This is a genomic window from Ruegeria sp. BC1 (assembly GCF_056539305.1).
Genome location: NZ_JBQFUT010000013.1, coordinates 1 through 87,599 on the forward strand (window position 1 = coordinate 1; position 87,599 = coordinate 87,599).

The following is an 87,599-nucleotide window of genomic DNA, read 5'->3' on the forward strand; positions in this document are numbered from 1 at the left end:
CGCCACACAGGCGCTAACGCCACAAAGATCAATGGTCAAAAGTTTGCGACAGATCCGACCAGAAAAGACCTAGGGACATGACGGTTAACACCGCAAATCCCACGAGAATAAAGTAAGTCAGGGCGCGCGTATTTATCGGGCTGTTCTTTCCACGGAACGGGGCTTCAACGAATTTCCAACTTACCCAAGCAACAACAAGTGCGACGCAATACAGCACGGCACCCTTCTTATAACCCACAAAATGCCCGGCGTTCATTGCTGCCCGGTATGTATCGAAGATCAACAAATGCCAAAGGTAGAGAGAGTACGAGATCTTACCAACCAAGACCATTGGCGGCACGCTGAGTAGCGCAGAGCTCACACACTTGGACCTGCCGACAATGATAAGCACAGCAGTAGCAATTGTGGGGGACAACGCCCAGGGGCCGGGCGTCCCAAATCGGGTGGGTGTCAGATAGAGCAAGTTGAGAATGATAACTGTCAGGCCGAGTAAACCCAGAACGTTTGCCCACATCCTTGGAACGGTCATTTGGGGCAAGAATATCAGAAGAGCTCCTATGGCGAACTCCCATATCCGAAAATGGGTCAGATAGTAGTCGCCCGGATCATCAATTGATGTGGCAAGCGTTGCCTGCACGAACGATACCAGACCGAAGCCCAGGATCACAATCCATAGTCTGGTCCGAAACACTGCAAAGGCCAGCATCATGGTGACGGGAAATACGAGATAAAACTGCTCTTCAACGCCAAGCGACCAGGTGTGACGCATCAGGCGAACACCGTTTTCCAGTGCTGGTGCGCCAAAGGCCATTACGAAATTTGAAAAAGAATATATGCCGCTGAAAATGAGAAGCCCGTTCGTATAGCGATCCTCGACAGGGAAGACGAAATAAGCGCTTAGCAATGCGAAGAAGAAGGTCACCATAGCCGCAGGTAAAATTCTTCTGACCCGCCTGGAATAGAAGTCCTTCAGGGAAAATGTACCCTTCGCCATCTGCGAAACGATTTGACCCGCTATGAGATACCCGGAAATGACGAAGAAGATATCGAGCATGTAATATGCACCGGGAAAGGTGGGCCACCCCAGGTGCAGGAACATTATGCTCAGAACGGCCAGCGCCCGGAGGCCATCGATATCCGCGCGATATTCCGGCGAGCTCCAAACCATGGCGCGCCCAAAAGCTTCATCTTCGCGCGAGGGTTTTAGTGCCTCGGGGCTAATAGCATCACTTGTTTGTCCATTCGCCAAACCAAACTCCACAACTTAACCAAAACTACAAAACTACAGTGTGCTGTTCTTCAATTGACGGCAAAACCGTTGCAAATATCAAAGTCCTTTGCAAGCTGACCACAAATCCCAACTCACTACTCTCGAGAGCTGAAGCGCAGGACGAGGATTTCGCCCTCTCTTTCAATCTCTTCAAGATAATCCCACGATACCATGTTGCGAAAATCCGACCCTGGCTGACCACGTGTTTCCATGAATCTGGCCGTGAGGTCCTGATTGTCGTGGTCAATCAGATACCCAATCTTCTGCTCATCCAAATACGTCCACAACGGGGCTTCTGACTTTAGATGTTCCAGGAAGTACCGATCGTTCACGAGGCCATCCAGGTTCACAACCGGGCGATCCAGGAAATAGGCCAGGACGCCAGCATTCCAGGCGCCAACGCGCGCGTCTTCGGGCAGAGTTTCATTAAGCCGCTCTGCCAGTTTAAGACGGCTCAGGGCATAGCCCCCATCCGTCGCCGGATAGTGCCCCAGTGCGAACATGACATTTGGCCAGTACATGACGCCCCATGCCACCACTAACAACGGGGCGATCAGCTGGCGCCGGACACTCAAATGCTCAAACAGGAGGGTGAGCACCATCCCGGCCGCGACGATCCAGAAGAAATGCTGCCAGCCGTAGTAGTGATTTGAAACGTGGGAAAAATCCCCGATCTTCTTGATAATTATGATGTTGTGTAATGCAGCTATCAAGACAAAAGTAATCAGCAAAACGGGAACGATCCGGCGGGGCTTTTTAAGCCACAGCGTGAGAACGACCAGAACCAATGAAAACGCCATCAAGGCCCCTGAAACAAAGTCAGAGGAGCTGCGGAAGGGGTTGAAGTTCACATTAATCGGAAGAAAGCGATCGGGAAACAGCGCAAGAAACGGCTTGGTTTGTAGCTTGAGCCACCACCGAATTTGTTCACGTATGGCTAAGCCGTTGTCTACATTGTCGAAATACCTGTTCGCGTATACAGATTTCGCGGAGCCGGATATCGGAAGAACGGTTCCACCCAACGCGTAGCTTGTCGCGATATACCCAACACCGCCAATCGCCGGGAACAATGTCAGGAGACAGATCAAAGAAACCTTGTGGGTGCCCGTTTGGAAGATGCGATAGCACAGGAAAATCCACACCGTGATCGAGAATAGGACCGAGTCCAATCGAACCCAGTAATTCAACGTCAGCAGCAAGCCGATGAGCAAGGCGTCCGTGCGGCGCAAGCGGCTGGCACCCGAGATCACGGGCCAGGCCATCTGGGCAATCAGAACGATGATAAGAATGTGAAGCGAATACTCCATTCCATCAAAGGTGTTCCATCTGTCCAAAAGCATCCCGGCCCAGAACATTGCCAGGATGTCGCCAAACGCGGCTGAATGAACTTTGCGGCCAAAGATGAAAAGCTGAACAGCAACCAGCAAGTTCACACCCAAAGCCAAAGTCAGAACGGCCCTCAGGAAGTCAATCTCGTTTGGAACCGCCCATGCAACCGGCACCAAAATCAGCCCCCAAAGAAGTTGTATACCGTTAGTTATGTTTATCTGATCAAAGGTAGAGACCCCGGTTTGGGCAATATTTTGTGCCAGTATGAAATAGTAGAAAGAGTCGTCGCGGCTGAAAATGACATCAACCAGGTTTTCCACTGGCCAAAACAAAATTGAAAACTGCAAGAGCAGCGCGATACCCGAAAAGATCAGCCCAATCCCGACCGGCCATGCGGTCTGAGACTTAAGAATGCTCTCGGGCATTCGTTGAGTATGTGCTTTCATCGAAACGCAACCAAATATCACCAATTAAACAACAGGGCGGCAGTCTACTATAATTTTTTGGATTCCCTAACTGTTCCAAAAACAAATCGAAGAGCGATCACAAGCTCACGGGCACTGGCGCCACGAAGATCAATGGTCAAAACGTTGCGACTTAGACGCGTGATTTCAGATCGCATATCAATGATCCCTCGGGGCGGTTCAGTTTTGCAGCAATGAATCTGCAAGTACCTGCAGGTCCGACGTAACCCGGAGAAACTCTGAAAGGTTGTTGTACGCCAGAAAAGGGATCGCAACGATCGCAGCTGTCAGGCAAATCAAACGGCCCCGTCCAAGAACCGAGAAGCCAGCCAAGAGCAGCATCGCCGGGACATAGTTCAAACTGTATACGAATATCTCTTCCCCGTAGAATAAATGCAGCAGCAATTGGAACAGCAGATACAGGATGAGTGCCTGGGCGATTGGTTTGTTCGGCCCGGGGCGAAGAAGGGCATTGGACAGGCCCGTGATGAACACGATAGCCCACGCTGCAAGCCCGATAACACCGACCCAGGTGAGCGCAGTGATGGGCGTCAACTGCACGGTCAGTCTCACCCATTCTGGGAAGCCCGGGTTATCCAGAAAAGGAACTTCGGGGATCGCGATGGTGAAAACAAAAAAGCCTCGCAGCTTGTCCAGAAACCCACCGCCGAGCTCGTGCATCACAAATGACACCTCGTGTGTAATACGAGGAACGAAAAATGCGGAGAGAGGGAAAAACACTTTTTGAACCGCAAACAGAACTGTCGCGATCGCAAAGCCATCAACCAGTATTCGAAAAGCACGCTTGTACTCGTTGGATGCAAGCACCGTCAAAATCCCGGCCATCCAGTTGGTTGATGTGATCGAGAATGCGATCACAGCCGAAATTGACTGCATGATCTGAGGCACAGTTCCACGCTGTATTAGTGTTCCCAGCGCAAAGGTGGTTGTGACTGTTAACGCGGCAAAAGCGTAGACTTCCGGAACAGGCACCCAAAAGATAGCTGCGCTTGATACCAGGCTCAGGATTGTAAAGACAATTGCGTCCAGACGGAACAATCCCAACCCACGGAAGCCACTAAAAAGGACGGCCCCCCAAAGGCCCGCTGCAGCCGACAAGGTGCCGATGGCTGCAAGCCGTTCCGAGAAACCGGCCATTATCAATGCTTTCGTGGGTGGGTAAGTTATAAGAGCCTGAAGCGGGTGGACATTCGTTCGGTAATTGTCCGCATGGCGGTCTACCATGATTTGTTGAACTCGGATCAAATCGGCTTCGAACCATACCCAGGCATTGCGGTCAGGATCTATCAAGGCCGGAGGAATTTGATTAGCCAGATGCCAGTATGCCACCCCGGTTATGAGGCAAATCGCAGCAGCAACGGCTAAATCGATCCGGCGGGCGGCAAGCCAGGCCAAAAAAGAGCTCAAGGTATGAGAGAGTGTCGAGCGAGCCTCTGGAATATCATTGACGATTTCGAAGAATAGCCGCCGCAACATGTGTAACCCCAAACAAAACCAATAACGCAATAAGAACGCCATTAAGGCAGAATTTTTATCAATTTTCACCCATAATTCTGCAATCTGCGGTGTGCAGCTTTGCCGGAGTATGCTTCTGGCGGTGCCTGAAAGTGCAGGCCACGTACAGTGTTAGCTGCGCTGAAAGTGAACGATTGGAGTGATCGTTCCATAGTGCCAACCCAAATGACATGCCTGCTGAAAAGTTGCGCGATGGGATTAAAGGCCCTTAATTCCGAACAATCAGGGGGACTTGCCCAAAATGTATTCACATTGGCAACGCTTCTTGCTGAAATACACCGGTCGCCCACAATCGTTTCGACGCATATCCCGGCAGGGGGAATAATCGAAATGGTCGGGACGGCAGGTATGTCTGCCCCGCGCCAGGCTGGGCTTGTTTGATGCCCTGAGTTTACGAGTGTGACCGGAGACGTCTTTATGAACCAGCAGGCCCCAGCGCTTGGCCGAAATGATCTGGCCGTGCTTCTGTTCATCCTTCTTCTTGCGGCGGTCCTCAGGACGGCTGGGTTGAACGCGCCGCTGTGGTACGATGAGATCTGGACCGTCGATACGCATATCCGTCTCCCCTGGGGGGACCTGATGCGCGAATATTCGATGAACCATCATTATTTCTTCAGCATGAAGGCCAAGCTGGTCGCTCAGATTTTTGGAGAAGAGGCCTGGGCCTATCGCTTTCCGTCCGTTTTGTTCGGGGTGGGTCTTGTGGGCGCGATCTGGTGGCTTGCCAAAGACATCGCTGGTGCGCGGATCGCGCATGTGTCGGCCTTGCTGGTGGCCCTGTCCTATCATCAGGTCTGGTTTTCGCAAAATGCCCGCGGGTATACCGAGCTGGCGTTCTGGAGCACGCTTGGCCTTATTTTCTTTCTGCGCGGCGTGCAGCGGCCAACCTTTGGCATCTGGCTTGCGTTTGGATTGACCGCCACGGCGGCTGTGTTCACGCATCTGACGGGCGCGTTTTTCTTTGTCGCGCTGGGATTTGTGTGGCTGATGTCGCTGGCGACCGGATTTGGCAGGGGGGCCCTGACACGCGATTGGGTGTTGCAGCCGCTGACAGGTGTCGCGATTGCGTTTGGTTTGATCCTGCTGGCGTATCTGCCGCTTTTGCCAAGTATCGTGGGAACCATGGGCGAGGTCGCGGCAACCTCGGCCGTTGACCCGATGCAGGAATATCAGAACCCGCTCTGGACTGTTGTCGAGGGGGTGCGGACAGCGGTCGGCAATACCGGCACCCTGACACTGATCGTTGCCGTCGGCGGGGTGGTCGCCCTTGCATTTGGGGCTGCGGGGGTGCATGCGACGCAACCGCTGTTCTTTCCAGCCATCGCCATGCACATCGTGGTGACGCTGATCATCCTTCTGGCGCTTGGCATGCGGATCTGGCCAAGGTTCTTCTTTGTCGACATTGGCCTCATCATCATCCTTGCTGTGGTCGGCTGCCGGTACGGTGCCGGTGTCGTGGCGCGGGGGCGGCCCCAAATCCAGGGCCTGCTGTTTGCCGCAGGTGTTGTGGCAATGATCGCGGTCTCGCTGTTTCTGGTGCAGCGGAACTATGCAGCACCGAAACAGGATCTGGCCGGGGCTTTCACGCTTGTGGAACAGACACGGACCCCGTCCGAACGGATCTACGCCATCAATCCGGGCGGCCCGATCTTCGAAAGCCATTTCAATGCCGATTGGACAACCATCGGCGATTCCGCAGGCTATTCCGAGGCGATGGCCCAACCCGGGCCGGTGGCGCTGGTCGTTCTGTTTCCAAACAGGATGTTCCGGGCCATTCCACAGCTGGGGCAGGATGTCGAAGGGCAATTGGAGCTTGTTCAGGCATTCGCCGGAACGCTTGGGGACGGTCGGGTTCTTGTCTACCGGCGCAGGTGACGGACGCAAATGCTGCGTTGAAAGGGTGCGGTCGCACGACCCTAATAGCCCGCGCTTTCCCTGTCAGCGCGTCGGATAGTCTTTGACAAGCGTCGAGCCCGCGTTGAGCTGATCAATGCTGCCGCCGGAGCGCACGCCATACTCATTGTACCCGTTGGCGGGGCCGGTCGCATAGTAGATGAACTCGCGGTCATAAAACCCAGGTTGGGCAGAGGACACGTCCTGAATGATGGCGTTGTTCAGCACAACCCAGTCCCGTTGATTGTCATAGCCAATGATCCCCCCCACCGCGTTTTGTTCGATCACCACAGATGTTGAACCGGATGACACTCTGATCCGTGGGATTGTGACATTTCCCGTTTCGGCACGGCGGACCCGGATGACCGAGTTTTTGCGGATCGAAAGATTGTCGATGGCGTCCACTGAAATCCCATGGGTGTGTGCGTTGTAAATGACGTTGTTTTCGATCAGTACATTCTGATGGCGCAGCATCGGATCGCCCAGGTTCTTGCCATCACCCCCCATCCAGATCGTCTGGGCATAGTCCCCGGCGCCCATGTCAAAGATGTTGTTTCGGATCGTGATATCCGTGCTGCGCCGGTTCGAACTGCGCAGGATCTGGATCATGTCGCGGTGATCTTTGTTTCCCTTCACGCCGCGGAAATTATGCATGCGGTTTGCTTCGATCACCAACCCATCGATCACGCCAACCGCGATGCCGTCCGAACGGACATCGGTAAATTCATTGCCCCGGATTGTCAGGTCGGTGACGTTGCCTGCGGTTAAGGCTTTCCACCATTTCCGAAATACAGAATTTCTTATTTCGACTTTCGCACTATCCCGGACCCGCAGCCCGCGCCCAAATCCGGCATTGGATCTGTAGCCACCATCAAAGATCGAATTGGTAATAGTAATCCCGTGGCTCGCAAGGACACTGAACCGATTGGCATGGTCCTTGTGACCCTCTGCGTACGTATAATCGAATACCAGGCCGTCCAGTGTGATATTGCCCGCCTTGTGCAGGCGCAATTCGGTAAAACAGGCCGGTGATCCGCCGTTCGCCGAGCGGATGGTGATAGGTTTTTGGAACCCCCTGGTGATTGTCAGCGCACCGTAGTTTCCGCCCTCCAGCGCGAATGTCTCACCGCCCTTCGCGTTGCGGATCGCCGAAGAAAGCTCTGCAGGATTATGGATGATCTGCCCATTTTCCGCGCTGGACACGTTGGTCCTGAATTCGGTGCCCTCGCAGGCCAGGGCGGCCAAAGACGGTGCTGGCAGGGCAAGCAGCAATACGAAAGCGCAAATCGTTAAACCGGTAAAACTATGTACGAACCGCATGTGAGTCTCGTTTTGTTACTTCGTCACGTAATGAGGCTACGGGTGCGGATGAGCCTTGTCCACAACGATGGTGTAAGCGGGCCGCCGAGGGTTTTGAGGAGAGGTTGCACAGGCTAACGCAAGCGTTTCGGGCAAATCACCGCCTATGCCGGGGCGGTATACGCAAAGACACGCCTGAATAACGGCATTTTCGTGGCAATTGTTGCGAGCTGGGATTTAATCATGCGAGCCCATGAATACCGCTAAGGGATGGGGAACAATTCCTGGTGTTGAGTATCGAGTGCATTCGGAAATGACGGCAATGGGGCAATATTGTCCTAATACAGGCAACAGTTTCCAAACATAGCCACATTTAGGCCAATCTGTCGCCCTTGTGCGGCTGTTCCCTTTTTCCCGGGTGAGCGGGTTCTCATGCGCTGCCACTCACAGCGCCTATGAAACAGAAGGTGAAACATGTCGACGACAATCACGGTAACCTCTGCGGCAGAGCTGAATCAGGCGTTGTCACAGGCGACAGGCGGGGAAACGATACTGCTTGCGGCGGGCGACTATGGAAAGCTCGTTCTCAGGAACACTCAGTTCGCATCAAACGTAACGATCAAGTCTGCTGATCCCAACGCGATGGCGAGCTTTTCGGAAGTCTACCTGAACAACGCATCGAACGTTACATTCGACGAAATCCTGTTCGATTACACTTTCACCTCAGGTGAACAGAACCACGTCAACAAATTCCAGATCTACTACAGTACCAATATCGTCATCGACAACTCGATCTTCGACGGTGATTTTGCCAGCGGGACCGGCACCAGTGCAGATGGTACTGGCTATGGTAAAGGGCTGGTGATCCGGGGATCGGACAATGTTGATGTCATCAACTCTGAATTCCATTCCTGGTGGAAAGCTCTTGGCGCCGGGCAGTCAACCAACATCAACTTTTCGGGCAACAATATCCACACAATCCGGTCGGATGGCATTACACTCGGAGAAGTCCAGAATGTCCTGATCGAGAACAACTATATTCATGATTTCGGTGGGGCCGCAGGGTCCAATGACCACCGCGACATGATCCAGGTGCAGCGTTCAACCGGCACAGGAAGCAGCGATATCACCATCCGCAACAATGTTCTGGACATGGGCTCGGGTGATTATACGCAAGGTATCTGGTTCGGTGGTGACAAAGCCGTATATGGAAATGCGGCCGATTGGCACCACAACGTCACCATCGAGAACAATATCATCTACAATGCACATGCAAACGGTCTTGCCGTGCACCAGACAGATGGTCTGACGATCACGAATAACACTCTGATCGCCGTACCAAGGGAACTGACCGGCGGTGTCACCATCCCCAAGATCATCGTCACTGGCGGATCGACAAATGTGACGATCGCACAAAACGTTACGCCTGCTATCGTGGGTGACTCGGCGACTTGGACCATGTGGGACAATGTGTTTGTTCAGAATACGGATCCGTCGTCACCGGGATACTATGGCACCCAGTTCAATTATATCGCGACAGCCGCCGTCGATGGGTACAACCAATATGGTGTTATTCCCGGCAGTCTTGTGGATCAGTTGAATGCCGGATCGACCTTGGTCGACAATTACCCGTTTGATTACAACAGTTGGGTTGGAGCCTCGAGCACGACAGTAACGAACCCCGGTGGTTCGGGATCGGGCACAACGACGCCCGGTGGCGGTACAACGACCCCCACCCCGCCCGACAGCGGTTCGTCGACCCCGCCCGACAGCGGTTCGTCGACTCCACCCGACAGTGGTTCGTCGACTCCACCCGACAGTGGTTCGTCGACTCCGCCTGACAGTGGCTCGTCGACTCCGGATGCGCCTGACGGCGATACATCGGCCTCGGATACGTCTGACGGCGACACATCGGACTCGGATACGTCTGACGGCGATACATCGGACTCGGACGCGCCTGACGGCGATACATCGGACTCGGATGCGCCTGACGGCGACACATCGGACTCGGATACGTCTGACAGTGACACGTCGGATTCCGACGGACCGCAATCCCGGATGGACCTCGATGATTTCATGGGACGGTTCGCCCGAGTATGGGACGGGGGTGAAGGCGGTCACAAGAGGCCGGCGCAAGTTGAGTCTTCTGACTCAACACCCTCCGACTTTGAGTTTGCCGAAGGTGAAACCGATGGCGCCCCGCAACGGTCGTACTGGGATAATGGGAACGTGCGGCTGAATAAGTTCAGCTTTGCGGCTGCCCGTGGCGAAACGGACAGCGATTTTGAGCTCTTCGGCGGCCGGACATCGGATTGGGGCTTTGGGTCCCGCCGCAACGACCGTACTGATGATGATTTCCGCAGCGTTGCGGATGATGAGGATGCTCAATTCGCGGATTCTCTGGGCGGGCTGCTCGCAGATTTTTGGAACTGATGGCCTGAGCCTTTACGCATAGTAAAAACACCGAAAGGGCAGGTTGGAGATTTCCGATCTGCCCTTTCCTTTTTCGCCAGGTGGATTGTCAAACCTGTCAGAACTCCGGAGTATGGTGTTCATAGGGTTGAGAGTTTCCAGTCATGATTTTGTCTGACCGCCACAGATTTGTATTCATACATGTCCCGAAATGCGCCGGGACGTCTGTTCGAAATGCGGTTCTGCCCTACCACGATACAGATGAACGGTTTCTGAAGGCTGTCGAACGGCACCCGGATCTGGGTGAGATCGATTTCCGTCATCTGCCGCTGCGGTTGCTGCGTGATCTCGACCCGGAAGCTTTTGAAAAGCTAACGATTTACGACAGTTATGCGTTGCTGCGTGATCCGTTTCAAAGGTTCAGGTCTGCGATGTCGCAACGGTCCAAGATGTATCTGGGTAAGGAATTTGCCCAGTTGGCACCAGACGAGATCCGCAAGGAGGCTGAGAAGGTCATCGCTTATCTGAATTCCGGGCCTGAGGTGATTGCGCCCGGTTTCATCCACTTTGCGCGGCAATCAGATTTTGTGCAGGTCGATGGCGTGCGGCGTGTGCATAATCTCTATCCGGTTGAACGGCTTGATCTTTTTGCGGCGGCGCTTGGGCGGCATCTCGGCGTCGAGCGGCTCGAGTTTGGGCATATCAATCAAACAACGACGTTTCGCCATCCGCAGCTGAAATATGCCCTGCGGCAGGGCAGCGCACTGGTGCGAAGGGTTATGCCGCAGACTGCGCATCAGGTGCTGCGGGATACGGCGCGGCGTTTTTTGATGAAGCCCAGCGACCCGGCGGTGTCACCCGAGTTTTATGACGATGGTGTGCGAGGATTTATTGAAAGCTACTATGCCGCCGATATTGCGCTGCATAGGGAGGTGTTGGCCGGGTTGGCAGCGCAAACACACCACTCGACAGGGGCGGACGCATCGACGAAAGCAGCGTCCGGGCCATAAGGGTTCTGTGACTAGCGCGGCTCTTTGATCCTGAGCAGTCTTTTCGCCTGGGCGATTTGATCTTCGCTCCAGTTCCAGCCCAGTTTTTGCACTGGTACTGCACCGGTTTCGAGCAATGCGGCTACCTCGTCCGGGTTATGACCGTGGGCTATGCAGTCATGCACCAGATGGGGGCCGTAGCAGCCGATCTTCGGCATGGAGGCGTAACTGCGCCGGAACGAACGATGCGTGAGTTTGAGGACATCCACAATGACGTGCGCCCAGTAATACACCAGCGCCTTGCGGCGTTTGTGCCAGTAGTCAAAACTGTAGTGTTCCCACTGAGAAATCACCGTGCCGCGTGGTTCGGACGCCAGAAACCACGTTCCGATCTCGCGATACATCCCCGGCCAGATGAACCACCGTTCGCTCGGGGCCCAGATGAAGGCAAAAAAGCCCCGGTATGCAACCATGGGAAGCCAATAGTCGAGCGGGCGCAGACAATAGGCCGTGGCATCCACCCAGACACCGCCATGTTCGCGCAGCAATCTGAAACGCAGCAAATCACTGTAAGCCTGGATCGGGACAGCGTCATAGTCCGGCGGCATCTGCACCACGTCAGATACAGTTTCTGCATCCAGAACCCGTACATTCCAGCCGGGATTGTGACGGCGCCATGAGGCGATGCAATGCTGAACGACTTCGGGCGCGTTGGCTTCTCCGGTGTCCCAGTACGTCCAGATGGTTTTGGGAATCTGTCGCGGAGCGGATTGTGCAAAGTGATTGGGTTTTCCACTCAGTTTATTGCGGACACGCCGCCCAATCGTGGGCAGCATTCGGGCGCCTACAACCAGAGCGAACAGCCATGTCCAAGGTTTAACGGGGCGCATACATACTCCAACACACTTCGTATAAACTTCTAATCACCGCCGGAACTCTGCGCCAGTGAAGCATGGTATATCACTGGATTTCCAGTGCTGGCCCGGGCGCACGGCAAAAGGGCGGCAACAATAGGGGGTCAGATAAGTCATTGTTGGGGAAATGGTCCCAAGCTACCGTCGCTTCCGTGGATTTATTGTAAACAATGGCCAGAAACGTATGATTCAGTGGAATTGGGTTCTGGGCCCGTAGGGTAGATATTATGGCGGTTGTCTCGCAGGTTCTGAAAGCCGTTTATTTCGATATTACAAAGGTCGGCAGCAGCAGTCTGAAAGAAACATTCTGGGAATTGGACCACGGCGAACCTTTCAAGGGGCGCGGCATCAGGCGTGCCATCAACAATCTGCACTGGCGGCTGGCCCGCGCCAAATTGATTGAGCCACGCAATATTCACGAACAGGACGGATACCGCACACAGATTTTTGCCAAGGCGGTCGTGCCGGAGGGGTATGTCACCTTTACTCTGGTCCGGGACCCTGTTGCCAGGATCAGGTCCGCGTGGAGGGACAAGGTGCATCGCGAACAGTTCCGCTGGCGCAACGAAGAGATGGACATCGACAACGAGGGTTTGCCGCTGGACCCGAGCTTTGGCGAGTTTATTGATCATTTCCACGAATACCGTGCCGTTAGCCGCCCGGTTCGTGTGCACACGACGCCCTATTCATGGCATCTGGGCCAGGACATCAGCTTTTTCGACCATGTTTTTCGGCTGGAGGCGGTGGATGAGATGAACGCATTTCTGAGCGATCGGCTGGGCAGGCCGTTTCCGGTGCCGCATATGAACAAATCCGCCGCAAGCCGGCGGGACACGGCGCTGACCCCCCGGCAGATCGATGCATTGTTACAGATCGCTCAGGCAGATTACGCCCTGCTTGGGGATATGTATGATATCAAAGTAGCTGAGAGCAGCCTTGCCGCATGAGGATGCCGGTGAGAAAGAGGAAAGTCTGACGCAATGACACTTGCCGCACGATCCGGTGCCCGGATGGGAGGGGCGGTGGCAGAAGCCTCGCCCAACCGGCTTCTGATCGCGCTTTTCCTCATATCGCTCGTCATGCCGTTCTACTTCTTTCTGGGAAGCCTGCGGCTGAGCATCTATCGTGTCTATCTGCTTGTTTTCATGTTCACCTTTGTGACCCGCTGGTTAAACGGTTCGGCAGGGCGGATACGTGCAGCGGACATTCTGGTGATGTTCACAAGCCTCTGGATGGTGGGAACGCTTCTCATCAACCATGGGATAAGCGCCCGATTTCAGTTTGCCGGCATTCTGATGATCGAGACGGTCGTTCCCTATCTTGCGGCCCGTGTCCTGATCAGGAACCTGGCCTCGTTCCGGGCTTTCGTGTGGTGGTACTTCGCGATCGTGGTGGCGCTGTTGCCTTTCGCGGTCTATGAGAACCTGACCGGAAGCCCGATCCTGCTGGATTTCTTTGGTGGTTTCTTTTCCGTTTACGAGAATGTCGCCCAGGAACCCAGGTTGGGGCTGGAGCGTGCCCAGGCAACGATGCCCCACCCGATCCTGTTCGGTGTTTTCTGCGCCCCGGTTTTTGCCCTGTCATGGTATACGCTCAGCCCCGACAAAGCGCTTTTCAGACAGGCCGTTAAGCCGTTCATCGTGGCGGCAACGGTCTTCAGTTCGCTGTCTTCCGGGGCCTTTTTGGGTGTCATGTTTCAGGCGGGTCTTATTGGCTGGGATGAGTTGATGAGGCGCATCAAGGCCATCAAGAACCGCTGGAAGCTTTTTGCCATCATTTTCGGCACTCTTTACGTGGTGCTTGAGTTGGCCTCGAACCGGAATGCTTTTCATATCATCGCATCAGAGCTGTCCTTCTCGACCTCTTCGGCCTGGAACAGAATTCATATCTTCAACCATGCGATAGACGATATCTATGCCAACCCGATAACCGGTGTCGGATTGAGCTATTGGAGTCGCCCCCGCTGGATGAAATCGAGTGTGGACAATTTTTGGCTGCTCATGGCGTTGCGCTACGGTATTCCGGCCTGGTTCATGCTGACGCTGGCCAGTGTGATGGTGTGCTGGCAGGCCGTTTTCGCACCCCTGTCCGGCGAGCACGCACGAGTGCGGCGGGGGTATGTGATTGCGTTTACGGCTATGGTCGTCTCGGCCTTCACAGTTCACATCTGGGACGCGTCATATTGCGCGTTCATGTTCCTGATGGGGGCCGGGGTGTGGCTGTCTGATCCTGATTGCACGCAGGAAAGCGGATCTGAAGCCGCAGAGCCCAAGTCGGCAAGGCGAGAAATCAGGTATACGAGGTTCCCCAAGCCCTCGACGGAGGCTGCGTCATAGCCCTGCGGGTTATCCCGTGACCATCCAGCGCTTCTGAACCATCCGCACTGCGCGGCGCAGGCGGCGCAGGGGCGGCATCCGGTTCGACAGGATGGCCTGCACCTCATCATCGCTCATGTCGCCGCGCAGGGATGTACGCGGTCGGAGGAACGCTCCGGGCCGGAAGCTGCCGCCATCGCTGGACCATGCGGTCGTGTACCCCGCCGACTGCAATGCGCGTAGAACACGCGCGTCATAGCGACCAAAGGGGATGCCCGCTTCGGTGATCGCATGGCCGCAGATATCTTCGAGCCGGGCGCGGGAGGCGCGCAATTCGTGTTTCAGATCGGCGTCACTCAGCGTGGGCCAGACGGTGTGGTCGATGCCATGGCTGCCGATCGTCATGCCCGCATCTGAAAGCGCCTGCAGATGTGCCTTACCCAGCGAACCGGGTTCTCCGATCCGCCCCGTCAGAACGAAAAACCGCGCGCGTAGCCCGTGTTTCATCAGGGCGGGCAAGGCGATGTCATGATCCGACAGGTTGCTGTCGTCGAATGTAATCTGGAACCGTTCTGGCGCTTTGGCTACCTGTGCCAGGACCTGTTCGAATTGCCGGGCTGAGACCCAATAGGGGGCTTCACCAGTCTCTAAACTGCGCTGGGGCTCATCAAGGCCGTGGAAATTCAGACCAATCATCGGCGGGCTTTCATGCGCGTATGCACCGTTTCGGCGGTTCGGATAAGGGCTGTGGTCAAGCCCGGTGGCTGAAACTCATAAGGTCCTGCGGCGGTGACCTCGGTGCCACCCGTACGCAGTTTGAAACGCGTCACGCTGGGGTTGGTCTCGGCGTCGATGCCGCCCAGATCGAACCAGCGCAGCCCATGGGCTTTGCAATGCAGAATGGCTTGCCACATCAGGTAGTGCCCGGCATTCAGCCGCCGCCCGGCCTCGGATGTGGCGCCGAACAGATAGACGCCGTTGGGACCCGCGCGTCCGATCGTCATTGCACCCAAATCAGCCCCGTCCTGTCGTGCAAACAGAACCTCATGGCTGAAATCCGGGCCGTTGAGGTGATAGTAGAACTCGGGCGGGATGTCCGGGTTGAAGCCCTTGGCAGCCTGCACCTGTTGATAGAGGCCGTGAAACCGGCCTGCGCAGTCAGCAATTGGCAGGGTTTCAAGCTCCATCCCCGATTTCAGGGCGTTGCGCAGAGGGTTGCGCCATTTGCCGTGCAGGGCACGCATCAGGGCGTCTTCCTCCTGATCGCAATCAATGATCACTGTCCGGTAAGGCGGGGAACGGTCCGTTGGTGCAAACCCTGCACCGGCCGCCACCCGATCCACAGACGGGACATCTTGCAGAGCCCAGGCAGGCAGTCGCAGCCGAAGGATATGCCCGGTGTCCTGCGCATAGGTGCGTAGGGCGGAAAAGATGGCCTCCAGCTCCTGAGAGGTGGTGTTGGGCCGCACCAACGGCCCGGCAGCGATCCAGGCAATACCGCGCCCCAGCCCCGGCACGGGCTTGAGGCGCAGGCAGGCCGCCGCAACGGGTTGGGCCGTCTGATCCGACAGAGTGATGAATAGCGCTTTGGCCCCGATCCGCTGCGCTGCCGCCTGTGCATAGGAAAGGGTCTGTTCATAGGTCAGGTCGCGAAAATCCGCACTGATCCGGGGCCAGTCTTCGGCGGCGACCGTCTGTAGTGTCAGAGGCTTGGTCATAACCGCGTCCGTATCCAGCTGGTCCAGAGCCTGCCGGGTTTAAGCCCCAGCCGGGGTCGGGCTTTCAGGAACCAGACGCGGTAATAAAACAGGTGCAGCGCATCCGCCCACCACAGCAGGATCCGCGCTCGCAGCCGTGCCATGGGGCGGTCCGGGGCCAGCACTATGTTGTGGATCGGCACCAGCTCACCACCATAACTGAGCTTGTATTCGTATTCCCCCGCGCCGGCTTCGACCAGCCTGATACCGTCTTCGATCAGCCCTTCCACTCGCTCGACCAGCCCGACGCGTCCCAGCCCGACTTTCGCATATTCAGGGTCTGTTTCGCGGGCATTCAGCCACCAATACGCCTTGTCGCCCAGCGTATAGCGCAGCTGGCTCGACAGCAGCGTGTTGCCTTGCCATTGCTCGTCGATCATGGCCTGACCCTTTGACCCCAGCCGATGCAGCAAATCCCGGTAGAATGCGGCCGCCACGGACCAGTCGGAAAAATGTCCACCTTTTCCAGCGGCCCGCCATTGCTTTGTGTGCAACGCGATGAATCGATCCATCATTGGATCGACTGTTCCCGGGGTTGAACTGGTGTTGCTGAGTGGCGCGATGTCCGTCAGGCGCTTGATGTCCCGCCGCACCTCGCGCCGCCGGCTTTTCGACAATGCGTTCATGAACCCGTCAAAGCTGTCGGGCAGATCCATCAGAGTATGCCCGCGCGGGCTGTCATCGCGCAGTATCGACAACCCATCAGCCGCGCGGAGGGTTTCCAGCTGCGCCGCGCGCTCTGACATTGGCGAAAGGCTGATGACGGCGCAGTCCAGCTGCTGCGTCAGATGATCGAATACAGCGCACAGGACGGTCTCTTCGTGACCTGCGGCAATGGGCAATCCCATGACCGCGAAATTGGGATCGACCCCGGCCAGCCGGGCGACACGCACGGGAACCGGCCCGGCCCGGATCGTTTCGATGCAAAAGGGCAGAACTCCGATCAGGTCGCCCCCATCCCGTACCATGAAACAGACCGGTCGGCGGCTGGCGGCAAAGCTTTTCCCGTAGTGTTCCCACCAGGCGGCCTGCCAGTCGGACAGGAAATAGATATCGGCGCCGGACGTCGCGACCAGATCATCCCATTCGGCCCGTGCGGAAAGGGTCTGGGCCGGTGCCTCGAGGCATTCGAGCGCGCCTGGTGATCTGGTGGAAACCGCATCCATCACGTGGCCGGTTCCTGACCGAACAGATGGTATCGGATTGCAGCCCCCGACAGCCGCAACCGGGCCGAGCGATCCGGCGTGGCGCGCAACAGCCCCAGCAGACCAAACGCGGCACCGCGCAACAGCGCGCTGGTGACAAAGATGCCGCGGGTCAGCAGCTCTCCGCCCCGGCCATAGTGCTTTCGGGCATAGATCGTCTTGCTCTTTTGCTTTTGCACATACATGCGCGATTTGATCTGCGCGGTACTTTTCGAGCCACCTTCAAGGTGCAAAATGCGGGCCTCGGGCGCGAAGACGCAGCGCCAGCCGGCATTGCGGATACGTCGGCACCAGTCGGCTTCTTCCGAATAGATGAAGAATGCGTCGTCCAGCAGGCCGACCTTTTCGAACACGGGGCGCGGCACCATCATGAACATGCCGGATACCACGTCCACATCGCGCTGTGTCCGGCGGTCCCAACCGCCGTATTCGGGCCAGGGGAACAGCCGCTTCAGCCCAAATTCGATCACTGCCAGGCTCAGCGGTCCGGGATCGGCAAAACAGGTCTGCTGGATCGTGTCGGGATCTTCGAAAACCTGACATCCGACGCAGCCCACATCCGGATGCGCATCGAGCCATCCGCTCATGACATCTATCGCATGATCCAGGATGATCGTATCGGGGTTGAGCAGCAAAAGCTTGTCGCCGGTGGCAAGCTCCAGCCCCTGATTGTTGGCCGCTGCAAAGCCGCGATTGCTGGTATTGGCGATCAGTTTCACGTTCGGAAAATGCTGTTTCACCATCGCGGCCGAACCGTCGCCTGAGGCGTTGTCCACCACGATGACTTCATGTTTCAGAGTTGTCTGACTGTTGATGGATTCGAGACAATCGCGGAGAATATCCCGCGTGTTCCAGTTTACGATGACAACCGACACGGCGCATTCCGTGTTTGCTGATTCAGATGCAACACTCATGGCACTCTCAACCCCGGAGAAACATACATCGCAACAGGCGCTTAATGCACCGGCGCATACGCGAATGATCCGCGCTTTTGCGAACGACGCCACCGGTCCGATGAATTATTCTTACATTTCGTGGCATATACCTTCTATATTTTTGAAAAGGATGGCGAATTTAATAGCTTTGGTATTTTGGACTGACATTTCGTAGTCGCGTCAGGAAGGTGAGTGGTTGATGGATATCGAATGTTACGATGACCTGAGCGGTGAACAAATACATGAATGGCGTGAATTTGTGGCCGGTTGCCAGCATCAGCACCCCAGACAGGACCCGCGGTTTGCCGATGTCGAGCGCGCAGTTGGCGGAACCGTGGTTTTCGTAATCGGGCGCCAACAGGGGAAGATTTGCGCTGTCGCCCTGTTTTCCCTGTTTCGCAGCCGGATTGCGTTTGGCAGGTACTCTGTCGCGCAGGCGCTGAGCGGGCCAGTGTGTGACGATGCCGAAACGTTGGCCGAATTCGTGGTTGCCGTGTCGAACCATCCGCAGTTTGCAAAGGTCGATGCCCTGAAGGTGACGCCTTATTGGCTTGATGAAGAGGCCGATCAGCTGCATCGCCATTTTGACCGTGCCGGACTGGCGATAACCGACCCGGGGCCGCATCGTGACACCGGGGTGATTGATCTTGACCGTTCTTTGGAAGATTTGCGCAGCTCGTTCTCAAGAAGTGCGCGCCGTAATCTGCGCAATATCGAGGCAACAGATGTCGAGGTTCGCCAAATAACGTCACCTGATGAGATCGGGGTTTTCTTTGATTGCCTGAATGCGCTTGTGCTGAGACCCAACAACCTGACCCCGGTCACACGCCCCGAATACGAAGCCGGGTTTCGAAATGTGTATAACGACCCCGAGGCCGGGGTTCTGTTTACCGCTTATCACAACGACAGTTTCCTGGGTGGCTTTCTGCTGTATCGCAGCCGGATTACCGCCTACGCCCGCCGTTTCGTGGCTGATCCCGCAGCGGCCAGCCTGATTGGCAACCTGCGCATTGCACCGCTGCTTTGGCTCAGAGGTATGAAATGGGCGATGGAGCAGGGATGCACCAATCTGGATGTCGAAGGATATCTGCCCGATATCGACCGGAGCCATCCCGATTTCAGCGTTCTGGAATACAAAACCTATTTCAGACCGCGTCATGTCAGGCGCGTGGCAGAACATACATTGGTAAATCACCGCCTGTTTCATCAGGCGAATGTGGTTCCGTCACAGTTGAAACGGGTGGCGCGGCGCGGTGTCAGGGCAGCACAGGCCCTGACCAGAACAGGGTAGTGCGCACGTTAGTTCAAGAGGTGTGACGAGTGTTCGGATTGGGACAGAGAAAAAAAATTATCCTGCTGCGTAGCGCGGCCCATCGCGGCGTTGGGGCCTTTCTGCATCAGGCGTGGGCAACGGTGGCGGATATAGGACTGCGTCGAAGAAACCTGGTGTTTCAACTCGACGGGGATGATTTTCTGAAAGACCGACCTCCGGCTGATCCGCCATTGGAAGTGCGCAAGGTGTCGGGTTGGGACGATCTGCCCATCACGCTTCGACAGCGACTGGAATCCGGGGAAGAAAACCTGGAATGGGGGAGCAGGAGCTGGTTTGACATGAATCGCAGGCTTTGGCTGGCGACCCTTGACGGAAAGGATTGCTGCCTTGCCTGGATGTTGGGCTCTGATGCCGGTGAACACTTTTTCTGCGCCGTACCGTCAGACGCGGAAATCCTGTTCCAGATAGTTGTCCTGCCTGAATTCCGGGGAAACAGCCTGCAGGTCAGGGTGCATCGGGTCATGATGCTGGAAAGATTACAGGCAGGGACGAAGCGGTTTTTTATCGCCTGTCACGAATACAATTATACGTCGCGCCGGAATATCGAAAAACTCGGGTTCCGGCTGATCGGCTTTCACAATGAGTCCCGCTTTACGTCCCGCCAAAGCTGGCAGCCGCTGACAAGCTGATGCGGACCCGGGTCGCCGACACTGTTGCGAACATGCCCATGAGGGCAGGCAGCTTTTGGGCGCAAGACGCGCAGGGTGGCATTCCTGAATTATTCGCGGGCCGACAGATACATTATGCGTTTCAGACACGTGTCGCGATCCGCGCCGGGTGTGATGTACTGGGATTGCAGGCCCGAGACGAAGTTCTGGTACCGGCGTATAATTGCGGCTCTGAGGTCGATCCGCTTGTGCATGCCGGGCTGAAAGTGCGCCAGTTTCCGGTCGGTAAAGACCTGCGTGCCGATCCGGCGCGGATCGAGCCGCTGATCACGGATAAGACGCGGGCACTCTATATCACGCATTATTTTGGCATCCTGCAGCCCGAACTGTCCGCATTGCGTGCGCTCTGCGACCGGCACGGATTGCGGATGATCGAAGATTGTGCGCTGAGCCTGCTGAGTGGAGAGGGGCCGGCAGAAGGGCACACCGGGGATATATCGGTGTTTTGCTTTCACAAATTCGTACCGGTGCCGGAAGGGGGCGCGTTGATCGTGAACGCCCCTGATCTTGACGCGGCTTCACCGTTCTCGCGCCCCGCACCGGGACGGGTTGTTGCGAAGATCCTGGCGCGATCTGCGCTGGTCAATGTGCTGGGCTCTGCACGGGCTCAAAATCTGAAACGCGCCCTGTCCAGCCCATCGGAGGTGGCAGAACCGACGGATGCGGTGAGTGATGAGATGGACGACATTCCGTGGCATTACTATTTCGATCCGGCTCTGCAGAGCCGTCGCATCAGTGTCTTTGCTTCCCGATCGCTTCGGTCCTTTTCGGTGTCCGAGGCCATTTCCACACGGCGGGCCAACTGGCACCGTTACCACGAGCTTTTGGATAGCATGCAGGGCGTCGAGTTGCTGCGGCCAGTTCTCGAACCCGGGACCTGCCCGCTGAACATGCCGCTTTTGGTGGCCGAGCGGGATCGGGTCGCCCGTGCCTTGCAGGCCCGCGGCATTGGCGCAACGCCGTGGTGGGCCGGGTTCAACCGCAATCTGGACTGGACCGGTCAGGATGAGGCGATCGACCTAAAGAACAATGTGCTGTCTCTGCCGTTACACCAATTTCTCGGGTCGGCTCATCTGGAGCACATTGTCACCCAATTGCGGCAGGTGTTGTGACAGCTGTCATGCTTTCCTGCTGCGAAGATGATTGAGAAACCGACCCAGAAGGGAAAATACCATGGTTTCAAATCCATCCGGCCGCCCGACAATGGCCCATAGCGCGATGTGCGTTGTGGTATAGGAAATCACCCCTGCGCCGGTCTTCAGCAGCACAATACCCGGGGTGTACGACATGTGAAGAATTTCCCTCAGAAGGTAGTTGGTGGCGATAACCACCACTGTCATTACGGCGCAGGATACAAAGCTGCGCCACCCGGCAAGCAAAGGTTCGAAAAACCTGCCGGTTCCAAATCGTCTGGCCAGGATCAACGTTGCAACCAATGCGGCCAACTCGGCCACACCTGTCGCGATCAGGGCGCCGTTGAAACCATATTGAACCCCAATCGACATCACGACACAGACGAGGACCAGAAGGATCGAGTTTCTGTAGAAAAGTATGGAGGTCGAGCCCTGAATATAGGCGGCAGAGCGGACATTCGCCTGCAGCGCGCTCAGCGCATAAAGGGGGGCAAGGACCCAGATAACCGGCGCGGCGGCAACCCACGTGTACCCCATGAACATCCAGATGACATCCACCGAGACGAGCGCGAAGCCAACGCTGCACGGCAGCAGGATCGCCAGAAAACCGGCGTTTACCTTGCGGAATCCTTCCCGGCCCTGATCGGTGTTTCGGGACAGGTCGGCAAGCCCGGGATACACGACCCGCAGCAGCGGTGTGAAAAGTTGATGGGTGACGACGTTCACCAGCCGCGTTCCCATCCGAAACAAACCGGCATCGGCCAATCCCAGCGTGCTTCCGATGATAAGCTGCGGCGCGCTTGAATACAGAAACTGGGCAAGCTGCGCCCCGATGGACCAGGACGAAAACGACAGGCTGTCACGCCATCGGGACAAAGACAATTTGGGCAGCATTGGTGCAATTGCGAACGTCCACACCCCGCGTACGGCCTGTCCGGCAAACGTTGCCACAACGATGGCCCAGTAATCTCTCCAGTACCAGGACAAGGTGATGGCAAAAATGGCGTAGACGATCCGGCTGAAGGTTTCCTCACCTGCGGCAAAGCCAAATCGCAGGCCACGTTCAAACAGCAAAAAACGGGGGCTTTTGATGGCCACAACCAGCGACATGGCTGACACCACCGGCATCAGCTCGGTGAGCGCCGGTATGCCCATCAGCGCGACCAGCGGCTGAGCGGCCCAAAACAGAAGGGCGGCCATAAGGCCAAAGATAATCTGAAACGAGAATACAGTGTGCAGATGCTCGGGCGTTACATTATCAATCCGGATCAGAACCAATCCGATCTGTCGCTGGAACATCTCCAGCAGCGCCGTCGCAATCAGAAAATAGGCGATAATGCCGAAATCTTCGGGCGTCAGAAGGCGCGCGGTTATTGCAATCGTCAAAAGCCCCAGACCCTGCCGGAGGACACCGGAGGCCAGCAGCGTTGCCGCACCCACCGCAAGGGCAGAGCTGCGTGAGAGCATGCTGGGGGCCGGATTGTGATCGGGGGTTTTTTGCACGTGATTAATATTTCCGAATTTGGAACAACGATCTGGTTTTTCCGTTAGTGTTTCCCTTTGCGCAGCCTCCACGGTGGCGCTTTGAGTTGTGAAATCTCAAATCTGGCAAGCTGACCGGCGGGCTGGTAATCAAGTTAAAGAGGGTTTCCTTATGTCGGGATCGCATGTTTTTATTATTCAGCGTTAGAAGGTTGCGTGATTTTTGGGTGAATTTCTCCATTCCGTGTCAGCAAGTGGCATCACATAGCAAGATAAATTTCCGCTTCAGTGTCTCAGATTGGCCTCGGTTCGTGCAAGTCTGCTGACTACGTGTTGTCGCTGTCTGGTTTGGCTGCGGATATTGGGTTTCAGAATGGTGTAATGGTATGAAAATCGCGATTTTCGGGCTGGGATATGTGGGCTTCACTGCCGCATGCTGTCTGACCCGCGAGGGGCATGAGGTGATCGGCATCGATGTGAGTGCCGACAAGGTCGCGGAAATCAATGCAGGCCAGCCTCCGATCAAGGAACCCAAGGTTGCTGAATTGCTGACCGAGGCGCTTGACAGAAACCTGATCCGCGCTGTGGTCGACATACCAGACCTGAGGGACGTGGATCTGGCCATTGTTTGCGTGGGCACGCCCAGTTCCACCGATGGATCGCACAACATGGGTTTTGTAGCCGAGGTGACGCGTCAGATCGCCGAGACCGTGTCGCCCGACCGGGCGCGGCCGCTGACGGTGGCGTATCGGTCCACCTTCCGGCCCGGTACGGTGCGCCAGCTGATCGAGCCGATCTTTCACAGCTATCTGGGAGGCCGGGCAGCGCAGGCGGTCGAGATTGTCTATAACCCGGAGTTTCTGCGCGAAGTGTCGGCGGTTGACGATTACTTCAACCCGCCCAAGATCGTGGTGGGCACAGCGGACGGGAACCGTTCGGCGGTGATGGACGCCCTGCACGAAAATCTGGATGCCCCGGTGTTCTACACCGCCTTTGAAGAGGCCGAGATCACCAAGTTTGTCGACAATACCTGGCACGCAACCAAAGTGGCCTTTGCCAATGAGGTTGGCCGGATCTGCCACCGGATGGGCGTGTCGGCAAAAACCATGCACGAGATTTTTGTCTCGGATACCAAGCTGAACATCTCGTCCTATTATACCCGCCCGGGGGGCGCGTTCGGGGGGTCCTGCCTGCCCAAGGATGTCCGCGCGTTGCAACATATTGCGGGCGAGGTGGGCGCGCATACCCACCTGATCGACAGCCTGTTGCGCACCAATGACGCACACAAGACCTATCAGGTGCACGACATCATGGCGCGGCTGCCCGAAGGGGGCCGGGTGCTGATGGCGGGGCTGGCCTTCAAGGCCGGAACCGACGACCTGCGCGAAAGCCCCAATGTCGATATCGCCCGACGTCTGCTGGACGGCGGTTATCAGCTGTCGGTCTATGACCCGGCGATCGAACCCGCCGATCTGCGGGGGCAGAACCTGGGCTATGCCTTTACCCATCTGCCCAATGTGAGCAGCCTATTGGTGGATCGCGCCACAGCCGAGGCCGGTCCCTGGGATCTGGTGATCGGATCGAACCGGATCGTGAACGACCTGAACCTTGGCGATGCAGAGGTGCTAAGAACCTATGAATATGACTAGCCCGGAACCCGCCGTTCAGCCGGTCTCGTTCGAGGATCTGCGCCAGAGCCAGCCCCTGAAAGGGCTGAAGGTTCTGATCGTGGTCGAGAACCTCCCCGTGCCCTTCGACCGCCGCGTCTGGATGGAGGCCCGCACGCTGGCTGCAGCAGGTGCGTTGGTGTCGGTCATCTGCCCCACCGGCAAGGGTCATGAGGAACGCGTGTGGGAGGATGAGGGGATCAAGGTCTACCGCCACCCTCTGCCTTTGGATGCCAGCGGGGCGCTTGGGTATCTGCTGGAATATGGCGCGGCACTGTTCTGGGAAAGCTGGCTGGCGCTGAAGATCAAGCTGACCCGCGGTTTTCACGTCATCCATGGCTGCAACCCGCCCGACCTGATTTTTCTGGTGGCGCTGCCCTTCAAGCTGTTTGGGGTGCGTTATCTGTTTGATCACCACGACATCAACCCCGAGCTTTACGAGGCCAAGTTCAACAAGCGCGGTTTCTTCTGGAAGCTGATGAAGACGTTCGAACGGCTGACCTTTGCCTCGGCGCGGGTGTCGATTGCCACCAATGAAAGCTATCGCAAGATCGCCATCGAACGCGGCGGCATGGCGCCCGAGGATGTGTTCGTCGTCCGCTCGGGCCCTGATCTGAGCCGCCTGAAACACCTGCCGCCGAACCCCGAATGGCGCAACGGGCGCAAGTATATGGTCGGCTATGTCGGCGTGATGGGCGATCAGGAAGGCATCGACCTGCTGCTGGAAACCGTGGCGCATCTGGTGCAGGTCCAGGGGCGCGAGGATATCCAGTTCTGCCTTGTGGGCGGTGGCCCCAGCCTGGACAAGCTACAGGCGCAATCGGCTGAGATGGGCCTGTCGGATTACGTCACCTTCACCGGCCGCGCGCCCGACCATGATCTGTTCGAGGTCCTGTCGACCGCCGATGTCTGCGTAAACCCGGACCGGGTGAACGAGATGAACGACAAATCCACCATGAACAAGATCCTCGAATACATGGCGTTCGAAAAACCCATCGTGCAGTTCGATGTGACCGAGGGCCGGTATTCCGCACAGGAGGCCTCGTTGTACGCCCGCGCCAATGATCCGGTGGATATGGCGGATAAGATCAATGAGCTTTTGGCAGATGATGAACGTCGCACCACCATGGGCCGTTATGGCCGGGCGCGGGTCGAGGCGGAAATGGCCTGGCCTCATCAGGTGCCAGCCCTGATCGCGGCGTATCAGCGGATCTGGAAGGGTTAAGACCGTTTAGAACGGCACGAATTGCGGCAGGCGGTTCAGGCTGGGTTCCATGAACCGTTGCAGCCGTGCATCCGCGTCGGCCTCGGTCTCGCCGGGCTGGATGGGGGTGACATAGCGCACCAATGCACCATCGGTGCGGCCCATGGTAAAGCCATCCTGAATGACGCTCATTTTGGCGCGGAAATCATTGACGATGCGTTTGCCGCGCTGCTCGAACCAGTAATAGACTAACTGCTTGGACAGTTCTTTCTGGATCACTGCGCGGTTGACGGTGAAGCTGCCGTAAGGGGTGTCGCCGGGATTGATCTCGTAAGGCTCTAAACTGAAGATTTCCCAGCCGCCGACCGGCAAGCAGACCTCGGGGGAATGGATGCCGTCGCCCTCGGTTTGCTTGTCATAAAAGGCCACGAACATATTCACGAAATCGCCGGACCCGGTGTCGATATAGCTGGCGTTCAGGTAATCCTTGGCGCCCAGTGTCCGCTCCACCTTGGGGTCGAGACTTGTGGTCGCGCCGGACCAGGGGCCAAGCTGGCGCGGGTAAAGGACAAACGGATCGCGCTCGATGGGCTGAACGTCCGAGGCTGGTCGCAGCGCCCATGCTGTTGATACGGCCAGCGTCAGAATAGCCGCCGCCGCCAGCGCCACCGACGCCCTGATGCCAAGGATGCGCAGGGCAATAGGACCGAACCCTTCGGTATCCAGATCGATGGTTTCGGCAAAGGGTTTCGGATCGGAGGTCAGGCGCTGCAACCCGAGCGCCATGAGGAACAGAATGGCGACACAAATCAGGAAGATGATCCAGCCTTCGAAGAAATGCATGAACCCTTCGGCCTGTTCGATGCCGTGCTGATTGACCAGAACGCCGATCACGCCGATGCGAACCGAGTTCATCAGCACGGTCAGGGGGGCGGCCGAAAGCATCAGAACCACCTTGTGCCAGATCGGCCCCCGGTAAAGTAGGGCAAAGAGGTAAGAGAAGCTCAGGATCGGAAACAGATAGCGCAGCCCCGCGCAGGCCTCGGCCACCTGCAGCTTATAGACACCCAGATCGATGATGTTGCCTTCGATAAAGACCGAGACACCGGCCAACTGCACGAACCAGACCCCCAGTTCGGACGACACCCATTGCAGAAAGATTGTCAGCTTCCAGTAGATGAACTGGGGCAGCGGCAGCATGAACACCAGATGGATCACGGGCAGCTGGTGATGGATGCCACGCTTCCAGCCGAATACGGTCAGCATGACGCCGCCGGTCCAGATGATCATGGCATAGGTGACGATATCCGGGATGCGGGTCAGATTGCCCAGAATGGCGATGATCAATGCCACCGCAATCACGGCCACACCCGGCCAGCGGTCATGGACGACGGGGGCGGGTGGGGGGTAATTCCGTAATTCTCGTAGGAACAGATACAGCGAGATGGCGGGGATCAGTGGCCCGTGGCTGTATTCCGGCGTGCTCCAGGCTGCGCCCAGTGAGACGATCCCGATCCAGAAGATGGGGACCGACCCCAGTAGCAGAAGGACAAACCAGAACAATCCCGCCGCGTTGATCGTCGGCAGAGCGGTCCGGGCCGCTTCAAGCGTCTGGCTGCGGCTGTCTTTCGAATCGAGACGATGCATCACTGTTCATCATGCACAATAAAAATCGATCTTGAATCGAACCGGCTCCGGAGCACAGGGTTTTGATCCGGAGCCGACACAATGGATATAGCCCGACAATATTTGTTCGATGCCGGGAATTCAGCACAAACGTGTTCAGGGCTTGAGCGTGAACCGCCGTCCCAGCGTCAGGAACAGTGAGTTGGAAGAGGGTTCAAAGCCGCCACCCTGGTCATCCATATCGTACTGGTAGCCGAAATTCATCGCCCAGTCCCGTGTGATCGCACGCGAATAAGACGCGCTGAACGTGCCGCGATCGCGCGGGTTGGATGGGCCCGTACCGTCGTTCGCCTGTTCGATGTAGCTGAGGCTGAAATTCAGCGCTGAGACCGGGTTGATTAAATAATCATATGTCAGGAAGGCGAGTGTCTGGCGGGTTTCCACACTTTCTGTACTGGTGCCGACCCGGCGCTGTATTGTTGCCCCGATCCGGGAACTGGCAAGCCGGTAGCTGTAGTCAAGCTGTCCGATCGGTGTAACTTCGTCAAATGGTCCCCTGGTAAATCCGGCATTGAAACTCAGGACTGAATTAACCCGCTGGTAGTTTCGGCCAAAAGTGGCATTGGTTCTGGTTCCATTGACGCCAAAGCTCTGGTCAGCCCGGAAATTGATGCCTCCGTCGGGTAGGGATTTGCGCCAGTTGAAACTCCAGACGAAGCTTTCTGTTACGTTATTTGTGTTGGTCGCGCGCTCTGTGTTGTCGACCTGAGTGTAGCCCACATTGGCGCTGACAGTGGTGATGGGTGATATATTATATGACGCGCCAGTCGAAACGGTTGTCGTGTTCCGGTCTGTTTGCACCGTGTCTTCGGCTTCGAATTCTCTGTACCTGACCCGCACGTTCCCCTGCAAAACCGGAGAGATTTGCAACGTGGTGGTGGCGGTGACAATGTCGTTGCTGTTGTCGAACTGGTCCGGGTCGTTTGAGTTCGAATACCTGCGTTCGTCGTGGCTATAGGTTAACCGGAAACCCAGGGGATCGTTCAGCCCCGTTTCCCAGTTCAGATTTCCACGGGTGTCGATCTGATCTCCGAAAGTGCCGGTGACATCGTTGGAATCGATGATGCCATCCAGGTTGACGTCGGTCAGCGCCCGGTTGAAGGCCAGATTCCTCTCGCGATATGACGCAAACAAACTCAGGTTGCTATTGGCGCGTGTCCGTTGATAGGTCAGCTGAGTAGCGGGGTCCGTGAAATCGGATTCGGTTCCGATGATTGGCTCATCGGCGATCCGGTACAATCCCGACAGATTGAATGACAGCGTTGAATCCGGTGTCCGTTTCAAAACCCCCAGGATCAACGTGTTTTCCCACCAGGTGGTGGACCCGAAGGATGGATCTGTCAGGCGCAGGTTGTCATCGTATTTAAGCGAAGACAGGTAATCCAGTGTAACACTCAGATCGCTTCCGGTTCCGACTTGTTGGCCCGGCGCCAGCCCGACTTGCCGGGCCGGATTCCGTAGGGCCTGCTGCGTAAGAAGCTGCACGCTGGGAGCGAGCTGGCTTTGTGTTGGGGGCGCAATTGTTTGCTGGGCCGTTGCTTGTTGCGCTGACGGTTGTACGGTCGTTTGCTGTGTTGACTGCTGTACGGTCGTTTGCTGTGTTGACTGCTGTACGGTCGTTTGTGTTGACTGCTGTGCAGTCGTTTGTTGCGCTGAAGTCTGTTGTCCGATTGCTGGTGAAAGTGAAACTGCAAAAGCAACCCCGCCCCCTAGTGCAGAGACCAGCCTTTTTCCGGATTTTCCCACCTGTATTTGCCCCTATTCGAACAAACGGCGTGATGGTACGACGACCACGTCTCCTGCTTTAAGCACTGTTGTGCCTTGGATACCGCCGCCCGAGCCGTTGTAGTTGTAGATATATGTGTTCATTGTGCCTGATCGGCTGTCGGTCCGGCGCAGTTCTATACGCTTACGGGCCGCAAAATTGGTCAGACCCCCGATCTGAGCCAAAAACTGAAGAATGGTTGTGCCCTCTGTTGCAAGGTGCTTTCCGGGTGCGCCAACCTCACCCATTGCGAAGACGTCGATTGTCGGTCCGGTTGTAGCAAGCCCCCCTTGAAACAATGGTGGAGGCGCAAGCGCAGCGACCGAGATAAAAACGGTTGGTGGCGCGTTGAAGTTCGAGGACAGCGCCGAGGACAGCGCTGAACTGAGCCCATTGGTTGACAGGCCGGCGGCCCGGACTGAACCCGCAAGCGGGAAGTTGATAGAGCCATCCGGCAATACCAGAGTGGTCCGGTTGAGGGTTGGATCTTCCAGAACCTCAACCTGAAGCGCATCGCCCGGCTGAATTTGGTATGATTGAGCCCAAGCACCGGTCGCGATAACCAGAAAAACCACAAAACTAATAAATGATCCGATTACTTTTCCCATATCCAAATCTCTCACTTTTCTCCATTTATGCCTTTTCCCGAGTGACGAAACAATCCACAGCCAGTCCGACGGGCATGAGATGCGGCAGAAATGCAGCGACCTGCATCTCTGACATTATTGCACCGGGGTATCTGCGGTATCGAGTCGTTCAATTTCGGTCTCCAGTGATGGTGTGACGTTCAGAGGAACGTCTGTTGCCAGCGCTGCCTGATACGCCTGCAGAGCATCTGCCCTTCGGCCGGCAGCGTCATACGCCTTGCCCAAATGATAAAGGACCAGGGGATGATCGGGTATCGCGCGTGCTGCGGGTTCAAGATACGCCACAGCCTCTTCGTAATTGCCCATCCGGTAGGCAACCCAGCCATAGGTATCCTGAAACACGGGCACGCGGGTGCCGCGGAGGCGGCGCGCCAGGATATGGGCGCGCTGCAGGCTTTCGTTATCGGTCCGGTGGGTTGTCAGCAGGCTTGCCAGATTGTTGGCAACGATCAGGGATCGGTTGCTGAGCGGGTAAAGCGTTTCATAGACCGCAATCGCCTGATCCAGGTCGCCATCGCGTTCATGCGCCGTCGCCTGCAACATGAGAACGTCCGGGTTTCCGGGCAGCGTGGCCATTGCCTTTGCAAGTAAGTTTCGTGCCTGCTCGGGCTCATTTATCTTGTTCAGCAGCACATATAGCGAAATCCATGCCCGGGTTGTGCCCGGGTGATTTTCAAGGATAGCGCGGTAAAGCTGTTCAGCTTCACCATATTGCTCTTCCCTGTCCAGAGCATGCGCTTTGATCAGGCGTATCGGCAACGAGTTTGGGTCTTGCGCAAGCAAGTGATCAAGGCGGGCAAGGGCGGCGGCCACTTGGCCGCGGGCCAGCATTGTGCGGACAAGCGCGATTTCGGCAGGAAGACCGAATTTGGGATCGCGCGCCAAGTCGTTCAGGAATGCCGTCAGGTCGTCAATGCGCCCCTGAGCTGCCAGCATTTGGGCCTTGAGCTCGTTTGCAAGATGCTGCGCCTTGGGGTCGTCCAGACCACTGATCAATTGCCGTACTGTCTCCACATGGTGCCAGTCCTGCATGCTTAGGTATATCTCGCCCAGCAGGAACAGAATCTCGGATTGGCCCGGATCCTGACGGAAAGAGCCGATCAGAACGCGCTCGGCAATTTCGGGATCGTCCTCGATGATTAGAAAGCGGGCATAGCGCAGCGTCTCTTTCGGGGCTTTCCGGGACATTTCCGTCGCCAGGGCCAGCATTTCCCCCATCAGTTCCCGGTCGCCATTGCGTTCATGGGCCAGCGCCATCAGGGTCATCAGTTGCGGGTCGCGGGGCGCCTGGCCAAGGGCCGTGCGCAAAAGCGCTATGGCGTCGCCCGTCTTGTCCTCTGCAATCAGCCAGGACGCCTTGAACTTGATCGCATCTACCTGAGTGTCGTCCTCTGCCAAGACGCTTTCGATCAGGGCGCGGGCGTTCTCGGGTTTGCCGGTGTGAAACAGCATCCGGGCGTATTCCACCTCGCCTTCCAGGGTCTGCCAGGTTCTTTCCGAACTTTTCAGTATCTCCTGCATCTCGGCGAGTGCGGTCTGTGTATCGCCCGTGCCAAATTTCATCCTGGCTCTGATCGTTCTGAGCTTGGGGGTGTTGGGGCTATTCTGCGCAATGATTGCGTCCAGTTCGGCAATTGCAGTCTCGGCGTCACGGTATTCTCCCAGAAAGGCGATTAGCCTCTGGATTGGCAGATATTCCTCGGATTGCGGGTCCACCTTGGCACGCAATATCTGCTCGGCGGCATCCAGATTGCCCCGGTTGATATAGTGCTGCACGAGCAGCTGTTCCGGGGTCTCATCATCGGGAAAGACCTGCGCCATCTGTCTGAGCAGCTTTTCGATGTCGTCCTGCGCATTCAGTTCCTGCAGGGCGCGGAGCCGAATTCCATAGAGCTTTTCCTGCTTTGGCGCGATGATCTGGGCCGCAGTCGCTTGGTCCAGTACATTGGCCCAGTCCTGATTGCGGACCAGATGATCAATCACAACCTGTCGCGGCGTCATCAGTTCAGGATGTGCTTCGATCATCTCGCGGGCCATGTGAACGGTGACATCCACGGCAGCATCATCGTGGCTTTTGATGGCCTCGGCATAGGCCAGCGTATTGTTGAGGGACTTGATCCCGATATCATCCGGCGCCAGCGCAGCCGCGGCGATGCCATGCCGCCTGACTTCGTCCCAGTTGCCCGCTTCCAGTGCCATTTCGGCGAGGCTGCGCTGCCCTTCGAGATTTTCCGGATACTGTTCCACAAGCCGCAGATACTGGCTGTAGGCGATGCGGATATTGCCCCGTTCACGCTCCAGACGGGCAAAGGTCAGGCGGGCTTGTTTGTGTTTTCCGTTCAGCTTGAAGACATTTTTGAATTCAAGCAGGGCACGTTCAACATCGCCTTTTTCCAGATGGGCCATCCCGGCCTGGAAATGGGCCTCGGCCCGTTCTTCGGCCGAGTCACATGCGCTCAGCAGCAGGGTCACGGCAAAGAATGCGACCACCAGACGTTTGCCGATAGAGGGTCTTGCTGCGCTCAAAGCTATACTCCCGTAAAATTACGAAAAGCATGCACCGGATCTCAGCAACCGGTTCCGCGCAGAACGACGAAGATGGTTCGGATCAGAACTGATATATCCGCTCCGAAGGACATGCTTTTCCAATATTCCGTATCGTGAAACGCGCGCTCAGCAAATGAAGACTGGTTGCGTTTGGAAACCTGCCACGTCCCCGAAAGACCCGGGCGCATGGCGGTATAGAACTTGCCAGGATAAAGCCTTTGCTGGTTCACCATCATCGGGCGGGGCCCGACCATCGACATCTCGCCTGTCAACACGTTCCAGAACTGCGGCAACTCATCCATGGAGGATTTGCGCAGAAACGACCCGAACTTGATGATGCGCGGATCATTGCGGAGCTTCTGATTGCGGTTCCACTCTTCCCGCGCGTCGGGGTTGGCTTCCAGGTGCTTTTTGAGAACCGTCTCGGCGTCATGCACCATGGTGCGCAGTTTTAACATCTTGAAGATCTTGCCGTTTTTACCGACCCGATCCTGCCGGTAGAATGGCGTCACGCCCTGACAGGCCAGAAATATGACCAGAAACAGAACCATCGGCGCGGCAAATGGCGCTGCGAGCAGCACAAAGGTGATATCAAAGACGCGTTTTCCTACACTTCTGTAAAATCCCGGGTAGGTCACCGGGGCGGACGCGACGGAAATATTAGTGTAGCCAGTATCGGCCACATCCTTTGAATGAATTGTCACTATTTAAACCCCCAGCACACACTAATAACCATGAACTGACTACCGAACTCAGAAACCGACTACGCTCAACCTCAGTCTATATAAAAATACCGTTATATTTTTTTATGTCTTTTGCGGCTCTGCCTTTGCAGATGTTGGCACGCCGCCGTGCATACAATTGTTAACAAATTCCGGCCCGCTTGCAAAACACTAATCCTGACGGGGTTGCCTGCAGACCCTGAAAAGAGAGGGTATTTCCGGGCTGTGCAGATCTGGGATATGTCTGATCCGGTTGAGGATTTTTGATCTTCTGTATCGCATCAAGATACAATGAAGGAAATGCATTGCCTTTGGTTCCCTTTGGGGGACTGTGGGTCGAGGCCGGATTTTTCTCTGCGAGGTCAATCTTTGACCTGCCGGCCGCTTTTCCGCGCAGTTTTCTCAGGCGCTTGACCGGCGTCGCCGCAGGCAACCCCCACGATTGTGATGATCGCAGAGCGAAATCATCACGTGTGAAGTTTAATGCTGCTTGCTAGCCTGATTTTGTGGCAGAGTGGTGCCCAGCTACTTTTGATTTATGTGATAGGTACGTCGAGTAAGAGGTTTCTGGTGGTTCAGAGTATGAGTTTGGGTAATCTCAGGAGGGCCAGTACGAGGTTTGACAAGGCGGAAGGCAACCGTGGTGTAATGGCGTCCAGTGACGGGTTTTATCTGGAATTCTTCGGGCTGGACCGGCGACCTTTCACGCTGCTTCCGGACCCGGGCTTCATGTATTGGTCGCCGCTGCACAAACGCGGCTATTCGGTCCTGCAATTCGGTGTCATGAGCTGCGCCCCGATTACGCTGCTGACCGGCGAGATCGGGGCCGGTAAGACAACGCTGGTTCAGCACCTGCTGAGCGAAATGGAACAAGAGATCACCGTTGGGCTGATTTCGAACGCACAAGGTGGACGGGGGGAGCTGCTGCAATGGGTGCTGCATGCTCTGGGTCTGCCGATCGACAAGGACGCAACCTATGTGCAGTTGTTTCAGGCGCTGCAGGATTTTCTGGTCTCGGAATATGCCGCAGGGCGGCGCGTGGTTCTGATTTTCGACGAGGCGCAGAACCTGACGGTCGAAGGGCTGGAGGAAATCCGCATGCTGACCAATATCAATGCCAATACGGATGAGTTGATCCAGCTGGTTTTGGTGGGTCAGCCCGAGTTGCGGGATCTGGTCATGAATCCCAAGATGCGTCAGTTGACGCAAAGGGTTGCTGCAAGTTTTCATCTGGAACGGATGGATGAGGCATCGGTCGAAGCCTATGTCCGGCACAGGATGCAGATTGCCGGCGGCACGGGTGAGGAATTCACGGATGAAGCCTGTGCGCTGGTCTTCCAGCAGACCCGCGGCGTTCCCCGTCTGGTAAACCAGTTCTGCGATTTTGCTTTGCTTTATGCCTGGACCAACGAAGCGGATAAAGTTGACGAAGACGTGGTTAATCAGGTGGTCGAAGATGGTGTATTCTTTGGCGGCAACTCGCTTGAGGGGGAGGTGACGGCCTGAGATGAGTCCTTCTCGTTACTATTTCTCGATTTTCATGAGGCGGTTTCCGTACTTCCTCGTTGTGGCCACGATTATATCCGTCGTTTCGATTGTGATCGCCATGGGCTTGCCGCCCACTTATGTCTCGCAAATGCGGCTGATTGTTGAATCGCCGCAGATTTCGGGAAATCTGGCGGCCAGTACCGTTAATACGACCCCGGTCGAGCAACTTCAGATCATTCAGCAGCGCCTGCTGACACGGCCGGTCCTTCTCGACATTGCGCGCAAATACGAGGTGTTGCCGGATGCCACCCCGGACGAAATGGTCACAGAGCTGCGCACAAAAACGAATACCCGCATTTCTGCCGGACGCGGTCAGGCGAACCTGATGACCGTCACCTTCGAAGGCCGAAGCGGTAAAATCGCGGCCGGCGTCCTGAATGAATATCTGACGGAAGTCCTGAAGCTTGATGTCACGTATCGTAAGGAACGGGCCTCCAATACGCTGGAATTCTTTGAGCAGGAAGTCGAACGCCTGAGCAATGAGCTCGACAAGCGAAGCGCAATCATTCTCGACTTTCAGAACGAAAACGCCGGGGCCTTACCGGCCAGCCTGCAATTCCGCCTGGCCCAGCAAGGGGCGTTGCAAACCGGTCTTCAGCAGGCCGACCAACAGCTTTTCTCGCTTCGGAATCAGCGTGAAAAGCTCCTGGAGCTCTACAACACAACCGGCCAGATCACGAATGTTGGGCCGCAGCCACAAACACAGGCGCAGCAGCAACTGGTCCAATTGCGCAACCAGCTTGATAATCAGCTGGGGATTTATTCGGAAAACAGTCCGCAGATCAGGTTTTTGCGCGCCCGGGTTGCGCGTCTGGAAGAAGTGGTCGCAACAGAGCAGGCATCCAATGTTACGCCATCCAGTGCCCAAACGGGAAATTCGACGCTTGATCTGCAACTGGCACAATTGGATTCCCAAATCACGACCCTTGAAGATCAGCGTACCGCGACGGAAGAAAATCTTGAAAAAGTGACGCTGACGATAGACCAGACCCCGGCCAATGCGATCACCCTGGCCGAATTGCAGCGTGACCACACGAACATTCAGAACCAGTACAATACCGCAGTTGCACGTCTGGCGTCGGCCTCGACCGGAGAGCGGATCGAAGTCACCTCTCAGGGGCAGCGGATTTCGGTGATCGAACATCCTTCCGAACCCCTTACCCCAACGGGTCCCGACAGACTGATGATCGCGGGTGGGGGCACAGCCGCCGGTATAATGGCGGGTCTGGGTCTTGTTATTCTGCTGGAGATTCTGAACCGGGCTGCGCGCAGACCAGAGGATCTGATCAAGAAGCTGGATGTCTGGCCGATCGCGACCATCCCCTATGTGCGGTCTCCGGGTGAAGTGGCGACGCAGCGCATGGTCTGGGCGGGGGTTATCCTGGCGATCCTGGTTGGCGTTCCTGCGGGTGTTTGGGCTGTGCATACCTACTATCTGCCCCTGGATCTGATCGCGGATAAGGTGATGGGCAAGTTGGAGGTGTATTGGTGAATTCCGTTCTGAATAACGTAGGGAGGGTATGATGGACCGTCTTCAGCAGGCGATTCAGAAAGCCCGCGCGGAACGCGACGGTCGCCAGAGCCAACCAGAGCAGCTGGCGGAAAGGCCACGCCATGTCCCGCAGGAAAATGCGGTTAAGGATATCTGGCTGACGGTGCCAGAGATCAGCATCGAACCACATCTCGTATCCCGTAAGCGCCTGATGTCATATCGCGGCGGCCCCACTGCAACGCCCTATGACATGTTGCGGACCAAGATGCTGCAACAGACCCTGTCCAATGGATGGCGCCGGGTGGCGTTGACTTCCCCCTACAGCGGATGCGGCAAAAGCACGGCCGCGGCCAATCTGGCCTTCAGCCTGGGGCGGCAGGAAGATCTGCGTACGATCGTGATCGATTTCGACATGCGGCGCAGGGGGTTGGCCGAGATCCTCAAACAGACCGGCAGTTCCAGCATGTCCGATGTCATTCACGGGGATGTTCCGTTTCACGAACATGCCTTGCGTCACGGCAACAATGTCCTGTTCGGGCTTAACTACACCCCGACACGCAATCCGGCAGAAACCTTGCAAAGCCGCCGGGCGATCGAGTTTCTGGAACAGCTCGAGGCGGAATACAAACCCGATATCATCCTGTTTGATACACCGCCGCTGATGGCCAGTGATGACAGTCACGGGTTTCTCAGGAATGTCGATTGCGCCCTGCTTCTGGCTGCGGCCGAGGAAACCAGCATTGACCATATCGACGTTGCTGAACGGCAACTGGCGGAACTCACGAATGTCATGGGGATCGTCCTGAACAAATGCCGCTATATCAGTGAGGCTTTCGGTTATGAGTACGGCTCTTACTGATGCCGTCATCATTCCCCATTACAACGACCTGCCACGGCTGGAGCGATGCCTGCGCGCGCTTGGGGAAAACGATCTGACGGGCACCGAAATCGTCATTGTCGATAATGCCTCGCCGGTGTCACTGGATGGTATACGGCAAATATTCCCCGGAATGCGCTTTGTGGTAGAGCCCAAAAAGGGCGCGGCCCATGCCCGCAATCGCGGGGTGGCTGAAACCACGGCGCCCCGGCTTTTCTTCATTGATGCCGATTGCATTCCTGCGCCGGACTGGTTGGCGAAGGGGCGTCAGGTTGCAGACCGGGCCGATTTGATTGGTGGCCGGGTCGATGTCTTTGACGAGACCCCGCCCCCGCGCAACGGGGCCGAAGCGTTCGAGGCCGTCTTTGCGTTCGATTTCCGCAGATACATCGAGGTTCAGGGCTTTTCCGGCGCGGGCAACCTGCTGACCCGGCGGGATGTGTTCGACGCGATTGGCGGGTTTATCAACGGCGTGTCGGAAGATCGGGAATGGACTATGCGCGCGGTCACCAAGGGTTACAGTCTGATTTACGAGGACGGGTTTCGCGTCAGCCATCCGTCGCGGCAGAACTGGCCGGCCCTCAAGGCGAAGTGGCGGCGCACGACACAAGAGGCGTATCAGCTGAACGGAACCGGCGTGACTGCACGTCTGCGATGGGCCATTCGGGGTTTGGCCATGCCTGCCAGTGCCGTTGTCCATACGCCGAAAGTCATATCCTCTGACAAGCTGGCTTCGAGCGGAGAAGTCATTCGGGCGATTTCCACATTGTTCCGGCTCAGATGTCAGCGCATGGTCTGGATGTTGCGTCAGGCAACAGGTGGTGCGATCTGACCCGCCCGGATGAAAAGATACCGCTCGTTTTGCCCCGGCTGCCCGCCCCGAGGGGGGCAAGGCATGCGCCGAATTGTAATTGGAGCAGATCGCGATGACTTCTGTCAGCGACCGGTATGTCAGATCGAAATTTGACCCGCTTGCGGAGTGCTGCACGTGAACAGGCATTTTTCGCGAAACGTGGCCTGGATTACGGGATCCAGCCTGGTCGAAAACCTGACCGGAATTTTTGTCTTTGTGCTGGTCGCCCGAATTATCGGGGCAGAGGCGTTTGGGATCGTCATGATGGCCTTCGCCTTTGTTTTCATCGGTGAAGTCCTTGTGCGCGATACAGTGACCGAAGCGATCATCGCACGTGAAACGATTGAAGATGGGCGTCTTGAGGGCACATTCGCCGTCCTTATGATGGTCGCGTTCAGCATTGTCGGGCTGTTGATCCTGTTTTCTCCGGCCATTGCCGCGCTCTATGGCCAGCCCGAGGTTGCGAGTCTGCTGACGGCCGCCAGCCCGGCGATCCTGTTTCTGGGCGCCGGTGGCGTGTCGAACGCCATTCTCAGGCGCAACCACGATTTCCGTACCGTTGCAATTCGTAACGCGGTGGCAGTCGTGGCAGGCGGCACCGTTTGCATCACGATGGCGCTTGCGGGTTTCGGGGCCTGGAGCCTGGTCGCGCAACGGCTGGTACAGCTTGGCGTCAACGCGGTGATTTCGATTATCGCTGCGGGATGGTTGCCCAAGCGATTTCCCACGCGGGCGGATATTGCACTCGTCCATGGTCTGGGCCCGAGCACAATCGTTCTGCGGTCATCGTCGCTGGTGATCGTCCATACACCGACCATCGCATTGGGTTTGACAGCTGGTCCGGTCGCAGTTGGATTTTATTCATTCGCGTTTCGGCTGGTGGAACTGTTGACAACTTTGGTTTCGTTTCCGCTGAAAGGCGTTGCGCAATCGAGCTTTGCGGAACGTCGCCGCCAAACAGGGGAAACCGCCCGCTTCCTGCTGGACGTATCGCAGATCGCGGCATTGGTGGCCTTTACGGCCTTTGCCGGGCTGGCCGTGGTTGCGATGCCCGGTGTTCTGCTGACGGTCGGGCCGGATTGGGCCAGTGCGGGCAAAATCCTGCCGTTGTTGTGCCTCATGGGTGCGGTCAATGCCCTTGTGGCCATACAAGAAGCCTATCTTCTGGCCCATGGTAAGATTGCCCGTTTTCTGATTGCTGCCGGGATCGAGGTCGCCGTCGGTATCATACTGATCGGGCTGGCGGCGCCTTTCGGTCTGTTTGCCGTCACGGTCGCCGTCACGGCACGTGCCGTAATCGCCTTTCCGATACGTTCGAATGTTGCATTGGCGACCGAGGCCATCGGCTGGCGGCGGTACTTGGCGAAACTGGCTGCGCCGCTGCTGATCTCTGGCGGAATGGCCTTGGTCGTTCTTATCTGGCAGCATTTGATCGGCGCGGCGATGGGGGTCCCTGCCCTGTTTTTCAGCTCAATTGCTGTCGGTGGCTTTGCGTTCTTTGCTCTGATGCCGATCGTGATGCCCGGCTCTCTTGTGAAGGCTCTGCAAATGATCCGTCATGGGGCATGAGGCATCTATGCCGTTGTGGCAATCCGGTGCGCGTTGGCCATAACCGAAAGGGTGATCGTACTCGCCGGAATTGCAGGCATGACAGAGGCATCAACAACATAGGTCCGGGTGGCACCGTGCGGTCGCCCTAGGGTGTCGGTACTTCCGAGCCCCGGATTTGTTGCCATGGGCAGGGTTGCACCGCAATGAAAACTGGAGCCGGGCAAGCCGATTTGCCCTGCCCGCGTTATCGCGATCAATCCTGCCCGCCGCAGGTATCCCGCCATTCTGCGCCGGACCCGTCCGACCCTGTCCGCGAAGTCGTCGGCTTTTTCGACCTCGGCGCTCAGGCGGCGTTCGGGATCGCCCTGCGCAGGCCGAAGATGGACTTTGGCACAATGGTCGGAATGCAGGAAACTTTGCACAACGATCAATCGGCGCGCGACGCGGTCGAAAAGTGGCCGCAAAAGCCCAAGGCCACGCCCGTATTTGTCAAACATCTCACGCGCGTAGAAATCGTTCCAGCCATAGAGCTGTGAATGCACTGTCCAGGGCGAGATCGCGTGGTCGCGCATTTCGATGAAAGCAAGCGCTAAGGTGTGATGGGGTGCGGCTCCGGTATTCCCGGCGCCCCAGGTCGTCAGATGTGGTGTGAAGAAATGCCCGCTGTCGCGGAGGGTCACGCCACGCCCGGCCAGCTCCTGATTGCTTTCGAACATCAGCCGTGCAGTCTCTAGCACGCCGGTTGCGACGAACACACGCGCGCCCGAAATCGGTGGGCGCCCGTCTGCAATATCCAGCAATACGCCGTCGCCGGTTTCGCGGATCCGAGTGACCTTGGCCTGATGGTATTCAATCCGGCCATCCCGGATGTGGGCGGCCATCCTTGCAGAACTGTTGAAAATCTGGCCGTAGGGGCAGCCATAGAGGCAAAGCCCGCAGGCGCGACACTCGGGGCCAGCGGCTTGGCGGGCCGGGCCGGGCCAGAATTGCGCCCCGCCCTGCGTGGCTGTCGGTGTCAGGCGGCGCAACAGCGTCTCGGCCTGTCGTATGGCGGGAAGGCTGGGGGCAAGGGGCAGGTCGCCCGAGGCAAGTATGTCATCGAATGCGGCTACGCTGCCGGCAATGGGAAGCATCGACCCAACCGCAGTGTAATGCGGCTTAAGATCGGCCGGGGCAATGGGCCATCCCGCCATATCATCCGGGGCCCAGGGTAGGACCGCGGACCCCCACAGGTTGCTCAGGCCGCCAAAGGCGTGTGACGATTGCAAGACCACGTCCGGGTTTGCAGGGAAGATAACATCGTCGCGTGCGCGGGACGCAAATCGGGATCCGAACCGCGCAGCGCTGTCGGTGATCTCAAGCTGGCGCGAGCGGAGTTCGGCAAGTGCGCCCTCGTCCCAGCGGTCTGGCTCTGTCGCACCCAATGTGTCGCGGAGTGCGGCGCGGTTCGCTTCGAGCTTTTCACCGGCGTCCACGACCGTTACAGCCCGGCCCTTCGCCAACAGACCCTCAACCGCCGCCAGCGCTGAAGGACCCGAACCGATAACAATGTCAGCCGGTCCCGTGTTCATGGATGCCGTCCAATTGGGCAGCCCCCTCCGACGATCATCCCGTCATCAAAAATGCGCTTTGTTTTCAATGGTTGGCGCCTATTCTGTAGGTCCCGAACCAGATTGTAGATCGTGTACTATATGTCAACCGCCTCGCCCGGTGGCGCCTGAACTCAGCCAGTGGCAGCATTTGACGTGGTGATCTTGCCGAATTTTCCGACCCAAATCGGAAACATTAGGGTATTTAATGGCTCATTGTGCAACATCAGGTGCGCGCTCGCGTGCGCTGCCCCCTGTGTCTTGCAACGTTCTGCGACCTGTGAAAGTGATGAGAATGTGCGGCTCTCACCCGTGCCCACTGCGGATCCGGCCGGAGATATACCCATGACGACCGAACAGGCGCAAAATGGCGATCAGGCCCCTTTGTCCGTTCTCCAGATCGGGACCCAGTTCAACCTTGGCGGCATTCCGAGGCACATGCTGGCGCTTACGCAAACGCTGCGTGAGCTTGGCCACGACATCACGCTGTCAGGGAATGGGGGCGCCTGGTACGGATCCGATGGTGACCCCGATTTTCTGGAACTTCCGATACGTTACGTGGCCAGTGAGGGGGGCAGCATTCCCGCACGCCTGAAGCACCTTGCGCATTCAGTTCTGGCATTGCGGCGCTGGCTTGGGCGCAATCGGGTGGATCTCATTCATGCGCATGAATCGGCCCCGGCGCTGGTGTCGATGATGGCACGTGCAGGGCGGCGTATTCCTGTTGTGGTGACCTATCATGGCTCTGAGCCTGAGCGCGTTAAAACATTCTCTCGCGTCGCCCGGCATTGCGATCTGGTCATCACGCCAAGCCATGCGTCGGCTCGGGACCTGATTGAAATCGGCGGCATCCCCGAAGCACGGGTTCAGGTTCTTGGCCTTGGCGTCAAGCTGGCCCCTCTGGACACGGCCGAGGCGATTGCAGATGTGCGGCAGAAATACCTTGGCGACGGTGAAAAGCTTATCGTAACCGTGGCGCGGCAATCGCATCAGAAGGGCATCGACATACTGATCGATTGCGTTGCCCGCATGAAGGTCAGCCATCCGGGTTATCGTTTCCTGCTGGTCGGCGATGGCCCCCTTGAAGGGGAATACAAGGCGCTTGCAGCCGAAAAGGGCGTGCTCAGCCATTTGACCTTTGCAGGCCGGACTGAACAGGTGCACCTGCACGTACGCGCGGCAGATGTTTTTGTCCTGACCTCACGGTATGAGGCGCTGCCCTTTGTCATTCCAGAAGCCTTTCAGGCGGGAACTCCGGTTGTTGCGACAGCCTGCTCGGGGGTGGTTGAACTGGTCGATGACAGTGTTGGACGCGTTGTTCCCATTGGGGATGTTCCCGCGATTTGCGACGCGCTTCAGTCCGTTCTAGCGGATGAGGCCGCGCTGGCGCGAATGGGGGCTGCAGCTTTGGAAAGAAGCCGTGAAGACAGGTTCAACCCGGATTGGGTTCACCAGCAATTCGTTGAGACATATCGGAAACTGGCCGCGAAACGCTAACTGTAATATGCGGCAACTTCGTTCAACCGTTCCTGAATATCGCCGCCCCGGGCAAGGCCCAGTTCGGCCCGGGCCCGCGACACGTTGATTTCACCTGCTGCGGTATAAAGCTCGAACAGGAAACGGTCGGGGTATTGTTCAGCCATACTGTGCTGGCGGAACCGGCGGAGCCGCCGCCCGACCCTGTCGATGGTGTCGTTGCCCACGATCATACGCAGTTTCGAACTGACGCGCGCCGCAAGGCTTGGCCCATGATCAACCGGTTCGTCGACCAGCGGTGGCAGCCGGGCTTCAAGCTCGGTGAAAGGACGCAGTTCGACAGACCCCACGCCAAGCGCGCGGGCCTGCGCCCGGTAATACTCGGGCCAGGTTATCGGTGACGGATCCGAAATCAGATAGGCGCGAAGCCCTGGTTTTGCCGCAGCACCCGCGGCCACAGCAGCCCGGGCCAGATCGTCCACGTGAACGAGATGACACAGGCCGAACGGACGTCCGGCAGGGTGGCTTGCGGGGGCGTCCGGGACAAGTATCGTCCCGGACCTGAGACGTTCGATAACGGCCTCGCTCCAGATCCGGCTGCCCGGCCCGTAAACCAGCGTCGGGCGCAGCAGGGTTGCCGATGCCAGCTGTCCCTTGCTGACGGCGTCGGCAATCAGTGCTTCCATGGCGATCTTGGCGCTACGGTAGCTGGAGCCGCCATCCGGCGGGGTGATCGGCGCATCCTCGACAAGATCGCTTGCGGGCCAGCCATCGTGGACAACCACGGAACTCGCGTGAACCAGATGGTTGACGCCAGCGTCAGTGACCGCACGCAGAAATTTGCGGAATGCCTCAAGGTTGTCTGATCCTGTAGCACGCAGGTCATAGGCCAGATGAAACACCGTATCGACGTCACGCAACGCCTGCCCCGGACTACTGATGGTGCCACGCGACATTTCTACGCCGAGCTGAGCAAGCGCACCCGGGCTGCGCACCATCGCGCGCGTGTTGGCGCCGGCATTCAGCAGAGCCCGCACAACCGCACGTCCGATAAATCCGCCCGCTCCGGTCACCAGAACCGGGGCATCGCCGTGTGGCCATTGGGGCACCTCTTTTGCGTTCTGTTCGGTCATTGTCAGCAGCCCTCAGTCCGTCTCGCCTTTGCATCTGAGACCTGCCCCTGCCCCGTTGCAAGGGAAACGTCATGCGCGACGGCCAATTCCCCATGATGGGGGGCGCGTGTTTCTGTCAGGGAGCAACTGCCATTAGTGTGATTTCAGAAACAATTCCCCGGAATGCAAAATACTATCCTGCCTCGGGTTTGGGCACACAGCCTCTGGATTGGGTTTGAAGAGAAAAAATCCCGCAACCGTTTGTCTGTGACAATAATCCTTCGGCACGCGAGAAGTTTCGTGTAGCTTTGACGTGTATTGTATCAAGTTCAGGCCTGCATTCCGGATTAGGAATTTTAGTTTAGCCGTTTGTTTGCGGTGCCTGCCGATTAACGAGGAGCTGGTTCCAATGGGTGTTGGCCAGGATATTGCTACAGAGAACAGATCTCGACTGGCCTCGGTATTGAATCAAGCAAGATTAAAAGGTGCCGGGTACGTTGATGAACGCATCTGATTTTGATCCCAACGACATGAACCTCAACGCCAAACGAGTTCTGGTGACCGGTGGGGCCGGTTTTCTGGGCTCGCACCTCTGCGCGGCCCTGCTTGAGCAGGGGCACGAGGTTCTGTGTGTCGATAATTTCTTCACCGGACGACGTGGCAACCTGCGCCATCTTCTGAACAACCCCCGGTTCGAGATCATGCGCCATGACGTGACCTTTCCGCTCTATGTCGAGGTGGATGAGATTTACAATCTGGCCTGCCCGGCCTCGCCCTTTCACTATCAGCACGATCCGGTGCAGACGACCAAGACGGCGGTGCATGGGGCGATCAACATGCTGGGGTTGGCCAAGCGGGTTGGCGCGCGCATCCTGCAGGCCTCGACATCCGAAGTGTACGGCGATCCACAAATTCATCCGCAGACCGAGGACTATGTCGGCCACGTCAATCCGATCGGGCCGCGTTCATGCTATGACGAGGGCAAGCGCTGCGCCGAGACGTTATTCTTTGACTATTACCGCCAGCATAACCTGCCGATCAAAGTGGCGCGGATCTTCAATACATACGGGCCGAACATGCATCCCGATGACGGGCGCGTGGTGTCCAATTTCATCATGCAGGCCCTGAAGGGCGATCCGATTACCATCTACGGCGATGGCAGCCAGACCCGATCCTTCTGTTTCGTGTCCGACCTGATCGACGGGCTGATCAAGCTGATGGAATCCCCCGAAGACGTGACCGGACCGATCAATCTGGGCAATCCGGTGGAACTGAGCATCCGCGAACTGGCCGAAGCCGTGATCCGCCTGACGGGGTCAACATCGGAACTGGTGCAGCATCCGTTGCCGCAGGACGATCCGATTCAGCGCCAGCCGGATATCACCCGGGCAAGGGAACAGCTGGGCTGGGCGCCGCAGGTGGCGCTGGAAGACGGGTTGACGGCGACGATTGCCTATTTCCGGCGCACGGCCGTGGCAATGCAGGAGCTGTAGGACGGTCATGACCACTCAATCCGCATCCGGAAGGTCGCCCCGAGGGTTCAGGGCTTTTCTGCTGTTTGCCGCGACAGTGATCATTTGCCTTGCGGTGCTGATCATCAATCGCGGGCCGCTCTTTTATTTCGATACCGGAAGCTATTTCCGGCAGGGCGATGCGGCGCTGTCTCTGATCATTCCCGCGCCGAAGAATGACGGTGTAGCGACCGAAACAGGCGATAGCCCGGCAGAAGCCCGGGTAGAGGACGACGACACAACCAGCGGTTCGCGTTCAATGGCATATGCGTTGCTGGTGGCCAGCTTCTGGCGGGCTGACGCGCTGCCGGGGGTTGTGGGTGTGCACCTGGCCATGCTGCTGCTTGCGGTCTGGCTGGCGATGCGCGTGTTGCAGCGCACGGCCCAGACAGAACGCAGCACGCTGCAACTGGTGACAATTCCATTGCTGGCGGGCGCGACAACCGCTTTGCCGTTCTACATCGCCTATATCATGCCGGATATTTTCGCCTCGATCCTGCTGATCCTGATCGCAGTGGCTGTTGTTGCCGGCCACCATATGCGCCTGATGGAATGGCTTGCCGTCTCGGCGCTGGCGGCATTTTCGGTGGTTCTGCACCCCTCGCATCTGGGGATTGCGGTTCTGATGGTTCCCTTTGTTGTGCTGGCCGCTTTGCTGCGCCTCGGGTACGGGCGGTGGCTGGCGGTTGGGTTTTCCATATGTCTTGTCGCAATAGCGATAGCGGAACGTAAGGCTTTCGAAATCGCAACCGAAACCGTTGCACGCAAAGAGGTGATCCACACCCCCCACATCACCGCACGGCTGATCGCGGATGGTCCTGGCCTGGCATATCTGGATGATGTCTGTCCCCGAGCCGATCTGGCCACCTGCGCCCTGCACGAAGCGCTGTCCTGGTCTGACGACCCCTATCGGCTGACCGCCTCACATATCATCTTCGAACAATCCGAGAGGCTGGGATCGTTCCGGTTGATGTCGGTTGAGGATCAGCAGGCCGTGGCGGCTGAGCAACGCGCCTTTTTCCTGCAGGTTCTGGGGGCCCGACCTTTCGGAACGGTATTTGCCCTCAGTGGCAATGCGATGGAGCAGCTGACCAAGAACAGCGTCAGGCAGACGATTCCGAACGAAGCGGTCATGAAGAATGCAAAGTCGCTTTCGGGACTGCCCGAGGACAAGCTTGAAGTGCTTGATAACATTATCATGACACGCGACTATTCCTGGCTTGGGTCGGTAAATGCCATCCACTCGGTGATCTACCTGATTTCGTTTGCGGTCGTAATCGGATTGCTGGTGTGGCCCCGGCGGGTTGCACCGTCGCTGAAGCTGTTTGCTTTGTTCATTCTGATCGGCGTTGCCGTGAACGCGCTGGTCTGTGGAGGTGTCTCACAACCAGCCGACCGCTATGGCGCGCGGGTGATGTGGTTGCTGCCCTTTACAGCGGCCTTTCTTCTTCTTGTTCAGCGGCCCCGCGCATCGCGCGCCACGACCGGAGACCTCTCGTGATGTCTGATCAATCCCTGTCCATCAGCGTGGTCATGCCCGCCTATAATGCCGAGCATCTGTTGCCCCGCGTCCTGCCGCCGCTGATTGACATGTTGAACAGCGGTCAGGTGCAGCAGGTTCTGGTGGTTGATGACCAATCCCCCGACGACACCGCGGCGCTGGCCCGCGAAATGGGGGCCACGGTTCTGACCACACCGGTCAACGGGGGGCCGGGGGCTGCACGCAATCTGGCCGCGCAGCAGGCCACGGGCGACATCCTTTGGTTTGTCGATTCCGACGTCATCGCCTGGCCTGACGGGCCGGAACATATCCGCAGTGCGATGTCCGAGGACAATGTCGCCGCGGTCTTTGGATCTTACGACGATGCGCCGGACGGGCAGGCCTGGTTCTCGCGCTACAAGAACCTGCTGCACCGCTATCACCATCAACGGGCCAAACGGGACGCGCGCACATTCTGGGCCGGATGCGGGGCCATCCGTCGGGACGTATTCCTTGAGGTCGGTGGATTCGATGTGAAAACCTATGAGGTGCCCTCGATCGAGGATATCGAACTGGGCTACCGGATCGCGGCGACCGGCCGCCGCATTCTGGTTGAACCTCAACTGCAGGGCAAACATCTGAAGGTCTGGACCATCCGCAACAGTCTGAGCACGGATATCTATTGCCGCGCCCTGCCCTGGGCCCGGCTGATGATCTCACGCGAGGGGCTGACGGATGACCTCAACACCTCGGCCGCCGAACGTATTCGAGCGGGGATTGCCGGCCTGTTGCTGCTGTCGATCCTGGCGCTGCCGTTCTGGCCCGGAGGGTGGCCCCTGTCCCTGCTGTTGTTGGCGGCAGCCTTCGCCGCCAATTTCGATCTGGTGCGCGCCATGGCCGGGCATGGCGGACCGTGGTTCGCGTTCAAATGCCTGCTGTATCATCAGGTCTATTACGTCTACTCGGCCAGCGTCTATGTCTGGTGTCTGTTCGAGTATCACGTGCTGGGGCAGAAACAGAAACTGCATGTCACACGGAACTAGAATACGGCATCAATGCAAAATGACAGGGCGTAAAGATGACCGGGTTGCCTGATTTCCTGATCATTGGTGCCGCACGCGCGGGAACCACCGCTCTGCACAGCTATCTGCGGCAGAACCCAAATGTGTTCATGCCCAAGTCAAAAGAACCGAACTTCTTTTGTTTTGAAGGGGAAACCCTGAGGTGCAAGGGACCGGGGGCGGATTACATCAACAATTCAGTGGTCGATATTGAAGCCTATCGCGCCATGTTTACCCCCGCACCTGAGGGCAGCATATGCGGTGAGGCGTCCCCGCTTTACCTCTATTCGCCCAAAGCCCCGGAACGGATTCACCACCACGTTCCGGATGTGCGCATGGTGGTGGTCTTGCGCAATCCGATTGATCAGGCACTGTCCCATTATCTTTATGCCGTGAAACAGCGCATTGAACCTCTGGACGATTTTGCCGAGGCGCTGGAGGCCGAAGACGAGCGGCTTGCCGCGGGCTGGCAGCCCTTGTTCGGATATTCCCGGTTCCCACGTTATGCCGAACAGCTGTCGCGGTATTTCAGGCTGTTTGACCGCGATCAGCTCCTGATCCGCACCTACGAAGACTTTCAGACAGACCCGCAGGCATTGATTGCCGACATCACCGAATTCATCGGGGCGGATACCGGGTTTAGCCCGGATGTGTCCGCACAGTTCAATGCCGGGGGGGTTCCCCGCAGCCGCCTGTTTCAGGATTTCCTGATGAAGCCCAACCCGATCACCGGATTGATTGCGCGCGTCATGCCACAGGAGATGCGCTGGAAAATCCGGGATCGGCTGTCTCAGGTCAATCTCAAGCGGGGTATAGAAATGCCTCCGCGCGCCCGTGCGATATTACGGGAAAGGCTGTTGCCGGAAATAGAAACGCTCGAGCAAATGCTCGAGCGTGACCTGAGTAGCTGGCGCGCCTGATGACCTGAGCGGATATCAGGTCTTTCATCAAACGCGTCAAAGCGCGGTGCGTTTTATCCCGTTGTCGCCGAACAGGCCCTTTTTCTGGGGTTTTGCTTCGAACTCCTCGTGATACGAGCGCTCGACATTCACGTCCCATACGTCGTTCTTCTCACCCATGATATTGCGGGCGGCAAACATCGCCGACAGCATCGAGTGGTCCTGATTGTTATAGCGATGCAATCCGTTGCGTCCGACGGTCTGGAAGTTTTCAAGCGTTTTCAGCCAGTCGCTGACGGTATCCAGGGCGTCTTTGTACTCGCTGTCATAGACCGGATACGCCTTGGGTTGCCGGATGACCGCACAGTCAATAACGTCGCTGGCCTTGGCCAGGCCAAGCTTTTCAAGCTCTTCACTGGCAAGATGCTTGAGATCCTCATCCGCAGATGACCACAGGCCATCACCCTTTTGGCAGAAGTATTCCATCCCGATCGAGGCGGTATTCTGGTCAGGCAGCATTTCCTTAGACCAGGCCCGGAAGTTTTGAATGCGGCCGACTTTCACCTTGGGACTGTGGATATAGATCCAGTTGTCCGGGAACGGATCGGCATGATCCAGGATCAGGGTCACGATCAGAAAATCGCGGTACCGCAGACGATCTGCGGCCTCGACCACCTCGGGCGGTGGTGGCGGATCAAAGGCGTGGATCAGATCACGCACCGCCATTGAGTTGATGAACTCTTCTCCTTCGACACGCTCGGTGTGTCTTTCACCGTCTTCTGTCCAGTGGCGTACATCGATCGAGGTCACGCGGTTGCCATCTCGGTTCACCTGCACCACTTCGGAATGCGTTTCGACACTGCCGCCGTTTTCCCGGACCAGATCGCGGGTCTTTTCCCACATCATGCCGGGACCCTGCCGCGGGTACTGGAATTCCTCGATCAGGCTGGCCGTATCATTGGCCCCGGAAATCGCATTCCAGACCGCCTTGGGCAGGGACAGGTTCTTGATCCGCTGCGCGGCCCAGTCGGCGCGGATTTCCGACGGCGGAATACCCCAGACCTTTTTGGTGTAGCTGTGGAAGAAATGCAGATAGAGGCGCCCGCCAAAACGATTGATCACCCATTCTTCAAAGGTGTCTTCCTGCGGCTTGGGCCGGAGCTTCCATTTAATGAAGCTGCCGATGATCTTATAGGTCTCATAGGGACCGATATTGCCAAGGGCATTAAAGATACGCAGCGGGTAATCGTAGAACTTGTTGCGGTAGAAGATGCGGCTCAGGCGTTGCACGGTGATGAAATCGTCCCCCATCACCTCATGCCACATATCCTCGACTTCGCGCACTTTTGTGAAAAACCGGTGGCCGCCTATGTCAAAGCGGTAACCCTTATGGGTTTCAGTTCGCGAGATGCCACCAACCATGTCCGAGGCTTCAAAAACCCGGGGAACATGTGTGTCACTCAACTTCTGAAGTTCATAGGCTGCTGTCAGTCCTGCGGGACCGCCACCAATGATAACAACGGGAACAATATCTTTTTTCAAATGACTAACATCCGCACTAATACCACTGCCATTAGGCTACAGGAGGATACCTGAGTTTCACAACAAAATCATAATGACCCATTTTTTAGGAAACCCCGCTCGCCAAGACCTGCCCTTTCGGAGCGATCACGGATTACAGAACCACCCCCCCGAGATCGGGGTTGCATGTCGCATGCGAAGATATGTGTGGACCGGGCGCTTTGCCTGCGGGGCGCGACCTGTGTCTGGCTGAGAACCGGATCACCGTCCCTTGAGGCGGGACAGGAATTGATCCTCAACACGTTGAAAAACAATGACAGTTCAAAGCTACAGAAATTACCCACAAAACCGCGCGTAAAATTTGGGCCGTCCTCGGGCGTTCTTTTGAGGGATGCTTTGTGTCTGGCCTTTTTCTGCCCCGGCCAGAAATACGGTCAGAGCTGTGTTCCGGGCTTCTTTCCAGCTGACGCGGGTAATTCAACAATTTCACCCATCCGGGCATATTGTACATTCATTGACGTCAGGGCGTCAGGAAATCAGGTGTGTCGCGACTCGTGGTTTTGTGAATCTTGACAGAAACCCAACACTCCCGTCCTACTGGTGTCGTGTTTTTGGAGTAACAGGGCCGCATCGGGTCCAGGTTGTGGATCGGTTAACGAGTGGCTGACTTCGTTGTTAACGAGGGGTCGATTTTATGAAATGCGTTATTCTGGCCGGCGGTTTGGGAACCCGGCTCAGCGAAGAAACTGTCAATATCCCGAAACCCATGGTCGAGATCGGCGGCAAGCCGATCATCTGGCATATCATGAAAATATACGCGGCCCACGGCATCACGGATTTCATCGTCTGCCTTGGTTACAAGGGCTACGTGATCAAGGAATATTTCGCGAATTTCTTTCTGCACAGTTCAGACTTCACCATCGATCTGACCAGCGGTGAATTTGAAGTCGCAAACAGCAAATCAGAACCCTGGCGCGTGACGCTGATCAACACCGGTCAGGACAGCCAGACCGGGGGGCGGCTGCGCCGGGTCATGCATCTGCTCAAGGACGAAGAGGCCTTCTGCATGACCTATGGGGACGGCGTCGGGAATGTCGATATCCGCGCGCTGGTCGAATTTCACAAAAGTCACGGCAAACGCGCGACGCTGACGGCTGTTGTGCCACCGGGGCGTTTTGGCGCGCTGGAGCTGGATGGTGACCAGATCGAACGCTTTGCCGAAAAGCCGGGTGGTGATGGTGGTTATATCAATGGCGGGTTCTTCGTGCTGCACCCGTCGGTTGGTGAATTGCTTGATGGGGATGCCTCAATCTGGGAACGCGCGCCGCTTGAGACGCTGGCTGCAAATGGCGATCTGATGGCGTTCCGCCATAAAGGTTTCTGGCAGCCGATGGATACACTCCGCGATCGTCGCCAGCTTGAGGCGCGCTGGGAAGAAGACAACGCTCCGTGGAGGGTCTGGGAATGATGCTGGGTTCCTCTCCGAAAATCATCCTGCTTGGCAATCTGGGCTATATTGGTCCCGTGGTCGCTGCCGCCTTGCGGAAATCCTGGCCCAACGCCAATCTGATTGGCCTTGACCCCGGGTTTTTCTCGGATCGGCTGACCACGCATGACGCTTGGCCCGAACGGTATCTGAACCAACAGATCATTGCCGATATTCGGGACGTTGACGCATCGCTGTTCCAGGGGGCTGATGCGGTTGTGGCACTGGCGGCCGTCTCAAACGACCCGATGGGCGCGCGGTTTGAAACCGTCACCACAGAGATCAATCAGGACGCCATTGTTCAGGCCGCGCATCTGGCCGCCGAAGCCGGGGTTTCGCGCTTTGTTTTCGCCTCCAGCTGTTCTGTCTACGGCTTTGCCGAGGGTGACGCACGGGCCGAAGATGCGCCCCTGAACCCGCTGACCGCCTATGCCCGAAGCAAGATCGGAACAGAACGGGCGCTGGAGGCCATGAACACGCCGGGCATGCTGCGCACCGCGCTGCGTTTCGCCACCGCCTGCGGGCCGTCGCCCCGGCTGCGGCTTGACCTGGTACTGAACGACTTTGCCGCCTGCGCTGTGACCGCGGGCAAGATCACCGTGCTCAGCGATGGCAGCCCGTGGCGGCCGCTGATCGACGTGCGCGACATGGCACGGGCCATCGGTTGGGCAATCACCCGGTCCGAGGATGCCGGGGGGCAATGGCTGGCGGTCAATGCCGGGTCGGATGAATGGAATTACCAGATCCGCGATCTGGCGCAGGCCGTGGCCGAAGCGGTTCCGGGGGCCAGTTATTCGATCAATCCCGATGCCTCGCCCGACAGCCGTTCGTATAAGGTCGACTTTTCACTTTATAAGAAACTGGCGCCCGAACATCAGCCGATCCAGACGCTGACAGGTACCATCAAGGATCTGCTGCAATTGTTGAATGACATCGGTTTTGGGGATGCCGATTTCAGATCCTCGCCGCTGATGCGATTGAAAGCACTTGAGGAACATATCCGTAATGGCGTGCTGAGCGAGGACCTGCGATGGAGGATGCCGCAATGACACAACCGCTTTGCCGGCACTGCCGGGCCCCCCTGACCCAAACGCTGGTCGATCTCGGGCTTTCGCCACTGGCCAATTCCTATGTCCCGCCCGAACGTGCAGACACGGCCTGCCCGCGCTATCCGCTGCATGCCTGGGTCTGCAACACCTGCTATCTGGTGCAGGTCGAGGATGCGGTGCCCGCAGATGAAATCTTCAATGCCGATTACGCCTATTTCTCCAGCTATTCGGACAGCTGGCTGGCTCATGCCCGAACCTATGTGAACAAGATGGTCGACCGGCTTGACCTCGGGCCGGATGATCTGGTGATCGAGATCGCCTCGAATGACGGGTACCTGCTGCAGTATTTCGTCGAAAAGGGTATTCCCGTTCTGGGCATCGAACCCTCGGGCAGCGTTGCAGCTGCCGCCGAAGAGAAAGGTGTGCGCACCCTGGTCGATTATTTCGGCGAGGCGCTGGCACGCAAGGTCGCCGAAACCGAAAAACCCCCGGCTCTGATCGCGTCGGCCAATGTGCTGGCACATGTGCCCGACATTAACGATTTCGTGGCCGGGATCGCCGCGCTTTTGTCAGGCGACGCGGTTTATACGGTCGAGTTCCCGCATCTTCTGAACCTGATCAAAGAAGTGCAGTTCGACACGATCTATCACGAACATTATTCCTATCTGTCGCTGCTGGCGGTCGAGAAGATTTTCGCCAAAGCCGGGCTGCGCGTCTTTGATGTGGAAGAGCTGCCCACCCATGGCGGATCATTGCGGGTTTTCGCCTGCCTTGAAGGGGCCAGTCACCCCGAAGGCCCTGGTGTCGCCAAGGTCCGTGCCGATGAGGCCGCCGCGCAATTCGACCGCCCCGAGGGCTATATGGACTTCACCGGACAGGTTGAGGAACTGCGTGACGGGCTGCTGGCCTTCCTGCGCGAGGCAACCGCCCGAGGCGACACCGTCGCCGCCTACGGGGCTGCCGCCAAGGGCAACACGTTGCTGAACTATGCCGGGATCGGCCCGGACCTGATCTCGTACTGCGTCGACCGCAACCCGGCCAAACAGAACACGCTTTTGCCCGGCAGCCATATCCCGGTGCACGGGGTTGAAGCCCTGCGCGAGACCCCGCCCAATTATGTACTGATCCTGCCCTGGAACATCCGGGACGAGGTCACGGATCAGCTGGCCGATCTCAAAGCCCACGGCACCCGGTTCGCAACGGCCGTACCGGAGGTCAGGATCAGCTGATGGCACGGGTTCTGCTGACCGGAGCGACTGGCTTGATCGGTCGGGCAATGGCCCCGGCCCTGGCGGCCGCCGGGCATGAGGTGGTCACGCTTGGTCGGCACAACACAAGTGACATCATCTGCGATCTGCTGGACCCCGATGCCATTACGGACGCGCTTGGGACCGCCCGCGCCAGCCATCTGCTGCATCTGGCCTGGCATGACGGGCCCCGCGACCGTTGGACGTCTCCGGCCAATCTGGACTGGATGGCAGCCACGCTGCATCTGGTGCAGGAGTTCACACGCACGGGCGGTCAGCGCGCAGTCTGTGCAGGCAGCTGCGCCGAATATGACTGGTCGGTGCCGGAGTTGAGCGAAACAAGCCCCCTGCGTCCCCGTACCCTGTACGGGGCGGCCAAGGCCGGAACCGGTCTGGCGTTGTGCGCAGGTCAGAATGCGCTTGGCTTGTCACTGGCCTGGGCCCGCATCTTTTTCGTCTACGGCCCGGACGAGCCACCCGGACGGCTGTTCGGCGACCTGATTTCAAACCTCGGGGCGGGGCGGCCAGTGGATTGCACCGACGGGATGCAAGAGCGCGATTTCCTGCATGTCGACGATCTGGCACATGCACTGTTGCGATTGCTGGAGACCGATGTCACTGGTGCCGTGAATATCGCCAGCGGAACCACAATTCCGGTACGGGATCTGATTGAGGAGGTCGCAACCCAGATGCATCGCCCCGATCTGATCCGGTTGGGCGCTATCGCGCGCCCAGCGGACGACCCTGCCCGGCTGGCAGCGGACGTGACCCGGTTGCGGGATGAGGTTGGTTTTACGCCACAGCATGACATCACATCGGGGGTGACACAGGTTCTTGAAGCGAGAAAGGAGCCTGCATGAAAAACGCCCTCAGCCTTCGCAAGAAATCCTTTATGCTTTTTGCCCTGGTGGGGATTGTGAACACTGTCTTCGGGTACGCGGTTTTTGCTGCTCTGAGCTTGTCCGGGTTGCCTCCACAACTTGCTCTGATCATTTCATTTATTGTGGGCGTCGCATGGAATTTCATGACACATGCGCGGCTTGTGTTTGATACCAAAGGGTTCGGTCGGCTGCCCTTTTACCTGCTGTCATACATGGCGGTTTACATCTTTAACGCCCTGTCATTAGAGGGGCTTTTGATTGCCGGGTTGCACCCGATTGCTGCTCAGGGGTTGCTGCTTGTGCCGGCTGCCGTACTTGCGTTCATACTTATTTCCCGCGCTCTGACCCTCCGATTTCCGTGGCAACCGGAGACCTGATACAATGTCTCAAAGAGCCGAATAAAATACCTTCGAAGCCCAATCTTTCGAACGAACAGAATAGGAAGTTTCAAATAGTTTTTGTGCCAGTGCTAAAAGGATAACCGTCGATGCGTCTGTATCTAGCCGATCTCGGCCATAACCTCGTTACCGCAACATCGGACACCTACCCTTTGGGTGTCGGAAACCTCGCGACATTTGCCAAGGCGTATGCGAAAAGCCCAACACCGATTGATGTTGCGATCTTTCGTGATCCCCAGGAACTCAAAACTGCAATCGACACAGCCCCGCCCGATGTGATCGGGTTTTCCAGCTATTCCTGGAACCATCATCTGGCCCTGTCATTTGCCGATTACGTCAAGGCCATCGATCCCGGCATCCTGACCCTGATGGGAGGCCCCAACTTTCCACTGACCGAAGAAGAACAGGACAGCTGGATCCGGACGATGCCGCAGATCGATATGCATGTGCGCGGCCCCACCTATGAGGGCGAGCGCGCCTTTCTGAACACGCTGCAGCGGTTCATCGACGTCGGCGCCCACCGCGAAGGGATGTGGGACGAAGCCATCGACGGCGCGATTTTCGTGCATCCCAAAAGCGAAGAGATCCTGCGTGGCGACGAGCTGCTTCGCATCCGCGATCTGGATGAGATCCCGTCACCCTATCTTGCAGGGTTGATGGACAAATTCTTTGACACCGGCCTGTTTGCCCTGATGCAATTGGCCCGGGGTTGTCCTTTTACCTGCGCATTTTGCAACTCGGCGGTCAAATCGAACTCGAAAGTGTTCCGTCATTCCTTCGAGCGGACCAAGGCCGATCTCGACTATGTCGTGGCCCGCATCGACCATGCCAGCCCGCTTTGCTTTGCCGACGACAATTTCGGCATGTACCTGCAGGATGAAGAGGTTGCCGACTATCTGGGCCACCTGATGGATAAATATGACTGGCCTAAATACATCCGCACCACGACGGGCAAGAACCGGGGCGACCGGATCATCAAGGTGATGCGCAAGGCCAAGGGCCGGTTGCCGATGACCTCGTCGGTGCAATCCCTGAACCCGGACGTTCTGAAAAACATCAAGCGCGACAATATCAGCCTGGATACCTATGCCGAGGTCCAGCAGGAGCTACATTCAAAGGGCATGCAATCCTATGGTGAACTGATCCTGTGCATGCCCGGCGAGACCAAGGAATCTTTCATGGATGCGGTCGACAAGTTGATCGAAACCGGTGTCAGCCGGGTGGCCGCGCATCAGCTGATGCTGCTGCATGGCGCGCCGCTGGCCAACCCAGACAGCCGCGAGAAATTCGGGTTCAAAACCCTGCATCGGGTCGTCGCCCGGTGCCTTGGCCAGTATACCGGCCCGACTGTGGTCGAGACCGAGGAAATGGTCGTCCAGTCCGAAAATTTCTCGTTCCAGGATTATCTGGACACCCGCGTTTTCCATCTGCTGCTGACGATCTTCTATTACGAAGACAATTTCGAGGAAGCTTTCCGGCTGGCGCGATCCCGCGGAATCCGGCCCTTCCTGATCGTCAAGCATATGCAGGACATTCTGGATCAGGCCCCTGAACCGTTCCGGGATGCCGTGGCGGGGTACCTGGAAGAAAACCAGCAGGAGCTGTTTGAAACCCGCGCCGATTGTGCTGCCTGGGCGCAGGACAATTATGATGATCTGATCAGCGGTGAGCTTGGGGGCAATCTGCTCAGCAAATACTCGATGATCGGTCGGTTTATCGTGCTGGACGAAGCGCTTTCCTTCCTGAAACGCGCCATTGGCGATCTTCTGGATCAGGACGATCACGAGGCGCATACGATGCTCGATACGATCATCAATTACTACGGTGCCGCGATGCTGCATGTGCCGTTTTCCGAAAGTCTGGAACACGAGCCGGTCTGGAGCTCATCCTTCGATGTCGAAGCCTGGCGGAATTCGGGATATGAAGGCACGCTTCAGGATTATCAGTTCGACGCGCCACGCGATTTCCAGACACAGGTCGATCCGCGTGTGAAAACGACACTGCTGTCCCGGATCGAAACATTCGGTGAGCATGCATCAGGGCTGGGCCGGTTTACGCGGACGATGTTCGCGAATGATTTCCGGCGCAACTTCGTGGCCTCGGAAACCCAGCACGCCGCCGAATAGGCCCTCTGCCTATTCGGAATCCTTCAGATAGACGACCTCGCGATCAGGGAATGCCGCGATCACGGCTGCGTTCTGTTCTGGCCCCAGATCGCGCAGGAAAATCGGCTTGCCCGATGGCAGGAACGGATCGTTGAGGTAAAGCGCAGACCCGATTTCCCCTGTCGTAGAGACAAAAACCAGCGCATGGCCCAGATTTGCAGCCTGAGCCTGCCGCCGGATGTCACTGGAATAGCCACCATAGCCGTTGTATTTCGACACCCCCCGCCATGAGGTGAAACTGACCACCGATATTGCACAAAGCAGCAGGACAACGCAGCGCAGGCGGCCCCGGTGCTGTTCAGGCAGCCGGTCGTTGATCGCCTCGATACCGGCGGCTGAAAGGACCAGGACTGGCAGTATTGCCGTATGCCAGTAACGCGGGCCGGTATAGAACGTACCCGTAAACCAGTAGAAACACAGCGCCCCCACAAGCGCCACAAAGATCACCAGCATCGCCCGGTCAAACCCGGTCAGCGTCTTGCGCCAGATGAAGACGATCCAGACAGGCACCAGCGATCCGAATGTCCAGCCCAGAAGCTCAAGATTGAGCGACGCAATACCATTGAGCAGGTTCAGCAACCCCTCAGCAGGACTGTGACCGACCCAGATATCAAGCCCGCCCCAGCTTTTGGCGGGCGGACCCACATTGGGGCCAAAGCCGAACGCATTTTTCGTTTCGGGCCAGAACCGGCTCAGGTAATCGGATTGCGGGGTCAGCAACGGGTTACCCGTGATCCCGTAATTGATTAGGAACAGGGCCGATCCGGCAAGGATACAGCCAAAAGCGCAGGCCAACACCTGACCGACTCCTCCGGGCAGCCGACGCAACAGCCACAGGCCCGTCAGTCCGCCCACGATCAGCCCGTCCAGAGGCCGGGTAACAAAGCCCCACCCAAGGGCCAACCCGGCGACAAGGGCCAGCAGAACCGCCCTGCGCGCCGATCCCTCGCCGGCCCGGATCAGGCACCACCAGGCCAGAAGCACCACAACCAGCATCGTTGAATGCGTCATCAGCGACGCGCCAGTTGCCAGCACCCAAGGCGAAGTTGCCATCAGCAGCGCAACCATATCCGCACGGTCCCGACTGACGGCACGACGCACAATGTCATGGGCCAGCCACACGGATATCCCGGTCAGGATCGGGTTGATCGCCCAGGGTGCTCCGATCAGAACGCCCAGGCTGAGAACAACGCCCCAGCCCTGCGCCGAAACGCCCAGCCATTTGTCATCAACGACATCGAAAAGAAAGTATTCCAGCGCAGGCTGCGCCGCCTCAGGCGGGGCCGGGCTCCAGAGCGCGCCCGCCGCAAAGGTGCGTGCCTGAAAGAGATAGGCCAGTTCATCCTGAACATGGGGGACCCGGTCGAACGCAGTCCAGGCCAATGCGGCGCTGGCCAAAGTCGCAAAAAGCGCCAGAACGCCAACCGGAATACGCGGCATATGATCCGGCCCCGCCACGGCGAACATCGCAACCAGCGTGGCCATCTGGATCAGGGACAGTACGCCTCCAACGCCTATCTGCAGCCCAAAGGCCACGTAATAGCCATAAGCCACATAAGGCGTCGCCGAGAGGCCGAAGACCGCAACCAGAACCAACAGCAAAAACAGGCGGAAAATCCCCGCCCCCGTGGCAAGACCACGAAGAACCGCCCACCCCGCAGGCCGCATCAGAACAAAGCCGATCAACACCGCCTGTAGCGCCAGTATTGCCAGCATGATCAAATTTTCGGGTGGATCGGCCGAGATCTCAAGCCGTGGAAACCAAAGTGGCTGGGTCAGCCACAACCGGGCAGAGCCACCCAAAAGGACGGTCGCCCCCAGCAGGCCAAAGAACGCTTGTCCGCGAAGCCAAAACACAACCAGCAAAAGCACAGATGCCGCAATGATCGCAGCAAACCAAACCCGCATCTCGGCCAGCGTGGCATTTGTGGTCGCAGGATCTGCGGCCCAGGCCGGCCCGCAACATGCCCAAAGGGCCAACGCGGCTCCACACCACCGCAGCGGAACCAGACGGGCCATCATGCCAGACGCTCTTCTTTCGACAAAGCCGGATCCCGTGCGGGACCTTCGATATTGATGCGTTCCTGCTCGGTTACGATGGGCCCGCCGCGCACCTGATTGTGGATCGAGGTGATGTATTCCCCCAGCATCCCGATGAACAACATCTGAATGCCTGACAGAAAAAACAGAGCCACGATGATGGTCGTCGTCCCACGGGGCGCCGTATCGGGGTTGAAGAAAAAGAGCACCACGGAAATGAGCGAGAACAGAATACAGGCAATCGCGATCACCAACCCGCTGATCGTGCAGAACCGCATCGGAGCCCGTGTGAAGGAAAAGATCGCATTCAACGCCTGATCGACCATCGCCATCAGGCTGTGTTTCGACAGCCCCTTTGCCCGCGCTTTCCAGACATATGGCCTGATGATCCTGCGAAAGCCGCAGCTGGCGATGATACCACGGATGTAAGGGTAGTGATCCTTATGCGCCAATACCGCCTTGAGGACCTTGCGGTCGATCAGCTGGAACTCTCCGACCGATGGCTCCAGCCATACATCCGACAGCCCGTTTACGATTTTGTAGAAAAGCCCGCGCGCATTGCGCATCACGAAACCTTCCTCGCGGGTGCTGCGGGCCCCTGCCACAACGTCATAGCCGCTTTCCCACAACTCGACGAATTCCGGGATCAACTCGGGCGGGTCCTGCAGGTCGACCGGAAGCATGACGACAATCCCGTCGCCGGTCGCATAACGCAATCCGTTGAAGGTCGACCGGAACACCCCGAAATTGCGGGCATTGACCACGACCTTCACATCCGGGTCCTTTTCAGAGATTTCACGAAGGATTTCGACAGTCCGATCCGTCGAGGCATTGTCGATGAAGAGATGTTCGCGCCTGTAGCCCGGCAGTTCCTTATCGAAAATCGCCTTTACGGTCTCATAGCAATTTGCCACGTTGTCTTCTTCATTGAAGCATGGCGAGACAATGGAAATCGTTTTCATAACTCTATTTAACACCAAACAGCACCGCTTACCCCACCAATACCCGGGTATACTCATACCATCCCGCGAAGTTCGGGATTCGCACAACACCTAACCTTTAGAAATATCGCGCAATACCTTACGCCGACCACAACAGGGAAAGCCAAACCCATACGCCCCCGGCGAGAAATTCGCCCAACCATTGTTTCCTATGCAGTTACTCCGTTTAGTATGTCTGAGCATTGTAAACCGGCAGCCATTCAAATGAACCGCAAGATCCGCAATTCATTCTTTAAGCTCCACACCTGGATGGGCCTGCATCTGTCGCTTTTTTTCGCGTTCATGTTTCTGACGGGCACATTGCTTGTCGCCGGGTTCGAGCTTGAATCGATCGGGCGTCCGGCAATCTGGACCACCATCGCCAAAGAAGATCGCACCGCCAGCTTCGGCACAATCTATGACGGCATCAAAGAGGCGCACCCCGAAAGCGACGTGTTCGTGATCCTCAAGCGCCCAACCCCATGGTTCGTGGGGCGTGCTTTCGGGCGTACGGGATGGGGGGAACGCGTGAGCTTTTGGACAGACCCCGTGACCGGAGAAGTTGTCGAGGAAACCGGCTCTCCGGGCTTTCGCGACATTCTGCGCGATCTGCATGACACTTTCCTGACCCAGCAGCGGGTCGTCTTCATGCTGGTTTGTGCCACATCGGCTATACTGCTGTTTCAGGTCTTCAGCGGCCTCATCACCTATCGGCGTTTCTGGAAGGGGTTTTTCCGCTGGCCAAACGGTTCGGACGGCTTGCGAACCTGGGCTGGGGGCGCTCACCGACTGACGGCCGTCTGGGCAGCCCCACTGCTGATCCTGATCGCCGTGTCCAGTTTCTTTTTCCTACTGGGCAGTTTGGGGATTGAAGGCTCGGAACCGCAGCCGAAACCACTCACTCCCCGTGATACGGCCCTGCCGGCCAATTTTGACTCGGCCTTGATTGATCAGGCCGCCGCGCGTGCCCGCGCCGCTCTGCCGGGGTTTGAACCGGATGTTGTGGCCATACCCGGCAAAAAAGCGGACAGCCTTCGTTTCATGGGGCCTGTGGAGGGGCAGACCGGGCTTTTTGGACCCGGCCGCGTTCTCATCGATCCGGTGACACTTGAGGTTCTGGGTGCGTTCACACCGAATGACTCTGGCGGGATCGCCTATTGGAGACCTTTGATGAACGTGCTCCATTACGGCACCTGGGGCGGGGCGTTTTCAATGGCACTTTGGATTGTGCTTGGGCTGATCGCCTCTGGTCTTGCCTTTACCGGCGCCCTGATTTTTGCCGCCCGACTGGCCCCTGAAGCTGCACAGTCTGGCCCATTCACACGCATTTGGCGCGGTCTGGGATGGACCCGTTGGGGATATGTGATGTTGATTGCCGGTATTCTGTTCTCTGCCTTTTATCACCTTGGTCTTAATCCTCACGACCGGACCAGAGCTTTCCCGACCGATGCCCCGGCTTCGGTCGCCCGGCTGGTCATGGATGCCCCCCTACGGCGCGACACCCCCCTCGACATTGAGTTGAAGATTGGCGAGCCGGACATTCAAGCTGTGACGATTGAAATCAACGGTAGCGCCACGCAACCGGTGGCCTTCTTGCGCAATGACGATAAGGCCGCTGCCCATTTCCAGCTCAACCCATCTGACGCGGAAAACAACATCGTTGCCTACCTCCAGAAACCCGATGGCGGAGAAAGAACGGTCTCTTTCCGTCTGGGCGCACCACTGTGGTAGCTGGACTGTTGCTGACTGTTGCCAACAGGGTGCTTGAACCCACCCCTTGCGCGGTAAGGGGCATTCGCCATTTGGGGATCAAACGGCGCCCCAGAACGTTATAGGGTTCATTTTGGAAACAGTGGCTCCATTGGGTCATCGCTCATATCCAAACGCTTTTACCGGGATCCCCATGATTGAACCGACCCGGTTTCATGAATACGGCCAATGCCATCAAGGCTACTTTTGAAATACCAAACAGACTGAAAACCCGTCGGAAGCACATGCAACCTGACGCCGGAAGGACCGAATTTGGTCAAAATTATTGTCTATATTCAGCCTGACTGTGTTTGAATACTATAGGCGGCGGAGGGAATTGAGCCCGTCACACGCTGAATATCACATATGCCATGCGGATGAGGCGGGGCAGAATACATATTAAGTACGTAAAGGGTTTCCATTTTCATGAACAAGGTTGCCGAGCAGATCACCCCGGACAACACAACACCCGGTGCGCCGGACACGTCAGGCATGAGCCTGAGTGTGGTCATTCCCGCTTTTAACGAAGAAAACGCCGTCCGTGGCACTGTCGAAGATGTGCGCGCTCATCTCGAACCGCTGGGCATTCCCTACGAGATCATCGTGGTGGACGATGCCAGCCAGGACAATACCCGCGCCGAGGCCGAGGCCAGCGGCGCCACCGTCACCTTCAACGACGTCAATTCCGGCTATGGGGCCAGCCTCAAGCGTGGGGTGCGGAAGGCGCAGCATGAATATGTGGCCATTCTTGACGCCGACAGCACCTATCCGGCGCGATATCTGCCGGGCATGCTGGCCATGTGCCGGGATCAGGACATGGTGGTAGGCGACCGGGGGGCTGCGATGAAAAACGTGCCGTTGCTGCGGCGGCCTGCCAAGAAATTCCTGTTCGCCTTCGCCTCGTTCCTGGCCGAGCGCAAGATCAATGACCTCAACTCCGGCTTGCGCGTCTTTCGCAAATCCGAACTGATCCCGTTCCTGCCGCTTTTGCCGCAGAACTTCTCGTTCACCACCACGATCACGCTGTGCATGACATCGAATGGCAAACGGATGATCTATACGCCGATCGAATACGGCAAGCGGGTGGGGAAATCGAAAATCCGGCCGATCGATTTTCTGAACTTCATTATCCTGATCCTGCGCATCAGTACCCTGTTCAACCCGCTTCGGGTGTTCATACCGCTGGGTCTGGCATTCTTCACGTTGGGCACGGTGAAGTTCATCATTGATATGTTTTACTGGAACCTCAGCGAAACCGCGGTGTTCTCGTTCCTGGCGGCGATCATGATCTGGTCGCTGGGTCTGATCGCCGACATGATCTCGCGGCTGCATCTCAGACCCTGACATGAGCGGCAAACTGTTTTCCGATCCAAATCAACGGCGCTGGCTGATCCGGGTCGCCGGGTCGGTGCTGGTGCTGGCGATCCTGTTCTGGATCCTCCCGGCCGAGGCGATCGTGTCGGCGCTGAAGTCTATCCCGATCTGGGTCTTCCTCAGCGTGCTGGTTCTGTTTCTGCTGGCCCATGTGGGCGCGGCGTTGAAATGGCGGCTGCTGCTGGGGCACGGGTTTCCGGCCCCTCTGGCCATCCGGGCGCATTTTGCGGGGCTGGCCGCCAATCTGTGCCTGCCCGGCGCAATCGGAGGCGACACCGTGCGTGCCGGTTTGGCGCAGGCAGCAATGAAGGACGGGGCACGGGTCGTTGCGGGGGCCACCGTGGACCGGCTGATCGACATGGTTGCCCTGCTGACCCTGTCCTGTCTGGGGCTGGTGCTGACATGGGAACGCGCTGAGGGCGGGCATATGATCTGGCCGGTGGCGCTGGTCCTGCTGGCGGCGCTGGCGGGTATGGTTGCGCTGCCGCGCCTGCTGCCCCTGCCCTGGCACTATATCCCATCCCTGCCCGGCAAGGGGTTCGCCCATCGTCTGGCCGATGCACTGGCCGGGATGGGGCGCAAGCCGGGTACGCTGGCCGTTGCCTTCATCGCATCGGTTCTGATCCAGCTGTTGCTGGTCCTGCTGGCCTGGTGGCTGGCCATCGCGGCAGGTGTCGATGTGGCAGCGGGCCCGTGGATATTCGCCTGGCCGCAGGCCAAGATCATCGCGGTTCTGCCGGTATCCCTGAACGGACTGGGCCTGCGCGAAGCGACGCTGGCCGGATTTCTGGCCCCCTTTGGCGCCAGCGCCCCAGCCGTCGTGGCGGCCGGGCTGGTCTGGCAGGTTGTATTGTTTACAGCGGGCGGGTTTGGCGCGCTGGTTCTGACCATGTCCGGGATGCGGTTCAGCGCCTCGGCGAATTCCCAAAAGGAAGAGTGCAAGTGACGGATGTTTCCCGACCCAATGGCAGTGACACGCCTGAAATCATCATACTGGGGGCTGGCCCCGCCGGTCTGGCTGCCGCCCATGCCCTGACCGGGCAGGCCAAGGTGACCGTGATCGAACGCGCGCCTGTTGCGGGCGGCAATTCGGCCTCGTTCCCGGTCGAAGGGGTGATCTGCGATTATGGCTCGCACCGGTTTCACCCGGCGGCAGAGCCCGAGGTTCTGCAGGACGTGAAAACACTGCTGGGCGAGGACCTGTTGTTGCGCCCGCGGCACGGGCGCATCCGACTGGGTGGTAAGTGGATTCACTTCCCGCTGAAACTGACCGATGCGCTGATGCGCCTGCCCAAACCCTTTGCCGCGTCGCTGATCGGGGACATGACCCTGAAACCCTTCCGCAAGAAAAGCACCGGCCCCGAGACATTCTCGACCGTGCTTTATGACGGGCTGGGGCCGACGATTTCGGACAATTTCTATTTCCCTTACGTGCGCAAGCTCTGGGGGCTGGACCCCGACAAGCTGGCGGTCAAGCTGGCCGAGCGTCGGGTCGGCAGCGGATCGGTCGGCAAAATCCTGATGAAAATGATGCGCCTGCTGCCGGGTTTGCGCAGCGAAACGGCGGGGCGGTTCTTTTATCCGCGCAAGGGGTTCGGGCAAATCTCGGGCGCGATGCAGGACAGCGCGGAAAGCAACGGGGCCACCTTCCTGTTCAACACCGAAATCACCGGGATCGACCGTGACGGCGACCGCATTACCGGGCTGACGATCCGCGAGGGCGACGGCGAACGGCACCTGACCGGCGATCTGATCCTGTCGACCATTCCGCTGACCGGGTTGACGCGCCTGATCGATAACCCTCCGGCGGAGGTGGTCGAGGCCGCCCGCGCGATCCGGTTCCGGGGCATGATCCTGCTGTATCTGGTGCTTGAGACCGACCAGTTCACCGAGTTCGACGCGCATTACTTCCCTGAGCTGTCGATCCCGATCAGCCGGATGTCAGAGCCCAAGAACTATAACGCCAGCGCCGAACCAAAAGGGGTAACGGTGCTGTGCGCCGAACTGCCCTGCGACCCGGATGAAAAATGGTGGTCCATGTCCGATGAAGAGCTGGGGCAGGAGTTCACCAAATGGCTGGGCCAACTGGGTCTGCCGGTCACAGTCCCGGTGCGCCGCTGCGAAACCCGGCGGCTGAGCCATGCCTATCCGGTGTATGATGTAGGGTACGAGGCGCGGTTCGATACGGTGGATCAGTGGCTCTCAGATCTGGACGGATTGCTCGTATTTGGACGTCAGGGATTATTCGCCCATGACAACACGCATCACGCTTTTGCCATGGCCTATGGCGCGGCGGATTGCATCGACGGCAAAGGTCAGGTCGATCGCGCGAAATGGAACCGGTATCGCGAGGCCTTTGCCACCCATGTGGTGGAAGACTGACCCATGACCGCCTGGCAGGCCGATATCCTGATGTATCATTCGATCTCGGATGCGCCGGGGCCAACTTCGATCGCGCCCGAGGTGTTCAAAGCCCAGATGCAGGCGCTGGCCGCATCGGGCCTGCCAGTCGTGACACCCGATGCGTTGGTCAACCCGCCCGACCCCCGCGTGGTCATCATCAGTTTCGATGACGGGTTTGTTGATTTCGCCGATACCGCCTGGCCGATCCTGCGCGATCATGATTTCTGTCCGATCGTCTATCTGCCCTCGGGCCTGATAGGGCACACGGACAGCTGGGCCGGGGGCCACATCCCGCCCCGTCCGCTGATGGGCTGGGACAGGATCGAGGCGCTGGCCGGTGAAGGGGTCTGTTTCGGCGCGCACAGCGTCAGCCACCCCGACCTGTCAACGCTGGACCCGGAAACGCTGGAGGAGGAAGTGACCGGATCAGGGCAGGACATCGCCGCCCGGCTTGGCCAACCCGTCCGACATTTCGCGCCCCCTTACGGGGCATCGAACAACAGCGTGCTCAGACAGATCGCGCAGCATTACGACACTTCGGTCGGTACAAGGCTGGGCGTGGCCGGACCGGCGAATGACCTCTACGACCTGCCCCGGCTTGAGATGTTCTATTTCACCGATATCGCCCGCTGGCAGGCACATCTGGCCGGGCGCGGCAAAGCTTATCTGGCGGCGCGTAAAATGATGCGGGGGGTGCGTGCGGCGATACGCGGGAAACCGTGGTGAACAGGTCTTTTTCCTCCTGCGGCTATAGCCGGATACGCAGGGCGGGTTGTACGATCCGGTATATTGGTTTTCAACAAGTGACAGGTACGAACAAATGCATATTCTGGTTACCGGTGGCGCCGGCTTCATAGGCTCTCATCTGACGGAACGGCTGATCCGGGATGGCCACACGGTCACGGTCCTTGATGACCTCTCAACCGGGCTGAAGGCAAATCTGGCCGCTGTTGCGGACCACCCGAATTTTACATTCACGGAAGGCTCCATTCTGGATCGCCAGACGGTCGCCGATCTGGTTCGTCCGGCCGATATCGTCTTTCATCTGGCCGCCGCCGTTGGTGTCAAACTGATCATGGACGAACCTAGCCGCTCGATCCTGACCAATGTGACGGGCACTGAAAACGTGCTGGATGCGGCTTTGGCGGACAAGACATATACATTTGTCGCCTCCACATCCGAGGTTTACGGGAAAAGCACCAAATTCCCGTTTCGGGAAGACGACGACCTGACCATCGGTGCCACGCGTAACCTGCGCTGGTCCTATGCCTGCGCCAAAACGCTGGATGAGTTTCTGGCGCTGGCCCATGCGCGGGAATCCGGCCTGCCGGTCACGGTTCTGCGGTTCTTCAACACCACCGGACCACGGCAGACCGGGCGCTATGGCATGGTGTTGCCGAATTTCGTGAAAGCCGCGCTGGAAGGCGCACCCCTGATGGTGCATGGCACCGGCGAACAGTCGCGCTGTTTCGGCCATGTGGCCGATGTGGTCGAGGCACTGGGGCTGCTGATGAACGCGCCGCAGGCAAAAGGCGAAGTGTTCAATATCGGCTCGAGCGAAGAAGTCACGATCCGTGCCCTGGCGGAAAAGGTCATAGAGCTCACCGGGTCCCGTTCGGAAATCCGCTATGTCCCCTATGACGCGGTCTACCCCGAAGGGTTCGAGGATATGCAGCGCCGGTTGCCCGATGTATCAAAGCTAGAGCGCACCATCGGTTTCCGCCCGAGGCGCACGCTGCAACAGATCATCGAGGACATCGTCACCGAAATGCAGCATCCGGTTTCCGCCTGATCGGTCGGGCTCCAGGTCATCAGATTTTGATGCCAGCCCCTAAAACGGACCCCCTCTACCGGAGCGATTGCAGCAGCAGCCCGGTCAGATATCTGTCCCGCGCACGATTCTGATCCTGCGTCGCCACGCCCTGCACCTCGTCATATCCGGTGCGGCTCAGAACCGGGTTCACAATCGGGGCAAGCATGCCAATCGTATCCGGCGACAGCTTTTTCCAGCGGGCAACGCTGTCATCCTGCACCGCGCTTTTCGAGAAGGTCTTCCAGTCACTGAACCCCTTGGGATCGCGCTCCTGCAAGGCCGCTTCCAGCATATTGGCTTCGAACTCTTCACCCAGGTTGTTCAGGACCGTGGCCAAGGCTGCCTGTGGATCTGCCACCAGGTCTTCGTAGCGGATGATCTGGGCGTTGTCCGGGTGGCGCGCAGCAAAGTCACAAATGGCATCGGTACTGTCGCGCCAAGCCAACGCGAAAGCCTCCAACAGCCGCGGGGTGCGCTTGACGTAGTCATGAATTTCATCCGGGATGGACTGCGCCTTGACCACCCAGTCGAGCATGGAACACGCAACATCCAGACCATGCCGGACAACACAGATGAACTGCGCATGCTCGGCGCAGAGCCGTTCGATTTCACGCACGTGAAAGGCGTCAATGGCGGTTTTCTCGACCCAACGGGACTTGCCTTCCTTCGTTGCGTGCTCGTTGTGGAACTCAAAGGCAAATTTACGAAGGCGCGCGATGATCTCGTCCTCGGAAAACCCCAGAAACCCAAGCCCGTTCAGAACCCCCACGTTCAGCCCGTCCACAACGGGGGCCTCGCGCAGGAAACGGGCGCAGGCCGACAACAGATAGGTCTCGCCCGGCGCTGAAATGTTCGAATGCCCGCCCAACAATCGCCGCAACAGGGTCGACCCCGATCGCGGGCAGCTTAGAACGATGATCCCCTGCGTGTCGGCCATCGGTTACACCCGGGTTTCAGCGAATGCGACGATCCGGTCCACGGTATCCAGATTATCCAGCGTGATATCCGAAGGGCTCATACGTGTGCCGAGGCTCTGTTCGATAAACGATACCAGATCGATCATCGCGAACGAGTCGATCAAACCGTTACTGAACAACGGGGTTTCCCCGCCGATCTCGGACGACGTCACACTGTGTATGTTCGTCAGATATTCAATGACTGCGCCCTTTGTTAATGCCATCTATTCCTCCAAATTCGACCTTACAAAAGCTCGGACAACGCGCGGCGATCTATTTTCCCATTGGTATTATTCGGGAATTCGGCGACGGCGACCAGCTTCTTTGGCAGCATATATTCGGGAAGGTCCTGCGCGATGGCTGCCCGGGTGGCGGCCTCATCGAACGCGGTACACTCGACAAACGCAACAAGCCCCTGTGGTTGTCCGTCCCGGATCGGCCAGCCAAGGACGACAGATCGCGACGCGCCGCTGGCCCGTCGGACAATGGCTTCGACCTCGCCCAGCTCGACCCGAAAACCGCGGATTTTGATCTGGTGATCCCGCCGCCCGATATAGTGGATCGGCTCATGCGCGGTTGCGGGACGCGTGACCAGATCACCGGTGCGATAATAAAGCTCATCGGTTTCGGGGTGGGTCACGAATGCACCCGCCGTCAATTCTGGATCACGCCAATAGCCTATCGCGACCTGCGGGCCGCTCATCAGCAACTCTCCTTCCGCGCCGGGTGCGGCTTCGGAAAAATCCGGGTTGGCCACAAGCGCGGTCATCCCGTCGAAGGGCGCGCCGATCGGCACAGTATCACCAAGCTCGGCCTGATCATCGAATTCGTACCATGTGCAGGCCAGCGTAACTTCGGTCGGGCCATAGATGTTGTGCAGTGGCGCATTTGGTGCAGCCCCACGCCACGCACGCGCCGTTTCCGACAAAAGCGCCTCGCCGCAAAAAAGGCTCACTCGGATATTCGGAAAACGTCCCGGCTCAAGCTGTCGCAACCGATCCATGAGGGTTGCCAGTGACGGGACCGAGAACCAGACGGTAATCCGTTCGCGGGTGAGATACTCGACCGGCAGGGCACGGTCTTCTTCGGTCGGCACGCACATGCACCCGCCAACCTTCCATGTCATGAACATGTCGAAGACAGACAGATCAAAGCTGAGATCGAACAAGTGGGTAAAGCGATCACTGGCCGAAAGATCCAGACGGCGTTCTGCGACCGAAAGGAAATGGGCCACATTGGCGTGGGACACCGCAACGCCCTTTGGGGCACCGGTACTGCCAGAGGTATAGAGGATATAAGCCGGATCCGTCACCGGCGGCACAGAGGGTTTCAGCGACGGGGCGACAGCCGGGACGCCAAGAACCTCATGATCGGGATAGGATTTTGCCAGATCGGACACATCGTGGCGATCAGCGAAAATCAATGTCAGCCCCTTAAAGCCCTGAACGATATCTTTGACCAAAGCTTCGCGGTCGCGATCGATGATGACGGATCTACAGCCGGAATGACCCAGCATGAAGTTCAGTCGATGCACCGGCATTTTCGGGTTGAGGGGAACATAGCCATTCCCTGCAAAAAGCGCGCCCAGAATCCCGGCATATGTTGTGATGCTGTGGGTCGCCAAAATAGCGGTCAAACGGTTGTCGTCGATCACAGCGCCTTCACAGGCGCTGGCAATGCCCTTGGCCCGTTCCAACAGGTCGCCATAGCTGACCTCGGTGCCTGCTATGGACAGCGCCGGTGCGTCGGGAAATGCCGTGGCAGACCGCAAAAAACCGCTGCCCAGCCATGCGCTATTTGTGATCTCACCGAATGCACTATTCATATCTGATACCGAATAAAGCTAAGAAAACGCGCAGTGAATCCCCCAAGTCGCCGCCCATGGAGGAAAAGGCGTAGCTTCCCGACACGAACGCAAAGGTAAACAGGATACCCTGATACCTCAAAGGGCTCTGTGCAAGCTTGCGCCACCAGGGGAACTGGCGCGCATATCGCGCCCAGGTCATGTAAAGCGAAACACCCGTTGCATGATACAGGCCCCACATAAGCCAGCCGGCGGTGGCGCCATGCCACAATCCCATGACTGTGAACGTGGCAAAAACGGCCGCATAGGGCGTTCGGGTCCGCGCCAGCACCGGAAGATAGATATAGCTTTGGCACCACCCGGCCAGCGTCATGTGCCAGCGGCGCCAGAAATCCTGAATATTGACGGCCAGGATCGGCCAGTTGAAGTTTTCCATGATGCGGAAACCGAACAGCCGCGAGGCACCGATGGCGATGTCCGTATAGGCGCTGAAATCCAGATAGGCGTACAGATAGGTTATCGCCAGAAAGGCCCAGATCTGGGCTGCGCTGTAGCTGTCAAAATGAGTCAGCAACCGCTCGGCACTGGTGGGCATGATGCTGGCAAAGAAAACAGGATTCAGCAGCTGCGCCAGCAGAAAAACCTTGATGAGCCCATGAATGATACGGGTCAGACCATCGACGGCAAATTGCCGATCCCAGGTCTCGGACGTGTTGGCGATGAAATGGTCAAATCTTTCGATCGGGCCAGCGGTGAAAATCGGGAATAGAAAGATATAGCAGAAAAACCGCGACAGCGACCTGTCCGTGATGTTGCCGCGCGCGACCTCAATCGCATAGTGAATAAGCTTGAATGTGAAGTAACTGATCCCCAGCGGGGCGGCGATGGCCACCCCGGGCGTGGCCTCAGCCAGAAACTGGATCAGAGCCGGAAGGTATTTGTACCAGAAAAGATAGGCGAGGATGACACCCACAAGCGCCAGAAGGGTCAGGTGACCGCGCCTGTTATCCGCAACCGCCTGCGGGGCTAAATAGAAAAACACCAGCACCCACCCGATCAATATCGTTGATCCGACCGGCTCCAGCCATGCCAGGTAGAGATATGAGGCCGACGCAAGGAACGCAAAGCGAAATCTCTGCGGCAGGTTCCAGTACACCAGTACCGTTGTCGCAAGGACCAACCAGAATATCGGGCTTTGGATCATCCGGGCACCGCGCGCTGTCAGAACTTCTGATAGCGAAACAGGCGAACATCTCCGGCCAGGGTCGCCATCTCGGCCAGCGCCAGTGTCAGAAGGCACCCCAGCACGATCCCTTGGCCGACTTGTCCGACGAAATGCCAATCAATTCTGAAATGCTTTTTGTTCATGACTCCCCCTGGGCTGAGCTCAAGGATGCTGCGATCGCATCCGAACATTTCAGGCGCGCTTCATCGTTTCTGAGGTGACCTTCAAAATCCAGAAACTCACCTTCTTCAAAGGTGGTGTGGTCCTGAATCGAAAAATATGCGGCGTCGCTGGCTTCTGCGAAATCGCGCAGATCTTTCTTGAAGGTCTCAAACAAGGCCTTTCCAGCCGGGATCCCGTACCATCCCGGATTGATGGGCGCTTGCGTCAAAATGAAGGATGTCCCGCTGCGGGCGCTCTCTCGGTCCATCATCCGTTGCAGGATCTCAAAATTTTGCGTTTTCGATTTCTCGTACCCTTCGGCCATTATTTCTATTTGCGCCTTCTCTTTGGCGCGAAACTCATCATTGTCCACAATATCAACCCAATACTCTGTCAACGGGTCAGCGGGTTCACGACCGCCACGGAGCAGGTTGATCAGGACCTCTTTCTTGCGGGACAGAAAGAATTTGGCATTTGCCAGGGCGTAAATGTCTGAGTGTACCGGAACGTCTATATCGAAAAGCCCGGCTTCGTCTTCCAGCACCTCTGAATGGAACGCGAAACGCGGGTGTTTGAGCGCCTCAGCCACGACGCTGTCATCCACGTCCGCAATCGGCTTGCGGAACATGTTAACGCTAAGACCAACAATGACGACACTGTCAGGCGGGAAATCGAGTTCTGCCAGAATTGCAGCCATCTCAACGGTCGATTGATCCGGTGTCGCCAGGTTGAGAACATTGTATTTCTTGCCTGTTTTCGCGCCAACAAGACCATCCAGATCCAATGCCTCATTGACGCAAAAGATCATGGTCGACGCCCCCAGTATCGCAGCGGTGGGGCGATCAGAGGGAACGCCGCTCAATATCCGGTGACTGACCAATGTGTGCCGGTCATAGGAATCCACCATAAAGAGCTTATAGGTATCTCCGGTCAGGAGCCGGGGTCCGATGAGGATCGCCGAAAAAACAAAAAACACAGGAACAAGCAAAGTGATTACGACCGCGGTCATGGAAGGAACGGTCAGGCCTTTCCAGAAATCGCTCCACCCGCGTTTAAAATAATCGGACATACCCAAATCAACTACACTTTACCAACATGCCGAATACACGCGCGGCACTGCTAAATTGTACGAAGTTTTCAACTTACCTCATACCTATTTCTTTAAATTCAGCGTGGGTAAAACGCCGTTTCCAACCAGATTGACCCGCATCCAGACGCATAAAAACCGTCCGAAATCTTCTTTCCATCACTCAAATCCGGCCCTGCGTGCCCGTCACGGCCCCGACCTCGAACGCGCCGGCCTCCAAGGCCGTGGCCAGCGTTCGGTCACCTTTCGAATGTGCTGCGCGGGCCAGTGCGGCACCATACGCTTCAAGCACCGAGGTCTCGTGCCAGATATCCATGAAGGCCCCGCGCGCGGCGGCACCCTGCGCCTCGCGCCGGTCCGGCTGGTGCTGCAACGCGCGCATGGCGGCGATCAGATCATCCTCGGTTTCAAACAGCGATCCGCCCTCTGCCCGTTCGACGATCTCGGGGAACGGGCCCAGTCGCCGGGCGATCACCGGCGTACCCAGCCGGAAGCTTTCGATCAGGATGATGCCGAAAGTTTCATAGCAGACCGACGGCACGATCAATCCGATCGCACCCCGGTAATAGGCATTGAGCTCTTCCAGTGTTTTACGGCCCAGGAATTTGACCCGGTCATTGCCCGCGGCCTGTTTTTTCAACTCGTCCGCATAGTCACCATCGCCGAGGATCAGCAAATCGGCATCGGGATAGCGGTCAAAGGCCGGGAACACATCCTGCAGCCCTTTGATCTTTTCCAGCCGCCCAACGAACAGGAAATAGGGACGCTTATGAACCGCCGGTTCCGGCAATGCGTTCTGATCGAGATCGGGCAGGAAATAGGGCAGCACCTGCATCTCGTGCCGCAAGCCGAATTCGCGATGCTTGGCACGGCTGAATTCGCTTTTGGCGATGATCAGATTCATATGGTCCAGCGCCCGGTCCAGCGCGCCGGTGTAACGCCACAATTGCGGCGGGCGTTTGTAGTTCAGCACACAGCGCAGGCATTGACGGTCGTCGCACAGTTCGCGCCCGTACCGCCACAGGACATGAGTGGGACAGACCAGCCAGTGTTCGTGCGCCTCATAAACCTTCAACCCCTCGCCCATCGGCAACAGGCCGGGGCCACCGATCAGGGATGCGTTGTTGTGCCAGATGATATCCGGCTGCCGTTCCTCCATAATTTGACGGATGCGGGCGGCGTGTACCACCGGGCGGCCAAACTGTTGGGTCAGAAGGTTCGACATCATGCCATTGCGGCTGCGCAGCCCGATCCGTCGCACCCCGTCGGGGTCGCCCTCGGGCTGGGGTTTGCCGCCAAGGATCAGATAACTGTCTTCGTCATGTACCACTGTCACGTCGTGCCCGCGCGCAACAAGTGCCCGGGCCATGCGCTGAATACCCACCGCGTCACCGCCGAAGGAATAGGGGGGATAGAATGTGGTGAACATCAAAATGCGCAAAGACTGCATATAGATCGTACCGGATTACAAATGACTTTCCGGTATGAAACACGATCCCGGCAACAATCGAAAGGCACAAGCCATGCAGGAAACCGGTTCGTATCCGGTGTTGCGGACATGCTGCAAATACCTGCGGGCTGCAGCAGGCTGTGACCGCAGCATAGGCAAACAAGGCGCACATGCTATGATCGGGAAATAATTCATGAATTTGGCCCGAACACGCTTCAGATGCAGACCGATCCCCCCTCAGACCCTCTTCATGTTGTCGAAATGGGCACCCAGTTCGGAATGGGCGGCATCACCCGGCATATCCTTGGGCTGAGCGACTGGTTGCAGGCGCGGGATCACCGTGTCACCCTGGCAGGCACCGCCGATATCTGGGGCGGACCTGACCAGCAGCCGGATTTCCTTGACCTGCCCACACGCTATGTCGCGGGCGACGGCGGCAGCATCGCCAACCGGTTGCGCCATACGGCAAGTGCCGCCTGGCGGTTGCGGCGCTGGCTGACCGCCAATCCGGCCGATCTGATCCATTGCCATGAATCCGCGCCTGCCCTGGTCGCCAATCTGGCCCGCACCGGGCGGCGCATTCCGGTTGCCGTCACCTATCACGGGTCGGAACCCGAACGGATTGCTGCCTTTGGCCGGATTGCCGCGAAATGCGATCTGGTGATCACGCCCAGCCATCGTTCAGCCGAAGATCTGGCCACCATCGGGAATGTGCCGCAGGACAAGCTGAAGGTGATCGGCCTGGGCGTCTCTCCTCCACCCGAGGACAGCGCGGAAGAGATTGCCAGCCTGCGGGCCGAACTGTTGGGGGACGGCGACCGGCTGATTGTCACGCTGGCCCGCCTGCTGCCGCAAAAAGGGATCGACATCCTGATCGACTGCGTCGCGCGCATGAAAGAGACCCATCCCGGCTATCGCTTTGTGGTCGCGGGCGACGGACCGGATGAGGCACAATTGCACGCGCTGGCGCAGGAAAAGGGGCTTGGCAAACACCTGCACTTCATGGGGCGCACCGACAAGCCGATCCGGTTGTTGCGCGCCGCCGACCTGTTCCTGCTGACCTCAAGATGGGAGGCCCTGCCCTTCACCATCGCCGAGGCGTTTCAGGCCGGAACCCCCGCCGTGGCCACCGCCTGTTCCGGGGTGGTGGAACTGATCGACGACAGCGTGGGCGCGGTCGTGCCCATCGGCGATATCGACGCCATATGTGCGGCGGTCGCGGATGTTCTGTCAGACGAAAGCCGCCGCCAAACCCTGGCCGAGAACGCCTTGAAACGCAGCCGCGAGGATCGGTTCGACCCGGATTGGGTGCACCGGCAATTCGAAAAGACCTATTGCGATCTGGCAGGCCGCCAGAGGTGACCGCAGATCAGGGACGTTTGGTGATATAGCCCCAGACCTCGCCCAGGGTCCACGCCGTCGACAGCAGCATGACATAGGGCAACGCCTTGAGATAGCGCATCCCCCGCCCCTTGCTGGCCTGCAGCTTATAGTGGCGCACCCAGAGCAATGGCGGGATCAGCGGGCCGGCCAGGATCAGCATCAGACGCTTTGCGTTGCTTTGGTTGCGCACCCGGATTTCACCAAACAGGCGGCCCCAGTCGAACCGTTCGGGCAGCAATTCGCGAAAGGTCGCCTTGGGGCGGTGGTGATGCACAACGACCTCGTTCGACAACCACAGCTGTTCGCCCTGTTCGATCAGGTACCAGTGCACGATCGGTTCGTGATAGCGGTCCTTCCACAGGTGCTGCGTGTCATCCAGCGCCTTGCGGCTGTAGGTCAGGTTCACGTCAGACACCCAGTCCGCCGGGCCGGTCTCGAAAGGGCGCCCGTAGCGGCCAAAATCCGTGACGTAAAAGGCCCAGTTCAGTGGGCTGACCGGCTCCATGCATTCAATCGCGCCGCCGATCACGTTCTTTCCGGTCTCTGCATAAAGCCGCACGATGGTGCGCGCCCAATCGGATTGCGGCAGGCCGCGATCTTCGAGAATGCCGATGATGTCGCCCGTGGCCGCAGCCAACCCGGCGGAACGGCGACGATCATAAAGCTCGTGCTTGCCCGCCTCGGACGTGATCGGGCGGATGGGCTCGATCACGCCAAGGTCCAGAAACCGCACCTCGGGGTAGTCATCGGCGTATTGGGCAACATCCGCCACGCTGGCGTCATAAGGGATGATCACATCCAGCGGGGGCGGGTCATCGAAACTGCGTACCGCTTCAAGGAAATCGCGCACATAGCTGCCGCCTTGCACGATGGTCAGAACGATGGAAAGGGTCGGATCGCCGCTCATCAGATTTTCATGTCCCCAAGATTGTCCAACTCAACCGGCTGACCGCTGCGCGTGCTTTCCGGCACAGCCGCCGCGATCTCGACCGCGCGCAGGCCCGCGTGGCCGTCTGCACAGTTCAGACCGGTTTCACCGCGGGTCAGACGGATGAAATCGGCCAGTTCCTCACCGAAGGAGAGGATGGCGGTCGATTTCCAGGATTTCAGTTTCTCGCGCACCATGATTTCAGGATAGAGCTTGCGCACCTTTTTGGGCGCGCCACCGGGCTTGTCCATGGTGATGACAAGGCTCTGCATCGGCGCATAAGCCCCACGCACCATACCGCGCGAGCCATAGACCTCGATTACACTCTGATAGCCTTTCCAGTCATTCCAGCAGGCCTGATAGATTGCCGGAATGCCATCGGGGTTCTTGAAGATCGCCACAGCGTTGTCTTCGGACCCCGGCACATTCCAGACGGCGTTGGTGGCCACGCCGTAAACGCTGGTAATCTCGCCCAGAATGAAACGCGCCATGTCGGACATGTGGATGCCCACATCCCACAGGGCACCGCCGCCGGAAAACTCGGCCTGATATTCCCAATCATGGGTGAAGTGTCCCAACCCGTCATGCCCGCCATAGACGCGGACATGGTCGATCTCTCCGATCTCACCGGATGCTGCCACCTCTTTCACATGCGCGAATGCGGGGTAGTAACGCATGTTGAATCCAGCCCCCAGGGCCTTGCCCGCCTGTTTTGCGGCATCGACGATCCGCCTTGCGCCCTCGACCGTCGGAGCCAGCGGCTTTTCGGTCAGCACATGCAGCCCCTCGTCAAAGGCGCGCGCACACAACGGTTCGCGCACATGCGCCGGGGTTGAGACCACCACCGCATCCATCGGCGTGGCAAAGAACCGGTCAAGGTCGGTGAAAGCCGGTGCCCCCTCGGCCACGGCCACAGCCCGGTGGAACTCCAGATCCAGGACCGCCGCCAGTTCGGCATCAGGAGACTCGTGAATGTTCTGAACCCGCATCTGGCCGATCTTTCCGGCTGCACCGATCACACCGATCTTCATTCAATTCCTCATTAACAATCGCGGGTGCCAACAGGGCTACACCCGGCATCTTTAACAACAATTCACCTTCAAGCGGAGTAGCACAGGCCCGGCCTCCACGCTAGGTTTCTGAAAGGCAGCACCTGCCGACCAAAAGGGACATGAGTTTGTGAACGTCGCCGGATTGGAACACCTGAAGGGCAAGACCGTCTTCGTGACCGGGGCGACCGGGTTCGTCGGTAAGCGGCTTGTCCCGGCCCTGCTTGAGACCGGTGCCAAAGTCACCGTCCTGCTGCGCAGCCGCCACGGCGCGCACGCGCTTGAGGCGATGGGTGTGCATGTGGTGACGGGCTCGCTTGGTGACAGGGCTGCCATGGAAACCGCCCTGCGGGATCAGGACGTGCTGTTTCATCTGGCCTATGACATGCGCGCGCCCGCAGCTGACAACCTTGCCACCTTCGACGCCCTCATACAGACCACTGAGGCCGCAGGGGTCGGGCGGATCGTCCATATCAGCTCGATCGTCGTTTATGACGGCTGGCCGCAAAACGACCTGACCGAGAGTAGCCCGCTGTCCCAAGCTGGTGGCACACCGTACCGGCAGGCGAAAATGGCAATGGAACAGGCTCTGATAGAGGGGAATTGCCCGGTTGCGATCCTGCAACCGACCCTGGTTTACGGCCCCGGTAGCATGCTGTGGACCGACCGGCTGGCGGATTGGATGGCGGCGGACGGCGTGGTGCTGCCAGAGCCCGAGGGGTTGTGCAACGCGGTGTTTGTCGATGATCTGGTTCAGGCCATGCTGCGTGCCGCAGCGTTGGACGATCTGGGGCAGGAACGGTTCATTATTTCGGGCGCTGAGCCCTTTGCATGGTCAGATCTGCTGACCGGCTACGCTGACGTCATCGGCAAAGGCATTGTTCGTCATGTTCCACTTGCAGATCTCGCGGTCCGGTTGCCGCCCGAAGAACCCGGCGAAATCCCCGACTCGCCACCGCTGGCGGCACGGATCAGCGCCGCCGCAAGGGGCTGGATCGGCCGCGAGCGGTTCGAAAAGATGGTGCAAATGGTGAAACGGCGGCTGCCGCAGCAGGGTGAGTATTATCCGGATCGCTATATGCTGGAGCTGTTCTCGACCACCGCTCAGTGCCGGATCGACCATGCGCGTGCCAGACTGGGCTATGCCCCGGAATACGACCTCGCCTCGGGGTTGGATGCCACCCGGTCCTATCTATGCGCAAGATATGGAAAGTAGTTTACTTGTAATTAGTTACCGCATTTTAGCAGGGATAAAGACCTTTGACCCACATCGCCATTGACGCAACACCTTGGGAAAACGAACGCGGCTTTGGCCGGTTCACCCGCAATCTGGTCGCCGCTCTGGCCGCCCGCGATACCGGCTTTCGCTATACGCTTCTGTTCGACCAGGAACCGACACGGCCCGTGCCTGATGGGGTCAAAACCCTTGTTGCAGGGTCTGAATTGTCGATGTCCGAGGCGTCTTCCGGGGCCAAAGCCCGGGGCGGTGCCGATCTGTTCACGATGGCCAAAGCCGCGCGCAGTATCGACTGTGATGTCTTCTTCTATCCGGCGGTTTATTCCTATTTCCCCCTGCCCGCCCGACGCCCCACCGTGATTTGCTATCACGATACGATCCCCGAGCGTTTTCCCGATCTGATCTTTCCCAAACAGCTGAATTTCCGCCTGTGGCAGGCCAAATGCTGGCTGGCCAAGATGCAGGCGACCCGGGTGATGACAATCTCGGAAGCCTCGGCAAATGACCTGACGCAGATCCTGCGCATTCCCCGCGACCGGATCGACACGATCACCGAAGGGGCCGAGGGTATCTTTCAGCCTATTCATGAAAATCAGGCTCTAACAAAGGCCAGACAGGCCTATAACATCCCCCCCGATGCGCCGCTGCTGGTCTATCTGGGCGGGTTCAACCGGCACAAGAATGTGCTGCGTCTGATCGAAGCAATGCCTCGGATTCTGGAAAAGGTGCCGGAAACCCGTCTGGCCATCGTCGGGCGCACAACCGGTGCGCGGTTCTGGGACAATGTCGAGGACCTCAAGGCCAGCGCCGCTGCCGACGCGGCCCGATCTGAAAGCATCGTGTTCACTGGCGAGATCGACGACCCGGAACTGGCTGCCCTTCTCAACACCGCCGATGCGCTGGTTTTCCCCTCGCTCTGGGAAGGGTTCGGCCTGCCCGCGCTTGAGGCGATGTCCTGTGGCACGCCTGTTCTGTCCTCGGACCGCGGCAGCCTGCCCGAAGTAGTGGGCGATGGCGGGCTATATTTCGATCCCCTGTCCAGTCAGGCGCTGGCGGATCAGACCATCCGCCTGCTGACCGAACCCGGCTTGAAAGACGACCTGTCGCAAAAGGCGCTGGCGCGCGCTTCGATGTTTAGCTGGGACAAAGGAGCAGAACTGGCCGAGCAGTCGTTTCGGCGGGCGTTAAGCCTAAAATAATAAAATTGAGCCCCTGACTCTTTTTTGAGCGACCGCCAACAATACGGCTTTGAATCCGAAATTGAGCCCCCTGTGGAAACACGGTACTGCAGTCTGGAACCCTGCCGACAAATATGTTGGATTCGCACCTATTCCCCCCTATCCGTGGAATGGGTTAGAATTTCCGACAGCCATACCGTGAATTGATTTAAGTCTGACTTTGTAAGATCAGGATGGATTATGAACTACGAAACCTCGCACCATCAGTCTCTCAAACAGCTTATCGCGGCGCGCGATGCGCGGGTTGCTGTGGTGGGGCTGGGCTATGTCGGCCTGCCTCTGGCGCTGACCGCCTATGATGAGGGGTTCGATACCACCGGCGTTGACCTCAATTCCGACCGGGTAGTGCGGATCAATCAGGGTGATCAGGTCATCTCATACCTGGCGCAGGATCGGATCGCGCAGGCGGTGGACAGCGGCAAGTTCCGCGCGACGCAGGACGCCAGCGCACTGGCCGAGGCCGATATCATCCTGATCTGTGTGCCGACCCCGCTGACCGAGGCGCAGGACCCGGACATGCGCTTTGTCGCCGCTGCGGCCCAAACCATCGCTCAGCATCTGCGCCCCGGTCAAATGGTGGTGCTGGAAAGCAGCGTCTGGCCCGGGGCCACGACGACTCTGGTGCAGCCGATCCTGGAGGCTGGCGGCCTGCGCGCCGGTTCTGATTTCTTCCTGGCCTTCTCGCCGGAACGCGAAGATCCCGGTAATGACAAGTTCGACACGCACAGCATTCCCAAAGTGGTGGGCGCAGACGATCCGCTGTCGCGGCAACTGGTCGAGGATTTCTATCGCGCCATCGTCACCAGCGCGGTGCCGGTCAGCTCGGCCGCCACGGCCGAGGCGGTGAAACTGGTGGAAAACAGCTTTCGCACCGTCAACATCGCCCTGGTCAACGAGTTGAAAACCGCGCTTGGGGCAATGGATGTCGATGTCTGGGAAGTGATCGAGGCGGCGGCCACCAAACCCTTTGGCTTTATGCCCTTCTACCCCGGTCCCGGCATTGGTGGGGCCTGCATTCCGGTCTCGCCCGCCTATCTGGCCTGGCGCGCGGCGGATGCGGGATCAGACACGCCGATCATCAATCTGGCACGCTCCAGCAACGATGCGGTGCCGTCGATGCTGGCGGCGCGTATGGCTGCGGAACTGGCGGCGCGCAACGGCTCGGCCCTGGCCGAAACCGGGCAACCCTTGGCCGGTCAGCGCATCCTGCTGATGGGCATCGCCTATAAACGCGATGTCGAGGACACCCGCCGCAGCCCGGCGCTGGTGCTGCTGGAAGAGCTGGAGAAGCTGGGTGCCGAGGTAGACTATCACGACCCCTATTTTCCCCGCCTGCCCGAGGGCGGCGAATACCCGCAGCTGGCCGGTCGGGAATCCATACCGCTGACGGCAGAGACCCTGAAACGCTATGCGGCGGTGGCTGTCATAACCGACCACAGCGCCCCCGATTACGATCTGGTCGCGCGCGAAGCCGCACTGGTCATCGATACCCGAAACGTATTCGAAAAGCAGGGGATCAAAGTGACGGACGGACGGCTGGTCAAAATGTGACCCTGCCGGGTTAAGACCCATGATCACAGACGGTCAGGCAACCTGTCAGAGCGATGCTCCGGCCAGTGGAATTGCGCCAATCGGCGAAGCTTCGCACGTTTTGGAGAGACTCCATTGCCATACATTACTGACAGACCTAAGTTACTAAGGAACAAGGTAAGGCATTCTCAGGCCTGCCTAATAAAAGCAGTGTCGAACGAGTAGTGGGGCAAAGCCCCGTCAGGTAAAAATAACCAAATTTTAACCCAAGGTGGTTCAAAGTTTTGCCATGATTTCGTCGCGGAATCAGTTTGGGCGCCTGCCCATGGCATAGACCATCGCCCACTTTGGGTTGCGCTCAGACCAAGGCCAAGACCGGAGGACCGGACAATATGCTGGGAATTATCGGAATAGCCATCCTTGTCGGCCTGTGTGCGGGCGGGATCGCTTTGTACTCCGGTGCTTCCATCCTGACTGCACTCGGGGCGTATATGCTGTTTGGCTGGCTGTTCATTCTGGCTGCAGCTCTGGTGATCGTCGCCGTCAAAGCGTTACGGGGGCGTATCCGCAAACACAATCACGCCTATTCCAGCTGAGCCTCTAATCCCGTCCGGAGACCCTTTTCGCCACATACCCAAGAAACGCCCGCTGCGGATTTCTGATCTGTGGACGTCCTGACGCCGCCCAGTAGGCCAGCCAGTCCGCCTCAAGCGCATAGACATCCCGGCCCGGTGCCATCGCCCGGGCCTCTTCCAGGGCCTCTGGGGGCAGAACCGGCTTATCCGGCCCTTCTACCACCTGACCCCGGCGGGAAAACCGGATCAGGTCGCCCGGCTCTTCGGTCATCTCATAGTCGGGCAAGTGATCGGCCGCGATCATGTCGCGGATCATTTTGCGGAACACGCGTCGGGGTGAAGCCGATCCCGATTTCTTCAACAGCACCTCGATCGAGATCCGCCACTCGGGCTGGCGACCGCAATGTTTGCGCGCCAGTTCATAAATCCGCCGCTCAAGCGGTTTGCGCAGACGGAAGTAATCCCGGCTGAGGGTCAGCACCGATTTCGCCAGCACCGCCCGGAACAGCCAGTCGGACAGTTTCACGCTGACGCTGACCATCCGGCCCGCCCGGGTGCGACGGACGATCTCCCAGCTTTCGATCAGGCCGAAACCGGTGGTGGTTTCCTTCTCGCCCGTAACGATATTGGTGGTAATCCGGGTGCCGGCCAGCCGCTCGAACGCCTCGCGCAGGCGCTTGTAGCCGTCACCGCTGGTCTCGCGGTTGGTGGCCACCATCAGATCATGCGCCGTGAGATGCAGCACCTGGCTGACCGCCCGGCCCGCATTGATCGCCGCCATCAGCTGGCTGATGCAAAAGATCAGGATGTCCTTGTCATGGATCGTCGCCAGACCGCGCACCGACGGCGTCACCGTGATCTCGACCCCATTATGTTCGTAATTCAGAATCCGCCGATCCGGCCGGGTCGACAGCGAAAACATCGGATGCTCCATCGAGCCCATGTCTGTCTTGGGCAGCGCATCGAAGATATCGCATACGAAAAAATCACCTGTTGGATGGCGGTCGGGCAACAGCGCCCCTGCCCCGCTCATTTCAGCCTGCCCATATGTTCCTGCCCGAATCTTCGTTCGTGGTTTTATTGACGCCCACCGTAGAGTTATCCACAGGAGGCGTAAAGCCGCCGGATCGTGGGTTCAGAGTCAGTCCAACGTGGGTTCAGAGTCACCTTTTCGTGGGATCAGATTCACTTAAGGTAAAACGAAGCGCTAAAACCTCTTTTTTTTCTTATAGTTATGAGAATCCTTTGGATGCTGTAACTAATAAGATAACAGGATTCTAACAGAACAATTTTTTGCATCGCGCTACAAAACCGCCTTTTAAGCAGCCTTTACCCCTTATTTTTGCTTAGAAAATACAGTCTTATGCTCATAATGCTTTCACATGCCGTCTTTTGTGGTATATTGAGGAAAACATAGCACATAGGCAGGTTTTCAATGCGTGCAGGCACATCCGAGGGGCTTCCTCCGTATTTCAATATCGATCCCGATCTGGCTTATGAAGAGCTTGGTGATCCTACCGGGACCCATGATTTTTCGGACATCGCAGATGCCTGTGCCCGGGGTCGGGCCGACCTGGCAAACCGGGGGCTGGAAGAGGATGGGCAGAAAAAGCTGCGGCTGTTTTCGACCTGGGAGATCACCAAGTATCTGATCCCTGTTGCCCCCGCCCATTTCCGCCGGGTCCTGAAGGGCAACCCGGATTTGCCTCAGGGCCGCTCGGAAACCGAAGGCGGTGCCAAGTGGTTCACGCTGGATGAGGTGCTGCGCCTGCGTCTGCATTTTGCTTCTGAAGGATCCAAGGCCAAAGAGTATCGCCCCTACCGACCCAAGGGGCTGCCCGCCAAGATCGTCTCGGTGGCGAATTTCAAGGGTGGCGTTGGCAAGACTTCGACCTGTGCTCATCTGGCCATGTCGGCGGCGTTGGATGGCTACAAGGTGCTGGTGATTGATCTGGACAGCCAGGGTTCGATGACCTCGATCTTCGGCGGCAAGGTGACTGATGAATGGCAGACAGTGTTTCCCTTGCTTGCCCGTCACTATGCCACCCATCTGCGCCGGGACAATCAGGGGCGGCTTGACCGGGGCGAAGCGCCGCATCCGATTGATGATACGCTGTCCGACGCGCTGAAAGTGCGCAGCGGCGATCTGATCCAGACAACCCACTGGCCGAATATCGACCTGATCGGGGCGCAGTTGAACCTCTACTGGGCCGAGTTCCAGATACCGGTCTGGCGCATGCAGGGCCGCAGCTGGAAACTGTGGGATGCGCTGACGGAGACTTTGGAAGAAGATGGGGTGTTGGATGAGTATGACATCATCTTCATCGACACTCCCCCTGCCCTTGGCTATCTGACCATCAATGGGCTGGCGGCCTCGGATATCCTGCTGGTGCCCATGGGGGCGTCTTTCTTGGAGTTCGACTCCACCGGCCGGTTCTTCGACATGCTCCATTCCACCTTCCAGTCTATCGAGGACGGCGAGAACATGGCCGCCCGTGCGCTAGGACGGCCCGAGATGGCGTTTCAGTGGGATGCGGTGCGCACGGTCATCACCCGCTATGACGGCAGCCAGCAGGCAGAGCTGGCCGGGCTGATGCAGGCCTATCTGGGTCGCACCCTGTCGCCGCACTGGCAGGGCTACACAGCGCTGATCGGACAGGCTGGAGAGCAGGTCAACGGTATCTACGAGGCCGACTACCGCGATTTCAACCGCGAGACCTATGTGCGCGGGCGGGAAACATTTGATGCCACCTATGCCTCGTTCAAGAAGCTGTTGATCGGCGTCTGGCGGGGCGAAGAACTGGCCCAACAAAACGAAGAGGCGGGAACGCCGGAACTGACACTCTGAGCGTGATGTTTCGCGCGCGAAACACATCTGTTGCGTCCCAAAACAGAGTCTGATCCGCGCAGGAAAAGGAGAAACCGATGGCAAAACGCAAACGACTGACCCCTGCCCGGCCGGATTATCTGGCAGAGACCGCGTCGGCTTCCGGGGTGAAATCAATATTCCCTTCAGAGACACCCCGCTCTGCCCCGCCGGTTGCGCAGGTGGCCGGTGCGACCGCCGCACAGGCCGCGTTGGAGGAACTGTCCGGAGAGCTGCGCGCCGCTCGTGCCGAGGGCCGCTTGGTGCAGGATCTTCCGCTGGAGGCCATTGAGGAAACCTATCTGGTGCGCGACCGCATGGCCGCCGATGACGCAGAAATGGAGGCGCTGAAGGAAAGCCTGAAGGCGCGCGGGCAGCAAACTCCGATCGAGGTCGTGGAACTGGAGGGTGGGCGATATGGCCTGATCTCTGGCTGGCGCCGTATGACTGCGTTGCGGGCGCTGGTGCAAGAAACGGGCGAGGATCGCTTTGCAACCGTGCGTGCGTTCCTCAGGCAGCCACAGAGCGCGTCAGACGCTTATGTGGCCATGGTTGAGGAAAATGAGATCCGCGTCGGGCTCAGCTATTACGAACGCGCCCGGATTGTGGCCCGCGCGGCAGAGCAGGGGGTTTACCCGGATGAGGCTGCGGCCCTGCGCGGGTTGTTCGCCTCGGCCAGCCGGGCCAAGCGGTCGAAGATCGGGTCCTTCGTTGCGATCTATCATGCACTGGATGATCATCTGCGCTTTGCCTCGGCCATCCCCGAGCGGTTGGGGCTGTCGATTGCAAAGCTGGTGAAGGATGAGCCAAAGGCTGTGCCAGCCCTTGCCCAAGCATTGAATGAAACCCTGACCGAGTCATCGGATGCCGAGCTCTCAGCTTTGACGCGTGCCGTGGCCACATTGGGGGACGATCGGGCAAAAGAGGCTGCCTCAGAGTCTGAAACGCCCCCCAAGGAAGTGATCGGTGACATTCAACTGAAGCAGAGTAGCAATGGCGCGCAGGTCACCTTGTCCGGTCGTGGGGTCTCTGATGCGTTTCTTGCGGATTTGCGCGGGTGGCTGCAGTCCCGTAGCTCGTGATGTTTCGCGCGCGAAACAGCGTTTCGTTCACCCCAACAAATCTGCTGCCGGGTTTTCGGCAATATCGATGTCATCGTAATATTTCTGCGCCTGGGCCATGGAGCGATGCAGGGACAGCCGCATGGCAGCCTGGATCGGAGCGCCGTCCAGCGCGGCCTGGGTCAGAAACCCCGAGCGCAACCCGTGGGGTGAGGCGAACCCCTCCGGCATCCCGGCCAGTTGCAACCGGTGTTTGACGATCTGATAGATTGCATCCGGTGACAGGCGGCGGTTGAGCACACGATCCGCTTTCGAGACGGGCCGGAACAACGGCCCGTCGATAATCTCTCCCACCTCGATCCAATGCACCAGCGCCTGCGCGGCGCGACCTTTCAGCACCAGGCGCGGGGTCTCGCCTTTTGCCGTTGTCTTGGTCTCCAGCAGCGAAATCCAGATCAGACCTTTCGCCTCAAAGTCCTTGCAGGACACATCCTCGTGCATGAGCCCGGTGATTTCCGAGCGCCGCCGCCCACCGCTGGCCCAGGCCAGCATCAGGATCGCCCGGTCGCGGCAATCGCGACGCGTGCCCCGGCAGGTGGCCAGCATCTGTTCGAGAATATCCCGGGTGATCGGGTGCTGCGACTTTGGGGCAGGGGGCCGGGCTGCGGCACGGCGGGCCTTGGCCCGGGCCTGTTTCACTTGGCTAGCGCTAAACGGGCCGGAAAGGTTTTTCATCCGGTGAAAGGCCAGCCAGGAGGCAATACGCCGATCCAGCGTCGACGGGGCCGGGCAGGCCAGCGATCTGCGCAGCCCTTGCGTGATCAGCGCCTCCGCAGCCTGACGCGCACGGTCCTCGGGCGGGGCATCTCCGAGATCGCGCGCGTGATCGAGGATGAAGGCCAGCGCCGTGGCCTCACTTTCGGGCCAGTCCAGCGCCGCGCCAAAGCGCGCTGTTTTCCAAGCGGTGATGTAGAGCAGATCGCGCTCATAGGCGCGCAGCGTGTTGGCGGGTGTGCCGCGAATATAGAGATCCGTGAGCGCCTCCTGATCCTTTGCCGAGAGGGCCGGGGAGGGTGCGGGAAGATAAGGGGCAGGGGGCTTCATACCCCGCATTCTGCGCGCGCGTCCCTGAGAAATCAATCATTCATGATAAGGGATACTTATCGGGTATTATGGTGATTTGAGAATGAGGCAGGTGTAATGTTCCAAAAAGCCTACTTTTGCTCATTATGGGAAGAGGGCATTTGACTATAGGATTTATTTGGGGATCTGTCGCAAACTTTTGACCATTGATCTTTGTGGCGTTAGCGCCTGTGTGGCA

The 87,599-nt window shown here is 58.0% G+C and carries 71 protein-coding genes; 40 read left to right on the forward strand and 31 right to left on the reverse strand.

Features of this window, described 5'->3' with window-relative positions:
* Nucleotides 1–28: 28 nt before the first annotated feature.
* From ACR0IY_RS20520 to ACR0IY_RS20530, 3 genes are all read right to left on the reverse strand, one after another.
* Entirely contained in the window at nt 29–1,249 is a 1,221-nt protein-coding gene (locus tag ACR0IY_RS20520; RefSeq protein ID WP_480676642.1) for an acyltransferase family protein, read from the reverse strand.
* A 116-nt stretch (nt 1,250–1,365) separates the two neighbouring features.
* Nucleotides 1,366–3,045 (reverse strand): hypothetical protein, encoded by a 1,680-nt coding sequence (locus ACR0IY_RS20525; protein ID WP_480676644.1) that lies wholly within the window; start codon nt 3,043–3,045, stop codon nt 1,366–1,368.
* Between the two features lie 198 nt (nt 3,046–3,243).
* Nucleotides 3,244–4,629: a hypothetical protein gene (locus tag ACR0IY_RS20530; RefSeq protein WP_480676646.1), complete on the reverse strand. Its 1,386-nt coding sequence runs from the start codon at nt 4,627–4,629 to the stop codon at nt 3,244–3,246.
* A gap of 387 nt (nt 4,630–5,016) precedes the next feature.
* Between ACR0IY_RS20530 and ACR0IY_RS20535 the strand changes: the two genes are divergently transcribed.
* Nucleotides 5,017–6,474 carry a glycosyltransferase family 39 protein gene (locus tag ACR0IY_RS20535; RefSeq protein ID WP_480676648.1) on the forward strand — a complete coding sequence of 486 codons (1,458 nt, stop codon included), beginning with the start codon at nt 5,017–5,019 and terminating at the stop codon, nt 6,472–6,474.
* Nucleotides 6,475–6,537: 63 nt separating this feature from the next.
* Here ACR0IY_RS20535 and ACR0IY_RS20540 read toward each other — a convergent pair whose 3' ends face one another.
* Entirely contained in the window at nt 6,538–7,812 is a 1,275-nt protein-coding gene (locus ACR0IY_RS20540) for a right-handed parallel beta-helix repeat-containing protein (protein ID WP_480676650.1), read from the reverse strand.
* 453 nt (nt 7,813–8,265) lie between these two features.
* On the opposite strand from ACR0IY_RS20540, the gene ACR0IY_RS20545 reads away from it, so the two are divergent.
* Both ACR0IY_RS20545 and ACR0IY_RS20550 read left to right on the forward strand, forming a co-directional pair.
* Complete coding sequence (locus ACR0IY_RS20545; RefSeq protein WP_480676652.1) at nt 8,266–10,224, forward strand: right-handed parallel beta-helix repeat-containing protein; 1,959 nt, start codon at nt 8,266–8,268, stop codon at nt 10,222–10,224.
* A 143-nt stretch (nt 10,225–10,367) separates the two neighbouring features.
* Nucleotides 10,368–11,213: a sulfotransferase family 2 domain-containing protein gene (locus tag ACR0IY_RS20550; protein ID WP_480676653.1), complete on the forward strand. Its 846-nt coding sequence runs from the start codon at nt 10,368–10,370 to the stop codon at nt 11,211–11,213.
* A gap of 11 nt (nt 11,214–11,224) precedes the next feature.
* Here ACR0IY_RS20550 and ACR0IY_RS20555 read toward each other — a convergent pair whose 3' ends face one another.
* The gene (locus ACR0IY_RS20555; RefSeq protein ID WP_480676655.1) at nt 11,225–12,082 is read right to left on the reverse strand and encodes a capsular polysaccharide synthesis protein; all 858 of its coding nucleotides are present in this window, start codon (nt 12,080–12,082) and stop codon (nt 11,225–11,227) included.
* Nucleotides 12,083–12,333: 251 nt separating this feature from the next.
* Here ACR0IY_RS20555 and ACR0IY_RS20560 point away from each other — a divergent pair, with 251 nt between their 5' ends.
* Nucleotides 12,334–13,053: a sulfotransferase family 2 domain-containing protein gene (locus ACR0IY_RS20560; RefSeq protein WP_480676657.1), complete on the forward strand. Its 720-nt coding sequence runs from the start codon at nt 12,334–12,336 to the stop codon at nt 13,051–13,053.
* 33 nt (nt 13,054–13,086) lie between these two features.
* Nucleotides 13,087–14,442: a hypothetical protein gene (locus ACR0IY_RS20565; protein ID WP_480676659.1), complete on the forward strand. Its 1,356-nt coding sequence runs from the start codon at nt 13,087–13,089 to the stop codon at nt 14,440–14,442.
* Between the two features lie 9 nt (nt 14,443–14,451).
* Here the strand turns inward: ACR0IY_RS20565 and ACR0IY_RS20570 are convergent, their stop codons facing one another.
* The 4 genes from ACR0IY_RS20570 to ACR0IY_RS20585 are packed head-to-tail and all read right to left on the reverse strand — an operon-like array spanning nt 14,452 to nt 18,297.
* The gene (locus tag ACR0IY_RS20570; RefSeq protein ID WP_480676661.1) at nt 14,452–15,117 is read right to left on the reverse strand and encodes a polysaccharide deacetylase family protein; all 666 of its coding nucleotides are present in this window, start codon (nt 15,115–15,117) and stop codon (nt 14,452–14,454) included.
* Nucleotides 15,114–16,139: a lipid II:glycine glycyltransferase FemX gene (locus ACR0IY_RS20575; protein WP_480676663.1), complete on the reverse strand. Its 1,026-nt coding sequence runs from the start codon at nt 16,137–16,139 to the stop codon at nt 15,114–15,116. Before ACR0IY_RS20575 ends, ACR0IY_RS20570 begins: the two co-directional genes overlap by 4 nt.
* Nucleotides 16,136–17,344, reverse strand: coding sequence for a GNAT family N-acetyltransferase (locus tag ACR0IY_RS20580; RefSeq protein WP_480676777.1), 1,209 nt, complete (start codon nt 17,342–17,344; stop codon nt 16,136–16,138). Before ACR0IY_RS20580 ends, ACR0IY_RS20575 begins: the two co-directional genes overlap by 4 nt.
* Nucleotides 17,344–18,297: a glycosyltransferase family 2 protein gene (locus ACR0IY_RS20585; protein WP_480676665.1), complete on the reverse strand. Its 954-nt coding sequence runs from the start codon at nt 18,295–18,297 to the stop codon at nt 17,344–17,346. Before ACR0IY_RS20585 ends, ACR0IY_RS20580 begins: the two co-directional genes overlap by 1 nt.
* 220 nt (nt 18,298–18,517) lie before the next feature.
* Here ACR0IY_RS20585 and ACR0IY_RS20590 point away from each other — a divergent pair, with 220 nt between their 5' ends.
* The 3 genes from ACR0IY_RS20590 to ACR0IY_RS20600 are packed head-to-tail and all read left to right on the forward strand — an operon-like array spanning nt 18,518 to nt 21,431.
* Nucleotides 18,518–19,609 (forward strand): lipid II:glycine glycyltransferase FemX, encoded by a 1,092-nt coding sequence (locus ACR0IY_RS20590; protein WP_480676667.1) that lies wholly within the window; start codon nt 18,518–18,520, stop codon nt 19,607–19,609.
* 38 nt (nt 19,610–19,647) lie between these two features.
* Nucleotides 19,648–20,280: a GNAT family N-acetyltransferase gene (locus tag ACR0IY_RS20595; protein ID WP_480676669.1), complete on the forward strand. Its 633-nt coding sequence runs from the start codon at nt 19,648–19,650 to the stop codon at nt 20,278–20,280.
* Nucleotides 20,280–21,431: a DegT/DnrJ/EryC1/StrS family aminotransferase gene (locus ACR0IY_RS20600; protein WP_480676671.1), complete on the forward strand. Its 1,152-nt coding sequence runs from the start codon at nt 20,280–20,282 to the stop codon at nt 21,429–21,431. Before ACR0IY_RS20595 ends, ACR0IY_RS20600 begins: the two co-directional genes overlap by 1 nt.
* Before the next feature lie 6 nt (nt 21,432–21,437).
* Here the strand turns inward: ACR0IY_RS20600 and ACR0IY_RS20605 are convergent, their stop codons facing one another.
* Nucleotides 21,438–22,955: an oligosaccharide flippase family protein gene (locus tag ACR0IY_RS20605; RefSeq protein WP_480676673.1), complete on the reverse strand. Its 1,518-nt coding sequence runs from the start codon at nt 22,953–22,955 to the stop codon at nt 21,438–21,440.
* Between the two features lie 365 nt (nt 22,956–23,320).
* Here ACR0IY_RS20605 and ACR0IY_RS20610 point away from each other — a divergent pair, with 365 nt between their 5' ends.
* Both ACR0IY_RS20610 and ACR0IY_RS20615 read left to right on the forward strand, forming a co-directional pair.
* The gene (locus tag ACR0IY_RS20610; RefSeq protein WP_480676675.1) at nt 23,321–24,583 is read left to right on the forward strand and encodes a nucleotide sugar dehydrogenase; all 1,263 of its coding nucleotides are present in this window, start codon (nt 23,321–23,323) and stop codon (nt 24,581–24,583) included.
* The gene (locus ACR0IY_RS20615) at nt 24,570–25,826 is read left to right on the forward strand and encodes a glycosyltransferase family 4 protein (RefSeq protein WP_480676677.1); all 1,257 of its coding nucleotides are present in this window, start codon (nt 24,570–24,572) and stop codon (nt 25,824–25,826) included. Before ACR0IY_RS20610 ends, ACR0IY_RS20615 begins: the two co-directional genes overlap by 14 nt.
* Before the next feature lie 6 nt (nt 25,827–25,832).
* Here ACR0IY_RS20615 and xrtD read toward each other — a convergent pair whose 3' ends face one another.
* The 5 genes from xrtD to ACR0IY_RS20640 all read right to left on the reverse strand — a co-directional run bounded on the left by xrtD (nt 25,833) and on the right by ACR0IY_RS20640 (nt 33,154).
* Nucleotides 25,833–27,452 carry a VPLPA-CTERM-specific exosortase XrtD gene (gene xrtD / locus ACR0IY_RS20620; RefSeq protein ID WP_480676679.1) on the reverse strand — a complete coding sequence of 540 codons (1,620 nt, stop codon included), beginning with the start codon at nt 27,450–27,452 and terminating at the stop codon, nt 25,833–25,835.
* A 135-nt stretch (nt 27,453–27,587) separates the two neighbouring features.
* Entirely contained in the window at nt 27,588–28,976 is a 1,389-nt protein-coding gene (locus tag ACR0IY_RS20625; RefSeq protein WP_480676681.1) for a porin family protein, read from the reverse strand.
* 273 nt (nt 28,977–29,249) lie between these two features.
* Complete coding sequence (locus ACR0IY_RS20630; RefSeq protein ID WP_480676683.1) at nt 29,250–29,864, reverse strand: polysaccharide biosynthesis/export family protein; 615 nt, start codon at nt 29,862–29,864, stop codon at nt 29,250–29,252.
* Between the two features lie 114 nt (nt 29,865–29,978).
* Nucleotides 29,979–32,429, reverse strand: coding sequence for a tetratricopeptide repeat protein (locus tag ACR0IY_RS20635; RefSeq protein WP_480676685.1), 2,451 nt, complete (start codon nt 32,427–32,429; stop codon nt 29,979–29,981).
* Between the two features lie 41 nt (nt 32,430–32,470).
* Nucleotides 32,471–33,154 carry a sugar transferase gene (locus ACR0IY_RS20640; protein WP_480676687.1) on the reverse strand — a complete coding sequence of 228 codons (684 nt, stop codon included), beginning with the start codon at nt 33,152–33,154 and terminating at the stop codon, nt 32,471–32,473.
* Nucleotides 33,155–33,820: 666 nt separating this feature from the next.
* Between ACR0IY_RS20640 and ACR0IY_RS20645 the strand changes: the two genes are divergently transcribed.
* The 5 genes from ACR0IY_RS20645 to ACR0IY_RS20665 all read left to right on the forward strand — a co-directional run bounded on the left by ACR0IY_RS20645 (nt 33,821) and on the right by ACR0IY_RS20665 (nt 39,511).
* Nucleotides 33,821–34,678 (forward strand): ExeA family protein, encoded by an 858-nt coding sequence (locus ACR0IY_RS20645; RefSeq protein WP_480676689.1) that lies wholly within the window; start codon nt 33,821–33,823, stop codon nt 34,676–34,678.
* 1 nt (nt 34,679) lies between these two features.
* A complete protein-coding gene (locus ACR0IY_RS20650; protein ID WP_480676691.1) occupies nt 34,680–36,212 on the forward strand; it encodes a GumC family protein in 1,533 nt (510 codons plus the stop codon).
* 31 nt (nt 36,213–36,243) lie between these two features.
* On the forward strand, nt 36,244–37,071 hold the full coding sequence (locus ACR0IY_RS20655) for a CpsD/CapB family tyrosine-protein kinase (RefSeq protein ID WP_480676693.1): 828 nt from the start codon (nt 36,244–36,246) through the stop codon (nt 37,069–37,071).
* Entirely contained in the window at nt 37,052–37,921 is an 870-nt protein-coding gene (locus ACR0IY_RS20660) for a glycosyltransferase family 2 protein (protein ID WP_480676695.1), read from the forward strand. The genes ACR0IY_RS20655 and ACR0IY_RS20660 overlap by 20 nt, the downstream gene beginning before the upstream one ends.
* A 156-nt stretch (nt 37,922–38,077) precedes the next feature.
* Nucleotides 38,078–39,511: an oligosaccharide flippase family protein gene (locus ACR0IY_RS20665; protein WP_480676697.1), complete on the forward strand. Its 1,434-nt coding sequence runs from the start codon at nt 38,078–38,080 to the stop codon at nt 39,509–39,511.
* A gap of 5 nt (nt 39,512–39,516) precedes the next feature.
* On the opposite strand, the gene ACR0IY_RS20670 is transcribed toward ACR0IY_RS20665, so the two are convergent.
* Complete coding sequence (locus ACR0IY_RS20670) at nt 39,517–41,064, reverse strand: GMC oxidoreductase (RefSeq protein WP_480676699.1); 1,548 nt, start codon at nt 41,062–41,064, stop codon at nt 39,517–39,519.
* Between the two features lie 363 nt (nt 41,065–41,427).
* On the opposite strand from ACR0IY_RS20670, the gene ACR0IY_RS20675 reads away from it, so the two are divergent.
* Nucleotides 41,428–42,579 carry a glycosyltransferase gene (locus tag ACR0IY_RS20675; protein ID WP_480676701.1) on the forward strand — a complete coding sequence of 384 codons (1,152 nt, stop codon included), beginning with the start codon at nt 41,428–41,430 and terminating at the stop codon, nt 42,577–42,579.
* Here the strand turns inward: ACR0IY_RS20675 and ACR0IY_RS20680 are convergent.
* Nucleotides 42,576–43,691: an NAD-dependent epimerase/dehydratase family protein gene (locus tag ACR0IY_RS20680; protein ID WP_480676703.1), complete on the reverse strand. Its 1,116-nt coding sequence runs from the start codon at nt 43,689–43,691 to the stop codon at nt 42,576–42,578. The genes ACR0IY_RS20675 and ACR0IY_RS20680 overlap by 4 nt on opposite strands.
* A 479-nt stretch (nt 43,692–44,170) precedes the next feature.
* On the opposite strand from ACR0IY_RS20680, the gene ACR0IY_RS20685 reads away from it, so the two are divergent.
* The 4 genes from ACR0IY_RS20685 to ACR0IY_RS20700 are packed head-to-tail and all read left to right on the forward strand — an operon-like array spanning nt 44,171 to nt 48,642.
* Nucleotides 44,171–45,163, forward strand: coding sequence for a UDP-glucuronic acid decarboxylase family protein (locus tag ACR0IY_RS20685; RefSeq protein ID WP_480676705.1), 993 nt, complete (start codon nt 44,171–44,173; stop codon nt 45,161–45,163).
* A 7-nt stretch (nt 45,164–45,170) separates the two neighbouring features.
* Complete coding sequence (locus ACR0IY_RS20690; protein WP_480676707.1) at nt 45,171–46,682, forward strand: hypothetical protein; 1,512 nt, start codon at nt 45,171–45,173, stop codon at nt 46,680–46,682.
* Nucleotides 46,682–47,704, forward strand: a complete 1,023-nt coding sequence (locus ACR0IY_RS20695; RefSeq protein WP_480676709.1) for a glycosyltransferase family 2 protein — start codon at nt 46,682–46,684, stop codon at nt 47,702–47,704. The genes ACR0IY_RS20690 and ACR0IY_RS20695 overlap by 1 nt, the downstream gene beginning before the upstream one ends.
* A 35-nt stretch (nt 47,705–47,739) precedes the next feature.
* On the forward strand, nt 47,740–48,642 hold the full coding sequence (locus ACR0IY_RS20700) for a sulfotransferase domain-containing protein (RefSeq protein ID WP_480676711.1): 903 nt from the start codon (nt 47,740–47,742) through the stop codon (nt 48,640–48,642).
* 36 nt (nt 48,643–48,678) lie between these two features.
* Here the strand turns inward: ACR0IY_RS20700 and ACR0IY_RS20705 are convergent, their stop codons facing one another.
* Entirely contained in the window at nt 48,679–50,163 is a 1,485-nt protein-coding gene (locus tag ACR0IY_RS20705; protein ID WP_480676713.1) for an NAD(P)/FAD-dependent oxidoreductase, read from the reverse strand.
* A 673-nt stretch (nt 50,164–50,836) separates the two neighbouring features.
* On the opposite strand from ACR0IY_RS20705, the gene rfbF reads away from it, so the two are divergent.
* The 6 genes from rfbF to ACR0IY_RS20735 all read left to right on the forward strand — a co-directional run bounded on the left by rfbF (nt 50,837) and on the right by ACR0IY_RS20735 (nt 57,329).
* Nucleotides 50,837–51,610, forward strand: coding sequence for a glucose-1-phosphate cytidylyltransferase (gene rfbF, locus ACR0IY_RS20710; RefSeq protein WP_480676715.1), 774 nt, complete (start codon nt 50,837–50,839; stop codon nt 51,608–51,610).
* Nucleotides 51,607–52,677 carry an NAD-dependent epimerase/dehydratase family protein gene (locus ACR0IY_RS20715; protein ID WP_480676717.1) on the forward strand — a complete coding sequence of 357 codons (1,071 nt, stop codon included), beginning with the start codon at nt 51,607–51,609 and terminating at the stop codon, nt 52,675–52,677. The genes rfbF and ACR0IY_RS20715 overlap by 4 nt, the downstream gene beginning before the upstream one ends.
* Entirely contained in the window at nt 52,674–53,906 is a 1,233-nt protein-coding gene (locus ACR0IY_RS20720; RefSeq protein WP_480676719.1) for a methyltransferase domain-containing protein, read from the forward strand. The genes ACR0IY_RS20715 and ACR0IY_RS20720 overlap by 4 nt, the downstream gene beginning before the upstream one ends.
* A complete protein-coding gene (locus ACR0IY_RS20725; protein ID WP_480676721.1) occupies nt 53,906–54,784 on the forward strand; it encodes an NAD-dependent epimerase/dehydratase family protein in 879 nt (292 codons plus the stop codon). Before ACR0IY_RS20720 ends, ACR0IY_RS20725 begins: the two co-directional genes overlap by 1 nt.
* Complete coding sequence (locus tag ACR0IY_RS20730) at nt 54,781–55,182, forward strand: GtrA family protein (protein WP_480676723.1); 402 nt, start codon at nt 54,781–54,783, stop codon at nt 55,180–55,182. Before ACR0IY_RS20725 ends, ACR0IY_RS20730 begins: the two co-directional genes overlap by 4 nt.
* 110 nt (nt 55,183–55,292) lie before the next feature.
* Complete coding sequence (locus tag ACR0IY_RS20735) at nt 55,293–57,329, forward strand: B12-binding domain-containing radical SAM protein (protein WP_480676725.1); 2,037 nt, start codon at nt 55,293–55,295, stop codon at nt 57,327–57,329.
* A gap of 9 nt (nt 57,330–57,338) precedes the next feature.
* Here the strand turns inward: ACR0IY_RS20735 and ACR0IY_RS20740 are convergent, their stop codons facing one another.
* Together ACR0IY_RS20740 and ACR0IY_RS20745 are read right to left on the reverse strand one after the other, a co-directional pair.
* Nucleotides 57,339–59,390, reverse strand: coding sequence for a glycosyltransferase family 39 protein (locus tag ACR0IY_RS20740; protein ID WP_480676727.1), 2,052 nt, complete (start codon nt 59,388–59,390; stop codon nt 57,339–57,341).
* Nucleotides 59,387–60,370, reverse strand: coding sequence for a glycosyltransferase (locus ACR0IY_RS20745; RefSeq protein WP_480676729.1), 984 nt, complete (start codon nt 60,368–60,370; stop codon nt 59,387–59,389). The genes ACR0IY_RS20740 and ACR0IY_RS20745 overlap by 4 nt, the downstream gene beginning before the upstream one ends.
* 243 nt (nt 60,371–60,613) lie before the next feature.
* Here ACR0IY_RS20745 and ACR0IY_RS20750 point away from each other — a divergent pair, with 243 nt between their 5' ends.
* The 6 genes from ACR0IY_RS20750 to ACR0IY_RS20775 all read left to right on the forward strand — a co-directional run bounded on the left by ACR0IY_RS20750 (nt 60,614) and on the right by ACR0IY_RS20775 (nt 67,706).
* On the forward strand, nt 60,614–62,119 hold the full coding sequence (locus ACR0IY_RS20750) for a PepSY-associated TM helix domain-containing protein (protein ID WP_480676730.1): 1,506 nt from the start codon (nt 60,614–60,616) through the stop codon (nt 62,117–62,119).
* Nucleotides 62,120–62,563: 444 nt separating this feature from the next.
* The gene (locus ACR0IY_RS20755; RefSeq protein WP_480676732.1) at nt 62,564–63,481 is read left to right on the forward strand and encodes a glycosyltransferase family 2 protein; all 918 of its coding nucleotides are present in this window, start codon (nt 62,564–62,566) and stop codon (nt 63,479–63,481) included.
* A gap of 1 nt (nt 63,482) precedes the next feature.
* Nucleotides 63,483–64,457, forward strand: a complete 975-nt coding sequence (locus ACR0IY_RS20760; protein ID WP_480676734.1) for a lysylphosphatidylglycerol synthase transmembrane domain-containing protein — start codon at nt 63,483–63,485, stop codon at nt 64,455–64,457.
* Nucleotides 64,454–65,893 carry a protoporphyrinogen/coproporphyrinogen oxidase gene (locus ACR0IY_RS20765; RefSeq protein ID WP_480676736.1) on the forward strand — a complete coding sequence of 480 codons (1,440 nt, stop codon included), beginning with the start codon at nt 64,454–64,456 and terminating at the stop codon, nt 65,891–65,893. Before ACR0IY_RS20760 ends, ACR0IY_RS20765 begins: the two co-directional genes overlap by 4 nt.
* A 3-nt stretch (nt 65,894–65,896) precedes the next feature.
* Nucleotides 65,897–66,640, forward strand: a complete 744-nt coding sequence (locus tag ACR0IY_RS20770; protein WP_480676738.1) for a polysaccharide deacetylase family protein — start codon at nt 65,897–65,899, stop codon at nt 66,638–66,640.
* 94 nt (nt 66,641–66,734) lie between these two features.
* Nucleotides 66,735–67,706 (forward strand): NAD-dependent epimerase/dehydratase family protein, encoded by a 972-nt coding sequence (locus tag ACR0IY_RS20775; RefSeq protein WP_480676740.1) that lies wholly within the window; start codon nt 66,735–66,737, stop codon nt 67,704–67,706.
* A 55-nt stretch (nt 67,707–67,761) separates the two neighbouring features.
* Here the strand turns inward: ACR0IY_RS20775 and ACR0IY_RS20780 are convergent, their stop codons facing one another.
* From ACR0IY_RS20780 to ACR0IY_RS20810, 7 genes are all read right to left on the reverse strand, one after another.
* Nucleotides 67,762–68,664 carry a sulfotransferase family protein gene (locus tag ACR0IY_RS20780; RefSeq protein WP_480676742.1) on the reverse strand — a complete coding sequence of 301 codons (903 nt, stop codon included), beginning with the start codon at nt 68,662–68,664 and terminating at the stop codon, nt 67,762–67,764.
* A gap of 3 nt (nt 68,665–68,667) precedes the next feature.
* A complete protein-coding gene (locus ACR0IY_RS20785) occupies nt 68,668–68,907 on the reverse strand; it encodes an acyl carrier protein (protein ID WP_480676744.1) in 240 nt (79 codons plus the stop codon).
* A 20-nt stretch (nt 68,908–68,927) separates the two neighbouring features.
* Nucleotides 68,928–70,508, reverse strand: coding sequence for an amino acid adenylation domain-containing protein (locus ACR0IY_RS20790; RefSeq protein ID WP_480676745.1), 1,581 nt, complete (start codon nt 70,506–70,508; stop codon nt 68,928–68,930).
* A complete protein-coding gene (locus ACR0IY_RS20795) occupies nt 70,501–71,691 on the reverse strand; it encodes an MBOAT family O-acyltransferase (RefSeq protein WP_480676746.1) in 1,191 nt (396 codons plus the stop codon). The genes ACR0IY_RS20790 and ACR0IY_RS20795 overlap by 8 nt, the downstream gene beginning before the upstream one ends.
* Nucleotides 71,692–71,708: 17 nt before the next feature.
* Entirely contained in the window at nt 71,709–71,855 is a 147-nt protein-coding gene (locus tag ACR0IY_RS20800; RefSeq protein WP_480676748.1) for a hypothetical protein, read from the reverse strand.
* Entirely contained in the window at nt 71,852–72,943 is a 1,092-nt protein-coding gene (locus tag ACR0IY_RS20805; RefSeq protein WP_480676750.1) for a hypothetical protein, read from the reverse strand. The genes ACR0IY_RS20800 and ACR0IY_RS20805 overlap by 4 nt, the downstream gene beginning before the upstream one ends.
* A gap of 181 nt (nt 72,944–73,124) precedes the next feature.
* Nucleotides 73,125–74,411 (reverse strand): glycosyltransferase family 4 protein, encoded by a 1,287-nt coding sequence (locus ACR0IY_RS20810; protein ID WP_480676752.1) that lies wholly within the window; start codon nt 74,409–74,411, stop codon nt 73,125–73,127.
* A gap of 34 nt (nt 74,412–74,445) precedes the next feature.
* Here ACR0IY_RS20810 and ACR0IY_RS20815 point away from each other — a divergent pair, with 34 nt between their 5' ends.
* Nucleotides 74,446–74,601: a hypothetical protein gene (locus tag ACR0IY_RS20815; RefSeq protein WP_480676754.1), complete on the forward strand. Its 156-nt coding sequence runs from the start codon at nt 74,446–74,448 to the stop codon at nt 74,599–74,601.
* A gap of 71 nt (nt 74,602–74,672) precedes the next feature.
* Nucleotides 74,673–75,773: a glycosyltransferase family 4 protein gene (locus ACR0IY_RS20820; RefSeq protein WP_480676756.1), complete on the forward strand. Its 1,101-nt coding sequence runs from the start codon at nt 74,673–74,675 to the stop codon at nt 75,771–75,773.
* Nucleotides 75,774–75,780: 7 nt separating this feature from the next.
* Here ACR0IY_RS20820 and ACR0IY_RS20825 read toward each other — a convergent pair whose 3' ends face one another.
* Entirely contained in the window at nt 75,781–76,701 is a 921-nt protein-coding gene (locus ACR0IY_RS20825; RefSeq protein ID WP_480676758.1) for a glycosyltransferase family 2 protein, read from the reverse strand.
* Nucleotides 76,701–77,753 (reverse strand): Gfo/Idh/MocA family protein, encoded by a 1,053-nt coding sequence (locus ACR0IY_RS20830; RefSeq protein ID WP_480676760.1) that lies wholly within the window; start codon nt 77,751–77,753, stop codon nt 76,701–76,703. Before ACR0IY_RS20830 ends, ACR0IY_RS20825 begins: the two co-directional genes overlap by 1 nt.
* A gap of 148 nt (nt 77,754–77,901) precedes the next feature.
* On the opposite strand from ACR0IY_RS20830, the gene ACR0IY_RS20835 reads away from it, so the two are divergent.
* From ACR0IY_RS20835 to ACR0IY_RS20850, 4 genes are all read left to right on the forward strand, one after another.
* On the forward strand, nt 77,902–78,987 hold the full coding sequence (locus ACR0IY_RS20835) for an NAD-dependent epimerase/dehydratase family protein (RefSeq protein WP_480676762.1): 1,086 nt from the start codon (nt 77,902–77,904) through the stop codon (nt 78,985–78,987).
* Between the two features lie 44 nt (nt 78,988–79,031).
* The gene (locus ACR0IY_RS20840; RefSeq protein ID WP_480676764.1) at nt 79,032–80,207 is read left to right on the forward strand and encodes a glycosyltransferase family 4 protein; all 1,176 of its coding nucleotides are present in this window, start codon (nt 79,032–79,034) and stop codon (nt 80,205–80,207) included.
* Between the two features lie 219 nt (nt 80,208–80,426).
* Entirely contained in the window at nt 80,427–81,797 is a 1,371-nt protein-coding gene (locus ACR0IY_RS20845; RefSeq protein WP_480676765.1) for a nucleotide sugar dehydrogenase, read from the forward strand.
* 371 nt (nt 81,798–82,168) lie between these two features.
* Nucleotides 82,169–82,372 (forward strand): hypothetical protein, encoded by a 204-nt coding sequence (locus tag ACR0IY_RS20850; protein WP_480676767.1) that lies wholly within the window; start codon nt 82,169–82,171, stop codon nt 82,370–82,372.
* Between the two features lie 4 nt (nt 82,373–82,376).
* Here ACR0IY_RS20850 and ACR0IY_RS20855 read toward each other — a convergent pair whose 3' ends face one another.
* Nucleotides 82,377–83,384 (reverse strand): replication initiator protein A, encoded by a 1,008-nt coding sequence (locus tag ACR0IY_RS20855; RefSeq protein ID WP_480676769.1) that lies wholly within the window; start codon nt 83,382–83,384, stop codon nt 82,377–82,379.
* Between the two features lie 402 nt (nt 83,385–83,786).
* Between ACR0IY_RS20855 and ACR0IY_RS20860 the strand changes: the two genes are divergently transcribed.
* Both ACR0IY_RS20860 and ACR0IY_RS20865 read left to right on the forward strand, forming a co-directional pair.
* Nucleotides 83,787–85,199 (forward strand): AAA family ATPase, encoded by a 1,413-nt coding sequence (locus ACR0IY_RS20860; protein WP_480676771.1) that lies wholly within the window; start codon nt 83,787–83,789, stop codon nt 85,197–85,199.
* 77 nt (nt 85,200–85,276) lie between these two features.
* Nucleotides 85,277–86,299, forward strand: coding sequence for a ParB/RepB/Spo0J family partition protein (locus ACR0IY_RS20865; protein WP_480676773.1), 1,023 nt, complete (start codon nt 85,277–85,279; stop codon nt 86,297–86,299).
* Nucleotides 86,300–86,326: 27 nt separating this feature from the next.
* On the opposite strand, the gene ACR0IY_RS20870 is transcribed toward ACR0IY_RS20865, so the two are convergent.
* On the reverse strand, nt 86,327–87,382 hold the full coding sequence (locus ACR0IY_RS20870; RefSeq protein ID WP_480676775.1) for a tyrosine-type recombinase/integrase: 1,056 nt from the start codon (nt 87,380–87,382) through the stop codon (nt 86,327–86,329).
* Nucleotides 87,383–87,599 lie beyond the last annotated feature (217 nt).

Excerpts from the sequence above, each read along its gene's own strand:
- ACR0IY_RS20805 (WP_480676750.1), bottom strand. The coding sequence starts at position 72,943 with ATGTCCGATTATTTTAAACGCGGGTGGAGCGATTTCTGGAAAGGCCTG.
- ACR0IY_RS20615 (WP_480676677.1), top strand. The coding sequence starts at position 24,570 with ATGAATATGACTAGCCCGGAACCCGCCGTTCAGCCGGTCTCGTTCGAG.
- ACR0IY_RS20680 (WP_480676703.1), bottom strand. The coding sequence starts at position 43,691 with ATGACCGAACAGAACGCAAAAGAGGTGCCCCAATGGCCACACGGCGAT.
- ACR0IY_RS20690 (WP_480676707.1), top strand. The coding sequence starts at position 45,171 with ATGACCACTCAATCCGCATCCGGAAGGTCGCCCCGAGGGTTCAGGGCT.
- xrtD (WP_480676679.1), bottom strand. The coding sequence starts at position 27,452 with ATGCATCGTCTCGATTCGAAAGACAGCCGCAGCCAGACGCTTGAAGCG.
- ACR0IY_RS20545 (WP_480676652.1), top strand. The coding sequence starts at position 8,266 with ATGTCGACGACAATCACGGTAACCTCTGCGGCAGAGCTGAATCAGGCG.
- ACR0IY_RS20645 (WP_480676689.1), top strand. The coding sequence starts at position 33,821 with ATGGCGTCCAGTGACGGGTTTTATCTGGAATTCTTCGGGCTGGACCGG.
- ACR0IY_RS20535 (WP_480676648.1), top strand. The coding sequence starts at position 5,017 with ATGAACCAGCAGGCCCCAGCGCTTGGCCGAAATGATCTGGCCGTGCTT.
- ACR0IY_RS20600 (WP_480676671.1), top strand. The coding sequence starts at position 20,280 with ATGCGGACCCGGGTCGCCGACACTGTTGCGAACATGCCCATGAGGGCA.
- ACR0IY_RS20865 (WP_480676773.1), top strand. The coding sequence starts at position 85,277 with ATGGCAAAACGCAAACGACTGACCCCTGCCCGGCCGGATTATCTGGCA.
- ACR0IY_RS20715 (WP_480676717.1), top strand. The coding sequence starts at position 51,607 with ATGATGCTGGGTTCCTCTCCGAAAATCATCCTGCTTGGCAATCTGGGC.
- ACR0IY_RS20540 (WP_480676650.1), bottom strand. The coding sequence starts at position 7,812 with ATGCGGTTCGTACATAGTTTTACCGGTTTAACGATTTGCGCTTTCGTA.
- ACR0IY_RS20670 (WP_480676699.1), bottom strand. The coding sequence starts at position 41,064 with ATGAACACGGGACCGGCTGACATTGTTATCGGTTCGGGTCCTTCAGCG.
- ACR0IY_RS20760 (WP_480676734.1), top strand. The coding sequence starts at position 63,483 with ATGAGCGGCAAACTGTTTTCCGATCCAAATCAACGGCGCTGGCTGATC.
- ACR0IY_RS20570 (WP_480676661.1), bottom strand. The coding sequence starts at position 15,117 with ATGATTGGTCTGAATTTCCACGGCCTTGATGAGCCCCAGCGCAGTTTA.
- ACR0IY_RS20685 (WP_480676705.1), top strand. The coding sequence starts at position 44,171 with ATGAACGCATCTGATTTTGATCCCAACGACATGAACCTCAACGCCAAA.
- ACR0IY_RS20660 (WP_480676695.1), top strand. The coding sequence starts at position 37,052 with ATGAGTACGGCTCTTACTGATGCCGTCATCATTCCCCATTACAACGAC.
- ACR0IY_RS20770 (WP_480676738.1), top strand. The coding sequence starts at position 65,897 with ATGACCGCCTGGCAGGCCGATATCCTGATGTATCATTCGATCTCGGAT.
- ACR0IY_RS20565 (WP_480676659.1), top strand. The coding sequence starts at position 13,087 with ATGACACTTGCCGCACGATCCGGTGCCCGGATGGGAGGGGCGGTGGCA.
- ACR0IY_RS20580 (WP_480676777.1), bottom strand. The coding sequence starts at position 17,344 with ATGGATGCGGTTTCCACCAGATCACCAGGCGCGCTCGAATGCCTCGAG.
- ACR0IY_RS20555 (WP_480676655.1), bottom strand. The coding sequence starts at position 12,082 with ATGCGCCCCGTTAAACCTTGGACATGGCTGTTCGCTCTGGTTGTAGGC.
- ACR0IY_RS20695 (WP_480676709.1), top strand. The coding sequence starts at position 46,682 with ATGTCTGATCAATCCCTGTCCATCAGCGTGGTCATGCCCGCCTATAAT.
- ACR0IY_RS20650 (WP_480676691.1), top strand. The coding sequence starts at position 34,680 with ATGAGTCCTTCTCGTTACTATTTCTCGATTTTCATGAGGCGGTTTCCG.
- ACR0IY_RS20850 (WP_480676767.1), top strand. The coding sequence starts at position 82,169 with ATGCTGGGAATTATCGGAATAGCCATCCTTGTCGGCCTGTGTGCGGGC.
- ACR0IY_RS20720 (WP_480676719.1), top strand. The coding sequence starts at position 52,674 with ATGACACAACCGCTTTGCCGGCACTGCCGGGCCCCCCTGACCCAAACG.
- ACR0IY_RS20725 (WP_480676721.1), top strand. The coding sequence starts at position 53,906 with ATGGCACGGGTTCTGCTGACCGGAGCGACTGGCTTGATCGGTCGGGCA.
- ACR0IY_RS20795 (WP_480676746.1), bottom strand. The coding sequence starts at position 71,691 with ATGATCCAAAGCCCGATATTCTGGTTGGTCCTTGCGACAACGGTACTG.
- ACR0IY_RS20575 (WP_480676663.1), bottom strand. The coding sequence starts at position 16,139 with ATGACCAAGCCTCTGACACTACAGACGGTCGCCGCCGAAGACTGGCCC.
- ACR0IY_RS20800 (WP_480676748.1), bottom strand. The coding sequence starts at position 71,855 with ATGAACAAAAAGCATTTCAGAATTGATTGGCATTTCGTCGGACAAGTC.
- ACR0IY_RS20735 (WP_480676725.1), top strand. The coding sequence starts at position 55,293 with ATGCGTCTGTATCTAGCCGATCTCGGCCATAACCTCGTTACCGCAACA.
- ACR0IY_RS20740 (WP_480676727.1), bottom strand. The coding sequence starts at position 59,390 with ATGATGGCCCGTCTGGTTCCGCTGCGGTGGTGTGGAGCCGCGTTGGCC.
- ACR0IY_RS20870 (WP_480676775.1), bottom strand. The coding sequence starts at position 87,382 with ATGAAGCCCCCTGCCCCTTATCTTCCCGCACCCTCCCCGGCCCTCTCG.
- ACR0IY_RS20780 (WP_480676742.1), bottom strand. The coding sequence starts at position 68,664 with ATGGCCGACACGCAGGGGATCATCGTTCTAAGCTGCCCGCGATCGGGG.
- ACR0IY_RS20585 (WP_480676665.1), bottom strand. The coding sequence starts at position 18,297 with ATGAGTGTTGCATCTGAATCAGCAAACACGGAATGCGCCGTGTCGGTT.
- ACR0IY_RS20825 (WP_480676758.1), bottom strand. The coding sequence starts at position 76,701 with ATGAGCGGCGATCCGACCCTTTCCATCGTTCTGACCATCGTGCAAGGC.
- ACR0IY_RS20590 (WP_480676667.1), top strand. The coding sequence starts at position 18,518 with ATGGATATCGAATGTTACGATGACCTGAGCGGTGAACAAATACATGAA.
- ACR0IY_RS20785 (WP_480676744.1), bottom strand. The coding sequence starts at position 68,907 with ATGGCATTAACAAAGGGCGCAGTCATTGAATATCTGACGAACATACAC.
- ACR0IY_RS20750 (WP_480676730.1), top strand. The coding sequence starts at position 60,614 with ATGAACCGCAAGATCCGCAATTCATTCTTTAAGCTCCACACCTGGATG.
- ACR0IY_RS20845 (WP_480676765.1), top strand. The coding sequence starts at position 80,427 with ATGAACTACGAAACCTCGCACCATCAGTCTCTCAAACAGCTTATCGCG.
- ACR0IY_RS20730 (WP_480676723.1), top strand. The coding sequence starts at position 54,781 with ATGAAAAACGCCCTCAGCCTTCGCAAGAAATCCTTTATGCTTTTTGCC.
- ACR0IY_RS20630 (WP_480676683.1), bottom strand. The coding sequence starts at position 29,864 with ATGGGAAAAGTAATCGGATCATTTATTAGTTTTGTGGTTTTTCTGGTT.
- ACR0IY_RS20860 (WP_480676771.1), top strand. The coding sequence starts at position 83,787 with ATGCGTGCAGGCACATCCGAGGGGCTTCCTCCGTATTTCAATATCGAT.
- ACR0IY_RS20525 (WP_480676644.1), bottom strand. The coding sequence starts at position 3,045 with ATGAAAGCACATACTCAACGAATGCCCGAGAGCATTCTTAAGTCTCAG.
- ACR0IY_RS20755 (WP_480676732.1), top strand. The coding sequence starts at position 62,564 with ATGAACAAGGTTGCCGAGCAGATCACCCCGGACAACACAACACCCGGT.
- ACR0IY_RS20830 (WP_480676760.1), bottom strand. The coding sequence starts at position 77,753 with ATGAAGATCGGTGTGATCGGTGCAGCCGGAAAGATCGGCCAGATGCGG.
- ACR0IY_RS20550 (WP_480676653.1), top strand. The coding sequence starts at position 10,368 with ATGATTTTGTCTGACCGCCACAGATTTGTATTCATACATGTCCCGAAA.
- ACR0IY_RS20815 (WP_480676754.1), top strand. The coding sequence starts at position 74,446 with ATGAAACACGATCCCGGCAACAATCGAAAGGCACAAGCCATGCAGGAA.
- ACR0IY_RS20700 (WP_480676711.1), top strand. The coding sequence starts at position 47,740 with ATGACCGGGTTGCCTGATTTCCTGATCATTGGTGCCGCACGCGCGGGA.
- ACR0IY_RS20820 (WP_480676756.1), top strand. The coding sequence starts at position 74,673 with ATGGGCACCCAGTTCGGAATGGGCGGCATCACCCGGCATATCCTTGGG.
- ACR0IY_RS20790 (WP_480676745.1), bottom strand. The coding sequence starts at position 70,508 with ATGAATAGTGCATTCGGTGAGATCACAAATAGCGCATGGCTGGGCAGC.
- ACR0IY_RS20675 (WP_480676701.1), top strand. The coding sequence starts at position 41,428 with ATGACGACCGAACAGGCGCAAAATGGCGATCAGGCCCCTTTGTCCGTT.
- ACR0IY_RS20810 (WP_480676752.1), bottom strand. The coding sequence starts at position 74,411 with ATGCAGTCTTTGCGCATTTTGATGTTCACCACATTCTATCCCCCCTAT.
- ACR0IY_RS20560 (WP_480676657.1), top strand. The coding sequence starts at position 12,334 with ATGGCGGTTGTCTCGCAGGTTCTGAAAGCCGTTTATTTCGATATTACA.
- rfbF (WP_480676715.1), top strand. The coding sequence starts at position 50,837 with ATGAAATGCGTTATTCTGGCCGGCGGTTTGGGAACCCGGCTCAGCGAA.
- ACR0IY_RS20610 (WP_480676675.1), top strand. The coding sequence starts at position 23,321 with ATGAAAATCGCGATTTTCGGGCTGGGATATGTGGGCTTCACTGCCGCA.
- ACR0IY_RS20745 (WP_480676729.1), bottom strand. The coding sequence starts at position 60,370 with ATGAAAACGATTTCCATTGTCTCGCCATGCTTCAATGAAGAAGACAAC.
- ACR0IY_RS20855 (WP_480676769.1), bottom strand. The coding sequence starts at position 83,384 with ATGAGCGGGGCAGGGGCGCTGTTGCCCGACCGCCATCCAACAGGTGAT.
- ACR0IY_RS20655 (WP_480676693.1), top strand. The coding sequence starts at position 36,244 with ATGGACCGTCTTCAGCAGGCGATTCAGAAAGCCCGCGCGGAACGCGAC.
- ACR0IY_RS20775 (WP_480676740.1), top strand. The coding sequence starts at position 66,735 with ATGCATATTCTGGTTACCGGTGGCGCCGGCTTCATAGGCTCTCATCTG.